We start from the raw sequence: 114286 nt of genomic DNA on the forward strand, positions 1-114286 counted from the left end.
GCGCGTAAACTTTCTGCGGTGAACCTCGTGGCCGCGATCATCTTGAGCATGAAGATGAAAGGAATGTTTTCCGAGGTCGATGGCGGCAATAGCTACGTTGTTCATGGCAATGATCTCCGATGAGCCCCCTGTGAAAGCTTAGTGGGCGATCACAGGGGGCAGCGGGGGGGGGTAGCCATTTCATTAGTTTGGCGTTCACATTATTTCGACCAGGACGCGGTCTCCTGTAGGAGCTGGCTTGCCAGCGATGGTCGTTAACGATGACGCGTATGAACTGGATAAACGTGAACTGGCCTAATTATTCCGGACACCTCTTAAGGGCGATATGATTTCGCCAACTTGGAGGTTCCATGAACGAAAGAAAGGTCTACACCCGCGAGTTCAAGCTTCAGGCTGCCAGCATGGTGCTTGATGATAACTGTCCGGTTCCAGATGTTTGTGCATCGCTGGATATTGGGCCCACCGCTTTACGGCGCTGGGTCGATCAGGTTCGCAAGGAACGCGAGGGACAGCCAGTCAAAGGCACCAAGGCGATTACCGAGGATCAGCGCCAGATCCAGGAGTTAAAAGCCAAGATCAAGCGCATGGAGATGGAAGCCGAGATCTTAAAAAAGGCTACCGCTCTCTTGATGTCGGATCCCGATCGTTTTCGATGATTGCGGAGCTTAGAGAGTCATTCCCGACCGCCTTGCTGTGTCGTGTTTTCGATGTGAAGCGCAGCAGCTTTTATGAGTGGCTTCAGCGGCTCGCCAAGCCGCAGGTCAGACGCGAGGAGCTCAAGCTGAAAGTGGTTGAGCTTCACAGCGAAAGCCGTGAAGCCATGGGCTCCAGGATGATCAGCAAGGGCCTGAATTCGCAAAACATAGCGGTCGGAAGGAGTCTTGTCAGAGCGCTGATGAGGGAGGCAAACATTGTCAGTAAACAACGCCAGCCGCATCCATTCAGGTCCAAGGGGGTTGAAGCATTTGTTGCGCCTAATCGACTCAAACGCAACTTCAAACCGACTGCTGTTGATCAGGTCTGGTGTGGCGACGTTACCAGTTTGATGGTGGGCAAGCGCTGGGTTCACCTGGCCATCGTAATTGACCTGTTTGCTCGTCGAGTCATTGGCTGGGCATTCTCTCTAGTCAATGACGCCAACTTGGTCAGCAAGGCGCTACGCATGGCGACAGAGGTACGAACCTGCCCGCCGGGGCTGATGTTCCACTCGGATCAGGGCTGTCAGTACACCAGCCGCAAGTTTCAAGAAGAACTGGCCCGCCACGGCATTTTGCAAAGCATGAGTCATCGCGGACAGTGCTGGGACAACGCTCCAACAGAGCGTTTTTTCGGCACACTGAAATCAGAATGGGTTCCCCGCAGCGGCTACAGCATGGTCGAGGAAGCAAAAACCGACATGGTGCGCTTCTTCATGTACTACAACCGCACCAGGCTCCACAGCTATAACAACTACCTGTCGCCAATAGCTATGGAGCAAAAAGCGGCATAAACACCGTAATCGGTGTCCGGGATTACTTGACCAGTTCAACGCGGCGCCCTTGAGTCCATCGCCGGCAAGCGGCTCCTACAGTTTGGCGTTCACATTATTTCGACCAGGACGCGGTCTCCTGTAGGAGCTGGCTTGCCAGCGATGGTCGGTAACGATAACGCGTGTAAACCGGATAAACGCGGCGCCCTTGAGTCCATCGCCAGCAAGCTGGCTCCTACAGTTTGGCGTTCACATCATTTCGACTCGGACGCGGTCTCCTGTAGGAGCTGGCTTGTCGGGTCGCCGCATCGCAGCGGATGGTCGTTAACGATGACGCGTATGAACTGGATAACCGCCGCGCCCTTGAGTCCATCGCCGGCAAGCCGGCTCCTACAGTTTCCCGGAATTCCGTGAGGAACCTTTTTTGCGCTCAGAACAAGCCGTCACTTTCCGGCAGTTCATACTCCGATGGGGACCAACCCGGACCATTCGACTTGCCTGGCTTGCCCAGCGTCGGCTCCTTTTCCAGACACTCCACCAGGTAATCAATCAGCACCCTTAGTTTGGGAGGCAGGTACCGGGTGGGTGAATGCAGCAACCAGGCACCTCCGTGATAAGAAGCGAGAAAAGTCCAGTCCGGCAGCACCTGCACCATCAGCCCTTTCTCCAGGGCATGGCGCGCTGTGAAATACGGCAGGCTGCCAATCCCGATGTGCTGCAGCACCGCGCCATAACGTACGCCGGTGTGATTGGCGGCATACCGCCCGCGCACACCGACGGTGACCGATTGACTGCCTTTCTTGAATTTCCAGCGCGCGTCGCTCGGGGTTTCGCCCAGGTAAATGCAACTGTGGTTGAGCAGGTCGTGGGGGTGCGTTGGCGTACCGTGCTCGGCCAGATACTGCGGTGTCGCGCAGAGCATATGATCGATCGTCAGCAACCGCCGCCCCACCAGTCCCGCAGGTGGCCGATCAGTGATGCGAATCGCCAGGTCGACGTGGTCGTCAATCAAATCGACCTGGCGGTCCTCAAGCAACAGTTCCACATCCACCTTGGGATAACGGCGCAAAAACTCCGGCATATGCGGGTGAATCACGATCCGGCCCACCGCTTTCGGCACGCTGATGCGCACCAGCCCCTCGGGTTCATCCGTGAACTGACCACTGACTTCCATCACTGACCGGGCGGCATTGACCATTTCCTGGCAGCGCTTGAACACCTCCTCGCCACCGTCACTCAGACGCAGCTTGCGCGTGGTTCGTTGCAGCAACCGGGTCGCGAGCGCCTTCTCCAGACGTGAAATGCTACGACTGACCGCCGACGGCGAAGAGCCCAACTGACGAGCCGCCTCGGAGAAACTGCCCGTCTCGACAACCTTGACGAAAATCGCCATTTCACCGAGCAACGGCAGCGGAAGATTTATGCTCACAGCGCAAAAGTCCTTTGATGTTTGCCAGGATTATCACGCATTTACAGGCTTTCTATAATAAAAACAGATAATCAATACGAGCCTGGAATATGACGCTGCGCCTTTTTTTCCATAGTGATGAGCTCAAGGCCAACGTGGAAGTCCTGGAATGCACCCCGCACGAAAACGAATTTGCCGTGGTCCTGCGCGCGACCCTGTTCCATCCTCAGGGTGGCGGACAACCTTCTGACACAGGCTGGATCGGCGAAAGCCAGGTGCTGCGCGTGGTGCAGGATCCCGAGCAGATCATTCACTTTGTCGACCAACCGGTACAAACCGGGATGACGCAAATCCGCATCGACGAGCAGCGCCGGTTGTTCAACACGCGCATGCATTCGGCCGGGCATTTGATCGGGCACTTTGTACAAAACATGGGCTGGATGCCGATCAAGGCGCATCACTGGCCTGGTGAAGGCCGTGTGCAATTCAAGCCGGGCAATTGCGCGCAGGACGTTGAGGCCCGGACAATTGAACACGGCATCGGACAGTGGATCGACCATGATCTGCCGCGCCTGACCTCACTGCGCGAAGGTATTCGGGAAATCGGCTTCGGTGAACTGCCCGCCTACGGTTGTGGCGGAACCCATGTACGCAGCTTGAAGGATCTGGGCGCGGTCACCATCGCCTCCCTTACGCAGAAAAAAGGCACGCTGTCCGTCCACTATCACGTGGACTGAGCACAGGGCGTTCGTGGGGGCGCCTGATCTTATTGATGCAAGTATTGCCCGGAACGCAAAAGGCCCGCCCAGTCAGACTGGCGGGCCTTTTTTTGCTTCAGCACACCCCGTCAACTTCAGGCAACCGCACTGCGCTGCGCCCCTGCCCGCCCGCCTGTCTCCAGGTTCTGCACCAATAGTTTTCTTTTAACTCATGGCACTTTGATTTGATTGAACTAACGTCAAACATTAAGAAGCCATAACGGCTCGAATTTCCTCGATAGCTTCAGTGATCACATAGCGGATTGGCAAAAGGAGTTACCTCACTATGATCCTGGCAGGCGTTTTTCGACGCTGTACCTTCATTGCCGACCATTTTCCGGGGGAGCCAGGTCGGCGGACAGTACAGTCCATAGCCGCGAGTATCGCTCTGGCGGGTAGTCCAGGTAACCGAATCACTGAAAACCATTTTGTGCAAAGTTCGCTCACGGTCCAGCCAGACCAGCGAATTGCACCCGCTCGTGTGTAGCACGCAAGGAATAACGCCAAGACCATGGATAAGTGGCCTGGCGCATTGGGGCGGATAGCCTGAACCCCACGAAGTGATCCGAGACAATTCAATCAGTCTAAAGACCTATCCAGCAAGGATGTACTTAATGTGCTTTCGTCCCGTGCCTGCTTTCAAGCGAATTATCCATGGTCTGCTCTGGATAGGCCTAAGCGTGGATGCGGCTCATGCCGCGGCGCCCAGTTGTCCGCAACTGGACAATTGGCCGGCAACGTACGAGATCGGTCAGGGGCTGCAGACTGAACTGCGCACCCCCGTTCCGGTAACAAAACTGGCAGTGGGTGACGCGAAAATTGCCGACGTGCAACCCAGCGGCAGCAACGCTTTCATACTCACGGGCATTGCGCCGGGGACCACCAGCCTGATGGTCTGGACCGCCTGTTCGAAAACGCCGCGCCAAAGCATGGTGTTCGTCAGGGGTAAAGCCACGTCGGCGCTGACCAGCGTGCCGTCGGTGCCTTCCGACGACCCGCTGCTGCCGAGCCAAGTGCAGACCGATGTCCGCTTCGTTGAAGTCAGCCGGACCAAGCTCAAGGAAGCCTCCGCCTCGATTTTCGGCGTCCGGGGCAACTGGCTGTTCGGCTCGCCGAGAACCTTGCCCACCATCGGCGGCATTGTCACGCCGTCGATACCGGTGAACAACGACATGTTCAACCTCACGTTTGCTACCGGCAGCACCCTGGTGGCGATCAACGCGCTGGAAGGCAGCGGTTTCGCCTACACCCTGGCGCGACCAAGCCTGGTAGCGCTCAGCGGGCAGAGTGCGAGCTTCCTGGCCGGCGGTGAAGTACCGATTCCGGTGCCCAGTTCAGGCAGCGATAACGTGTCCATCGAGTACAAGGAGTTCGGTATCCGCCTGACCCTGACGCCGACCATCGTCGGGAAAAACCGTATCGCGCTGAAGGTGGCGCCGGAAGTCAGTGAGCTGGACTTCACCAACGCAGTGAGCATCGCCGGCACGATAGTCCCGGCCCTGACCGTGCGCCGTACCGATACCAGCATCTCCCTGGCCGACGGCGAAAGCTTCGTCATCAGCGGCCTGATCAGTACCCACAACGATTCCCAGGTGAACAAGTTTCCGGGGCTGGGCGATATTCCGATTCTGGGCGCGTTTTTCCGCGACAGCACCATCAACCGTGAAGAACGCGAACTGCTGATGATCGTCACTCCGCATCTGGTCCAGCCACTGGCTGCCAATGCACAACTACCGTCACTACCTGGTGAACAGCTGCGCAATTACGACCCGAACTTCTACCGCATGTTCTTCCTCGAAAATGGCGACTTCGACAGTCTCAGCGGGCTCTCGCAATGAACCGACGCCTGGACCGGACTGACCTCGCCCTCACTCGTAACGGTGACTCTGGACGCTTGCCGGGCCAGCCTCATTACCATTGGCCAGGTGTTCAACCTATTGTAGCCAGGGGACATTCAATGAAAGCAGTCATCGCAATAGCGGCGACATTAATGCTCGCAGGTTGTGCCAGCAATGGCATGCCTTCGCGACCGGGTAGCTGTGCCAAGCCCGGTTCGGAACAAGAACTGACCCTTAACCTGGCCGACACCATGGCCAACGAAGGCCGTTTGTATGCCAGCCTGGCGAATCTGGAAGGTTTGCCCGATAGCCTGGTCCAGGTTCGCCTGCGCAAGGCTCGGGTGCTGCGCTTGATGGGGCGTAACTCGGAGGCGGAGCCGTTGTATCAAAGCTTGCTCGGCACCTGCCTGGCGGCTGAAGGGGAACATGGTCTGGGCCAGTTGGCCGCCGCCAGAAATGATAACGCCACCGCTGTCACTCACCTTGAGCGTGCGATGTGGATGGCCCCTACCGACGAAAAGATACGTAATGACCTTGGGGTCGTCTACCTCAATCAGCGACGGATCCCTGAAGCACGCATTGAGTTCATGACCGCCATGGAACTCAAGCAGGCAAACTCACTGGCGGCACTCAATATGGTGACGCTGCTGATCTACCAGGATAACTGGAAGGCGGCTGCCGAACTCGTGACCCGCGCCGACTTGAGCCCCAAGCAATTCGCAGAGGCTCAAAACCGTGCGGAAAAACTCAAGGCCTCCGCCAAAAAAGTGGTGGCCTCCGAGGGGAATCGCCGGACTGAGGTAGCCGATACCTCCTCCAGTGCGATCAAGTAGAACGTACGAGGAGTCGAGATGAATACCAAAAGGCTGTTGATCGTGTGCATGGCTTGCCTGTCCACCAGTGCCTGGGCCATTGAGCCGGGGCCCTCCTCGCCGTATCAGCAAGGTACCGAACAGTGGTTGCAGCTGCAGATTCGCGGCGTAGTTGCCTCCCCAATACTGCAAACCGCTTCGGCCACCGAACGTGACCTGGCCATGCAGCGCTGGCTCAACAGCTTCAACTATCCGATTCCGGAATTTTACGATCAGGATGAAACGGGAAAAATGACCATCGGCAACTGAGGCACGTCGATGGCTGAACAGAATCCTGTACATCGAGCAGAACTTTCGATACAGCATCGATCAGAGTGACCTGGCCAAGCGTTGCGGCATGACGACATTTCGCTTCAGCCGCCTGTTCAAGGAAGCCAATGGACTTGGCTTCACGGATTACATCTTGAACGAGCGCATGAACTTCGCCAAAGAACTGCTCGACAACAGCCAGATGCCTATTACCAGCATCGGCTATGAGGCCGGCTTCAAGGATCCTTCCTACTTCGCTCGTGCCTTCAAGCGTTCGCAAACTGTACGCCCAGCGAATACCGCCTGGCACGCCAACTCAGGGCGAATACCGCTGCGCAACGGGTGCAGGATGAAAAAACCACTGAAGCGCTCGAAAGCCTTGTACAAAGCCTCGGCGGTTGATTGGGTTTTTTACGCGCAAACAAAAACGCCGCTCAATGAGCGGCGTTTTCGTTAAATATGGAGCGGGAAACGAGACTCGAACTCGCGACCCCGACCTTGGCAAGGTCGTGCTCTACCAACTGAGCTATTCCCGCAAATGGCGTCCCCTAGGGGACTCGCCCCCCTCCTGTTACCGCCATGCAAAGGCGGTGACCTAGGCCACTAGACGAAGGGGACACAAAAACGCCGCTCAATAAGCGGCGCTTTCGTTAAATATGGAGCGGGAAACGAGACTCGAACTCGCGACCCCGACCTTGGCAAGGTCGTGCTCTACCAACTGAGCTATTCCCGCAATGGCGTCCCCTAGGGGACTCGAACCCCTGTTACCGCCGTGAAAGGGCGGTGTCCTAGGCCACTAGACGAAGGGGACACGCTACCCGGAACACATGGTGTGTGTTTCGGTGTCCAGATCCGCATCCGAAGACTTGGTTCTGGTTTCACTCAGCCCTGCCCGAAAGCAACGCTGTTTAAAATTGGAGCGGGAAACGAGACTCGAACTCGCGACCCCGACCTTGGCAAGGTCGTGCTCTACCAACTGAGCTATTCCCGCATTGGCGTCCCCTAGGGGACTCGAACCCCTGTTACCGCCGTGAAAGGGCGGTGTCCTAGGCCACTAGACGAAGGGGACACACTACAACATTCACTCCCTGCTTCGTTCCGCTGTGTGCTTTACGCTGCAAGTGGCGCGCATTCTATGGATGGATTGAGAGGTCGTCAACCCCCTGATATAAATTTATTTAAATCAATGACTTCGCCCTGCTTTTGAGCGCCGTTGCGGCTTTTCCGCTGCCCGGCGTTTGACGCCTATATTCTGACACCCGCCAAGACGTTATAGTCCACCCGGTGATGGCAATCTGTACACCGCGTGCCACCATTTATAGAAGCGGGGCTGCGGCCGATATAAGCGCAGGCATGTCCGATCCAACCCGTCATGCGGGCCTAGGCGCTCAAATGCCAAGCCACTAAACTCGCATGCGTACCCTAAAAAGAGGTCTTACCGGTGACGCCACTCATGATCACCCTGCTAGTCGTAGTCGGGATCGCGCTGTTGATCGCCATTGGCTACATGAACCATGTGGTGGAAAACAACAAGCTGGAAAAGGCCCGTACCAAGATTGAGCTCAACGATCGCCTGCGACGCTGCGGCGAAATCACCGAGACTTTCCCAGGCCAACTGATGACCCCGGCACTCAAGCTGCTGTTGGCTCGCCTGGAACTGAACGTCTGCCAGCGCCTGCTCAACCTGGAAAAATCCAGCGCCAACCTCAAGGCACGGATCGCCGAGCTGGAAGCTCTTGTCGGCCAGGGTGAATCCATCCCGGTCAACAATCCGCCAGCACCGATCCAGACCGAAGCCAAGGCCAAGGATGTACGCTTCCTGCTCGAAGCCCTGCATGGTCAAATCACCCGCGCAGCACAGGACGGCTTCCTGTCCCCCAACGAGGCCAAACGCTGGATCCGTGAAGTGCGCCACATCCTGGTGCTGCTGCACATCGAGTTTTTCAACAACCTCGGCCAGCACTCCTTGCAACAGAACCAGCCCGGGCAGGCTCGCCTGGCATTCGAGCGCGGCGTGCAATATCTGCGTAAACAACAGGAGCCACAGGTCTACGCCGAGCAACTGGAATACCTGGAAAAACTCCTGGCCCGCGCCAATGACCAGGTCATGGATCGCATTGCACCGGTCGAAGGCGAGGTCAACCAGTTGACCGAAGGCCTCAAAGACGTCGAGGCCGACGCGGACTGGAAAAAGAAAGTGATCTACGACTGATCAGCGAAAACCACTGTAGGAGCGAACTTGCTCCGGGCGGCGTTCCGACGATGGACTCCAGATCGCCGCGTTCAACCAGTAAACGCGCGTTATCTTTAACGACCATCGCGAGCAAGCTCGCTCCTACAGCCTGAAATGCCCCACCATGCCCTTCAGTTCAACCCCCAGTTGCGCCAATTGGATACTGGATGCCGCGTTGCCCTGCATCGCCAGCGATGACTGATCGGCACTGGCGCGAATACTGGTGACACTGCGATTGATCTCTTCTGCCACCGAGCTTTGTTCCTCGGCCGCCGCGGCAATCTGCTGGTTCATCTGCTGGATCAACGATACCGCCGCCGCAATGCTGCCCAGCGCACTCTCGGTCTGCAAGGCATCGCTGACCGCCAGCTTCACCAACTCGCCACTGCTCTGGATCTGCTGCACCGACGACTGTGCAGCCGTGCGCAATGCACTGACCAGACGCTCGATCTCCTCGGTCGATTGCTGGGTTCGCTTGGCCAACGCACGCACTTCATCGGCCACCACGGCAAAGCCCCTGCCCTGCTCGCCGGCCCGCGCAGCCTCGATCGCCGCGTTCAATGCCAGCAGGTTGGTCTGCTCCGCCACGCTTTTGATCACACTCAAAACCGTGCCGATGTTCTGGATTTCCGCACTCAGGCTTTCAATGCTGGAACTGGCGGAAGTGGCCGAATCCGCCAACTGCTCGATCCGCACCATGCTCTGGCGCACCACCTGCTGACCGCTTTCAACCTTGCCGTCAGCCGTTTGCGCAGCCAGGGCTGCTTCCTCTGCATTGCGCGCGACATCATGCACCGTGGCCGTCATCTGATTCATTGCGGTGGCGACTTGTTCGGTTTCCTCCTTCTGCGTGCTGACCTCGAGATTGGTCTGCTCAGTCACCGCCGACAGCGATTGCGCGGAAGTGGCCAGCTGTTCGATTCCCGACTGCAAGCCACTGACGATATGGCTGAGCCCCGCGCCCATTTGCTGCATTGCCTGCATCAACTGGCCGATTTCGTCACGACGGCTTACGTCAACGGTTCCACTCAAGTCCCCCGAGGCAATCTGTTGCGCCACATGAATCACACTGCGCAGCGGTGCCACGATCAAGCGGGTGATGAACCACGCGGCAATCAGCCCGACCAGCAAAGCCAGAGCAGAAGAGCCGATAATCAGCAGCGAGTTCTTTTTCAATTCAGCCTGCATCGCCTGGTCTTGCGCGACATAAGCCTGATCCACCCGCTCGACCACTTGGGCGGCGCGTTGGTGCAACTGCTGATAGACGGTTTTTTCCTGTTCCAGCAGGCCGGTGTACTCGGCAAGTTTGTCGCTGAAGCTGGCGATATGACCTGTCACCTCATTGAGGACGGTCTGGTAACCCTCATCCTTGACCGTGGTCTTGAGCTGCTCGGCCTGGTTCAATGCCTGGCTGGCCTGTTCGATCTTGCCTTGCCCGGCGCTGTCGTCGCCTTTGCGGCTTTGATCCAGACGCACGCGTGCTTCATTCATGGCTTGCAGCATCAAGCGTGAAACCTGGCTGACCTGATTGGCCTGCTCGATGAATTGCGCACCGTCCTTGCCTTCGGAATCCTTCAGCGTATAGGCACCGTCATCGGCGAGCCCGGATTGCAATACATCAAGATTATTGGCCACGCTGGACACCGACCAACTGGCCATTTCCAGCGCCAGGTCCTTGGCCTGGGTGAGCGAGACAAACTCGTCGAAGGCCTTGCGATAGGCGCCCAGGGACTGTTCGACATCATTCATCACTGGCACGTTGGCCGCAGACGCGGCCTTGAGCTGGCTGGCCAGAGTGATCAAACCATCGACGCCCTCGTGCAGGGCATCGACGGTTTTGGGATTGCCGTGCAAGGCGTATTCCTGCTCCAGCAGCCGCACCTTGAGCAAACCGCTATTGAGCGAAGACATTTGCTTGAGCCCGTCGAAGCGCTGGCTGATCGTTTGCAGGGACCACACGCCAATGCCCGCTACCAGCGCTGTCAACAACAGCACCAGGACAAACCCGACACCCAGTTTTTTCGCCATACCGAGGTTGGCAAAACGTCCTTGCACGGCCGAAATCATTGCACTTAGTCCCCTGCCAAAGTCTGTAGGCGCAGATTCGCAACGGGCCAGTAGCAACACAAGGCTCTGGCGCCGGAATAATGGCAAAAAGCTACGCCAACGTCGTTTTCAGAACGCTTGAGGTCGATCCGGGGCAGTGGCCTGAAAGAACGCACGGGCACGCGGGTCACAGGCATAGGCCACGTTGATACGCTGCCAGTCACTGGCCCCGCCAGAGGAGTTGAAGGCGGTCTTCGATGACAGCAGCACACCCAGACGGCGTGCCTGGGTCCGCACCTGATCGTAGTCAGACATGCGTGATCGCGCCCAAATGAACAGGCCTCCCGCCGGCTTGCCGAAAATTTCCCATTCGGCATCCTCGAGCATTTGCAACACCACCAGCCGGTCGTTGCTCAAGCGTTGGCGCTGACGTTGCACCAGTTTGCCGTAGGCACCGTTAGCCAACAGGCACGTCAGCACCGACTCGCAGAATCGAGAGGCGCCCATGCCAGTGATCATCTTGATCTCGGCCAGACGCGTGATGACTGCAGAACCGGCCACCACGAAACCGACCCGCAAGGAACTGCTGAGGGTCTTCGAATAGCTGCCCACGTAAATCACGTTGTCATCCAGCGCAGCCAGTCGCGTACCGGAACCACTGCGCAGATCCGCATAAACGTCGTCTTCGATCACCTGCACGCCAAAGGTTTTGGCCAGTTGCAGCACACGGCGCGCCACCACTGGTGCAAGGTTGCTGCCGGTCGGGTTGTGATAAAAACTATTGATCAACAGCCCCTGAGGCCGGTGTTTGAGCAGCAACGATTCGAGTACCTCCACGTCCGGCCCACGCGGTGTTCGCGGCACCTCGACCATGTCGATGCCGTGTAGCCTGAGCAGATCGAACAGCACCGGATAGCCGGGACTCTCCACGACCACACAATCACCGGCCTTGAACAGTGTCCGCACAATCAGGTCCAGCCCCTGACTGGCACCGGCCGTGGTCATGATCCGGTTGTCCTGCGCCTGGATATCCAACTGCCTGAGGCGCTTGAGTATCTGTTGTCGCAAGGCTGGCAAACCCAGCGGCGTGCTGTAGTTGAACAGGCTGGCCGTATCGGTACGACTGACTTGCCGAATCGCGTAAATCAGATCGTCGGTCTCGCGCCAGCTTTCAGGCAGCCCGCCACAGCCCAGCCTCAACTCACCCGACCAAGGCTCATGCTCGGGCTCGGCCCCCTCAAACCACGCAGGCTCGTGCTTTGCGCTTGTGATCAATGCCGGGTCGGCAACCGTATAGCCGGCCCCATGACCTGACACCAACTTCCCCTGCGTCACCAGGCGTTCGCAGGCCTGAACGACGCTTAACTGACTGAGCAAATTGATCCGCGCAATCTGTCGCACCGAAGGCAGGCGTGTACCGGGCGATACCCCGCTGGATTGAAGCCAGCAGGTCAGCGCGTCAACAATTTGCTGTACGACGGGCACAAGCGCCTGTCGATCGATTCTCAACTCCATGAGCAAGCAAACTCCTGTTGATTTTGCGAGAAGCAGTTAATCACAGGAGCGTTCGCAGGCATGTGCGACAACGCCGCCAAAACCCTTTGTTCTAATCAATTGAAACACTTTGCCCGGTCCGTTAACGGAACCAAAAAAACTGTGGGAGCGGCGGTGCGTCGTTTTAAAACGCGGTGACACCGCCGTCCACGGCCAATGAGTGCCCCGTGGTGAACGCCGCGCCATCGCTGCACAGATACAGCACCGCACTGGCGATCTCTTCGACCTTGCCGATGCGACCGACCGGATGCATGGCGTTGGCAAACTCGCCTTTTTTCGGATCGGCCTCATAAGCGCGACGGAACATATCGGTGTCGATCACCGCCGGGCACACGGCGTTGACCCGGATTTTTTTCTTCGCGTACTCAATGGCCGCCGACTTGGTCAGGCCGATCACCGCATGTTTGGAGGCTGCATAGATGCTCATTTTCGGCGCCGCCCCAAGGCCGGCCACCGATGCCGTATTGACGATCGCGCCGCCCCCTTGCGCCAGCAGCAGCGGCAACTGGTATTTCATGCACAGCCAGACACCTTTGACGTTGACGCCCATGATCGCGTCGAATTCGTCGAGCGTACCTTCCGCCAGCTTGCCTTTCTCGATTTCGATACCGGCGTTGTTGAAGGCATAGTCAAAGCGACCGTAGGTTTTGATCACCTCATCCATCAGATTTTTTACATCGCTTTCCAGGGTAACGTTGCAGCGCACGAAGGTCGCTTCGCCACCGGTCGTACGAATCAACGCCACGGTGCCCTCGCCGCCCGCCATGTCCATATCGGCCACTACTACCTTCAGGCCCTCGGCGGCAAATGCCTGGGCGGTCGCGCGACCAATACCGGCCGCCCCGCCTGTCACCACGACCACCTGGCCGGAAAACGTCATGCTCATTGTTATGTCCTCGAAGAGAAGAAAGCGGGGAATCGCGTAGGGCCAGTCTAGCCATGGAGGTCTTGAACACGGCAGCACTATCAAGACTCCGGTTGAGCCCCCATGAGTTGTAGTGATGGAACCGCCGTACCAACTATCACTGCACTGGATCAACGTGCATTCGCCGCATCAGCCGAGCTTGCGGCATCGTCGCTGACCGGCTATCAACAAAGCTTCATTCATCTTGAGTGCCTGCCATGACCTCCCAGACCAATCGCCAATTCCTGCTCGCCAAACGCCCGGTGGGCGCGGCGACCCGCGAGACATTCACCTATCAGGAAGTACCGGTCGGCGAGCCGGCGGCGGGTCAGATCCTGGTCGAAAACCAATACCTGTCCCTGGACCCGGCCATGCGTGGCTGGATGAATGAGGGCAAGTCCTACATCCCGCCGGTCGGACTCGGCGAAGTCATGCGCGCCTTGGGTGTGGGCAAAGTCATTGCGTCGAACAACCCGGGGTTTGCGGTCGGGGATTACGTCAACGGCGCCCTGGGCGTGCAGGATTTTTTCCTCGGCGAGCCGCGAGGTTTCTATAAAGTCGATCCGAAACTGGCCCCTTTGCCACGTTACTTGTCGGCGCTGGGCATGACCGGGATGACGGCGTACTTCGCCCTGCTTGACGTTGGCGCTCCGAAGGCCGGTGATACCGTGGTGCTGTCGGGCGCGGCAGGGGCTGTGGGCAGCATCGCCGGGCAGATCGCCAAGATCAAAGGGTGCCGTGTCGTGGGCATCGCCGGCGGTGCGGACAAGTGCAAGTTCCTGATCGATGAACTGGGTTTCGACGGTGCTATCGACTACAAGAGCGAAGATGTCCTCGCCGGTCTCAAGCGCGAGTGCCCGAAAGGCGTCGACGTATACTTCGATAACGTCGGCGGCGACATTCTCGACGCGGTGTTGAGCCGTCTGAACATGAAGGCGCGGGTGGTGATTTGCGGCGCCATCAGCCAGTACAACAACAAGGAAGCGGTCAAGGGGCCGGCCAACTACCTGTCGCTACTGGTCAACCGCGCGCGCATGGAAGGTTTTGTGGTGATGGACTATGCCGCCCAGTACGCCAGCGCCGCCCAGGAAATGGCCGGCTGGATGGCCAAGGGGCAACTCAAGAGCAAGGAAGACATCGTCGAAGGACTGGAGACCTTCCCGGAGACGCTGATGAAATTGTTCAGCGGTGAGAATTTCGGGAAGTTGGTGTTGAAGGTTTGACGCAGTCCTTGTAGGAGCTGGCTTGCCAGCAATGCAGGCACCGCGGTTACTCAGGTAAGCCGTGGTGATGCAATCGCCGGCAAGCCGGCTCCTACAGGTTTAGTGTTTAGGCCAACTCAGCCACGACCGAAGCCAGCGCCTTGGCCGGATCGGCTGCCTGGCTGATCGGGCGGCCGATCACCAGGTAGTCGGAACCGGCATCCAGCGCCTGACGCGGTGTCAGAATGCGGCGCTGATCGTCCTGTGCGCTGCCCGCCGGACGAATCCCCGGGGTCACCAGTTGCAGCGACGGATGCGCCGATTTCAGCGCCTGGGCTTCCAGGGCCGAGCACACCAGACCATCCATCCCGGCTTTTTCCGCCAGAGCGGCCAGACGCAGCACCTGCTCCTGGGGCTCGATGTCCAGACCGATACCCGCCAGATCTTCACGCTCCATGCTGGTCAACACGGTCACGCCGATCAGCAGTGGTTTCGGACCGCTGCGCTGATCCAGCACTTCACGGCACGCGGCCATCATGCGCAGGCCACCGGAGCAATGCACGTTGACCATCCACACGCCCATTTCCGCTGCCGCCTTGACGGCCATCGCAGTGGTGTTCGGGATGTCGTGGAACTTGAGGTCCAGGAACACTTCGAAACCCTTGTCGCGCAGGGTGCCGACGATTTCCGAGGCGCAGCTGGTGAACAGCTCCTTACCGACTTTGACCCGGCACAGTTTCGGGTCCAACTGATCGGCCAGCTTCAGTGCGGCGTCACGGGTAGGGAAATCCAGGGCGACGATGATAGGAGTCTGGCAGGCGGACATGAGTGGGCTCTCAGGCAAGTCGAAATCGGCGCGCATTGTAGCGGAACCAGCGGCGCTGCGGGACCCGATGATCGGTAAATCGTCGAGTCGGCTCCGGCAAGACTAGCCCTTGAAGCGATTGTGTCGAGTTCGACACACACACGACACGCCCGCAACACCCAGCCCCGCTACCCTCGGCAACCGCAACAGGTCCTTACAGCAGCACTTCCCGCCTCCGGGCCGGACGCCTATGCTGGAACCACAACCTCGCAGCCTATCTTTGTGGTTGGCAGCCTATCTGGCAGATGAATGCACGCATGCACAACACCCAAACACCCGTGAACGACGACCAAAAAACGCCCGGTGACGACAAACGCTGGAGCATTCGCGCCCTGATCGTCGACGATGACGTCCCGATCCGAGAATTGATGATCGACTACCTGGCCCGGTTCAACATCCACGCCAGTGGCGTCACCGATGGCGCCGCGATGCGCCAGGCGATGCAGGCGGAACACTTCGACGTGGTGGTGCTCGACCTGATGTTGCCCGGTGAAGACGGTCTGTCGCTGTGCCGCTGGTTGCGCGCCGAGTCGGACATCCCGATCCTGATGCTCACCGCCCGCTGCGAGCCCACCGACCGGATCATCGGCCTCGAACTCGGCGCCGACGACTACATGGCCAAGCCTTTCGAACCCCGCGAGCTGGTGGCGCGGATCCAGACCATCCTGCGTCGGGTACGCGATGACCGCAGCGAACAGCGGGCGAACATCCGCTTCGACAATTGGCGCCTGAACAGCGTGCTGCGACAGCTGATTGCCGATGATGGCCTGGTGGTTCCGCTGTCCAACGCCGAATTCCGTCTGCTCTGGGTGTTTATCGAGCGTCCGCGCCGTGTGCTCAGCCGGGAACAACTGCTGGACGCCGCACGCGGTCGCTCGATCGAAGCCTTTGATCGCAGTATCGACTTGTTGGTATCGCGCCTGCGCCAGAAACTTGGTGACGATCCCAAGGCTCCGCAGTTGATCAAGACCGTTCGCGGCGAGGGTTACCTGTTCGATGCCAGAGACATCGGCTGATGCGCGGGCGCTTCGATACGCTGTTCGGTCGCCTGTTTGGCGTGCTGCTGCTGGCGATTATCCTCGCGCACCTGCTGGCCTTTGCCTGGTTTCACCATTACGGCCCGCCACCGCCACCGCCGCCTCCGGAGTTTTCCGAAGGTCTGGACGGGCTACGTCCGCCACTGGACCCGCGCGTCGAACAGCGGCCGCCACGGCCGTGGTTCGGCGGCCCCTTGGTGCCCCTGACGTTTCAATTGGTCTCGCTGATCATTGCCGCCTGGTACGGCGCCAAACTGCTGAGCCGACCGATCCAGCGCCTGAGTGATGCAGCCGAGCGCTTGAGCGAAGACCTCGACAGCCCGCCGCTGGAAGAATCGGGGCCAAGGGAAGCGCGGCAAGCGGCGCACACGTTCAACAAAATGCAACGCCGCATCCTGGAACAGGTCAAGCAGCGCTCGCGCATGCTTGGCGCTGTGTCCCACGACCTGCGCACACCGCTGTCGCGGCTCAAGCTGCGGCTGGAGAAGATCGACGACGACAAGTTGCAAGGCCAGATGCGCCAAGACCTCGACGACATGATCACCATGCTCGATGCCACCCTCACCTACCTGCACGAACAGCGTACCAGCGAAGCCCCGCAGTGGATGGACGTGCAGGCATTGGTGGAGTCCCTGAGCGAAAATGCCCAGGATCAGGGCGCGAACGTCCAGGCCAGTGGTCACTGTGCCCCCCTGCAAGTGCAACCGATGGCATTGCGTTCCTGCATCAACAATCTGATGGACAATGCCCTGCGCTATGCCGGGCAAGCACTGATAACCCTGGAGGATCATCGCGAACAGTTGGTGATTCGGGTCATCGACCATGGCCCGGGTATCGCCGCCGAACAACGAGAAGCCGTGTTCGAACCCTTCTTTCGCCTTGAGGGCTCGCGCAATCGCAACTCCGGAGGCGTTGGCCTGGGCATGACCATTGCCCGAGAAGCCGCGCAACGAATGGGCGGGCAGCTGACACTGGAAGAAACCCCGGGTGGTGGCCTGACGGCCGTGATCTGCCTGCCCCGTGCCTGAAAGACACATCCGCCACTTTGTGGGAGCGAGCTTGCTCGCTCCCACAGGGGTATCAGTGAGGCTGATTACCATGTGTACCACTCGGTACAAACTCCACATACCCGCGACAACTCGCCCCTTGAGTCTGCATAAGCCGGTACACCACCGGTTTATCTTTCCAGGGAGTGAGCACGATGATCGGTAGCATCAGCAGCAATTACTCGAATTTCACCAGCACCAGCATCAGCAGCACCACAGCCAATAGCGCACGCAGCCAGCAGTTCCAGAAGGACCTGCTGGCCAAACTCGACAGCAACAGCGACGGTTCGGTCGATCAGGACGAACTCAAGAGTGCCCTGTCGCAGAAATCCGACGACGGTTTGTTGGTCAGCCTGAGCAAGAATTTCGCCGACCTCGACAGCGATGGCAGTGGCAACCTGAGCGGCGAAGAAATGGCCGCGATGTCTCCCCCGCCGCCACCATCACAACAGCTATCCAGTGACCAATTGTTCGGCCAACTCGATGCTGACAGTGACGGCAGCGTCAGCGCCACCGAGCTGAGCAGTGCGTTGCAGGCCAGCAGCGGCAATTCGTCGACCAGCACCGACACCAGTGCCGCGCTGCTCAAGGCGCTGGACAGCGACAGCAGCGCAGGCGTGAGCAGTGATGAACTCAAGGCGGCCTTGCAGGCCGGTCGCGAGAAGAACACCGAGAGCACCACTGATCGGGCGAGCGTCAACGATGCATTGCAGAAAATGATCGCCAACCTGACCAAGCAGTATTCGCTCGATAACGTGGCGAGCGTGGGCAAGCACCTGAACGTGGCGACCTGAGTCAAAAAGCTCGCGAGTCAGATTGTAGGAGCCGGCTTGCTGGCGATGGCGGTCTTGAAGCTCCCCGCATATTCAAGGGCCTATCGCCGGCAAGCCGGCTCCTAAAATGGATATGGCGAGGTTTTCAAGGACGGCGATCTTCGACCCGTGCCTGAGTCTTGCTCCAGTCGATCAACAGGCTGTAGGCCACCGCCAGCAATGTCGGGCCAATGAACAGGCCGATAAAGCCAAAGGCAATCAAGCCGCCAAACACCCCAAGCAGCACGATGACCAGCGGCAGGTTACCGCCACGACTGATCAGGTAAGGCTTGAGCACGTTGTCGACACCGCTGATGACGAATGTGCCCCAGATCCCGAGGAATATGGCCATCCCGTACTCGCCTTTCCAGGCCAGCCACGCGGTCGCTGGAATCCATACCAGCGGCGGGCCCATCGGGATCAGGCTGAGCATGAACGTCACGATACCGAGCACCAATGCTCCCGGCACGCCGGCAATCAGGAACCCGATCAACGCCAGGATCGCCTGGGCCGCCGCGGTGCCGATCACACCGTTCACCACCCGCTGTACCGTGCCCGCCACCAGTTCAATGTAGTAGCCGGCCCGCTGACCGATCAGCCGTTCCAGCAAAGTGTGGACAAACGCCGCCAGACGCGGCCCGTCACGATAGAAAAAGAACACGAAGACGATGCTCAGGGTCAGCTCGAGAATTCCGCCGCCGATCTGCGCGCTGCGCGCCAGCAACCAGTTACCCACCTGCCCCAGATAAGGCTTGAGCGACACCATCATCGCCGCGCCCTGCTCATCGATGCTGTTCCAGATCCCGACCAGCCGCTCGCCCACCAAGGGAATCGAGCCCAACCACACCGGTGCTTCGGGCAGCCCCTCGACCTGCGCATCCTTGATGAATGCCGTGGCATCGCGAATATGGTCGGCGAGGTTGAAACCCAGCCACACCAGCGGCGCCGCTACCAGCACCATCCAGCCCAGCGTCAGCAATGCCGCCGCCAGAGACTCGCGGCCATTGAGGGAACGGGTCAGCAAGCGCATCAGTGGCCAACTGGCAAATGCCAGGACCGCGCCCCAGAACATCGCCGACCAGAACGGCGCCATCACCCAGAAGCTCGCGCCAAACAGCACCACGAGCAGGATCTGCACCAACAGGCGATCGTTATTGATCATCAAAAGTCTCGAAAAAGTCAGTCAGCAAAAGAGTAGGCGAACGCAGCGTAGACGTTCGCCCGCTACAGCCTACCGCAATAGCTCGATGTGCAGGCCAGAGCCCTCGACACTGCCGGTTTCCATCCGCGCGGCGCGTACGCCTTGACCAATCAGGGCCTGACGCCAGGCTTCGGCGTTCGCTCCGGAAATACTGACCCGCAAGGTGGTGTCCAGATTCAATCCTCGAGAAATCAGGCGTAGCCAGGTCTCGTCAGGCGCACTGTTGAGCTTGGAAAAATCGAGCTCGCCGGTGCTCTTGAGTTCACGCAGCAAGGTCGCGGAGGTGGGCAACAACTCGCCCAGCGGTGCCGAGGCCTCGAACTGCTCGACATGCAGGTAGGCTTTGCGATTGCCGCGGGTGATGCTGTACAGCGCGACGAGCGTGTTATCCCGTGGCGCCGCAAGTCGAAGCAACAAGTAGGCTTGTTGATCGTCGGCACCGTACAGCTTGGCGTTGCCGAAGACTTCATTGGCCCAGAGGCTGCTTTCACCGCAATCGCGCGCCTGGCACCAGAAGAGCAGCCCGGCGTCCTGCTGTTGCAAAGCCTCGCGGGCAGCGGTGAACGCCTCGATGGATGAATGCTCCGGTGGCAACTCGTAGGTCACCGACGTGACGTTGCCGCGGGCACTGACCTGACCGTCGAAACGCAACTGGCCACTGATCTTGCGGATCGAGCCCAAGGGGTAGATCCGTTCCAGCTCGGCGGCAGGGCGATAGTCGACAATCTGGGCGTCGACCATACGCGGCACTATCGAGAGGTCCTGACTGCCCGGAACATCGGCGGCGAACAACAAGGGGCTGAAACTGCACAGCACCAGCAAACTGAGTGAACGCATGGATAGATTCATCGGATCAGCATGGCCTGGGCGCCCTTGATGACGCTGGCTTCATCGGCACGTTGCGGTACCTGCAGACCACGCTGCACCGCCGGCCGAGCCTCCAGGGTGGCCATCCAGCGTTGCAACGCCGTCAAACCCTCCACCGAGACACCCGACCACTCGTAACCACGCACCCACGGAAAGGTGGCGATATCAGCAATGCTGTACTCGCCGGCGAGAAATTCCACGCTTTGCAAACGCGTGTCGAGCACTTCGTAGAGGCGACGGGTTTCATGCTGATAGCGGTCGATGGCGCCCTGGAGTTTTTCCGGAAAGTAGCGGAAGAATACGTTGGCCTGGCCCTGCATCGGGCCGATACCTCCCATCTGGAACATCAGCCACTGCAGTACCACCGAACGCCCCTTGGGGTCGCGTGGCAACAATTTGCCGGCCTGTTCAGCGAGGTAAATTAGAATGGCACCGGATTCGAACACGGCGAAATCGCCGTTGGCGCGGTCGACAATCGCCGGAATCCGGCCATTGGGGTTGATCTTGAGGAAGTCCGCGGACTTCTGCTCCTTTTTGTCGAAACTCAAGGCATGCACCGTGTAGGGCAGGCCGAGTTCCTCGAGCACGATAGAGACCTTGTGGCCATTCGGGGTCGCAGCGGTGTAGAGATCTATCATGGTTGTCTCCCTTTTCAACCCGCCAAGCCTCGACAGTTGCCCGGCGCAAGTCAAGGAATGGCGAAAAACCGATTGAAACAGTCTGCGACAAGATCGGCACCGGACTCGTCATTGAGGTGCAAATGGTGGCCGCCTGGCAGCTGTTCCCGGCTAAAGGGTAGACGCTCCAGCAACTCCGGGTGTTTGGCGAGCATGCCGTCGGCGGCAACCACCAGTGTTGCAGGACATTTGACCCGCTGGACGAAGGCCATGGCCTGTTCAGTCGTAAGACGCAACGGCGATGGCAGCGTGAGGCGATTGTCGGTGCGCCAGGTATAACCGCCCGGCACCGGCATCAGACCACGCTGCGCCAGCAGTTCAGCGGCCTCGCGACTGACCGCCACCAGGCCCTTCATGCGCGCTTCGATGGCTCGGTCGAGAGTGTCGTAGACCGGTTTGCGCTTTTCCCGCAGATCCAGTTGCGCCTGCAAGGCCATGCCCATGCGCTCGGCAGCGTTTTCACCTTTGTCTGTAGGAGGAATGATGCCGTCGATCAACGCCAGGTGGGTGACCCGCTCGGGCATCGACCCGGCGATGATCAGCGAAGCAATGGCGCCCATTGAATGCCCCATCAGCGCAAACTTCCTCAGCCCTAGCTGTTCGGCAACCTGCAACACATCGTGGGCATAGTCCCACATGGCGTAGCCGGCGCCTGGCGGGCGATGCCCGGAATGACCGTGACCGGCCATGTCCAGCGCGATGATGCGCAGGCCTTTGAGTTTGGGTGCCAGGCGGGCAAAGCTGTTGGCGTTGTCCAGCCAGCCATGCAGGGCAATGACCGGCAAACCATCTTCAGGACCGAACAGGTGCGCCGCCAGCTCAATGTGCGGCAGGCTCAGGCGGACCTCTTCGACGACGTGGCTCATGCGCAATCCTGTTGTCGACGGCCGTCCCAGCGATGGAACAGGCCTTTGAGCATTTCAGCGGTATCCAGGGGACGCTCGAGCGGAAACATGTGGCCGCCGGGCATGGTCAAGGACTCACCCAACGGCAGGCGGTCGACCGAACTGGCGTGATGGCGCATCACCACGCGGCTGCTGTGCCCGCGAACCACCGCCAGCGGCACCTGCAACTGCCGGGTGCTGCCCGGGCTGGTGTGCGGCACGCCGCGATAGATGCTGATCTCCGTGGCCGGGTCGAACCGCAGGCGCAGCTTGTCGTCGACCTGGTGCAAGCCATGTTGCAGGTAGGCATCGAAGCACTCCGGGTCGAAGCCGCGGAACAGGGTTTTACCGGCGAAATATTTCCGCGCGCTGTCCAGGTCGGTGAACTCTTCACGGCGGCCCAAGGTACGCCCGGCCGGGGTCAAGCGGTCGATGAAACCGAAGCGTTTGGCCGCGCGGATGACCCATCGATCGGTTCGGGTCAGCACTGGCGAGTCGAGCATCACCACCCCGCGATACAACTCGGGGCAGCGCAAGGCCGCATGCAGGTGCAACACGCCACCGAAGGAGTGACCGACGCCCCACACGGGCTCGGCCTGTTGTTGCAGGTGATGGATCAGCTCATCCACCAGGTTGTACCAGTTGTCGTCCGCCGGGAAACGCGGGTCGTGGGCGTGCTGCTCCAGATGCGTCACCTGAAACTCGGGTGCCAGCGCCGCAAACAACTTGCCGTAGGTCCCCGAAGGAAAACCATTGGCGTGGGCGAAAAAGATCTGTTGCGACATACCTGCAAATCCATAAGCGAGAACAGGTGTTGATTGTCCGCAAGAGCGCGTCCTGCAGCAATGACCGTAACTGACAGGAATAGTGACAGTCCGGTCAAAGCTATGTGCCAAAGTCACCGTTGAACAAGCTTGTGTGGCAAGCGAGCTTGCTCGCGCCCGACTGCGCAGCAGTCGTAAAAGCTATTGAGGCTACTGCACAGCCCAGCGGGAGCAAGCTCACTCGCCACAAGAGCATCTTTAGGTTGCGACTCCCCCCCTGTTTAACGCGCTGGCGGTTTTTCTCCCAACGGCACCACCGCCATGGTCAACCGCGACACGCAACTGGCCTTGCCCTCATCGCTGGTCAACCGAATGTCCCAGACATGGGTCGTACGGCCGATGTGGATCGGCTTGGCCACCGCCGTCACCCGCCCACTGCGCAGGCCGCGCAAATGGTTGGCGTTGATTTCCAGGCCCACGCAATAGAATTTGCTGGCATCGATGCACAGGTAGCTGGCCATGGAACCGACCGATTCGGCCAGCACCACCGAGGCACCACCATGCAGCAAGCCATAAGGCTGATGGGTACGGTGGTCGATGACCATGCTGGCGGTCAGGGATTCTTCGTCGAAGGCTTCGAAACGGATGTCCAGCACTTCGCCGATGGTGTTTTTCTGGATTGCATTCAACTGCTCGATGTTTGGAGTGGTGCGCCACAAGCTCATCGCAGTGTTTCCTTGTTGGTTTTGTTCGTGGATCAATCCTGCCACAGCACCGCTTCGCTGCGCTCGCTCCATTCTTCAAAGCGCTCACCGTAAGCCGCTTCGATCACGTTGCGCTTGATCTTCAGGGTCGGGGTGAGAAAGCCGTTTTCCACGGCCCAACTGTCGTTGACCACCACCAGGCGCCGCAGTCGTTCATGCTTGTCGAGGGCGCCGTTGACCTCCTCCAGCAGTTTTTCCAGGCTCGAATGCAAACCGGCCCGCGCGGTCCCGCTGGCATCCTGCTGGCCGACCGCCGACAGCACGCACAACCCCAGCGGTGCACTCAAGCCATCGCCCACCACGCAGACCTGTTCGATGCGCGAATGCACAGCCAGACGATTTTCGATCGGCGCCGGCGCCACGTATTTGCCTTTACTGGTCTTGAAGATTTCCTTCAGGCGTCCGGTCAGGCGCAGATTGCCTTCGGCGTCCTCCTCGCCCTTGTCGCCAGTGCGCAGGAAGCCGTCCTCGGTAATGGTGTCGGCGGTTTTTTCCGGCTCCTTGAAATAACCGAGCATGGTCGCGCCACTGCGCACCATGACCTCCCCTGTCTCGGCAATCCGCACTTCGACCTCCGGGCACGGCTTACCGATCCAGCCCGGTTTTTGCTGGCCCGGCATACAGATGTGGGAATAGCCGCAGCTCTCAGTCATGCCGTAGACCTCTAGCACGTCCAGGCCCAGTTTTCGGTACCACAGCAACAAGGTCTGCGGCACCGGTGCAGCGCCGGACAGCGCTATGCGCAATTCATCCAGCCCCAAGCCGGCGAGGACTTTATGCCCGACCCGTTTGCCAATGATCGGCAGGCCAAGCAGGAAGTCGAGGCGTTTTGCCGGGATCTTGCTGTACACGCCCATCTGGAATTTGGTCCAGATGCGTGGAACGCCAAATAGCGCGGTCGGGCGCGCACGCTGCAAATCCGTCAGGAACGTGTCGAGACTCTCGGCGAAAAACACCGTTTGGCCGGTGTAAATCGATGCCAGCTCGACGAACATCCGTTCGGCAACGTGGCACAGCGGCAAATAGGACAGCAGTCGGTCCGACTCGTTGAGGCCGAACAACGCAGTGCCACGCGTAGTGGCAAACCCCAGGTTGCCGAAACTGTGCATTACGCCTTTGGGCATGCCGGTGGTGCCGGAAGTGTAAATGATGGTCGCCAGTTGATCGGCGGCAGGTTTGGGATCGTCCTGGATCGGCGAACTGCGTTGCAGGTCAGCCCAACTGAAATCGAACGTACCTGGCGGATGCAGGGGCAGGCTGACAGTCGGCAGGTTGGGGCTGACGCCACGGGACATGCCTGGCCAGTCGTCGAGCTTGCCGATGAACGCCAGCGTCGCTTCCGAGTGTTCAAGCACCTGGGAAACCGACTCGGCGGTGAGGTTGGGGTACAACGGCACCGATACATGCCCGGCCATCCAGATCGCAAGATCGGCGATGATCCAGTGCGCACAGTTCTTCGAGATCAGCGCGATATGGCTGCCCTGCGGCAGTTCCCGCGCTCGCAACCAATGGGCCGCGCAACGGGCCTGATGACCGACATCCGCCCAGGTCAAGGTCTCGACCTGGCCGCCTCCGACAGGCTGGACCAGAAAGCGCTGGCGGGGATGGCGGGCCTCACGCTCGTAGAAAACGTCCAGTGGCAAACGAAAAGCAGCAGACATGCGACTCGCTCCTGTGATTTTGGTCTGGAGCAAGCGTAGTCAACCAAGCAAGTGCTTGGTTGACTATTTCATTCAAAATTTTGCTACATCTGTGAGAGCGAGCTTGCTCGCGATGACTGACTCACCTTCAACAAATTTGCTAACTGCCTAACGCTATCGCGAGCAAGCTCGCTCACACATTGTTCGGTGCCAACTTCAAGCCAAGCAATGTGGTCAAGGGTGCTTGATGCTGTCGAGCTTCATCGACCCGATCAGCAATTCATCGCCCTTGAGTTCGGCCAATCCGGCGGTGCTGACTTTTTCCGGCGGATGCCCGGCGCCATGTTGCAGGTAACTCAACAAATGCCCCACCAGCGGGTTGTGGCTGACCAGAAGGACATTACTCACCGACACAAGTTGCTCGGCCACCTTGTCCGGGTCGGTTTCCGGGGTAAGCCAATCCACGGTGCGGATCTCGGGCTCGAAACCCAATGCCTCGCGCACCAGTTGCGCCGTTTGTTGCGCACGCAGATAGGGGCTGGCATAGATCGCCGTCAGCGGCTGGCCCATCAACCGCGCCGCGCTGCTCAACACTTCCTTGCGGCCGTGGTCGGTCAGTGCCCGCTCGGAATCGGGTCGTGAGCCGTAGGGCTCGGCTTCACCATGACGCAATACCCAGAGTTTCATAGCTTGGGTTCCTCATCTCGGGCCGGATGCGGTGCCGGCGCCACGACATGCGGCGCTTCGCCTTCCGGCGTACGCGGCGTCGGCCAGTCGGCGAACGGCCAAGGCTTCTGGTCGCTGTGAAAGCTGCCGAAACGACCGATCTGCGCCAGAAACTGGCTCAGGCTGTCGCCGAAATTCATCAGGCTGGCGCTTGGGGCGCCATAGAACAAACGATAGATCAACTGCACCAGCACGACGGCGCCGAGGATGAACTGCGCCACTTGCCACACCAACACGAAGACGATCATCCACAACACGCGCAGCAGGATGGACTCGTATTTGGCTTCTACTTTTGGATCGTTCATGCGCAACTCCCTGCTTTTCTGGCAAGCGTGATTAGTTGAAACCACTGGTGGAAATAAAGTCGACGTCGGTTTTCGGCTCGCCACGCATCAACAGACCGATGACCTGCTCCAGCGTGCGGCCTTCGAACAGGATCGCGTGCAGCCCGGCGACCAGTGGCATGTAAACGCCAACCTCCTGGGCCTTGGCCTTGAGCACTTTAAGGGTATTGACCCCTTCGGCGACTTCGCCCAGGCGCGTGACGGCCTCGTCCAGGCTCAAGCCCTGGCCGAGGGCAAACCCGACCTGATAGTTACGGCTCTTGGGCGATGAGCAGGTCACGATCAGATCACCCACGCCTGCCAGCCCCAGGAAGGTCATCGGGTTGGCGCCCTGATTCACCGCAAAGCGGGTCATTTCCGCCAATGCCCGGGTGATCAGCATGCTCTTGGTGTTTTCCCCCATGCCCATTGCCACCGCCATGCCGGCGATGATCGCGTAGACGTTTTTCAATGCCCCGCCCAACTCCACGCCAAAACGGTCGGCGCTGGCGTACACACGAAAGGTACGGCCGTGCAGCGCGGCCTGAACCTGCTGGCACAGTTCTTCGTCTTCACTGGCGACCACCGTGGCGGTCAGTGCGTGCTCGGCGATCTCACGGGCCAGGTTGGGTCCGGACAGGACGCCGATGCGCGCTTGCGGCGCGATCTCTTCGAGGATCTCGCTCATCAGCTTGAACGTATTGGCTTCGATGCCCTTGGTCAGGCTCACCAGCATTTTGCCGGTCAAGCGTTCGGCGTGCGGCACCAGCACCGAGCGCAGCGCGCTGGAAGGCAATGCGACGAAACACAGGTCACAGGCCTCCAGGGTGGCTTGCAGGTCGGTGACCGGTGTGACGCCAGGCAGAATCTTGATGCCTTTGAGGTAACGCGGGTTCTCGCGATTGACCCGAATGGCCTCGGCCTGTTCCGGGTCACGCATCCACTGAAGGACCTGATGCCCATTCTCGGCCAGCAGATTAGCCACGGCGGTTCCAAAACTTCCGCCTCCCAGGACCGCAATCGGGCGCTGTTCAGTCATATGCAATCCGTTAATCCATACAGTGGCGATGTCGGCATTATACGGGGCAGCCCATCGGCGGCCAGCCCCGACATGAAATACCGGAAGCCGTAGGAAGAAGACCAATAAAACCGAGGAAAATGCGGACATCGTGAATGGAAAAGTCACTCGGCTCGGTTAACATGCGCGCCATCAATCACTGACAGGGATGTGTTGTGTCTCCGGGTACTCCTTCACCGCGTTCGCCTCTGGTTCTGGCGCTGATTTTCAGCCCGCCATTGCTGGCCGACGACCTGTTCCTGGACAGCGAACCGCTGCCGCAAGTGCTCACGGCCACGCGCCTGAAGCAGTCGCCGGCGGCCGTTCCGGGAAGCATGACCGTGATCGACAGCGCCCTGATCCACGCCAGCGGCGCCCGCGACATCAGCGAACTGCTACGCCTGGTGCCGGGGATGATGGTCGGCAACATCAGTGGCAATCAGGCGGCGGTGAACTACCACGGAACCAATGCAACTGAAGCGCGGCGCATGCAAGTGCTGATCGACGGGCGCTCGGTGTATCGCGCCGGCTTGGCCACCGTCGACTGGAGCGACATTCCGGTGGCCATGGAAGACATCGAGCGCATCGAGGTCTTTCGTGGGCCGAATACCGTCAGCTATGGCGCCAACGCGCTGATGGCGGTGGTCAACATCATTACCCGGCGGCCGGCCGACAGTCACGGCACGCGCATCAAGGTCACCCGGGGACAACGCGGCATAAACGACTTTTATGCCAGCCAGGGTGTGGGCTGGGAGGATGGAGACATGCGCCTGTCCCTGTCCGGCCAGCAAGACGACGGCTTCGACACCAATCGGACCGGCGCTGATTACCATGACAGCCGCCGCCTCGATCGATTCAACCTTGCCGCCAGCCACAGCCTCGACGAACAGCAAAGCCTGGATTGGCAATTGAATGCCAAGGACGGCACCAACCAGCGGCCCTATACCTACCGCCCGGTGTTCCCGGGGACTACCCGCGCGGGCGACGACTCCGACGTCACCGCCAAGGACTACGCCGGCTCGTTGCGCTGGAACCTGGACATCAATCCCGATCACAGCCTTTATATCCAGGGTTCGGCCCAACACTGGGATCGCCAGCAAACCTGGCGCGCCTGCGACGCAGAAGTGTCGTTCAGCCCGCAACTGACCGAACTCTGGCAGTTGAACCCGAACTACACCGAACGCCTGGCCCGCAACATCACGCGTTTCATCGGCCCTGGCGCGCCGGCCGGCACCACCGCCGAGCAAGCGCTGGCCAACCAGGTACTCGACCAATGGCGCAACGGCGCGAACCAGACCGTGTGCGGCGACATCGACCAGAGCACCCGGGAGTCGCGCTACGACCTCGAACTGCAGGACACCCTGAGCCTTGCCGATAACCTGCGGCTGGTCAGCGGGATGAACTATCGTTACGACCGGGCGGATTCCGAGACCTACTTCAATGGCACTCTGGATGACACGATCTGGCGGGTGTTCGGCCAGTTCGAGTGGCGTGCCAGCGAACACTGGCTGCTGCAAGGCGGGGCCATGTTCGAGGACACCCGGTTGACCGGCAGCTCGCTGACACCCCGCGTGGCGGTCAACTACCTGATCAACCCGCGCCACGGCTTGCGTGCGGTGTACTCCGAGGCCATCCGTTCGCCGGACATGTTCGAGAACAACGTCAACTGGAGTTATCAGGTCACCAAGCTAAGGCCCGCTGCCTTTGGCCAGTCCAGCGCCCGTTACTTCGTCAAGACCCGTGGCCCGGGCGACCTCAATCAAGAGCACATGCGCTCCCGGGAGCTGGGCTACAACGGCTACTTCCCCGACCCGGGACTGGCGCTCGACGTGAAGCTGTTCCACGACGAAATCAGCGGCATGATCAGCGAACCGCTGCGCAACAATCAGTACATCGCCAGTAACGGCAACAAGGCGCGCTTTTCGGGCGCCGAAACCCAGCTCGATTGGCATGTCGGCAGCCTCGATCGCCTGCGATTGACCTATGCCTACGTCGATGCCGACGCCAGCAACCCACTGGATGCCAGGCAGACTGCACGCAACAGCGGCTCCGCCGGATGGCTGCGGGATTGGGGCCAAGGCTGGAACAGTGCGCTTTTCTACTATGGTGATGACGCCCTCAACGGCTACCGCTTCGAACGGGTCGATGCGCGCATCGCCAAACGTATCGCCTTGGGCAAGGCCAGCCTGGAACTGGCCGGGGTACTCCAGCAACGCCTGGACAATCAGCCGACCACCTTCTTCGACAACAACTATGACCAGCGCCACGTAATGTATTTCAGCGCGGAGCTGGAACTTTAAGATGCCGTATCGTCCGGCCTGCAGAATGCCGCCCTTGGGCCGGTTGCTGGCCGTGTTTTGTCTATTGTTCAGCGGCATGCTCGGCAGCCTGTCGGGTTACGCCGCCGAGATTTTGCTCACGGGTGCCGAAGACAGCCCGGGCGTGCGGGCCTTTACCCAGGCCCTGAGCGAGTTGCGAGCAAACGACAACGTGCGATTCCAGGCACTGGCCAGTTTGCCGATACCGCAAAGGCTGCCGGAAAATACCCGCTTGATTCTCCTCGACCTGCCCAGCCTCGACTGGCGCCTGCAGGACGCCCAGGGCCCGGCGACACTGGTGCTGCGCATCAGCCGCCTGCAAGCCCGGCAACGCTTGAACGACACGCTGCCGGCGCGTCTTTGCCTGCTATGGAGCGATCCACCGCCGGACCGCCAGTTGCGCTTGACCCGCACTCTATTGCCACAAGCCAAACGCATCGGCGTGCTCTACGACAACCACAGTGAATTCCTGCTGAATGAGCTGCGTCAGGCCGCCCTCCCCCTGGGACTTGAGGTGGTCTCCCAGCGCTGGGACAACATTCACGACAGTCGCCCGTTACACGCCCTGCTGAAAAACAGCGACGTGTTGCTGGGCCTGGACGACGCCGACCTGTACAACCCGCAAACCGCCAAGAACCTGCTGTTGAGCAGCTACTCACGGCAAATGGCACTGATCGGCCCCAACGCGAGCTTCGTCAAGGCCGGGAGCCTGGCCAGCACCTACAGCGACCAGAGCGACTGGCTGGCAATCCTCGACGAATTGCTCGACCGGCCACCAGCCACCTGGCCACGCGCGCACTATCCCCAGCGATTCAAGGTCGCGAGCAATCCGCAGGTGGCGCGCTCCCTGGGTATCGAACAGATCAACGAAGCGTCTGTCGCCACATTGCTGGCTGAAGGAGAACGCCGCCCATGAACTTGCGCCGTCGCTGGGACATCAACACCCGCACCCAACTCATCAGCCTCGGCCCTGCCCTGCTGCTGACCTTGTTGCTGATCAGCTTCTTCACGTTCGTGCGCATCCAGGATCTGCGTCAGGAAATCACTCACACCGGCCAGTTGATCGCCAACCAACTGGCCCCTGCCACCGAATACGGAGTGATATCAGGCAACAGCGAAGTGCTCGAAACCTTGCTCAAGGCGACGCTGGCCACGCCCAACGTGAGCTTTGTGGAAGTCCAGGACAGCGCCAGCCGGGTTCTGGTGTACGTCGAACAACCGAACGAACACCACAATCGCGCACAACAGCTCGAAGTGTTCCAGGCACCGATACGGCTCCAGCGAATCGCTTTGCACAATGACTTTTTCCAGAGCAGCAAAACCGCCACCGCGGCCCCCACCGAGGACTACATCGGCCGGGTGATTGTTGGGCTGTCCAACGACGCCTTCAGCCGGCGTCAACAGGAAATCGTGCTCAAGGCCGCCATTCTTGCACTGTTTGCCCTGCTGTTTACCTTCATCCTGGCCCGGCGTCTGGCGGGCAGCCTGTCGCAACCGATCCGTGATATCGGCAATGCCGTCAAGGCGATCCAGGCCGGCGACTACAAAACACCGCTGCCCATTGTCGATGACACCGAGCTGGGAGCGCTGTCGCAACACATCAACAACCTCGCCAGCGGACTCGAGCAGGCCAGCCGCGAACAGCATCAGGCCATGGCACAGTTGATCCAGACCCGCGAGGAAGCGGAAAAGGCCAACAACGCCAAATCCGACTTCCTCGCCATGATGAGCCATGAACTGCGCACGCCGATGAATGGCGTACTGGGCATGCTGCAGTTGCTGGAAACCACCGACATGACCGAGGAGCAGGTGGAGTACGCGGCGCTGGCCTCGGAATCCACCGAGCACTTGCTCAAGGTCATCAACGATATTCTCGACTTCTCGCGGATCGAACGTTCGGAGCTGGAACTGGAACACATTGCGTTCAACCTCGCCGACCTGATCGGCAGTTGCGCCCAGTCGTTCCAGCACAGCGCCGCCCAACGCGGCCTCGACCTGCAACTGAGGATCCCCGACGACTTGCGCGGCTTGCAGGTCAAGGGCGACCCGACGCGGATCCGGCAGATACTGGTCAACCTGGTCGGCAATGCACTGAAGTTCACCGAGCAGGGCCGCGTCACTATCGAGGCGCAGTGGCAGTCGCTGGACCACGAACTGCTTTGGTTCACCTGCACCGTGCGCGACAGCGGCATCGGCATCCCGGCGCAAAGCCTGGAGTTGATGTTCAACGCTTTCCAGCAGGCCGACAGCTCCATTTCAAGGCGCTACGGCGGCACCGGGTTGGGGCTGCCAATTGCTCGCACCCTCGCCGAACGCATGGGTGGCACCTTGCGCGCACAGAGCGAGGAAGGCCGCGGTTCGGTGTTCACCCTGGAAATTCCCCTGGCGCTGCACCAACAGACGCAGCCGCTGTTGCCCACGCGCGCGCCAACCGGCAACAGCGACGGCGAAGGGCGCAATGTGCTGTTGGTCGAAGACAATCCGGTCAACCAGACGGTCATCGAAGCCATGTTGCGCAGTCTGGGCTTCAAGGTCAGTGTCGCCGGCGATGGCGCGCAGGCGGTACGCAGCGCCGAGAGCCTGATTTTCGAAGCGATCCTGATGGATTGCCGCTTGCCGATCATCGATGGCTATGAAGCCACCCGACAAATCCGCATGCTGCCCGGTTGCAGCGACCTGCCAATCATCGCCCTGACCGCCAACGCCTTGCAGGGCGACCGCGAAGCCTGTCTATCGGCGGGTATGAGCGATTACCTGGCCAAGCCGTTCAAACGCACTGATCTGCAGCAGATTCTGCAACGATGGGTGCAGTAGTACAGGCCTTTCGACCATCTGTGACTGGCGTGAAAGGCGAAAGTGCGGCAGTCTTAGGCACCTCGACAGGCCCAAAAAGGGGCTTGAATAATAATTTCAGTGCACAAGTGTACATTCATGTCCTTGGTGCTGTGACTTTCACCACAACGCAATAGTCTATGAGTAGGCTGCCGGTTCGAGGCATGAACGCTTCGATCGGCCGGGAAGATTTGCCCCACCTGCCGCATGGGACTATTGAGGAGCTCGCATGACCAAACAAAACGCCTTTACCCGGGAAGACCTGCTGCGCTGCAGTCGCGGTGAGCTGTTCGGCCCTGGTAACGCGCAACTGCCCGCCCCGAACATGCTGATGGTTGATCGCATCACCCTGATCAGCGAAGAAGGTGGCAAGTACGGCAAAGGTGAATTGGTCGCCGAGCTGGATATCAATCCGGACCTGTGGTTCTTCGCCTGCCACTTCGAAGGCGATCCGGTGATGCCAGGCTGCCTGGGCCTCGACGCCATGTGGCAACTGGTCGGCTTCTTCCTGGGCTGGCAAGGCCTGCCGGGCCGTGGCCGTGCGCTGGGTTCGGGCGAAGTGAAATTCTTCGGCCAGGTCCTGCCGACCGCCAAGAAAGTCACCTATAACATTCATATCAAGCGCGTCCTCAAGGGCAAGCTGAACCTGGCCATCGCCGACGGTTCGGTCACTGTCGACGGCCGCGAAATCTACACCGCCGAAGGCCTCCGGGTCGGCGTGTTCACCTCCACTGACAACTTCTAAGGGTTATCCGCATGCGCCGCGTCGTTATCACTGGTCTGGGCATTGTTTCTTGCCTGGGCAATGACAAAGAGACCGTCTCCGCTAACCTGCGTGCAAGCCGCCCTGGCATCCGGTTCAACCCGGAATATGCCGAAATGGGTCTGCGTAGCCAGGTTTCCGGCTCCATCGACCTCAACCTTGAAGAACTGATCGATCGCAAGATCTATCGCTTCGTCGGCCACGCGGCAGCTTATGCCTACCTGGCCATGAAAGACGCCATCACCGACTCCGGCCTGACCGAAGAGCAAGTGTCCAACCCGCGTACCGGCCTGATCGCCGGTTCCGGTGGCGCATCGACCCTGAACCAGATGGAAGCGCTGGACATCCTGCGCGAGAAAGGCGTCAAGCGCGTCGGCCCATACCGTGTAACGCGGACCATGAGCAGCACCGTTTCCGCTTGCCTGGCCACTCCGTTCAAGATCAAGGGCCTGAACTACTCCATCGCTTCTGCCTGCGCCACCAGTGCTCACTGCATCGGTACCGCCATGGAACAGATCCAGATGGGCAAGCAGGACATCGTCTTCGCTGGCGGCGGTGAAGAAGAGCACTGGAGCCAATCGTTCCTGTTCGACGCCATGGGCGCCCTGTCCAGCAAGCGCAACGATACCCCGGAAAAAGCCTCCCGTGCCTACGACGCTGACCGTGACGGTTTCGTCATCGCCGGCGGTGGCGGCATGGTCGTGGTTGAAGAGCTGGAACACGCTCTGGCCCGTGGTGCGAAGATCTACGCGGAAATCGTTGGCTACGGCGCCACTTCCGACGGCTACGACATGGTTGCCCCGAGTGGCGAAGGCGCGATCCGCTGCATGCAGCAGGCGTTGTCCACCGTCGACACCCCGATCGACTACCTGAACACCCACGGCACTTCGACTCCGGTCGGCGACGTCGCGGAAATGAAAGGTGTGCGTGAAGTGTTTGGCGACAAGGCTCCGGCCATCAGCTCCACCAAGAGCCTGTCGGGTCACTCCCTGGGCGCCGCCGGCGTTCACGAAGCGATCTACTGCATGCTGATGATGGAAGGCAACTTCATTGCCGGCTCCGCCAACATCGACGAGCTGGACCCTGAAGTGGCCGATCTGCCGGTGCTGACCAAGACCCGCGAGAACGCCACCATCAACACTGTGATGAGCAACAGCTTCGGTTTCGGTGGCACCAACGCCACGCTGGTGCTGAAGCGCTGGGAAGGCAAGTAATTCTTCCTCGCTGAGCCGCACATGAAAACGCCCCGACTGGTTCGGGGCGTTTTTTTTGCCTCAAAAAGATGGCGCAAAGAATCGCTATCTGTAGGAGTCGGCTTGCCGGCGATAGCATTTTCAAGGACGCCATCGCCGGCAAGCCGGCTCCTACAGGTGGTGTTTTTGCTAGCTATTCCCCCCACCGAACATGAAACGTTTGTCATGAAACTCACGAGCCTGCGACCGAATGTCGCGTACTCCGTGGGCTCCAGGACTTTATTCAAATTTGCAAAAGTCTGTTTCCAAATCGAAGAGTTTACTTAGCAAGCTACCAAACTCTATAACAGAGGCCTGCACACGCCTTGCTGCAGATATCAGAGATTGGAGCTAGCAGATGACTGTAAAAGTAACTGAACGCGACGATTCACATAAATCCCATGAGGGTGTAGCCGCCGGTATCCGGATCTGGGACGTGCATCAACAAGACCTGCTGGTCGGGATGTTCCATTCCGAGACCGATGCGCAAAACTACAAGGCCGAACTGGAAACGCTCGAGCGCAAACGTGAACTCGTAACCGGTTGAACACAGAAGTCCATCACCGTGCAGCCTGCCCTTTTCCTGTCGGGCAGGCTGCAACCCACATCAGACAACTTCGATCAACGTCAAATGAAGGTCGTCCTCGATCGGCACCGAAGGGACACTATCAACAATCCAGCCCGCTTGAAGCCTGACCACCTCGACCTCCCCATCGCCCATTCCGTCATTGCGGATCGAAAACTGCAGCGATGACGGGTGACGCTTGGCGTAATCGAAACTCATGCCGCAAGCGATCAGGAAATCGATTTTTGCCTCGGTCAGTTCAACTTGAGTGTCGCGCTCGCCTTCTTTCAGACTGTAGTAATCCAGGCACAAGTTGATTCCAAAAGGGCAGCCACTAACGAGGCTATTGATAAACCTCCCTTCATAACCACCAAAATAACTGTGTTCGGCCCGCACGCTGCTGAGCTTCTTCACCCTAACTTCGATCTCCTCAGAAAGTTTGAACAACCAAAAGTCACCACCCGAAACAAGGTACTTGCCGAAATCGATGCCTGATACATGGCGCTTTGGCCACATCGACATCAATGGCATATCGACTTCATATTCTTTATTGGTGATCGCCAGCAAGTAATTAATAACATCATAATAACCCGACTCACCTTCTCCAACTTTGATGAGTGTCGCGCAGCTTCCCGCCAGCAATACGATCTTGCCGTAGCGCTCCACTGGCAGCTCAGTCATTAATAAGGCTATACACTCGGGCACCTTCTCCAGATAGGCAGAGTTCAACTCATGGAGTTCTTCTTCGCTGCGGACCTCGCGCCAGGGAATGTTCCAGAAGAACTCAGGCAGGGTAAAAAAAACACAAGCGGTTGCGCCATGATCCTCGCGAGCCGCTTTTGCAGCGGTCTTGATTTTTCGGCTTAAACGTTCAACACGAGCGACCAACTCATCGTTCAAATAATCGAGAATGGATTGATCGAGCGGTCGCGACTGTGAAAGCTGCGACTTGAAAGTTGGTTGACGTAACGAAGCGATACTTACAAGCATTTATTCCATCCCTATATACTAAAGTTCATTCCATTTGTTTTCCTCAGACAAAACACTCTTATAAAGATATTATTTTTGACAAAAGAAAACCCGAAAGATCGTATCGATACAATCATTCGGGTTCAATTCATAAATCATGCAAAGTACTAGCAAACATGTAAGCCCGCTAGAACATTGATTCGATTACCACATCAGATCATCAGGGATCTTATAGGCGGCGTACGGATCATCCTCGACACTCACTTCCTCGGTCTGCACATTCAACTGCACGATGCGTTGAGGATCGCGCTCCTGAATCTTCAGCGCCGCCTCGCGCGGAATCACTTCGTAACCGCCTGCGTGATGGACGATGGCCAGCGAACCGCTGCTGAGCTTGTTGCGCATCAGGGTGTTGACGGAGATACGCTTGACCTTCTTGTCGTCGACGAAGTTGTAATAATCCTCGGTCGTCAGTTTCGGCAGGCGCGAGACTTCGATCAGTTGCTTGACCTGCGCGGCACGGGCCTTGGCCTCAGCCTTTTCCTGCTGCTGGCGGTTGAGCTCCTGATCGCGCTTGACCTTCTCGGCCATGGCTTCCTGTGCCGCGCGCTGCTGGGAGTCATCCAGCTCGACCTGGCCTTTGTGGGCCAGGCGTTGTTGTTTCTGCTTGTCTTTGCTGACCTGCTTGGCCTGCTTCTGGTTGACCAGCCCTGCTTTGAGCAACTGGTCGCGAAGGGAAATGCTCATGGTGCTTATTACTCACTTAGGCCACTGCTCAACCGCAGCTGGGCAAATTTTTTTCCTGACGTTTGGCTTCGCCCCACAAGGCGTCCAATTCTTCGAGGGTGCAATCTTCCATGGGACGACGGGTGTCGCGCAATGCCTGTTCGATAAAACGAAAGCGTCGTTCAAACTTGCCGTTGGCGCCACGCAGTGCGGTTTCCGGATCAACCTTGAGATGCCGCGCCAGATTGACCACGGAAAACAGCAGATCGCCGATCTCGTCGGCCACGGCTTCGGAATCGTTTTCCGACATGGCTTCGAGCACTTCATCAAGCTCTTCACGGACTTTATCGAGCACCGGCAAGGCGTCCGGCCAGTCGAAACCGACCTGCCCTGCGCGCTTCTGCAATTTTGCCGAGCGGGATAGCGCCGGCAGTGCAGCCGGAACATCATCGAGCAATGACAGCTGTTCGGGGGCCGCGGATTTCTCCGCGCGCTCCTCGGCCTTGATCTCTTCCCAGCGCTGCTTGACCTGCTCTTCACTCAGGCGCGGAACATCCAGCGGTGCGTACAGATCACCGGTGGGGAACACGTGCGGATGTCGGCGAATCAACTTGCGGGTGATGCTGTCAACCACGCCAGCGAATTCGAAGCGCCCCTCTTCCCGGGCCAACTGGCTGTAATAAACCACCTGGAACAGCAGGTCGCCCAGTTCGCCCTGCACGTGATCGAAGTCACCGCGCTCGATGGCGTCGGCGACTTCATAAGCTTCCTCAAGGGTATGCGGGACGATGGTGGCCCAGGTTTGCTTGATGTCCCACGGGCAACCGTACTGCGGGTCGCGCAAGCGGTTCATCAGGTACAGTAAATCTTCAAGTGAATGCATCAATCTGTCTCTACTTGCTCTCTGTAGGAGCGAGCTTGCTCGCGATGGACGTTAACGATGACGCGTATTGTCTGAATGAACGCGTCGCCCTCAGGTTTTTCGCGAGCAAGCTCGCTCCTACGGTAAAGCCCGCTCGCCTCACGGCGTCCGGTTACGCCGGGTTTCGATAATGTTCGGCAACTGGGAAATCCGCCCCAGCAACCGCCCCAATGCATCCAGTCCCGGAATCTCGATGGTCAGGGACATCAGCGCGGTGTTGTCCTCCTTGTTCGAGCGGGTGTTGACCGCCAGCACGTTGATCCGTTCGTTGAGCAGCACTTGCGAGACGTCACGCAGTAAACCGGAACGGTCGTAGGCGCGGATGACGATGTCCACCGGATAGGTGAGCACCGGCACCGGGCCCCAGCTGACCTGGATGATTCGCTCAGGCTCGCGCCCGCCCAGTTGCAGCACCGAGGCGCAGTCCTGGCGGTGAATGCTCACGCCACGGCCCTGGGTGATGTAACCGACGATGGCATCGCCCGGCAACGGCTGGCAGCAGCCAGCCATCTGGGTCATCAGGTTGCCAACGCCCTGGATCTGGATATCGCCGCGCTTGCCCGGTTTGTAGCCGGTGGCTTTGCGCGGAATCAGTTCCAGCTGTTCGTTGCCGCGCTCCGGCTCGACCAGTTGCTGCGCCAGGTTGACCAGTTGCGCCAGGCGCAAATCGCCGGCACCGAGGGCGGCGAACAGGTCTTCGGCGGTTTTCATGTTGGCCTTGTCGGCCAGTTTTTCGAAGTCCACCGCCGGCAGGCCGAGGCGATTGAGTTCGCGCTCCAACAGCGTTTTACCGGCCGCGACGTTCTGGTCACGAGCCTGCAACTTGAACCAGTGAACGATCTTCGCCCGTGCCCGCGACGTGGTGACGTAACCCAGGTTCGGGTTCAGCCAGTCGCGGCTTGGGGTGCCGTGCTTGCTGGTGATGATCTCGACCTGTTCACCGGTTTGCAGGCTGTAGTTGAGCGGTACGATACGCCCGTTGATCTTGGCGCCACGGCAGTTGTGACCGATTTCGGTGTGTACGCGGTAAGCGAAGTCCAGCGGCGTCGCGCCCTTCGGCAAGTCGATGGCGTGACCGTCCGGGGTGAAGATGTACACCCGGTCCGGCTCGATATCGACCCGCAGCTGTTCCGCCAGGCCACCGATATCGCCCAGTTCCTCGTGCCACTCGAGGACCTGACGCAGCCAAGAGATTTTCTCTTCGTAGTGATTGGAGCCGGACTTGACGTCGGTGCCCTTGTAGCGCCAATGCGCGCACACGCCGAGTTCAGCTTCCTCGTGCATCGAGTGAGTGCGGATCTGTACTTCCAGCACCTTGCCCTCGGGACCGATCACAGCCGTGTGCAGCGAGCGGTAGCCGTTTTCCTTGGGGTTGGCGATGTAGTCGTCGAACTCTTTCGGGATGTGTCGCCACAAGGTGTGAACGATACCGAGCGCGGTGTAGCAATCGCGCATTTCCGGCACCAGCACGCGCACGGCACGCACGTCGTAGATCTGGCTGAACTCCAGACCCTTGCGCTGCATTTTGCGCCAGATCGAATAGATGTGTTTGGCCCGGCCACTGATGTCGGCATCGACGCCGGTGGCCTGCAATTCGTTTTTCAGCTGGCTCATCACGTCGCTGATAAAACGCTCGCGATCCAGTCGCCGCTCGTGGAGCAACTTGGCGATCTGCTTGTATTGGTCGGGTTCGAGGTAACGGAAGGACAAGTCCTCCAGTTCCCACTTGATGTGACCGATACCCAGGCGATGGGCCAGCGGCGCGTAGATGTCAAAGACTTCACGGGCGACGCGGTTGCGTTTTTCGTCGTCGGCGGTCTTCACCGCACGGATCGCGCACGTGCGTTCGGCCAACTTGATCAGGGCGACGCGAACGTCGTCGACCATGGCCACCAGCATCTTGCGCAGGTTTTCCACCTGGCCCTGGGTGCCCAGCACCAAGGATTTGCGCGGGCTCAGGCTGTCGCTGATCGCGGCCATGCGTTGCACGCCGTCGATGAGCTTGGCCACCACCGGACCGAAGCGCTGGCTGACCGCCGGCAACTTGATCTGGCCTTCGCGCACGCCTCGATACAGGATCGCGGCGACCAGTGAATCCTGATCGAGCTTGAGGTCGGCGAGAATCTCGGCGATCTCAAGGCCGGTGCGGAACGTGGAGTTCCCTTCCGACCATAGATTCTGTGCAGCATTGGCTTGCTGCTCAGCCTCACGAGCGTACTCGCAGGCCTCCTTCAAGGCTTCGCGATCCAGTGCCAGATCGACACTGACCGCATGATCGAGCCAAGCCTCGAGATTGATACTGCCGTCGGTGTTGATCGGCTGGTGTGCTCTCACCTGTACCATCTTGCTTACCTTCCCTACGACGCAGATTCAATGCGTCAAATCGCTGACCTTCGTTGCCCGTGCGCCCACGTCGGGCTGGTTGCGTGGCTGCACGAGCGGGCCAGTCGGACCAGACGAGCATCCTAGCTCGCTTCAAATAACGCCATGGCCTCGACATGTGCCGTTTGAGGAAACATATCGAGAATCCCGGCACGTTTTAACCGGTAGCCCTGCTTGATCAATTCGACCGTGTCGCGCGCCAGAGTTGCCGGGTTGCATGACACATACACCAACCGTTCGGCGCCAAGGGTCTTGAGCTTGCGCACGACCTCGAAAGCACCGTCACGCGGTGGGTCCAAGAGTACCGCACAAAAGCCTTCGGCGGCCCATTCGGCGTCCGTCAAAGGCTGGGATAAATCGGCCTGAAAAAACTTCGCGTTATGCAGATTGTTGCTAGCCGCATTCGCCGCTGCCCTATCGACCATCACCTGCACGCCTTCGACCGCCACCACTTCGCGAGCGGCCTTGGCCAACGGCAAGGCAAAGTTGCCCAGGCCACAGAATAGATCGAGTACGCGCTCATCCGCTGTCGGCTTCAACCAGTCCAGCGCCTGGGCGACCATCGCTTCGTTGACGCCAGCGTTGACCTGGATGAAATCCCCAGGTCGGTAGGCCAGTTCCAGGTCCCACTGCTCAAGACGATAGCCCAGCGACTGATCGGCCTCGACCGGTTGCGGTTCGCCGTCGCCATGCAGCCACAACTGAGCTTCATGGAACGCACAGAACTCCTTGAGGATCGTCAGGTCGGCGTCGGTCAACGGCGCCATGTGTCGCAGCAAAACCGCCAGCGTCGAGCCGCTGAACAACTCCACGTGCCCGAGTGCCTGGGGTTTGCTCAAGCGCCGCAGCATCTGCGGCAAGCGGGCCATGATCGGTTGCAAGGGCTGTACCAGCACCGGGCAGTCATCAATGCCGACGATGTCCTGGCTGCCGGCGGCACGAAAACCGACTTCGAGTTTTTTCGCCTTCATGTCCCAGCGCACCGCCACGCGGGCGCGCCGCCGGTAAGCGAACTCGGGGCCGCTCAATGGCGCCGCCCACTCTTCGGGTTCGACACCCGCTACCTTCGACAACTGCTCGGCGAGCATGCGCTGTTTCAGGGCGAGTTGTTCGTTATGAGGCAGATGCTGCACGCTGCAACCGCCGCAACGGCCGGCATGGGCGCACGGTGCGGGGCGGCGCAATTCGCTGGCCTTGAATACCCGTTCGGTGCGTGCATCGACCACTTTGCCGTGGGCACCGAGTACGCGCGCTTCAATCTCTTCACCGGCCAACGCACCGATGACGAACCAGGTCCGACCTTCGAAAAACGCGATGCCGCGACCGTCATTGGCCAGGCGCTCAATGGTCAGGCGCTGCTTTTTGCCGGTCGGGACTTGCGGGGCCTTGCTGCCGCCGGTGGGCTGGAAGCGCAGGCCTCTTTCATGTTTGGCCATCAGTTGGGCGCGTCGAAAATGCCGGTCGACAAGTAACGGTCGCCACGGTCGCAGATGATCGCGACGATCACCGCGTTTTCAACTTCTTCGGACAGGCGCAGCATTGCCGCCACGGCACCGCCGGAGGACACGCCACAGAAAATGCCTTCTTCGCGGGCCAGGCGACGGGTCACGTCCTCGGCTTCGCTTTGGGCCATGTCGACGATCCGGTCCACGCGGTCAGCCTGGTAGATCTTCGGCAGGTATTCCTGAGGCCAGCGGCGGATACCCGGGATAGCCGAACCTTCCATCGGTTGCAGGCCGATGATCTGCACGTTGTCGTTCTGCTCTTTCAAGTAGCGCGACACGCCCATGATGGTGCCGGTGGTGCCCATGGAGCTGACGAAATGGGTGATGGAGCCCTGGGTCTGGCGCCAGATTTCCGGGCCGGTGGTGGTGTAGTGCGCCTCGGGATTGTCGCCATTGGCGAACTGATCCAGCACCTTGCCGCGGCCTTCGGCTTCCATCTTCTGCGCGAGGTCACGGGCGCCTTCCATGCCTTGTTCCTGGCTGACCAGGATCAGCTCGGCGCCATAGGCGGTCATGGCCGCCTTACGCTCGGCGCTGGAGTTGTCCGGCATGATCAGGATCATCTTGTAACCCTTGATCGCGGCGGCCATGGCCAGGGCGATCCCGGTGTTGCCCGAGGTCGCTTCGATCAGCGTATCGCCGGCATGAATCTGCCCGCGCAGTTCGGCGCGGGTGATCATCGACAGCGCCGGACGGTCCTTGACCGAACCCGCCGGGTTATTCCCTTCGAGCTTGAGCAAAAGGGTGTTGCTGGTGGCGCCGGGCAGGCGCTGCAAACGGACCAGCGGAGTGTTGCCGACGCAATCGGCGATGGTTGGGTACTGCAAGGTCATGGCGTATTCGCAATCCAGACTGCGGGGGCGCCTATCATACCGGCAAACCTCGCAAGGCCATATCACGCAAAGTGTGGTGCTTATGGTTTATGGGAATAAGGGCGGATTCGGCGATGCATGGGAGGGTCTGGTCGCAGTCTTCCGGCCCATCCTGAAAAACGCAGAGTAAGAAATCGCTGTCAGAAAATGCAACTTTCTGTAGGAAAAAAGAATGCACTCATCGGAAACCTCCCGCACCTTGCAACGGCATGCATGAACTAGTGCGCGTCAGAAGCAGCAGATAATCTTTTTCAATGTTCAGTCAAACAAGACGTCCGACTGTTCATAGGGTGCCGGGCAAGCGAAAACTCGCTTGCGATGCTCACACCTTAAATTTTTTGCCAAGCCGGATTTATCTCAAGGAAGAAAACCAATGAAAACTTTACTCGCCCTACCCTTTGCCGCGCTGATGATTGCGAGCGGACAAGTCTCTGCTGCATGTGTTTACATTCAGAATACCTATAGCGGAATCCTGCCTGCCAACTCGGAAGTTATCGTTCAGGGCCCCTTCACCATCACTGGCGCAAACGGATGCCGAAAAGCAAATATCACCTCTACTATTACGGCCTTAGGAGTGGGTACTCCGCCGAGCCAATTCATTGACAAACTGAATGGTTCAACCTGGACTCAGGTCGATGGAGGTAATAGAAGTAATGCGTCGACTCTTGGTGAGCAGGGCAGTTACAGGGTTCGCCTGAAAAATGACCAAAACGTAGCCAGAGGGTATTCCGGCACTACACGTTATGGCCGCTAAATAGGTGGTCTGCCGGTGCACGCGGAATTCATCATCGTGCACCGGTCTAATCAGGCCTCAATGTTGACGGCCAGGTGATTCTGAGTGGTGTTTGCAAAAAAAGACAGTGCACCCAGTACATGATTTACGCGTACCAAGGCACGCGTTATCTCATGAAACATCGACGCAGATTCCGACCTGCCAATTGCCTGCCTTTCTTCCAGTCGCTGATTGAACATCGCAATCGCATTAAATTTCACGTCTGTCTCAGCTTTATGGCCAAACTCATCAAACGCCATATTGCCCAAAGAAAGGAAATCGTACATATAAATATCGATCAAGCCATCGTGATAGAGCGACTGCCCAATCTTCGTCAGCTCATTTGTACTGACAGATGTAAAATCGTAGCCCCGCAACGAATCTTTCAACTCACCCAATGAAGATTCGTCAAACAATTCCAGCACAACAACAGCATCTTCGGCATTCTTCTTTGTATAGCTATTGGTGGTCTCAAGAGGGTTCTTGACGACGTAGGCATCTGTTTTCATCGACAACGCCGGAAAATCAACATTCATCAAACATCTCCTTAGCTTTTTATTCTCAAGTTAGATATCGCCATTAAACTTTAAAGCTTGAGAACTTTACTCACTGAACGCTCCGCGAAGATGTTGCGAATCAATTCAAAACAAAATCTGAACATCGCCGCTTAAGCCGGCGACGTATGAACCAACAACCGCATATTCAGCCGCAACCCGGTCCCGGTGTTCTGCGCCCAAAGCTGTCCACCCTGACGCTGCACCGCATTGCGGGCGATGCTCAAGCCCAGGCCGAATCCGCCATCCCCCGGCCTTGAACCGTCGAGACGGGTAAACGGCAGGAAGATCCGCTCAAGATCAGCTTCCGCCACACCGCCGCCCTGGTCCTCCAGCCACAGATGCCAGTATTTGCCTTCGCGCTGGCCGCCAAGGTGGACCACACCGCCCTCGGGCGAATGCCGAATCGCATTACGCAGAATGTTTTCCAGTGCCTGGGCCAGGGTGTTGAGGTGTCCTCGAACCCAGCAGGATGCATCCACCGTGCATTGCAACTGAGTGTCGGGCCAGCCACTTTCATAGCAGGCATTTTCCGTAAGCATCTCCCACAGGGCCTGGATCTGGATCGCTTCGTCGGGTAATCGGGTGCGCTCGGTGTCCAGCCATGCCAGTTGCAGTGTGTCTTCCACCAGGCGCTGCATGCCATCGACCTCACGACCAATGCGCTCGCGCAATGGCTCCAGCCCCTGCTCGCTTTCACTGGCCACCCGCAGGCGGCTCAACGGCGTACGCAGCTCGTGGGACAAGTCGCGCAGCAGTTGCTGCTGCAAGGCCACGGTGCTTTGCAGGCGTTCCGACATGTGATCGAACGCCCGGCCCAATTCACCCAACTCATCCGATCGATTGGTGGTTCGGGTCGACAGCCGCACGTTAAGTTGATCGGCACGCCAGGCATTGGCCTGCGCGCGCAAGTGGTTGAGTGGCACCACCAACAGGCGATACAGCCCGACGCACAACAGCAAGGTGAACAAGCCCGGAATCACGCCGTTGGTGATCACCCGCCAGAACAACCGGTAATGCCCAGGAACAAAGCGCTGGGGCAGTTCGATCACCAGGCTGCCGGCTGAAGGGTCGCCGGGAAAGGGAATGCGCATCCAGGGCCGGCCTTTCTTGTGAATCGGCCAATCGAGGCCGCGCAAAAAAGTCAGGCGTTCGACTTCCTTGTCCGTCAGCGATTGGTTGCTCAAGGATTGCAAATCACCGCCGATGACACCGACCCAGCCGTTTTCCCGCTGATACATGCCTTGCAGCCAGTCATCGATACCCGCGCTCTGGCGCTGCTGCCACGCCTGTTCGGCTTCGGCAGCATAGCGCGTCAGGGTGCCGCGGGCCTCATCGGAGAGGAACTGGTTGCGCTGCTCCATGTAGCGCCCCCAAGACCAGCTCAACCAAATCATCAGCAGACAGAAAGCGACCAATAGACAAGCCAGTTTCCAGAACAGCGAATGCCTGCCCGGCAATTTACATTTCATCGGCGGCGCTCAGGATGTAACCCTTGCCCCATACCGTGCGCACTTCGCGCTCGGTGTAGCCAATGGCCTTGAGCTTGCGGCGGATCTGGCTGATGTGCATGTCCAGGCTGCGGTCATGGGCCGCGTATCCGCGCTGCAACACCTGTTGATAAAGGAAGGCTTTGCTCAATACCTCGTCGGCGCTACGGTGCAGCGTTTCCAGCAACCGATACTCGCTGCGGGTCAGGCCGCCGGCCTGTTCGCCATAAAAGACCTCGAAGCTTTCATCGTCGAAGCGCAGGCTGTCCATCGAAGGGACAGGCACTGTCGGTACCGGCCGGCGGTCGAGTGCCACCCGCCGCAGAATGGCTTCGATACGCACCCGCAACTCCACCATGCTGAAGGGCTTTGGCAGGTAATCGTCGGCCCCCAGGCGAAAGCCGCTGATGCGGTCGGCCTCGGCACCGAGGGCCGACATCAGCAACACCGGGGTGGAGTGGCTCTGGCGCAATTGGGTCAGTACCGCCAGACCGTCCAAGCCCGGCAGCAGAATATCCATCAGCACCACGTCGAAAGATTGCCGCCGGGCAATGTCCAGGCCTTCCTGACCGTTCTGGCACCAGGTCACATGGAAGCCGCTGCGGTCCAGGTGCTCATGAACGTAGGCGCCGAGCACAAGATCGTCTTCGATGGACAGGATTCGGGGGAGGCCAGCAGTGATGGGAGTCATGGCTATCTGCAAATAATTCTCAGTTGAGCGATTATTCAAGATTGCCTCGCCTGGGGCAACCCACAGCTTGGCTGTATCGCCAATGAGCCGTCCGGGCCGACGAATGACAGCACCATTTTTACGAAGATTGCCCGCGAGCAAATCGCTACACTGCGCAAGGGGTGCAAGGCGGATGCATGTGCCGGTCTATAAATAGCGGGATGCAGGAGAGATGCGTGCTCAAGAAACTGGGAATCAAAGGCCGCGTGCTGTTGCTGACCCTGTTGCCAACCAGCCTGATGGCGTTGGTGCTGGGGGGTTATTTTACCTGGATGCAACAGGCTGACCTGCAGACCCAACTCATGCAGCGCGGCGAAATGATCGCCGAACAGTTGGCTCCCCTGGCGGCACCAGCCATGGGCCATCAGGACAACGAACTGCTCGAACGCATCGCCACCCAGGCCCTGGAGCAAACCGACGTACGGGCCGTGACCTTCCTGGCTTCCGACCGCACGCTGCTGGCCCACGCCGGCCCGACCATGCTCAACCAGACACCCTCCGGCAGCGGCACACAGATGCTGCGCCGCAGCGGCAGCGATGCGACCCGCTATCTGCTGCCGGTATTCGGCAAGCACCGCGACCTCGCCGGCGACGTGATCCCCGAAGAAGCCGACCGCCTGCTGGGCTGGGTCGAACTTGAACTGTCCCATAACAGCATGCTGTTGCGCGGTTATCGCAGCCTGTTCGCCAGCCTGATGTTGATCGCAGGGGGACTGATCGGTGCGGCACTGCTGGCCCTGCGCATGGGTCGCACGATCAATCAGCCGTTAAGCCAGATCAAGCAGGCCGTGGCTCAGCTCAAGGACGGTCATCTGGAAACCCGCTTGCCGCCCCTCGGCAGTCAAGAGCTGGATGAGCTGGCCTCCGGCATCAACCGCATGGCCGGCACCCTGCAAAATGCGCAGGAAGAATTGCAGCACAGCATCGACCAGGCCACCGAAGACGTACGCCAGAACCTGGAAACCATCGAGATCCAGAACATCGAGCTGGACCTGGCGCGCAAGGAGGCCCTGGAAGCGAGCCGGATCAAGTCCGAATTCCTGGCCAACATGAGTCATGAAATCCGCACGCCGCTCAACGGTATTCTCGGCTTCACCCACCTGTTGCAAAAAAGCGAGCTCACCCCGCGCCAGCTCGACTACCTGGGCACCATCGAAAAGTCCGCCGACAGCCTTCTGGGCATCATCAACGAGATTCTCGACTTCTCGAAAATCGAGGCCGGCAAGCTGGTGCTCGACCATATTCCATTCAACCTGCGCGACCTGCTGCAGGACACCCTGACCATCCTCGCCCCCGCCGCCCACGCCAAGCACCTGGAGCTGGTGAGCCTGGTGTACCGAGATACACCGCTGTCACTGGTGGGCGACCCGCTGCGGCTCAAGCAGATCCTGACGAACCTGGTGAGCAACGCGATCAAGTTCACCCGCGAAGGCACCATCGTCGCCCGCGCCATGCTCGAAGAAGAACACGAAGACACCGTGCAGTTGCGCATCAGCATTCAGGACACCGGCATCGGGCTGTCGAACCAGGACGTGCGCGCCCTGTTCCAGGCCTTCAGCCAGGCCGACAACTCGCTGTCGCGGCAACCCGGCGGCACTGGCCTGGGCCTGGTGATTTCCAAGCGCCTGATCGAACAGATGGGCGGCGAAATCGGCGTCGACAGCACGCCGGGGGAAGGGTCGGAATTCTGGATCAGCCTGAGCCTGCCGAAAACCCGCGACGATGCCGAAGACCTGCCCGCCGCGCCTTTGCTCGGGCGCCGGGTGGCTGTGCTGGAAAACCACGAGCTGGCGCGGCAGGCGCTGCAGCATCAACTGGAAGACTGCGGCCTCAGCACCACGCCGTTCAACACCCTTGAAAGCCTGACCAATGGCGTCACCGCCGCCCACCAGACCGATCAGGCAATCGACCTCGCCGTGCTCGGCATCACCAGCAACGACATGCCACCGGAACGCCTCAACCAGCACATCTGGGACCTCGAGCATCTTGGCTGCAAAGTGCTGGTGCTGTGCCCGACCACGGAGCAGACGCTGTTCCATCTTTCCGTGCCCAACCCCCACAGTCAGCTCCAGGCGAAACCGGCCTGCACCCGCAAGCTGCGACGCTCCCTGTCTGACCTGGTCAACCCGCGACCGATGCGCAATGAGCCGGGCGAGCCGTTGTCCAGCCGTGCCCCGAAGGTGCTATGCGTCGACGACAATCCGGCCAACCTGATGCTGGTGCAGACCCTGCTCGAAGACATGGGCGCCAAGGTGCTCGCGGTGGAAAGCGGTTATGCCGCCGTCAAGGCGGTGCAGAACGAGACATTCGATCTGGTGTTGATGGACGTGCAGATGCCCGGCATGGACGGCTGCCAGAGCACCGAGGCGATCCGCCAGTGGGAAAGCGAACGACATAGCACGCCTTTGCCGATCGTGGCCCTCACCGCCCACGCCATGGCCAACGAAAAGCGCGCGCTGCTGCAAAGCGGCATGGATGACTACCTGACCAAACCAATCAGCGAACGACAATTGGCCCAGGTGGTGCTGAAGTGGAGCGGCCTGGCGCTGCGCAACCATAGCCCGGAGCGCTCCGGCGATGGGCATGCGGGTGCCCATGACCTGTTGGTACTCGACCACGAGGAAGGATTGCGTCTGGCCGCCGGCAAGGCTGATCTGGCGGCGGACATGCTGGCGATGCTGCTCGCGTCCCTGGAAGCAGATCGCGAAGCCATTCGCCTCGCTCAGCAAAGCAACGACCACAACGCCCTGATCGAACGAGTCCATCGCCTGCATGGCGCGACACGCTACTGCGGCGTACCGCAATTGCGTGCGGCCTGCCAACGCAGCGAAACGCTGCTCAAGCAACAGGATCCGAAAGCGAGCATGGCACTGGACGAGCTCGACCGGGCGATCAATCGCCTGGCAGCCCACGCGCGCATGAATGCTTGATGCTGCGCAATCGTGCAAATCAAACATCAGCGCAAACTCTGTAGGAGCCGGCTTGCCGGCGATGACGGCCTCAAAATCTACGTAGCCCTTGAGGCCGCCATCGCTGGCAAGCCAGCTCCTACAGAAATGGGACAAAGAGGAAATCATGCGTACGATTCTTTTCAGCAGCCAGAACTACGACCGCGACAGTTTTCTCGCGGCCGGGCAACCGGCCGGCATCGAGTTGGACTTTCAGCCTGCGCGCCTGAGCCTCGACACGGTAGCGCTCGCCCAGGGGTATGAAGCGGTCTGCGCGTTCATCAATGATGACCTCGGCGCGGCGGTGCTCGAACGCCTGGCCGCTGGAGGCACACGCCTGATCGCCCTGCGCTCGGCCGGTTACAACCACGTCGACTTGCCGACGGCAAAGCGCCTGGGGCTGGACATCGTGCGTGTCCCGGCCTATTCGCCCCACGCCGTCGCCGAACATGCAGTAGCGTTGATCCTCGCACTGAATCGCCGCTTGCATCGAGCCTATAACCGCACCCGCGAAGGCGACTTCAGACTGCAAGGGCTGACCGGTTTCGACCTGGTGGGCAAGACCGTCGGCGTGGTCGGCACCGGGCAGATCGGTGCCACCTTCGCCAAAATCATGAACGGTTTTGGCTGCCGGTTGCTGGCCTACGACCCCTACCCCAACCCAGAAGTCGAAGCCCTCGGCGCGCGTTACCTGAGCCTGCCGCAACTGCTGGCCGAATCGCAGATCATCAGCCTGCACTGCCCGCTCAACGAGCAGAGCAAGCACTTGATCAACCGCCAATCACTGGCGCACATGCAACCGGGCGCGATGCTGATCAATACGGGGCGTGGCGGCCTGGTGGACACCCCGGCGCTGATCGACGCATTGAAAGACGGTCGCCTGGGCTACCTGGGGCTGGATGTGTACGAAGAAGAGGCGCAGCTGTTCTTCGAGGACCGCTCCGACCTGCCGCTGCAAGACGATGTATTGGCACGACTGCTGACCTTCCCCAACGTGATCATCACCGCGCACCAGGCCTTTCTGACCCACGAAGCGCTGGACGCGATTGCCGCCACCACGTTGCGTAACATCACCGTTTGGACGGCGGGCACACCGGAAAATCTGGTAACGGGAGACTGAAACGGATCGAAGGTCATCTGCCTGCGCGATGCGGTGTGCAAGCCCGTGCTAGCATATCGCGCATATTTGGAGGACCCATGGTCGAACACGATTTCCGCTACAGCCTGATGAACCCGCAACACACCCTCACTGAATGCCGCGCCCTGGTGCCGGGGCGCTATCAAGTCACCGGCAACGGTGGTTCGATTCGCAACAACGACGTGCTGGTCGTGACTCTCAAGGGCGCCAAGGACTTGTCCATGCGCCTGTCCGTCGAAACGGTTCGCCACCTGATAAACCCGCCCGGCCAATGGGTCGCGGTGGCCAGTGGTCCGGTGTTCGGCGAACTGGCGATCCACACCTGGCAGGTGAACTGCGACAGCTGCGCCAAAGAGCTGAGTTTCGAGTTCGCCGTCGACGCCAAGCTGGGCAACAAGGCCGAAAAGCCAGCCGCCACCGCGCGGATTACCGAGCTGGGCTGGACCACCGTTGGCGAGAAACACCTGTGCCCGAAATGCCAGGAGCCTGCGTGATGAAACGCCTTGCTCTGACCGCTATGGTCGGCGCCAGCCTGCTGGGCTGCGCCGCCGAGCCGGTGCAACTTGAACACAATCGCAGCTACATACTGGAATGGATCGGCGAGCGGCCGTTGATGGACTACAGCCACCTGACCATCACCCTCGGCGAAGATGGCCGGGCCTATGGCAATGGCGGCTGCAACCACTGGTTCGCACCGTACACCCTGGATGGCGACAAACTGACCTTCGGCAAAGTCGGTAGCACCCGCAAACTGTGCGCGCCGGCGCTGATGGAACAGGAAAAACGTTTCCTTCAGGCCCTGGAAAACGTCCAGCGCTGGGACGTCTCCCCGATCGAGCAGATCCGCTTCTGGCCTGCCGAAGGCAAGCCGCTGCGTTGGTGGCTTGAGGAAGGTTGATCCCCCCTGGGCACCCCGAGAAACCTGTGGCTAGAGAGCTTTTGTGGCGAGGGGGCTTGCCCCCGTTCGACTGCGTAGCAGTCGCAAAACTGTTCTGCACAGTTCAACTGACGAAAAGAGGCGACTGGGTTTAGGGCTGCTTCGCAGCCCAGCGGGGGCAAGCCCCCTCGCCACAAAAAGCCCCTGACCACAGTGAAATCGATCACCTGATCAGTTTTTCGCCTGCAACGCCTCAAGCTTCGCCATCACCCCCGCAGCCGTCTGTTCCCCCATCAACTGCTCACGCACCTTACCCTTGTTATCGATGATGTACGTCACCGGCAGCGCCTCGCTGCGCGGCAGTTCGAACAACTCGGAAGGGTCCTGCGCCAGCACCGTGAACCTGATCCCCAGTTTCTCGCTCGCGCCCTTCAGCTCTTGCCCCTGGACGTTGTCGAAGTTGACCCCGAACACACCTATTTTCTTGTCCTTAAGCTGCTCGGCCAGGGCGTTCAGCTCCGGAATTTCGGTGCGGCAAGGCCCGCACCACTCCGCCCAATAGTTGAGCACCAGCCATTTGCCATCCAGGCGGTCAGCGGCGATTTTATGACCGTCCTGGTCGATGCCATAGTCATTCCCGCAGCCCCCCAGCATCAACGTTCCGATGATCGCCAATGCTGCTGCCAGTCGCCTTGTCATGTCGTGTTCCTTGTCAAAAATTGAATGCGCCTGCGACCCATCGCCTCTCACGGTTCTGGATTGCGCGCTGCACAGTTAGAATAGCCGCCACCTTACGCAAGATGCGACCCGCTCATGACCGATCTGACGCTTTATCACAACCCGCGCTGCTCGAAATCCCGCGGTGCGCTCGAACTGCTTGAAGCCCGTGGCCTCACCCCGACCGTGGTCCGTTACCTGGAAACCCCGCTGGACGCCGCGCAAATCCAGAGCCTGCTGGGCAAACTCGGGATCAGCGCCCGGCAATTGCTGCGTACCGGCGAGGACGAGTACAAGACCCTCGACCTGACCGACAACAGCCTGAGCGAAGCACAATTGATCGCTGCCATCGCCGCCCACCCGAAACTGATGGAACGCCCGATTCTCGAAGTCGGCGACAAAGCCATCATCGGCCGTCCACCGGAGCAGATCCTGGAACTGTTGCCATGAGTGCACCGTACATTCTGGTTCTGTATTACAGCCGCAGCGGCTCGACCAACGAAATGGCTCGGCAGATTGCCCGTGGCGTTGAACAGGCCGGGCTTGAAGCGCGCCTGCGCACGGTGCCGGCGATTTCCACCGAGTGCGAAGCCGTGTCGCCGGAGATTCCGGACGAAGGCGCGCTCTACGCCAGCCTCGACGACCTGAAAAACTGCGCCGGCCTGGCACTCGGCAGCCCGACCCGCTTCGGCAATATGGCAGCCCCCCTGAAGTATTTCCTCGATGGCACCAGCAACCTGTGGCTGACCGGCGCCCTGGTGGGCAAGCCGGCGGGTGTGTTCACCTCTACGGCGAGCCTGCACGGCGGCCAGGAGACCACCCTGCTGTCGATGATGCTGCCGTTGTTGCACCACGGCATGCTGATCACCGGCCTGCCCTACAGCGAATCGGCCCTGCTGGAAACCCAGGGCGGCGGCACGCCCTACGGCGCCAGCCACCATGCCGGTGCTGACGGCAAAAGCGGCCTGGATACTCATGAAGTGGCATTGTGCCGCGCCCTGGGCATGCGCCTGGCGAAGACTGCGCAGAAACTGGAGAGCTGAGGTGGCCAAGAAGCCGAAGATTCTACCCGCCCTCGAATGGCTCGAACCGCGGGTACGGGCCATGCGTGTCATCAGCCTGCTGTGCTTTTTGGGGCTTGTGGGCCTGCTTTGTATCTACTACCTGCTGGTCGCCGACCTGCACGGCGCCCGGCCATGGGTGATTCTGCTGATCGAGCTGGTGCCGCTGCTGATATTGGCGCCGGGAATGATCGTCGGCAGCCCGCGCGGGCATTCGTGGATGTGCTTTGTGGTGAACCTGTATTTCATCAAGGGCGCATTGGCGGCCTATGACCCGAACCGGCAGATCTTCGGTTTGCTGGAGATGGGCGCGAGCCTGGCGGTGTTCTGCTCGGCGCTGTTGTATGTACGCTGGCGCTATCAGTTGAACCGTAAGCTGGCTGGCGAAGGCGAGATTTCCGTCGCCTGATCGGGCCTCATCGCTGCGATGCGGCGACCCGACAAGCCAGCTCCTACAGGGTTTGCGGTAAACTTGTAGGAGCTGGCTTGCCAGCGATAGGCGCAACCCGGTCTCAATGGTTGACGGTGTAAGCCAGCATCATAGAAATTTGGCTCATCGGCCGCCCGCCACTTTCTTCATGCCACTGATTGAACACGTCCTGCACCAACGCCAGATCGCGCAGACTGCTCGGCACCTTGTCGATGATGTCCTGCGCATTCAACGCCGCCACCACGTCATAGCTCGGCACAAAGGTGTCCTTGCCGATCATCCGCAAGAAACGCGGGGCGGACAGCCCGCCCAACTGATGTCCGCGCTTTTTCAGGAAGGTCCAGAGTCCGACGATATCAGTCACTGGCCAATCGGCGATCAGTGCGCCGAAACTGCCCTTTTCATGGGCCACGTCCAGTATGAACTGCGCATTGCGCGGCACGCTCTTGAGCTTGCCCAGGTGGCGGATGATCCGCGTGTCCTGCATCAGTCGCTCAAGGTGCTCAGCGCTCATCAGCACGACTTTTTCCGGGTCGAACTTGAAGAAGACTTCTTCGAAGGCCGGCCACTTGGCATCCACAAGGCTGTGCTTGAGCCCGGCGCGAAATACCCGTAGCGCCATCATCGAGAGGTAGCGATCGTCGCTGATCTTGCGCAGTTGCGCGGGAGTCTCGGGAACAGGCAGATGGGCTTCCAGTTCAGCCGCCGAACCAAAACGGTTCAAGCAGTATTCGTTCAGCCACTTGTAGTCGCGCATGCCCTCTCCTGAGGAATGAAACAATATTCAAATGTGGTTTTAATCAGAGGTTGACCACGTTGACGAAGCGCGAAGCGGCGGACTCGTCGATCTTCAGGCTGGTGAAGTCGAACAGGTTGCGATCCGCCAATTGCGACGGGATCACGTTCTGCAGGCTGCGGAAGATACTCTCGGTACGACCCGGGGTCTTGCGCTCCCAATCCAGTAGCATTTCCTTGACCACCTGACGTTGCAGGTTTTCCTGGGAACCACAGAGGTTGCACGGAATGATCGGGAATTGCTTGAGGTCTGAGTAGGCCTGGATGTCTTTTTCGTTGCAGTAGGCCAGCGGGCGGATCACCACGTTACGCCCATCATCGGCGCGCAGCTTCGGTGGCATGGCCTTGAGCGAACCGTTGAAGAACATGTTCAGGAAGAACGTCTCGACGATGTCGTCGCGGTGATGACCGAGGGCCATCTTGGTCGCGCCGATTTCGTCGGCGAAGGTGTAGAGCGTGCCGCGACGCAGGCGCGAGCACAGCGAGCAAGTGGTCTTGCCTTCCGGAATCAGTTCCTTGACCACCGAGTAAGTATCTTTCTCGACGATGTGGTACTCGATGCCCAGCTCCTTGAGGTAGGCCGGCAGTACGTGCTCCGGGAAACCCGGCTGCTTCTGGTCCATGTTCACAGCCACGATCTCGAATTTGATCGGCGCGACCTTCTGCAAGTGCATCAGCACATCGAGCATGGTGTAGCTGTCCTTGCCACCGGACAGGCAGACCATGACCTTGTCGCCGTCTTCAATCATGTTGAAATCGGCAACCGCCTCACCGGCCTGTCGGCGAAGGCGCTTTTGCAGTTTGTTCTGGTTGACCGTGAGAGTGCCCATGACGCGAAATCCGTGAGGTGTGACGAAAGGCGGGCATTTTACGCAAATTCTTTGCTCTTGTGGCGAGGGGGCTTGCCCCCGTTCGGCTGCGCAGCAGCCGCAAATAAGACACCGCGGTGGACCTGTCTAACCAGGTTGTCTGTATTTAGGGCCACTTCGTGGCCCAACGGGGGCAAGCCCCCTCGCCACAGAAAGCTTCCCCATCATCAATTGCCCTACAGACCCGACGGCGATTAACAGCTGTGTTTACAGCGCGATTTGCTCTAAAGCCCCTACTCCTTATGGGGAAACTCCTCCCTATACTGCGACATAAGGTCGCATACGAATTTCAGACCTGTGACTTGCTTGGCCGCATTGGCCCGTAGGCGCTCCACTGGGGGGCGACGGTAAAGACAAGAGGAGTGACTGCCATGATCCATCACGTAGTGGGGCTCTTCACCCACCCTGACCAAGAATGGAAAGAAATCCGTGGCGACCAGGAGGAAAGCATCAGCCACATGTACCTGACCCACACCCTGATCCTGGCGGCGATTCCCGCGGTGTCTGCCTTTATTGGCACCACGCAGGTCGGCTGGGTCATCGGCAATCGGCCTCCCGTGATGCTGACCGTAGAAAGCGCGATCTGGATGACGGTCATGTCGTACCTGGCGATGCTCGGGGGTGTAGCGGTCATGGGCGCATTCATCCACTGGATGGCCCGCACCTATGACGCCAACCCAAGTCTCGCCCGCTGCATTGCGTTTGCAACCTACACCGCTACACCGCTGTTCATTGGCGGCCTCGCCGCCTTGTACCCACACTTGTGGCTGGGAATGATCATCGGCACCGCAGCCATCTGCTACACGGTGTACTTGTTGTATGTGGGCTTACCAACATTCATGAACATTCCATCTGACGAGGGCTTCCTGTTTTCAAGTTCGGTGCTCGCCGTAGGCCTGGTGGTGCTGGTCGCCATCATGGCGTTCACTGTGATTGTCTGGGGACTCGGCGTGGGCCCGGTCTACACCAGTTAGTCGCTCATCACTGAAAATCTGAACTGCCGACAAGGGCCGCCGCAAGGCGGCCTTTTCATTCTTCAGCAACGATAACGCACACGACCATTCGGCAAAGTTGCGATTCGCAAGGGTCGAGGGTTGCGGCATACTCGACCGCTCTGGAGATCCATCAAGCATGCCCGAGCAACTCAATACCCGCGTCGAAGACTGTTTCCAACTAGCCGAATCCTTTTTCAAACGACCTTTCAAGCGCCCCGTGGTGAGCCTCAAGCTGCGCGGGCAAAAAGCCGGCGTCGCGCATTTGCACGAGAACCTGCTGCGCTTCAACCCGCAGCTGTACCGGGAAAACACCGAGGACTTCCTCAAGCAGACAGTGGCCCATGAAGTCGCGCACCTGATCGCTCATCAACTGTTTGGCGACCGCATCCAGCCCCATGGCGAAGAGTGGCAATTGATCATGCGCGGCGTGTACGAACTGCCGCCCAACCGCTGCCACACCTATGACGTCAAACGCCGCAGCGTGACCCGCTACATCTACAAGTGCCCATGCGCCGACAGCGACTTCCCGTTTTCCGCCCAGCGCCACAGCCTGGTTCGGCAAGGTCGGCGGTACTTGTGCCGGCGGTGTCGCAATACCCTGGTGTTCAGTGGGGAGATGCGGGTCGAGTAGTTGGATTTCCGGTGTATGTGCTGCCGCCATCGCGAGCAAACTCGCTCCCACATTGAGTTTGTGTCACACCACAGATCCTCTGTGGGAACGAGCTTGCCCGCGATGGCGGCCTGACAGGCACTAAAGAATCACCCTGGCCAGCCGCAACTGCTCGATCCGCTCAACACTGAACCCCAACTCCCCCAACACCTGATCCGTATGCTGCCCCAACGCCGCGCCAATATGCCGAGGCTCAGGCAAACCTTGCGAAAACTTCAGCGGGCATGCCATCTGCGCCTGGCTCGAGCCATCACCACGAGGCACATCGGTCACCAACTCCCGCGCCTGCAACTGCGGATGACTTAGCGCCTCTCCCAGGCTCAACACCGGTTCGACACAAGCATCCAGTTCGGCAAACAGCGCGCGCAACTCGGCAAAGTCGTGCTTTTCGAATTCGACCTTCAGCGCGTCTTTGAGCTGTTTCTGATGGGACGGTTGCGGTGACAGCCCGAGGCCGGCCAATTCCTCCAGCCCCAAGGCCGTGCACAACTGTTTCATGAACACTGGCTCCAGGCTGCCCACCGACAGCCAGCGCCCATCCCGGGAGCGGTAGTAATCATAGAAGCTGCCGCCGTTGAGCACCTGGTTTTCCGGCCCCGGCTCGACGCCACAGGCCAGATACCCGGCACCCGCCATCGCGTTCAGGCTGAACGCGCAGTCGGTCATACTGACATCCAGGTGCTGGCCCTGACCGGTTTGCTGCCGGGCAATGACCGCCGCCAGCAGGCCAATCACTCCGTGCAGCGAGCCACCGGCGACATCCGCTACCTGCATGCCCAACGGCAGCGGCCCACTGTCGGCCCGGCCGGTGTAACTCGCCAGCCCGGACAAGGCCAGGTAATTGATGTCATGGCCGGCGCGGTCCTTGTAGGGACCGGTCTGGCCGTAGCCGGTGATCGACACGTAAATCAATTTTGGATTGATTGCCTTCAGGGCTTCGTAACCCAGGCCCAGACGCTCCATGACACCCGGACGGAACTGCTCGAGCACGATGTCATAGTCCTCCAGCAACGACCTGATAACCTCCAGCGCCTCAGGCTGTTTGAGGTCCAGGGCGAGGCTGCGCTTGTTGCGGTTGAGGTAGGCATGGCTGGCTGACACGCCTTGATCGTGGGGCGGCAACACCCGCAGCAGATCCATGCGCGTCGGTGATTCGATGCGCAGCACTTCGGCGCCCATGTCCGCCAGCAACAACGAGGCGAACGGCCCCGGCAGCAATGTCGAGAAATCCAGAACCTTGAGTGATGCCAGTGGACCGAGCATGAATGTTCTCCCTTGACGATGCACCCAGCCTAGGCAGCCATTGGCATTGCAGCAATCACCTTATGCGCCATGCTCAGTGACCGTTGTGCTCAAACACCAGGCATGAAAAAACCCGCCGAAGCGGGTTTTTCATAACAACAAGGTTTACTTGGCGCTCGTCGGTGTTGCTCCTTCGACGTGGCCCAGAACATCGTCTTTAGGCTCGTCGGCAATGCCGCGACCGCCCGAGGCCAGCTCAGCTTGCAGCACATCAGTGTCCAGTTCCTTGACCCACTTGGCCACAACGATGGTGGCGACGGCGTTACCGACCAGATTGGTCAGGGCACGGGCTTCGGACATGAAACGGTCGATACCGAGGATCAGCGCCAGGCCGGCAACCGGCAGGTGGCCCACGGCGGACAGAGTGGCAGCCAGTACGATGAAACCGCTGCCAGTCACGCCCGCAGCGCCCTTGGACGACAGCAGCAAGACGACCAACAGGGTGATCTGGTGCGTGATGTCCATGTGCGTATCGGTTGCCTGGGCAATGAACACCGCGGCCATGGTCAGGTAGATCGCTGTACCGTCGAGGTTGAACGAGTAACCGGTCGGGATCACCAGACCCACGACAGATTTCTGCGCGCCCAAACGCTCCATCTTGATCAGCATGCGTGGCAGCACCGATTCAGAAGAAGAAGTACCGAGTACGATCAGCAGTTCTTCACGGATGTAGCGGATCATTTTCAGCACGCTGAAACCGTGCAGGCGGGCGATGGAGCCCAGCACGATCAGGATGAACAGCAGGCAAGTGATGTAGAAGCAGGCCATCAGTTGACCCAGCTGCACCAGCGAGCCGACACCGTAGGCACCGATGGTGAACGCCATGGCACCGAAGGCACCGATTGGCGCGAGCTTCATGATCATATTGATGATGTTGAACATCACGTGGGCGAAGCGATCGATGAAGTCCAGCAACGGCTTGCCGTAGGCACCCAGGCGATGCAAGGCAAAACCGAAGATCACCGAGAACATCAGTACTTGCAGGATGTCACCGGTGGCGAAGGCACCGACGATGGTGGCCGGGATCACGTTCAGCAGGAAGCCGACGACGCTTTGGTCAGCACCGGCCGCAACATAAGCGGCAACCTTGGAGGCATCGAGGGTGGCGACATCGATGTGCATGCCATTGCCCGGCTGCACGATGTTGACCACGACCAGACCGACCAGCAGTGCGATGGTCGAAACGATCTCGAAGTACAGCAGCGCATAGCCACCGGTCTTACCGACCGATTTCATGTCCTGCATACCGGCGATACCGCTGACAACGGTACAGAAGATGATCGGGGCGATGATCATTTTGATCAGCTTGATGAACCCGTCACCCAGTGGCTTAACGGCCACACCGAGCTGTGGGTAGAAGTGACCGAGCGCGATACCGATGACAATTGCAACGATCACCTGGAAATACAGGGATTTGTACAGTGGCTGACGAGTCGTCATTGCAAAGTTCCTCAAGGGTGCCCGGTGACAACATCCATCTGTTGCCCGCAACACCGCAATTGCGAACCCTCCTGCACTGGAGGGATTTGTTTTTTCGAGCTGCGCAACGGCAGGCATCTGCTCGTTGTATCGCAAGGCCCGTGCCACCTTCGGTAAAATCCCTGCAAGCCTTTTGATATCAGGGGTCGCGGCAAATTCCCTTTCACCGGACGGTTACAAGCGTGTGGCGGATTCCCGCCCTTCCACTAGAAGTCGTCCTGCAATTTGGCGGATATCCGCCCTGTTCATGCCCGCAGTGCGCAGCTACCATCCGTCGTTCAACGGTCAGATCTGCTGCCATGCGCGAACGCACCATCGCCAGTCATTTCGCCCGCGCCGTTCTCGGGGGGGCGCGTCGACACGGCTACGACTATTCGGGCCTGCTACAACAACTGGGGATCAGCCCCGAGTTGCTGGACGAGCCGCGGGCGCGCATCGCTCCGGAGCAATTCACCCAACTGATTCAGGCCTTATGGCTGGCACTGGACGACGAGTACCTGGGGTTCGGGCAAGCCCCGAGCAGGCCGGGCAGCTTCGCGATGATGTGCCATGCCGTGATTCACTGCCGCAGCCTGGATAAGGCACTCAATCGCGGCTTATTGTTTTATAGCCTATTCCCCGGGGCTCCGCGCTTGACCCTGAGCCGCGAAGATGAATGGGTTCGCCTGAGCCTCGACGACTCGCAGCTTTGGGATCCGGATCATTTCCTCAGCGAAAGCCTGCTGGTGATCTGGCACCGTTTCGGCAGTTGGTTGATCGGCCAGCGCATTCGTCTGGAACAGGCCACGTTCAGCTACCCGCGCCCTGAACACGGCGCCGAGTACGACCTGCTGTTTTCCTGTCCGCTGGAGTTTTCCAGGGGCCAGAGCAGCCTGCTGTTTCACAGCCGCTACCTGGCCATGCCGCTGCTGCAGGATGAACGCACCCTCAAGCATTTCCTCGAACGCTCCCCCGCCGACCTGCTCTCACGCCCGGATGACGGCGACAGTTTGAGCAGCCGCTTGCGGCGCTTGCTCAGTCGCGACAGTTCACGCTGGCCCGACCTGGAAGCCGTGGCCGCCCACCTGCACATCAGCCCGCAGACCTTACGCCGGCATTTGCGGGAAGAGGGTTCGAGTTTTCAGGAATTGAAGGACCAGTTGCGCCGGGACATCGCGATTTATCACCTGGGTCGCGCCGACCTGTCGTTGCAACAGATCGCCGAGCAGTTGGGGTTTTCCGAGCCGTCGGCGTTTCACCGGGCGTTCAAGAAGTGGACAGGGCTGACGCCGGGGGCTTATCGGGCGCAGGAAAGCTGAAGTTCAAGGCCGCCTTTTTTGGTGTCTTCACTGGCTCTTCGCGAATAAGCCCGCTCTCACATTCGGCCGCATTCTCTCTGACGGAACAGGGCCACCTGTGGGAGCGAGCTTGCTCGCGAATGGGTCAGTAAATGCACCATCAAACTCCCGCTTAAACCACCGGAAAATGAATCCGGAACGCCGCCCCGCCCATCGGTGAATCGCCCAGGGTCAGTTGGGCGCTGTAACTCTCGATGATGTCCTTGACCACCGCCAGGCCAATGCCCTGCCCCGGGTGCTGACGATCCAGACGCTCGCCGCGCTCGAGAATCCGTGCGCGTTGACTCTGCGGTACGCCGGGACCGTCGTCTTCGACACACAACTCGGTGCCACTGAGGTTTTCACGCACGCTGATGCGTATTTCGCCCAGGCACAGGCGATAGGCGTTTTCCAGCAGGTTGCCCATCATCTCCAACAGAGCGCCCTGTTCGATCGGTACGTAGCACGGGTCGGGCAGGTCAAATGCGACGTGCACACGTTTGTCGCGATAGACCTTGTCCAGCGTATCGCACAGACTTTTCAGCACCGGGTGCAAGCGCACCTGATGACGTACCAGACCGCTTTTGCGCAGGCTGGCGCGCTGCAGCTGGTAGCTGATCTGCTGGCTCATACGTTCGATCTGGGCTTGCAGTACCCAGGCCTGATCGCGATCCTCGGGACGCTGGGCCATGTCTTCACTGACGCCTTGCAATACCGCCAGCGGCGTTTTCAGGCTATGGGCCAGGTCATCGAGGGAATCACGGTAGCGACTGCGCTGCTCACGCTCACTGCGCAGCAAACGGTTGAGGGAACCGGTCAGGCGCAGCAATTCCCGGGGATGTTCTTCACTGAGGCTTTCGCGGGTACCACCTTCAATCTCGTCCAGTTCCTGGCTCAAACGTCGCAATGCCTGCAAGCCCCAGGTCAGACCGATCCACAGCAACGCCAACAGCACCAGCAGTGCCGCGCCAAAACCCAGATAGAGATTTTCCCGCAGGCCTTCGAGGGTCAGTTCGTATTCACGAACCGGCTGCAAGGCAACGATGCTGAAGGCTGCACTCTTGCCGCCGAGCAACTTGACCTCGACGTCATAGACGAAGAACTCCTGGCCATTGGCTTCGCGGATCCGCGCGAACTCGTTGCCTCGCCCATCGTAGCGTGGCTTGTAATTGATGCGTTCTTCCTGGGTCGCCCTCGAACGCCAGACCAGATGCCCTTCACGGTCATAGATGTAGCCGAGCAGTCGGCTGTCGGTGAGGTTGAAGCGCTCGTCGGGCAATTGCGCCGGCATCTGCAGGCTGTTGTTCTCCACACGGGCGGCAGAGATCAACGTGGTCACGTCCGATGCCAGACGCTGCTCAATGGAGTCCTGCAACGCCAGGCTGAAGGCACCCTGCATTGCCGGCAGCAACGCCAGCATGAACAACACCGCCAACAGCGTGGCGGCGAGCATCAAGCGTATGCGCAGCGAACGGATCAAGTGCAACGCTCATTGAACAGGTAGCCCAGGCCGCGCACGGTGTCGATCGGCTTGAACCCGCCCGGCCCCTCCAGTTTGCGGCGCAGACGGCCGACCAGCACCTCGATCACATTCGGATCACGCTCGTCGTCATCGGGGTAGAGCTGTTCCATCAAGCGGTCCTTGGGCACCACTTGCTGATGGTGGCGCATCAGGTATTCGAGAATGCGGTATTCATACGCGGTCAGCGCCAATGGCTGGTCATCGAGGGACGCCTGCTTGCGATTCAGATCCAGAAGCAAGGGACCGGCGACGATGGTCGACTGGGTAAAACCACTGGAGCGACGCAGCAACGCATTCAAGCGTGCCTCCAGTTCTTCGAACTGGAACGGCTTGACCACGTAATCGTCGGCTCCGGCGGCCAGGCCTTCGACCTTGTCCTGCCAGTTGCCGCGCGCGGTGAGGATCAGGATCGGGAAGGTTTTGCCACTTGAACGCAACTGGCGGATCAGGTCGAGCCCGCTCATGCCCGGCAGGCCGAGGTCGATTACCGCCAGGTCAAAGTTGAACTGGGCGGTCTGGTACAACGCCTCCTCGGCGTTGGCCACGGATTCGACCACATGGCCGCTCTCCGTCAGGCGGGTTTGCAGGTGATGACGCAGCAGCGCTTCATCTTCGACGACCAGCAGTTTCATATCGCTCTCCCGGGCAAATCAACATCTCCAGAGGCACAACGTCGCACCTCAATAGCTAACATGGCAATGGTCACTGTAGGAGCGAGCTTGCTCGCGAAGACGGCGGCACAGTCAACATTGATGTTGCCTGACACACCACTTTCGCGAGCAAGCTCGCTCCTACAGGTATCGCGTTGGCGCAAACGCTTGTCAGAAAGCGTAGTTGGCGGACAGGTAAGTCTGGGCGCTGCTGGTCAGGTCCAGTGAACCCTGCTTGCTGCCACCGCGCTCACTCATCTCGGTGCTGGCGTTGCTGCGCAGGTAACGGTAACCCAGTTCAACCGACGTGTTCTGCGAGACCTGTTGCAGCACACCCATCTGGCCACCGATGGCGTAGCCGATATCACTGTCGCGGCTGAAGCCTGACGACTCCTGAGTCATTTTGGTCAGGCCGGCCGTGGCACCACCGAACAACTTGGTGCTGCCACCCACCGGGTAGAACAGATCGTAGCTGCCCAGGAGGTTTTCCTGACGTAGTTTAATGCCGTTGTGCGAGCCCGACACATTGTCGTAAGTGGCGTAGTAGCGGCCCTTGGTGTTTTGCTGGCCCAGCCGAACACCCCAGGTGGTGTCCTTGCCAATCACGCCATCGGCGTTCGGGTGATTGAGGTTGTCGTTCAGAGCGTGGGATTTTTTGATCTTATCGCTGGTCTGTCCAAGAGTAAGGCTGGCGAAGTTGTCGTCGGACGCGAAAGCTGCGGTGCTTGCGCCCAGAACCGTGAATGCCAGTAGCAGTTTTTTGAATCCAGTCATTGGGAAGTTCCTCATGTGTCGTTTGTTTTTGGGTACGGGGCAAGGTTACGTACCGCGCCCTGAACTCCCCCTGAACGCACTCTGAACCTGGGCTGAACCGCCCCCTCCCGAATGTTTCGACACGTTTCAACAGGAGATCCGACCATGCGCATGTTCTTCGCCGCCCTCCTATTGGCTTTGAGCGGGCTCAGCCAGGCCGCCATCCAGACCCGGGAAATCCCCTACCAAAGTGCCGACGGTACGAAAATGATCGGCTACTACGCCTACGACGATACCCTCAAGGGCCCGCGCCCCGGGGTGGTGGTGGTGCATGAGTTCTGGGGGCTGAACGATTACGCCAAGCGTCGCGCCCGGGATCTCGCCGGCCTGGGCTACAGCGCCTTGGCCATCGACATGTACGGCGACGGTAAAAATACCGAACACCCCAAAGACGCCATGGCGTTCATGCAAGCCGTGGCAAAAGACAGTGCCGTGTCGAGCGCGAGGTTCCAGGCCGGGCTCGACCTGCTGAAGAAACAAGCGCAAACCGATCCGGACAAAATAGCCGCCATCGGCTACTGCTTCGGCGGTGGCGTGGTGCTCAATGCCGCGCGCCAGGGTGTGCCACTGGCGGGGGTGGTGAGTTTCCACGGCGCCTTGGCGACCAACACGCCAGCAACACCAGGCAGCGTCAAAGCGAAGATCCTTGTGGAACACGGGGTGCTGGATAGCATCGTCACTCCGGAAAACATCACGGCTTTCAAGAGCGAGATGGACAAGGCCGGGGCCGACTACCAATTCGTCAGCCTCGACGGCGCCAGGCACGGGTTCACAAATCCGGATGCCGACCGGTTGAGCCATGGTGATCATGGCGGGCCGGACATCGGCTACAACAAGGCCGCGGATGAAAAATCCTGGGCGGACATGCAGGCGTTTTTCAAGAAGATCTTTGGATAACTCTGTCATCTGTGGCGAGGGGGCTTGCCCCCGTTCGGCTGCGAAGCAGTCGTAAACCCTGCAACCGCGCTTTGTTTGACGCAGCGCGATTGCAGGTTTTGGGGTGGCTTCGCCACCCAACGGGGGCAAGCCCCCTCGCCACAAAAACTACCGGCCACTACCCAGTCCCAAGGCAACCCGGCAAAATGCCCGACATGAACTCCGCCCCCGCCCTGCCCGTTTGCTGCACACCCCTCGACGACCATTGGCCGTTGCCATTTGCGCTGCCCGATACGGTCCTGTTGAGCACCCGTTTCGATAGCACCCGACTGGCCAGCGATGATTTCCAGCGCAGTGCCATCGAGGTACCCGCGAGCATCCAGCGCTCGGTGACCAAACGGCAGGCGGAGTTTCTCGCCGGGCGGGTGTGTGCCCGGGCCGCGTTACAGCGGCTCGAAGGCTTGAGCTTCATTCCGGCCATCGGTGAAGACCGGGCACCGGTCTGGCCTGCTCATATCACTGGCTCGATCACCCACAGCACCGGCCGGGCGGCGGCCATCGTGGCGAACAAAAGCCATTGGCGCGGCCTGGGCATGGACCTGGAAAACCTGCTCAATGCCGATCGGGCCGAACGCCTGGCCGGCGAAATCCTCAACCCGCCGGAGCTACAGCGCATGGCGGCCAGTCCTCGCGATCAACTGGCGTTGCTGGTCACCCTGACGTTTTCGGTCAAGGAAAGCCTGTTCAAGGCGCTCTATCCGATCGTTGAGAAACGCTTTTATTTCGAACACGCCGAAGTGCTGGAGTGGCGTGAGTCGGGCGAGGTGCGCTTGCGCCTGCTCACTGATTTGTCCAGCGAATGGCGTAACGGCACCGAACTGGATGCGCAGTTCGGGGTCAAGGATGGGCAGTTGTTGAGTCTGGTCAGCATCAGGGCCTGAGGTATATTGGCGCCTATTCGGACCCCATCGCGAGCAACAGACAACACAAGGCTCAACGCTTCTCCTGATTGCGCGGCCAGCTCAGGCTGAAGCACGCCCCACCCAGGCTCTTGCTCTTGCCGATCAACGCGCGCCCGTCATGCCAATGGATGATGCGTCGTACGATCGACAACCCCAGTCCATGCCCACCCGAAGCGCGGGTGCGGCTGTCATCAAGTCGCAGAAACGGTGTAAAGATCTTCTCCCACGCCGACTCCGGCACACCGGGCCCGTCATCCTCGATATCCACCCGGCATCGCTGCTGCCCCACCTGATAGCTGATGGTCACCCGTGATTGCGCATGGCGCATGGCATTGCTCACCAGATTCTGGATCGCCCGATGCAGATAGCGCGGTTCGGCCTCGACCCAGGCGTCGTCGTTATCGGCCGCCGACAGGCACAGCCCGCGCTGCACCGTGACGTCGGCGCGCAACGGCGCCAGCTCTTCAATCACCTGATTGACCAAGGCATCCAGATCGATCCGCTGAAAGTTCAGCGCTGGCGAACCCTGTTCCAGACGCGCATAGGTCAGCATCTCGTCCACCAGCCGGTCGAGGTCCTCGATGTCGTGGTCCATGCCCTGGCAGTATTTTTCCAGGGCTTGCGGTGTGGTGGCCGAGCCGATCATTTCCAGGCCGAAGCGCAGGCGCGCCACCGGGGTGCGCAATTCGTGGGACACCGCTCGCACCAGTTCGCGCTGGATCGCCAGCAACTGTTGCAGGTGCTCGGCCATGCCGTTGAATGCCGAGGCCAACCGTCCAACCGAGTCTGCGCCGCGTGCCGGTACGCGGGTCTCCAGGCTGCCCTTGGCAATACGCGTGGCGGCGGCTTCCAGGCCACGCAAGCGTCGCTCCAGTTGACGCACCAATAGGTAAACGATCAATCCGATCAGCGTCAGGCCCAGCGCGGCGATCAGCACCAACCACTCCGGTGGATAAGGATTCATCTGATACAACGGGCCGATTTCCAGGACCCACGGCGTACCAACCATACCGGCAAACACCCGGATCGAATCGCCCCCTTTGCCCAATGCCATCACGGTGTCGCCCTCGGACACCCGGCGGCTTTGGTCTTCGTCCATGTCGGCTTCGTCCACCGTGACCAGGCGCAGGTCGAAGCCGAAACCTTTGTTTTCCTTCAATTGCGCCAGGCGCAAGGGCTGATCGGCGACCGGGGTGCGTACCAGTTCATCGGTCAACAGGTAGATAGTCGCCCGGGCCAGTTGTTCGCTGATCTGCTGCACTTCCCCGGTGAGCATCAACTGTTCCTTGTCGCTGACCAGCTTGTAGACCTTCGCCGCGTGCGGCCCGGTCTGTTCCACCAATGCCTGGCCGCGCAACACACGGGTGCGCTGGGTCAGGTCGAGGTCAGTCTCGGCAAAAGTTTTCAGCGCCAGCGGAATACCCAGTAACCGCTCCCATACCAGCAAGGCGCGGTGGCGTTCGGTCTGGTTCATGGGTTGCAGGTTGTCGGCCATCAGCGAGAACGTGCCGTGGGCCAGGCGCTCTCTGTATTGCTCGCTGCGCACCTGATTGAGCAGGTGCAACGCCAGCACCCCGAGCACCGCCACCAGAATCAACGCGGCGCACATGCCGCCATAGATACGCAGGAAGATCGAGTTCACAGGGTCTGGTCTACGCAAGCCTCGGGAACGAACAGATAGCCTTTGCTGCGCACGGTCTTGATCAGCCGTGGATGTTCCGGGTCATCGCCGATCTTCGGGCGGATGCGCGAGATGCGCACATCGATGGAGCGATCCTGACCGTCATAACCGATACCCCGCAGCGCGGTGAAGATCTCTTCCCGGGACAGAATGCGCCCGGCATTGGCCACTAATAGCCAGAGCAAGTCGAATTCGGCACTGGTCAGTTCGATGCCGTTGCCCTGCAACCAAGCTTCGCGCAAGGCGTTGTCGACGATCAGCGGACCGAACTGTAAACGCCGCTGTTTTTCCGGGGCGACTTCCGGTGTTTCACTGCGGCGCAGCAAGGCCTGGATGCGCGCCAGCAGCAGGCGCGGGCGTACCGGCTTGCAGACGTAGTCGTCAGCGCCCAGGTCCAGGCCGAGAATCTGGTCAGTGTCATCGGTACGGGCGGTGAGCATCAGGATCGGGCCGTCGTAGCGGGAACGAACCTTGCGGCAAATGCTCAGGCCATCCTCACCGGGGAGCATCAGGTCGAGGATCACCAGGTCCGGTTGTTCGTTGATGATGCGGTTCGCAGCGAGTGCGCCATCCCCTTCTATCGATACACGCAGGCCATTGGCTTCCAGGTAATCGCGGGTCAGTTCGGCCAGTCGCTGGTCGTCCTCCACAATCAATACCTGCCAGGCTTCTTGCTCCACGGGTGACCTCTGCTTGCCAAAAACACTAATAAGGAAGGATCCGCCCGTCCTTTTGTAATGATTCGGGGGGATAAATATGTATACACGCTGGGCCGATTGTATAAACGCCACCCGTCGAGAACACAAGCGGGTAAATGCGTTCGGACGACACGGTTTTTTGTGATAGGGTTCGCGCCCTTAAAAATCCGATCGAGCGTTTTCGATCGTAGAAAATCACTGAAAAAAGGTCCGGTCCAGTAGCGTCGCGGCCTACACGCCGGTTCCCTCTTTCACACACAATTTACGCACAGGTTTATCCACAGGTAGTACGTTGCAATCCCCCCCTAAAACGCATTATCTTGTAGCCCGGCGCTAAAAAAACCCTAGATATAGGGTTTTGCGCGAAAAACCAAACACAAACCAGACACCAATTTCAAGCGCTTTTATTGCCTCTGTCCGGTTGAACCAAACGTATTTTCGAAAGACCAAACCGCGCATGCGGATGGCTACTGTATTTCGGCCCCGAGTGGTGAAAACGGTACGGGTGTTGCAGTCCCAACTGTCACCTGCAAAGGACCCCGGTTTCAGGCCCAAGGCGTGAGACCAAAGACTTCGGCATGGAAGCGGCGCCCGAAAAAGCCCCCTTCCTACTGTCCCGAAGTTGTTATGCCCGGCGCTCGCCGGTTGTAGTGCTTCAGGACGGAACGGTGGGCACCGTGATGGTGCCCAAACAAACATAGAGAATGTGGAGACACCCCCCCATGCAAACCGACACAACTCGCGAGAACCCGCAGGGCACCTTGCCGCAGGCCGCTGATTCGAATTCGGATCTGTCCGCCACCGCGCCTGGCCAACTGCGCGTGATCAAGCGTAACGGCACTGTCGTTCCCTACACCGATGACAAAATCACCGTCGCCATCACCAAAGCGTTTCTCGCAGTTGAAGGCGGCACCGCTGCTGCCTCGTCGCGAATCCACGACACCGTTGCCCGCCTGACCGAACAGGTCACCGCGACCTTCAAGCGTCGCATGCCATCGGGCGGCACCATCCACATCGAAGAAATCCAGGACCAGGTCGAACTGGCCCTGATGCGTGCCGGCGAGCAGAAAGTGGCTCGCGACTACGTGATCTACCGTGACGGTCGTTCGAAAGAACGCGCTGCCCACGCACCGGCCGTAGAAGCGGTCAACGCTCACCCGTCGATCCGCATCACCCGTGCCGACGGTAGCCTGGCGCCGCTGGACATGGGCCGCCTGAACACCATCGTCACCGAAGCGTGCGAAGGCCTGGAAGAAGTCGACGGCGACCTGATCCAGCGCGAAACCCTGAAGAACCTGTACGACGGCGTGGCTCTGACCGACGTCAACACCGCGCTGGTGATGACTGCCCGTACCCTGGTTGAACGCGAGCCGAACTACTCGTTCGTGACCGCGCGCCTGCTGATGGACACTCTGCGCGGCGAAGGCCTGGGTTTCCTCGGCGTTGCCGAGAGCGCCACTCACCACGAAATGGCCGACTTGTACGCCAAGGCGCTGCCGGCCTACATCGCCAAAGGTATCGAGTTCGAACTGCTGAACCCTGTGCTGGCCTCCTTCGACCTGGAAAAACTGGGCAAGGCGATCAACCACGAGCGCGACCAGCAATTCACCTACCTGGGCCTGCAAACCCTGTACGACCGTTACTTCATCCACAAGGATGGCGTGCGTTTTGAACTGCCACAGATCTTCTTCATGCGCGTGGCCATGGGCCTGGCAATCGAAGAGAAGCAGAAAGAAGACCGTGCGATCGAGTTCTACAACCTGCTGTCCTCGTTCGACTACATGGCTTCGACTCCGACCCTGTTCAACGCCGGCACCCTGCGTCCACAGCTGTCGAGCTGCTACCTGACCACCGTGCCGGATGACCTGTCGGGCATCTACCACGCGATCCACGACAACGCCATGCTGTCGAAATTCGCTGGCGGCCTGGGCAACGACTGGACCCCGGTTCGTGCGCTGGGTTCGTACATCAAGGGCACCAACGGCAAGTCCCAGGGCGTCGTACCGTTCCTGAAAGTAGTGAACGACACCGCCGTCGCCGTTAACCAGGGTGGCAAGCGCAAAGGCGCTGTCTGTGCCTACCTGGAAACCTGGCACATGGACATCGAAGAGTTCATCGAACTGCGCAAGAACACCGGTGATGACCGTCGTCGTACCCACGACATGAACACCGCCAACTGGATCCCTGACCTGTTCATGAAGCGCGTCTTCGATGACGGCAAGTGGACCCTGTTCTCCCCGTCCGAAGTACCGGACCTGCACGACCTGACCGGCAAGGCCTTCGAAGAGCGCTACGAGTACTACGAAGCCCTGACCGAGTACCCGGGCAAGGTCAAGCTGTTCAAGACCATCCAGGCCAAAGACCTGTGGCGCAAAATGCTGTCCATGCTGTTCGAAACCGGCCACCCTTGGTTGACCTTCAAGGACCCGTGCAACCTGCGCAGCCCGCAGCAGCACGTGGGCGTGGTCCACAGCTCGAACCTGTGCACCGAGATCACCTTGAACACCAACAAGGACGAGATCGCTGTTTGCAACCTGGGCTCGATCAACCTGCCGAACCACATCGTCGACGGCAAGCTGGACACCGCCAAGCTGCAACGCACCGTGAACACCGCCGTGCGCATGCTCGATAACGTGATCGACATCAACTACTACTCGGTGCCGCAAGCGAAGAACTCCAACTTCAAGCACCGTCCGGTCGGCCTGGGCATCATGGGCTTCCAGGACGCGCTGTACCTGCAGCACATCCCTTACGGTTCCGACGCCGCCGTCGAGTTCGCCGACAAGTCGATGGAAGCGGTCAGCTACTACGCAATCCAGGCATCCTGCGACCTGGCCGATGAGCGTGGCGCCTACGACACCTTCCAGGGTTCGCTGTGGTCCAAGGGCATCCTGCCGCTGGATTCGCAACAGATCCTGATCGAAGCCCGTGGCCAGAAGTACATCGATGTCGACCTGAACGAATCCCTGGACTGGGCACCGGTTCGCGCCCGTGTACAGAAAGGCATCCGTAACTCGAACATCATGGCCATCGCACCGACCGCGACCATCGCCAACATCACCGGCGTCTCGCAGTCGATCGAACCGACCTACCAGAACCTCTATGTGAAATCGAACCTGTCGGGCGAATTCACCGTGATCAACCCGTACCTGGTTCGCGACCTGAAGGCTCGCGGTCTGTGGGACTCGGTCATGATCAACGACCTGAAGTACTACGACGGTTCGGTGCAGCAGATCGAGCGTATCCCGCAAGAACTCAAAGAGCTCTACGCGACCGCGTTCGAAGTGGACACCAAGTGGATCGTCGACGCAGCCAGCCGTCGCCAGAAGTGGATCGACCAGGCTCAGTCGCTGAACCTGTACATCGCCGGCGCCTCGGGCAAGAAGCTGGACGTGACCTACCGCATGGCTTGGTACCGTGGCCTGAAAACCACTTACTACCTCCGTGCCCTGGCCGCGACCAGCACCGAGAAGTCGACCATCAACACCGGCAAGCTGAACGCTGTTTCCAGCGGCGGCAACCACGGTGAAGATTCGGTCCTGGCAGCGCCTGCCGGCCCTGCTCCAGTGCCGAAGGCTTGCGCCATCGACGAGCCGGATTGCGAAGCTTGCCAATAAGCTGAGCCTGTAGGAGCGAGCTTGCTCGCGATGGTCTTGAGGCCGCCGCGTGTTTTCAGACAACACGCGTTATCGTTGACGACCATCGCGAGCAAGCTCGCTCCTACACCTACAGGTTTCACGAGCACAAAAAAAGCCCCTCTCTCGAGGGGCTTTTTTTGTGCAGCACTTTCCAGCATCAAGCCATCTGAATGATGGTCTGCATGATCGTGCTCTGAGTGGAGATGGTCTTGGCGTTCGCCTGGTAGTTGCTCTGCGCCTTGATCAAGTCGACCAGTTCGTTGGTCAGGTTGACGTTGGACTCTTCCAGAGAGTTGGAAACGATCGAACCCAGGGTGCCAGTCTCCGGTACATCGTAGCCCGGGATGCCCGATGTGTAGGTTTCTCTCCAGCCTGTGCCGCCTACCGGCTGCAGGCCTTGCTCGTTGGTGAAGCTGGCCAGGGAAATCTGGCCGATCGGCTTGGTCTGGTTGTTGCTGAAGTTGGCCAGCAGCAAACCGCTGCCGTCGATGGTCAGGTTGGTGATCTGGCCAGTGGCATAACCGTTCTGCGATGGAATCGAACGTGCGGTGTCGGCGTTGAACTGGGTCGTGTTGGACATGGCGATGGTCAATCCAGCCGGATCGGCTGACGCGCCGTTGGCTGTCCAGACGCCATTGGTGACACTGCCCGGGGTCCAGTTGGTGATCTTCAGGTCACTGCTGATCACCGAAGTCGGTGGCGTGGTTGGCGGCGACACGGGTGTGCTGACCGAAGTCAGTTTGCCGGTGGAGTCGAACGACATGGTCGAAGCAACCGGAGCGGTAACGGTAGGATCACTGCCATCGGGGTTGCGACCATCGATCAGCGTGTAGGTGTCCCAGGTGTTCGCGCCAGTCTTGACCATGTATTGATCCATGGTGTGCTGGTTACCCTGAGTATCGAAGATCGGGGTACTGAACGACTTGCTGAAGGTCTCGGTCTTGGACGGATCGAACTTGTTGGCCGCAACCGTCTGGTCGATCACCGGCGCCGTGGAATTCAGGTTGATCGTCGACGACACGCTGCTGGTGGACTTCGGTGCCAGGTTGGAGGTGTCGATCCGCAGGTCGGTCAACACACCGTTGACGATCTTGCCGTTGGAATCCACACCGTAACCTTGCAGACGGGAAGTACCGTCGCTGTTGGTGACGTAGCCGTCCTTGTCGGTCTTGAACGTACCGGCACGGGTGTAGGTCAGCGAACCGCTGTTGCTCAGGACAAAGAAACCGTTGCCCTGGATACCCATATCGAGCACGTTGCCGGTGTTGTTCACGTCACCCTGGCGGAACTGCTGGGAAACGTTGGCCAGGCGCACGCCGTTGCCGATGGTCTTGCTGCCGGTACCCAGGCGGGTCGCCGAATACACGTCTTCGAATTCTGCACGGGACGACTTGAAACCGGTGGTCGCGACGTTGGCGATGTTGTTGCCGGTAACGTCCAGTTGCTTGTTGGCTGCAAAGAGACCGCTAAGGCCGATATTGAAAGACATCATCCACTCCTTTATGCCGGGTTAGTCGGCTTTACATACCAATGGTTTGTACTTTGGACAGGGCTACGCTGCCCAGCCCGGCCAGATTGAGCATCAACTCACCACCGGTCTGGCTGATCGTCACGCTGTTGACGGTCGCGGGCAGGTTGGTGATCAACGCGACGGATTTGTCATCGATCGTGGTCGTGGCGCCGAAGGTGTAGGTGCCGGCAGGTACCGTCTCACCCGCATCGTTCTTGCCGTCCCAGATGAAACTGGCGTTGCCGGCGTTCTGCGAACCGAGGTCAATGGTGCGCACGGTCTTGCCGGTTGAATCGGTGATCTTCAGGGTGGCGGACGCCACCGAAGACGGAACCACCACCGTGCCGCTGAGGCTCTTGGTGGTATCGACCACGGCCTTGTCACCCGGCGCGATGACCGAACGGCCCACCAGCGACGACGCCTGCAAGGCCTGGGACGAGTTGTAGTTACTGGCCAGGCCGCTCACGGTGTCGTTGAGCGTGGTAATGCCTTCCAGGCTGCTGAACTGCGCCAGCTGGGCCACGAACGCACCGTTGTCCTGAGGCTCCAGCGGGTTCTGGTTTTTCAGCTGGGTCACGAGCAGCTGCAGGAACGCATCCTTGCCCAGGGCTTTGTTGCCCGAGGCGCTGCCGGCTGCCGACGCGAGGCCGTCAGTGGTGGTGTTGGTCTTGATCGAGGAGTTGGCCAGGATGTCGTTGAGGCTCAAACCACTGGTGGAATCGGTAACACTCATCTGAGTCGCCCCTTATCACTGACCGAGGGTCAGAACCTTTTGCATCATGGTTTTGGCGGTGTTCATCATTTCGGCGTTGGTCTGGAACGAACGGCTCGCGGAAATCATGTCAGCCATTTCTTCAACCACGTTGACGTTCGGGTAGTAGACATAGCCCTTGGCATCGGCCGCCGGATGGTTCGGCTCGTAGCGCGCCTCAAGGTTGCTCTGGTCTTCGACCACGCCCAGCACCTGCACGCCCTGACCGGCGGCGTCCTGGCTCTGGAACAACGAATCGCTGCCGCCGCTCTGGCCGCCCTGGAACATGGTGGCGAATACCGGGTGACGCGCGCGGTAGGTCTGATCGATGCTCGACGAGACCGTCTCGGCGTTGGCGATGTTCGAAGCGACGGTGTTCAAACGCGTGGTCTGCGCACTCATGCCGCTACCGGCAATGTTGAAAACACTGGATAGAGACATGGCTTACTCTCCGCGCAGGGCTGATACCAGCCCTTTGAATTTACTGTTGAGCAGGGTGAAGCTGGCCTGGAAGCCGATCGCGTTTTGCGCGTAGTTCGACTGCTCCAGCTGAGCGTCCACGGTGTTCTGGTCGATCGACGGTTGCATCGGCGTGCGATACAGCAACGACTCGTCGCCATTGCCCAGGCCTTCAGCTTCGATATGACGGCTGTTGGTCATGTTCAAGGCGAAGGTGCCGCTTTTGGTTTTCTCGTTCTGCTCGGCGAGCACTTTCGAGAAATCCAGATCCCGAGCCTTGTAGTTCGGGGTATCGGCGTTGGCGATGTTGTTGGCCAGGACTTCGGCACGCTGGGCGCGGAAGCCCAGGGCTTGTTCGTGGATACCGAGCGCTTTATCGAAGCTGATGCTCATGTCGGGAAACCTTCGGGTGACCTGATTTTTCGTAGGATCAACTTTGCAAGCCCCATGCCAACTCGAAAAAGCCCGTAAACCGGGGCTTTGCCGACCACGGCAACGCGGCAATGCCAGAAAAGCGGCAACGGTTTTCCGCCGCCTGCCGCTTTTCTGCCGCTTGTCCCCACTTGCAAGACCACCACATTCTCCTGTGGGAGCCAGCAGTGTTTGCAAAAAATCATCAGGCATAAAAAACGGGAGCCCCAAAGGACTCCCGTTTTCGATGACACCAGCAAAAATCACTTCGCCTGGTAAATGATTCCCGGGCTGCACTGGACCATCTGGTAATGATCCGGCAAGCCGTTCAGTGCTTCGGATGCACCGAGGAACAGGTAACCACCCGGCTTCAACGTACTGTGGATACGCAACAGGATGTCCTTCTTCACCTCGGCGGAGAAGTAGATCAACACGTTGCGGCAGAACACGATGTCGAACTTGCCAAGGCTCGCGTAGCTGTCCAGCAGGTTGAACGAGCGAAATTCCACCCGGCTCTTGATCGGCGCCTTGATCGCCCAGCGCCCCGGCCCTTTCGGATCGAAATAACGCTGCAGGCGCTCGGGCGACAGGCCGCGGCCGATGGCCAGGCTGTCGTACTCGCCGGTCTTGCAGTTGTTCAGCATGGTGCCGGACAGGTCGGTGGCAACGATCTGCACGCCCATCCTCAACTGGCCCATGTTGACCCGCTCGAACTCATCGATGGACATCGACAGCGAATAGGGTTCCTGGCCCGACGAGCACGCCGCCGACCAGATGCGCAGGCGCTGGCCGGGACTGGCCTTGATCGCTTCGGGCAGTACCTTGTTCTTCAAGACTTCAAACGGGTAGGTATCACGAAACCACAGGGTTTCGTTGGTGGTCATGGCATCCACCACCTGCTCGCGCAAACCGCTACGCGGCTGGGTCTGCATGCGCTGAACCAGCTCACCCAAAGACTTGATGCCTTGCTGTTCCATCAGTTTGTTGAGACGGCTGGAGACCAGGTACTGCTTGTTTTCACCGAGCAAAATGCCACAGGCTTTTTCCAGGAATACCCGGAACTGTTCGAAATCCAAATTACCCGTAGACAATGATGCCGCCTCTTAAATCGTGTTGACTGCCAGGGGCGCAGGCCCCTAGCTGATATCTGCTGCTTTGATCCGGTCGACTACCCGGGATGCCAGGTCATCAGGACGGAATTTGGCCAGGAAGTCATCGGCACCGACCTTCTTGACCATCGCCTGATTGAATACCCCCGACAACGAAGTATGCAGGATGATATGAAGCTTTTGCATGCGCGGGTCGTTGCGGATTTCCGCCGTCAGGGTGTACCCGTCCATCTCCGGCATCTCGATGTCGGAGATCATCATCAGGAACTCTTCTTCCGGCTTCTTGCCCTCGTCGACCAGTTTGCGCAGGTAGTCCAGCGCTTGCCGACCGTCGTTCAACGCCACCACTTCGACGCCGACCGTTTGCAGGCAGCGCGTGACCTGCTTGCGCGCCACCGACGAGTCATCGACCGTCAGCACACGCAACGAAAGCGCCTTGTGCTGGGTTTCGACATCCACCACGCCAGCGGAAATCGCTTCCGGCGTCGGCGCCACTTCCGCCAGCACCTTCTCGACGTCAATGATTTCGACCAACTGATTGTCGACCCGCGTCACTGCCGTCAGGTAGTGATCGCGTCCGGTGCCCTTGGGTGGCGGATGGATCTCCTCCCAGTTCATGTTGACGATGCGTTCCACCGAGCGGACCAGGAAACCCTGGGTCTTGGTGTTGTACTCCGTGATGATCACGAAGGGGTTGTTCTTGTCCTTCAAAGCACCTGAGCCAGTCGCCATCGCCAGATCAAGGATCGGAATGGTCGCCCCCCGGATGTTCGCCACGCCGCACACGACAGGACTGGACTTGGGCATCAGCGTCAGTTTGGGGCATTGCAGCACCTCCCGAACCTTGAAGACGTTGATCCCGTACAGCTGCTGACCGTCGAGACGGAACAACAACAGCTCAAGGCGATTCTGCCCCACCAGTTGCGTGCGCTGGTTTACTGAATCCATTACACCAGCCATGCCCAGACTCCTAACGCCAAGTGTTGTTGCGACGCACCTTCATCACTAAACGGCACGGCGCTTGCTTTTTTAATCGTTATGAACACAGAACCGACATTTTTTCGACGCCTGACCACACCCTACCGCAAATTCCTCGGTGTGCTGGCGGCCGTTTGCCTGTTCAACACTGGCAGCCCTGCCCTTGCTGACGCGGTTACCTTGCCTGACATGCTTATCGGCGTCACTCAGGGCTTTCTTGAATTCACCGTAGAAGACTATCTGGCTACCAGTCAAACGGAAGGTCGATACGAGATCGAGGTCAATCAACTGGATCCGCGCATGCACATGCCCATGTGCGACAAGGAATTGACAGCAACGCTTGAGAGTCCCAAGCCGATTGGACGCGTCACCGTGAAGGTCCGCTGCGAGGGCGCCGCCCCCTGGACCGTGTTCGTACCCGCTCAAGTCCGCCTGTTTCGCGATGTCGTGAGCACCGCCCGGCCACTGCGCCGCGCCGCCATTGTCGAGCCTGGGGATGTGGTGCTGCGCGAGCGCGATATCAGCCTGATCAGCCAGGGCTACCTGACCTCCCTCGACCAGGCGATCGGGCAGCGACTGACCCGACCAATGGTCACCGACCAGGTGATTACCCTGGTGCATATCGAACAGGCCGAGGTCATCCGCAAGGGTGATCAGGTGGTGATTACCGCCCGCAGCGGTACGCTCAGCGTCCGAATGCCGGGCGAAGCCCTGTCAAACGGCAGCCTGAGCGAACAGATCCGGGTGAAAAACCTCAACTCCCAACGGGTCATCAAGGCGCAGGTCATAGCGCCAGGGCAGGTGGAAGTGTCCATGTAAGGCTCTCTGTTCATCAGAATGTGGCGCTTGCCGCGGCTGTTCCCTAGACTGTGCTCCATGCAGGGCAAGCGCTGACGCGCGCGAGGCTCATTGATAAATGAGCCTAAAGTTTTCCAGGGAATGGCCGAAACCATGGCAAGCGTCCAAATTCCCAGAGGTTTTTTATCATGGTCATCGATTTCAGCCGTTTGAACAGCTCCTCGTCCCTTACGGGTAGTACACGTACCAACGCCAGCAAGGACAGCGCCGAAACCGGCAAGTCCGCGCCGCTGGAGCCTGCGGCCGAACAGGTCGGTACCGTCAAAAGCGGGGAATCGGTACATCTGAGCAATGAGGCCCAGCAGTTGCAGAAGGTCACTGACACGCTGCGCGATCAGCCTGCCGTCGACAAAGCCCGCGTGGCCGAGTTGAAAGCAGCGATTGCCGATGGCAGCTATAAAGTCGACAGCAACCGTGTAGCCAGCAAACTGCTCAACTTCGAAGCCCAGCGCTAGGCCACCGCCGGCGCCAGGCTTTTGGACGCTTAAAACCCAAGGCCAGCCATGCACGACACTAACTTACTGCAACTGATCACCGACGACTTTGCTCCAGCGCAACACTTGCTGGAATTACTGCAGACCGAATCTCTCGCATTGCATGGCCGCGACATGCCATTGCTCGAGGACATCCTGGCGCAGAAACAGGCATTGGTCGTTTTGCTCGAACAGCATGGCCGCAAGCGCAGTGAAATTCTCGCCAGTCTCAATCTGCCGACCAACCGTGGCGGTCTTGAGCAATTGGCCAGCCAGTCGAACATTGGCGACCAGCTGCTGGCGCAAAGTGACGTGCTGTCCGATCTCTTGGCCCAGTGCCAGGCCATCAACGGCAACAACGGTCAGTCGATTCTCACTCAGCAGGCCGCTACGGCTACCCAGCTGAGAATCCTCACCGGCGGTGAAACCCCGGCGCTTTACGATGCCAGCGGAACATTCTCCAAGCTTGCTAAGCCGCGGCCGCTCAGTCAGGCTTAGGCCGCTCGATGAGCCCGCTCTATCCAAGACGCGAAAGATGCTGGCAAAATGCTGGCCAGCCGTAGTCAAAATTTGTCTGGAGATTGATTAACCGTGTCCAATGCCTTATCCGTGGATGATGCTCCGCAGTCACCCAAGGTGCTCTCCACGCCCTTGGAAATCTCCAGCAACCTGCGCCAGCTGCTCGAAAGCCATGACCCGCTGATCATCACGTTCCACGAGCGCAGCCAGCGCTTCCAGAGCTATCTGGTGGACCTGGACCGTGAAAGCAACATGATAGCCCTGGACGAAATGATCCCCCGCGATGGCGAACGCTACCTGATGGCGGGCGAACCATACAGGGTCGAAGGCTTCCACGAAGGCGTGCGGATCGCCTGGGAAAGCAACGGCCAATTGACCATCGACGAATCCGGCGGCAGCCGCTGCTATCGCGGCACTCTGCCCGATGAAGTGTCGTACCACCAGCGCCGCAATGCGTTCCGCGCGGCGTTGAAGCTGGCACAACTGGTCAACGTCAATCTCGACGGCGAAAAGCTCAAGGCGCCCATCAGCGGCAAGCTGCTGGATATTTCCGCTACCGGGTGCAAATTGCGTTTCGACGGCGACATCACCGGCAGCCTGCAACTCGGCCAGGTATACGACCGCTTCAACGCCGACCTGCCCTTTGGCAAGATGACCGCTCCGGTCGAGTTGCGTTATCTGCACTTCGAAGAAAAGATCTCCACCACCTTCGCCGGCGTTCGCTTCCACAATATGAGCGGGCTGGTGCAGCGCCAGGTCGAGCGCTTCGTCTACCAGTTGCAACGCGAAGCGCGTCGGTTCGACAAAGACGATCTCTGATAGAGCGCTTCAACAAAAAACGGGCAGTCCCTTGCGGTGACTGCCCGTTTTTTATGTCCTGATTTAAGGCCTGGCCTCGCTGAAGTTAGGGTCTCGCCCTGTATCAGGGTCTTGCGGTGGCTGATCGGTTTCAGCTTTGGTTACATCAGCCTCAGGCTCTGATTCAGGCTCTGACCCGGTACTCACCGGATTTTGCATCTGATCCTGCACCACCTGCTCATCAACACGCGGATCGAGGCAGGCCACCAGCGGTGAACTCGTCATGTTGTCCGGCATGGCCACGTGATGCAGCGGCGCATCTTCCACCTGATGCAGGTTGGTCACGGCTTTCGGGCGAATCCGCCACACCAGCACCAACGCAAAGAAACTGAAGAAGGCATAAAGCATCTGGCTGCCGAACAGCTTCATCAGCACACCAGCAACCAGCGGTCCGATACTCGCACCAACACCGTAGGTCACCAGCAACATCGCCGTCAGGGACACCCGGCGATCGCCTTCGACGTGGTCGTTGGAGAACGCCACCGCCAACGGGTACAGGCAGAACTGCACCAGCGAACAAATAAACCCGGCGATAAACAGCACCTCCAACGGCACCTGCGGCATGATCGCCAGCGGCAGTGCAGCGAGGGCCAGGCTGAAAGCAAAACTGCGGATCAACACAGCCCGATCGTAGCGGTCGGACAGCCAGCCCAACGGCCACTGCACCAGCAACCCGGCAAAAATGCAGCTACCCATGAACAGACCGACCTGCTCCGTGGATAACCCTTGTTGCGAGGCATACAGCGGCGCCAGACCATAGAACGAACCGACGATCAGGCCCGCCCCGAGCACCGTACTCAATGACTGTGGCACGCGCTTGATAAAGAACCGGGGTTCCATGGGGGCCGGATGCAAGGGCGCCGGGTGGATCCGTCGGGTCAACGCCACCGGTACCAGGCACAGGGCAAAACACAGGGCGACCAGCATCAGAAGTTCCAGCCCCAGCGCCGGGTGCATGACCAGAATCAGTTGCCCCATCACCAGGCCCAGGTAAGAAGCGATCATGTAACCGCTGAACACCAACCCGCGCTGTTTGGCCTCGGCCTGTTCGTTCAGCCAGCTCTCGATCACCATGTACTGGCACATCATGCCAAGACCGACGATCACCCGCAGGAATAGCCAGGCCGGCAGCCAATCGATCAGGCCATGCCCCAACACCGCCGCGCCGACGATCCCGGCACAGGCCGAGTAGGCCCGGATATGCCCGACCCGGGCAATCAACCGGTGACCGATCTTGCCTCCCAGCACCAGGCCGAAGTAGTTGGCGGCCATCAACGCACCGACCCACAGGCTGTCGACATGGTCGGCTGCCAGGCGCAGGCCCAGGTAGGTACTCAACAGGCCCGAGCCGATCAACATCATCAGCGAGGCGAAATACAGCGCTCGAAAGGATTTCCAGATTTGGCGCATCGGCGTTCCGAGCGGCTCCTTGCAGTGAGAATCGGCTATCGCTAAACGATAGCCGGATGTCGACGGATCGTCAGGCCTGGGCTGCTAAAACACGCCGTTCCCAGGGAGTAATTTCATCGTAGAAGCTGGTCAGTTCCAGGGTCTTCGAAGCGATGTAGCCTTCGATGAATTCCGCGCCGAACAGTTCCTTGGCCAACTGGCTACGTTTCAGACGCTCAAGTGCCGCATGCAAGGTACACGGCAACGAAAGATTGTCCGGCACTTCGAACTCACCCTGGATCGGCGCGCTCGGTTCCAGTGCGTTCTCGATGCCATGCAAGCCTGCCGCGAGGCTCGCGGCAATCGCCAGATACGGGTTGGCATCGGCTCCAGGCAAACGGTTCTCGACCCGACGGGCCACCGGCAAACTGGCCGGAATACGCAGGCCGGCCGCCCGGTTGTCGTGGGACCAGCAGGCATTATTCGGCGAGGCGTATGGGTGGCACAAGCGCTGATAGGAGTTCACGTTCGGCGCAAACAACGCGGTGAAATCGGCCATGCAAGCTTGCTGACCGGCAATGAAGTGGCGGAAGGTGGCCGTCTCCTGCCCCGCCTCATCGCTGAACACGTTACGCCCGGAATCAATTTCGATGACACTTTGGTGGATGTGCATCGAACTGCCCGGCGTATGCGCCAGCGGCTTGGCCATGCACACCACGCTCAGGCCGTGCTTGAGGGCAACTTCCTTGAGCAAGTGCTTGAACAGGAACGTCTGGTCGGCCAGCAACAGCGGATCACCATGCAGCAGATTGATCTCGAACTGACTCACGCCCATTTCGTGCATGAACGTATCGCGCGGCAGCCCCAAGGCCGCCATGCACTCGTAGACCTCATTGAAGAAGGGGCGCAGCCCATTGTTGGAGCTGACGCTGAACGCCGACTGACCGTCCTCGCGACGACCGTCCAGCCCCAGTGGTGGCTGGAACGCCTGAGTCGGGTCGGTATTGGGGGCGAAGACAAAAAACTCGAGCTCAGTTGCCACCACTGGTGCCAGGCCGCGAGCTGCGTAACGGGCGATTACCGCCTTGAGCTGGCCACGGGTCGACAGATTGGAACTGGTAGTCGTGCCCAGTTCATCCGCGTCACAAATGGCGAAGGCCCGCGGTGGATGGCTCCAGGGCAGACGGTGAATTTGTGCAGGGTCCGGGATCAGCGCCAGATCACCATCATCGCTGCCGTAAAAACGTGCCGGCGGATATCCGCCCATGATGCATTGCAGCAGCACACCCCGCGCCAGCTGCAAACGTCGACCGTCGAGAAACCCCTCGCTGGTCATCACTTTGCCCCGTGGTACGCCGTTCAGATCCGGCGTGACACATTCAACTTCATCAATGCCCGTCAATCGCTGCGCGAGTGAACTCAGGCCAACGGTCGTCATGACGCTATCCTTGTTATTGTGCGGGCCGCGAACGGCGACCGTACAAAATAGGCTCCACGTGTTCGGAATATCAAGCAGCGTCGATAAATATGCTGCCGCTCAGGGCAGGTAAAGACGGAACAACCCACCGCCCAACGGACCACCATTGCTGATTTCGGTACGCCCGCCGACGCCGTTGCGTTGATGCAACGCGGCGATGCGCCCGGCAAAGTACAGGCCCAACCCGGTGCTGCCGGTGGTTTGATTGATGCCCTGCACATAATCGTCCTGACGCTCGATCATCTGCGCCGGATACCCCTGGCCATCGTCATTGATGGTCAACACCAGTTGCCCGGCTTCGTCGCTGACGCTGATCAGAACGGCGTGCTGTGCAAAACGGATGGCGTTGTTGATGCAATTGGCCAATACCGACGCGATCAACTCACGGTCGAAGAAACCCAGCGGGCTCAGCGGGTCCACTTCATAGGTGGCCATGATGCCGCGGCTGGCGAACACTTCCTGATGGCAAGCCAGTTGCGCTTCGATGAAGTCGTCTAGTTCATGGTAGGCCGGCTGCAACGGCAATTGGTTGACGCCGAGCTTATACAGCCCCAGCAACTGCACCAGCATGCCGTTGAGGTGGGCGAACTCGAAGTCGATCACGCCCTGCTCCGGCGTCTGTTGCGCCGATTCCGACAATCGCGCCAGCCACTGGCTGTGGGCCTGCATCAGCATGGCCAGCGAGTTCTTCATGTCGTGCACGGTAGAAGCGATCACCGTGGAGAAATCCAGTGCCTGCTCATTGTCATTCATTGGCCAAACGCCTTGCTTTTAAGCTTCTGAAAACGCGGGTAGCGCGCGTCGGAGTCGGGCATCAGGCCGACCATTTTCAGGCAGGTCCGGCATTCTTCCAGCTCGGCCGAAGGCGCACTGGTATCGGTGCCGTGCAACAACGACTGCGCCAGGTTCAGGGCGATACTGATGTTCTTCGGTTGCATCGCCAGGGCTTTGCGAAATACCTGCCGGGCCTCCACCAGATTGCCGGTCTTGTAAACGCGCACACCCTGACGGTTGAGTTCCGCGGCGGCGTTGCCGGAATTGAGGATGCTCGGGTCGTCGGTCTGCTTGGCGATGCCCTTCATGACCGCCGGATCGTCGCCGTAGATTTCCACGCAGTTTTTCAACATCGCAGTGCCGGCTTCGGTCTGCCCGAGCATTTTCAGCTGCTTGGCCACCAGCAACGCCGCTTCAGCGCTCATGAATTGCTCCATGCCATCGAGGCGTAACAGTGCCTGCTCGGTGAGCTTGTCGGCCGTTTCCGCATCGTTGATCAGCATGCTGGTGGCTTTCATCAAGCGCGCACGGATTTGCAGGCCAGGGTCGCCAGGGTTGTCCTTGGCCACTGCGCTCAGCGTGGTATTGATTTCCAGTCGGGTGCGGGTATCCAGCCCCCTGTCGCTGCCCTTGCTGATCAAGGCATGCGCCAGTCCGAGGTTGCTTTCAGGATCCTTGAAACGTGACTGCGCGCCTTGGGCTACAGCCTGGCGATAGGCTTTGGAGGCGGTGTCAAAGTCCTCGTTGGTCATCGCCAGCTTGCCGAGCATTGCTTGCCGGCGCACCGCCAGCGGCGACAGGCGAATCGCCTCTTCCAGAACGCGCTGCGCACCCTTGGTGTCCCCTTCGGCGACCAGCACGTCAGCCATCCCGTCATACAGCGACGGCATCATCGGGAAGACTTTCAGGGCTTTCTCGTAAATGCCTTTGGCCTGCGCGACCTGGCCGCGCTTGAACAGCAACTTGCCCAACCCGGCAAACGCCCAAGGCAACGGGCGGTCGGCGATGATGCCGTCGTACAGCCGCTCCAGTGCTTCGTTCTGATTCAGGTCGCGCAAGGCATCGGCACGATAGCGCAGGCACAGGGGCGAATAACGGATGTCTTGCTTGCACAGGGTGATGCAGGCGTTGAGCACCTCCATCGGCTTGCCGCGGTCGAGGGCCTGCAGGATCGGCTTGAGCAAGGTCTTGCGCTGCTCCAGGCGCTCCAGGCGCTGGGCCAGGCTGGAACGGTTGAACGGCTTGGTCAGGTAGGCATCAGGCTCGTGCTCCAGCGCACTGAGCACCATGGCCTGGCTGGTTTCGGCGGTGACCATGACGAACACCGATTCATGGCTGATCAGCTTTTCTTCCATCAGGTCTTCGAGCACCTGCTGGCCGTTCTTCTTGCCGTCACCCAGATGAAAATCCTGCAGGATGAAATCGTAGGCCTTCTGCGAGCACATTTTCAGCGCCTGTTCGCCGGTATCGGCAGTGTCCACTTCCTTGACGCCCAGCTCGCGCAGCATCGACCTGACCGAACTGCGAAAGTCCGAGAAATCATCGACGATCAAAAAACGCTTTTGGTGATACGACAGCATCGAAGATTTCCAGGCAATTAAGAAGAAGAACCCAAAGGCAAATTCACGGACGGACTCAGCTTCGCAGCCCTTTATTTGGCAAGCAGATGATAGCTGGTAGCCCTTAGCCATCAAACACCTTCTCATCGCCAATCAGCACACGCACTGACCGCCACAGACGAAGAAGCTCGTAACTGTCCGGGTTATCGGCCAGCCATGGCATTCCCTTGAGAACCTCCCTCAACGCTCACTCTGAATATGTGAAGGCATTACTGAAAACGAGACATCGCGCACAAAAAAGCCCCACCGGAATCAAATTTCCGATGGGGCTTTTCTGGACAGCAAAGCGCTGATGAATGATGGTGTCCCAGGGCAGGTTCGAACTGCCAACCTTCCCCTTAGGAGGGGGATGCTCTATCCAATTGAGCTACTGAGACACAAGTCGGCTGCGAAAAAACGCGGCGCGATGAACGGCGTGCATGTTAACGGCCGGGCCTGCATTTGTCATGTCGTCCGTAGGGCTTTTTAAGTGTAGGCAGACGCCTCAGCCGGGCGTGGACTTGTTTACCGTGCAAATTGCATCACTGCAAAAAGCCATCAATGCAAAATGCAAGATCGAACTTTCGCGAAAATAGTTTAATTCATTGTTTTTAAAGAATTTAATTGCCGATAGACTCTGGCATGCGAGCTGCTTCAGCTGTTCTTCACAGAACAACGGAGGCCCGCCTCATGAACCGCACCCTTTTACTCTCGAATGCAATCGCCCTGACGGTTTTGCTGGGTTTTCATTTTAGCCCCGGGAGCGGTGCTACGCAGGTTGCCCAGCGAATGCCGCATTACCTTCAACTGCAGAAAGCGCCGCAGTTGGCCGTAATGAGCGACCAGCACGGCTTTGTCAGCCAGGAGGTCATTGAGGAAAACATCCCGGTGCCGACCCCGCCTGCCGAACGTTTGGTTTTTTGAATGACCCCCACCAGGAGCACAGCATGTCCAAATCAGCCGCGAGTTTCTTCATCCTCGCCTTGTTGAGCGGCATTTTTCATCTGGCATTGACCCAGGACATGGTCGTCACCCTCCCCCTGATCGCCTGCGGTGTATTCACCGCTCTGTTCGTGCTCGCATTGATTGCCGGGCGCAAGATCAAGTTTGATCCGGTTTTGCGTTAATCCCGGCAAGGCAGATCTGGCGCAAGGGTCTGCCATCCATCCTCAATTGCCCCTATCTATACGACTTCCTCTAGTAAATCGGCCATTTGCCACTATTCTGTAGTGGTAAGGAACAGTGATCGAGTGCGTTGTTTCTGCGTTCGGAAGCCTTTCGTCGGGCGGAGAAAGCGCTAAGCGATATGGCCCGGTCGAACTTTTCAAACCAGTCCGCATTTCTGATAATTGGTGCTGGCAGAACGCCTTTATCCAGTTCAATATTTGTCACAGAATTGACGCCAAGGATCTGGCTGGCTTGAGGCATGATGCGCGCCTCTATATCAATTCAGGTTGAACATTTGGTCAGAGCGCTTGTCCTACCAGACATCCTGCGGCCAATCCCGAAAACCGCTCCCCTGAACTAACCGGTTAAATATATGCGCCCATTGAAACAGGCAATTTATTCCAGCCGTACGGCTGACAAGTTCGTCGTACGTCTGCCAGACGGAATGCGTGAACGCATTGCCGAGGTGGCTCGCAATCATCATCGCAGCATGAACTCCGAAATCATTGCGCGCCTTGAGCAGAGTCTTATTCAGGAAGGCGCACTGGGAGAAGAGTTGAGCATGCGCCTGGACAGCCCGGAGCTTTCCTTGCATGAACGCGAGCTGCTGCAGCGCTTCCGCCAACTCTCCCATCGACAGCAGAACGCCCTCGTTTCGCTGATCGCTCACGATGCTGAAATGGCCGCCGACGCGTCCTGATTCAGCCAGAGAGCTCAAGCCAGCCTGATCGCTGGCTTTTTTTTGGGCTTTTTCTGGACGCGGCCTCCTGTAGGAGCTGCGGTGCGGCGATGGTCGTTAACGATAACGCGTGTGAACCGGACAAACGCGGCGCACTTGAGTCCATCGCCGGCAAGCCGGCTCCTACAGTTCCCCGGGGGTCAAACGCGGTCACTTGTAGGAGCTGGCTTGAAGCGATGGTCGTTAACGATAACGCGTGTGAACCGGACAAACGCGGCGCACTTGAGTCCATCGCCGGCAAGCCGGCTCCTACAGCTCCCCAGGGGTCAAACGCGGTCACTTGTAGGAACTGGCTTGCCAGCGATGGTCGTTAACGATAACGCGTGTGAACCGGACAAACGCGGCGCACTTGAGCCCATCGCCGGCAAGCCGGCTCCTACAGGTATAGCGTTATCGGTGCTTCCCGGGATTGCCCAAAATCCGGGCACAAAAAACCCGCCAATTCAGACCGTGTGAAAACGCACTGATGGTGGTTCCAGCAAACGCCCCGACTTGTTCGGGGCGTTTGCTTTTGTGGCTCACAGCAGACAAAAAAGGCTTTTCAGCCTATAAACGCCATCAAGTGACGTGCGCCAAGCACGTTAATCGCTCTTTTCAGGTTATAGGCGTTCACCGCCAGGACCATTTCAGCCCTCGCACCCTCAAGCTGTCGCAGCAAGAAGCGAGCGTTACCGATATTGCGCTGACACTCGGCTTCGAGGCGCCGGGATGAACGGATCCGCTGGAAATAACCGTAGAGGTAAAGTTTTAGCTGATCGGCTGGATCGTAAGAAGGCCGGCCGGTGCTTTTGGGAAGTGCTTTATCAAAGCCTAGTCGCACCAGATCCAGCTTGGAGACGTACAGGTCGATAACGCGAACGAGGTGATCCTCAGGGATCAACTCTTCCAGCGAGACCGGGAACAGGCTGGTCTGGCTGCGAGACTCTCCTTGGATGTAGGCCATAACGAAAAATGCTCCGTATCTTTCGATACGGAGCATTTTTTTGAGCACTGCGCAGATTGCCAGGTTTTCACACAGTCCGAATTGGCGGGTTTTTACTGGGCAGGACTTCAGAGCAGGAAGATTGTCGCCAAGCCGAGGAAGATGAAAAAGCCGCCGCTGTCGGTCATGGCAGTAATCATCACACTGGCACCCATTGCCGGATCGCGCCCCATCTTCGCCAGGGTCATCGGGATCAAAACCCCCATCAACGCCGCCAGTAGCAAGTTGAGGGTCATCGCGGCGGTCATCACCACACCCAATGACCAACTGCCATAGAGCAGGTAGGCAACCACACCAATCACCCCGCCCCAGATCACGCCATTGATCAGCGCTACTGCCAACTCCTTGCGCATCAGGCGCGAGGTGTTGCCGGTACTCACCTGGTCCAGCGCCATCGCGCGAACAATCATGGTGATGGTCTGGTTACCCGAGTTACCACCAATGCCCGCCACAATCGGCATCAACGCCGCAAGCGCCACGAGTTTCTCGATCGAACCTTCGAACAGACCGATGACCCGGGAAGCCACGAACGCGGTAATCAGGTTGATCGCCAGCCAGGCCCAACGGTTACGCAGGGACTTCCAGACCGACGCAAAAATGTCTTCTTCTTCACGCAGACCCGCCATGTTGAGAACTTCGCTTTCGCTCTCTTCACGGATCAGGTCGACCATTTCATCAATGGTCAGACGGCCGATCAGCTTGCCGTTCTTGTCGACCACAGGGGCGGAGATCAAGTCGTAACGCTCGAACGCCTGGGCGGCATCGTAGGCGTCCTCATCCGGGTGAAAGCTCACCGGATCGCTGGCCATCACCTCGGAAACCTGTTTGTCCGGGTCGTTGACCAGCAAACGCTTGATCGGCAACACCCCCTTGAGGACACCGTCATAATCGACCACGAACAGCTTGTCGGTGTGGCCCGGCAACTCCTTGAGACGGCGCAGATAACGCAAGACCACTTCAAGGCTGACATCCTCGCGGATGGTCACCATCTCGAAGTCCATCAGCGCACCGACCTGCTCCTCGTCATAGGACAGAGCCGAACGCACGCGCTCGCGTTGTTGCTGGTCGAGGGTCTCCATGAGCTCATGGACGACGTCTCGCGGCAGCTCGGAGGCCAGGTCAGCCAGTTCGTCGGCATCCATGTCCTTGGCGGCCGCCAGGAGCTCGTGATCGTCCATGTCGGCGATCAGCGATTCACGAACCGAATCGGATACTTCGAGAAGGATGTCGCCGTCACGATCGGCCTTCACCAGCTGCCAGAGCGTCAGACGATCGTCCAGCGGCAAGGCTTCAAGGATGTAGGCAACGTCGGCGGAGTGCAGGTCATCGAGCTTGCGCTGCAACTCGACGAGGTTCTGCCGGTGGACCAGGTTCTCGACCCGGTCATGATGCGGGCCTTCCTGGCGGTGAGTCAGGTCTTCTACTACTCGCTGGCGCTGCAACAATTCAACCACCTGAGCCAGGCGATCCTGCAAGCTTTCCTGCGTTTTCTTTACTTCAACATCGGACATAGGCGAACTCCACTCCCAGCAGCGGGGCACGCCGGAAGGATCAATCAGTCAATTCATGATTGGTGAAACGGGGTACTGAGTAACTACTGGGTAAGTCCATGGAGGTATTCCACAAGCCCCGGCGGGGCTGACGGGCGCAATGATACACCGCCTGACGGTTTTAAACGTTAAAAAATCTCGGCTGAAACAAGCGCTTGCACAACAATCTTGAACATCGTCCTGATCCATAAAAATGCGACGACGTATTCTGAAAAGAAAACACACACCCCATCGAAAATTGTAGCCGCTACCCTTGAAAAGGAACGTCATGGAGGACGCCTGATGCCATCAATGTCACCATTCCCTTTACTGTTCAGCCTGCTCACTCTCCCAGCCCTTGCGCTCGCCACCACTGTTCACCGCTGCGAAGCGGCCAATGGGCGCATTACCTTCACCACACTGAGTTGCGCCCCGGGAGAAAGCGTTTCACTTCAGGACGTCCGCGTCTTTACACCTGGCAGTACGAGGGCGCTTCTGCCGCCAGCCGAACCCCACGAAACATCAGGAATGAAAATCCAAAGGAAAGAGCCGACCGTAGTCGGTCAGGCGCCGGACAAATGTGGAAACCTGATCAGCGCCAGAGAGCGCCGAGAGGCGATCATCAATCAGCGAGTAATCGCCGGCATGAGCCAGCAAGACGTCGAAAGCGCGCTCGGCAAGCCGGACAAGATCAGTATTCGCAATTCAGCCACGAGCTACCGCTACGACACCCAGCGAGGCCGCAGTGCACAGGTGGAGTTCGATGAGAAGGGATGCACGAAGGGAAAAGCCAAATCCCGGACGGCAAAAAGCCCGCATTAAATGCGGGCTTTCTGTTGTATGGTGCACTCGACAGGATTCGAACCTGTGACCGCTCGGTTCGTAGCCGAGTACTCTATCCAGCTGAGCTACGAGTGCAATTTGTGTTTTTATACCAGATCACAACTGGTTGAAGCCAAGTTACTTACATTGCTGTAACTAACTCTTAAATGGTGCACTCGACAGGATTCGAACCTGTGACCGCTCGGTTCGTAGCCGAGTACTCTATCCAGCTGAGCTACGAGTGCATTTGTTGCCGCGCATTATAGGCCGTTTAATCTCTATGTCAAACACTTTTTCTAGTAATTTCAACAACTTACCGAAGAAGCCAGATTACAACGTACTAAGCAAATAATGGCGGAGAACGGGGGATTCGAACCCCCGACACCCTTTTGAGGTGTACTCCCTTAGCAGGGGAGCGCCTTCGGCCACTCGGCCAGCTCTCCGCAACACGGGGCGTATATTAACCAGCTTCTTCCCCGTTTGCAAACATAAAAAACGATAAAAATTAATGGCTTGGTTCTTCGTCCTTCTCTTTCTTTATACGCAGGTAAATTTCTTCCCGGTGAACAGCCACCTCTTTGGGGGCATTTACACCGATGCGCACTTGATTTCCTTTGACGCCGAGCACGGTCACGGTGATTTCGCCATCACCGATAATCAGGCTTTCTGCGCACCGACGAGTCAGAATCAGCATACCTTTCTCCTCACGCATTTCATTTCAGGGACAACAGTCTGCAAAAAAAAGGCACTCGACCCACAACCGGAGCGGTCGCAGCCCTACATGCCTGAGTATTGACTAGCGCGAGCAAAAGAACAGCCTCGGGGTCGCGCCATTCAAAAAAACAAAAGGCGCGGTCAGACCGCGCCTTTTGGCAAACGCATCACTCGCCCTGGCGGGCCGGCGCGTCCAGTTCGAAAGCCGTGTGCAGAGCGCGCACAGCCAGTTCCAGGTACTTCTCTTCGATCACTACGGAGACTTTGATTTCCGAAGTCGAGATCATCTGGATGTTGATGCTTTCCTTGGCCAGGGATTCGAACATGCGGCTGGCCACGCCTGCGTGCGAGCGCATGCCAACGCCGACGATCGACACCTTGGCGATCTTGGTGTCGCCCACGACTTCACGGGCACCCAGCTCGCCAGCGGTCTTTTCCAGCACGGCTTGCGCAGCCTGGTAGTCGTTGCGGTGCACGGTGAAGGTGAAGTCGGTGGTGTTATCGTGCGCGACGTTCTGCACGATCATGTCGACTTCGATGTTCGCGGCACTGATTGGGCCGAGAATCTTGAAGGCAACGCCCGGGATGTCTGGCACGCCACGGATGGTCAGCTTGGCTTCATCGCGGTTGAAAGCGATACCGGAAATGATCGGCTGTTCCATGGTTTCCTCTTCATCAATAGTAATGAGGGTGCCCGGACCCTCCTTGAAGCTGTGCAGTACGCGCAGCGGAACGTTGTACTTGCCGGCGAACTCGACCGCGCGGATCTGCAACACCTTGGAGCCGAGGCTGGCCATTTCCAGCATCTCTTCGAAGGTGATCTTGTCCAGGCGCTGGGCCACGGACACCACACGCGGGTCAGTGGTGTAGACGCCGTCGACGTCGGTGTAGATCTGGCATTCGTCAGCCTTCAGGGCTGCCGCCAGCGCCACGCCGGTGGTGTCGGAACCGCCACGACCGAGGGTGGTGATGTTGCCGTGCTCGTCGACGCCCTGGAAACCGGCGACAACCACCACACGACCTGCCTTCAGATCACCGCGAATCTTCTGATCATCAATCTGCAAGATACGCGCTTTATTGTGCGCGCTGTCCGTCAGAATCCGCACCTGGTTGCCGGTGTAGGACACCGCCGGCACGCCACGCTTGATCAGCGCCATGGCCAACAGGGCAATCGTCACCTGCTCACCGGTGGAAACGATCACGTCCAGTTCGCGCGGAACCGGTTGGCCGTCGCCACTGATTTGCTTGGCCAGATCGATCAGACGGTTGGTTTCGCCGCTCATTGCTGACAGCACAACCACCAGGTCATCGCCGGCATCGCGGAATTTCTTAACCTTGTCGGCGACCTGCTCGATTCTCTCGACAGTGCCGACCGAGGTGCCTCCAAATTTCTGTACGATCAAAGCCATTTCAAAGCCGCCTCTGCCCATGAAGGGCGCCCAAATAATCACTCAAACAGCGTTGCGGCCCGCCACTAGACTACGAGCCGCAAGTACTGCCTTATAGACCCTGCTCTACAAATGGAACGGTCAGGGCAAGTGCCGCATCCAGTGCGCCAGCGTCGGTACCGCCGCCTTGCGCCATGTCTGGACGACCACCGCCCTTCCCGCCCACTGCCGCAGCGGCTTGCTTCATCAAATCACCGGCTTTGAGTTGGCCAGTCAGGTCTTTGGTTACGCCTGCAACCAGAACGACCTTTTCCTCATGGACACTGCCGAGCAGGATCACTGCGCGACCGAGTTTGTTTTTCAGTTGATCGACCAGCGCCAGCAGCGCCTTGCCATCCTGACCGTCCAGACGCACGGCCAGCACTTTCACGCCCTTGACGTCCAGCGCCTGGGCCGACAGATCGTCGCCCGCGGCACTGGCAGCCTTGGCTTGCAACTGCTCGAGTTGCTTCTCCAGCAGACGGTTGCGCTCCAGCACAGCCGACAGCTTGTCGATCAGGTTGTCGCGACTGCCCTTGACCAGGTTGGCCGCTTCCTTGAGTTGTTCTTCCGCCGCGTTCAAGTAAGCCAGCGCTTGCGCACCGGTAACGGCTTCGATACGACGCACACCCGATGCCACACCGCCTTCGCTGATGATTTTCAGCAGACCGATGTCGCCGGTACGGTTCGCGTGGATACCGCCACACAGCTCGACGGAGAAATCGCCGCCCATGCTCAGTACGCGCACGTTGTCGCCGTATTTCTCGCCGAACAGCGCCATGGCGCCTTTCTGCTTGGCGGTTTCGATGTCGGTTTCTTCGGTTTCAACGGCGGAGTTCTTGCGAATCTCGGCGTTGACGATGTCTTCCAGCGCCTTGATCTGCTCAGGCTTGATGGCCTCGAAGTGGCTGAAGTCGAAGCGCAGACGCTGACTATCGACCAGCGAGCCTTTCTGTTGAACGTGATCACCCAGCACTTTACGCAATGCTGCGTGCAGCAAGTGAGTGGCCGAGTGGTTCAGCGAAGTGGCGTGACGCACGTCGGCCTCGACGTGGGTTTCCACCGGCGCGCCAATGATCAGGCTGCCGGAGGCCAGCACGCCGTGGTGCAGGAACGCGCCGCCGGTCTTGGTGGTGTCACGCACGTCGAAGCGCGAAGTGCCGGCCTGCAGGTAACCGCAGTCACCGACCTGACCACCGGATTCGGCGTAGAACGGCGTCTTGTCGAGAACGATCACGCCCTCGTCGCCTTCGCTCAATACGTCGACCGACTGGCCATTTTTGTACAGGGCAACGATTTTTGCCGAACCACTGGTATCGGTGTAGCCAGTGAATTCGGTGGCCACATCAACCTTTACCAACGTGTTGTAGTCCAGGCCGAACGAGCTGGCCGAACGCGCACGAACACGCTGGGCTTCCATCTCACGCTCGAAACCGACTTCGTCGATGGTCAGCTCGCGCTCACGAGCGATGTCGGCGGTCAGGTCCATCGGAAAACCATAGGTGTCATACAGTTTGAACACCACGTCGCCCGGCACCACAGTGCCTTTGAGTTCAGACAGGTCCTGCTCGAGAATCTTCAGGCCGTGCTCCAAAGTCTTGGAGAACTGCTCTTCTTCGGCCTTGAGTACGCGCTCGATGTTGCTCTGCTGCTTGTTCAGTTCCGGGAAGGCTTCGCCCATCTCGGCGACCAGCGCGGCAACGATCTTATAGAAGAAGCTGCCGGTGGCGCCCAGCTTGTTACCGTGACGGCAAGCACGACGAATGATCCGGCGCAGCACGTAGCCACGGCCTTCATTGGACGGCAGGACGCCGTCGGCGATCAGGAAACCGCACGAACGGATATGGTCGGAAACAACTTTCAGCGAAGACTGATCGCCATTTTCACAGCCGATCGCCTCGGCCGACGCGCTCAGCAGGTTCTTGAACAGGTCGATTTCGTAGTTGGAGTTTACGTGCTGCATCACCGCACTGATCCGCTCCAGGCCCATGCCGGTGTCGACCGACGGCGCTGGCAACGGATGCAACACGCCATCGGCGGTGCGGTTGAACTGCATGAATACGTTGTTCCAGATCTCGATGTAGCGGTCGCCGTCTTCTTCAGGCGAGCCCGGCGGGCCACCCCAGATGTGGTCGCCGTGATCGTAGAAAATTTCGGTGCATGGGCCGCACGGGCCAGTATCGCCCATGGTCCAGAAGTTGTCGGAAGCGTATGGCGCACCCTTGTTGTCGCCGATGCGGATCATGCGCTCGACCGGCACGCCGATTTCTTTGGTCCAGATGTCATACGCTTCATCGTCCGAGGCGTAGACGGTGACCCAGAGTTTTTCCTTCGGTAGTTTCAGAACACCGGTCAGGAAGGTCCAGGCGAAGGTAATTGCGTCGTGCTTGAAATAGTCACCGAAGCTGAAGTTACCGAGCATTTCGAAGAAGGTGTGGTGACGAGCGGTATAACCGACGTTTTCCAGGTCACTGTTCTTGCCGCCGGCACGTACGCATTTCTGGCTGCTGGTGGCGCGGGTGTACGCGCGCTTTTCCTGGCCCAGGAAGCAGTCCTTGAACTGGTTCATCCCCGCGTTAGTGAACAGCAGGGTTGGGTCGTTGCCCGGAATCAAAGAGCTGGAGGCTACACGGGTGTGGCCTTGCTCTTCGAAGAAGCGAAGGAAGGCTTCACGGATTTCTGCGCTTTTCATTAGGTTCTTCCACGGAGGCTGCGGCCAAAGGCCTGTTCGAAACGTCAACAGACGAAGCGACGGCAAAGGGCCGCATTATATCGGCCCTGCGCGCGGGGTACAGCGTGTTTATACGATAGAAACGGTCAATTGAAGCGCTAACGCTATCACTTGCGCGAAAAGTCGACGAATGTCGCGACGACTTGCTCGATTTGCGCACGGCTGACGTCCATGTGGGTGACCATGCGCAGACGAGCGGCGGCACTGAGCTTGATCCCGCGTTCGGCGGCAAAGGCCTTGAGCGCCTCGGCCTGGTCGCCCATCTGCACATATACCATATTGGTCTGCACCGGCTCGACCTCGAAGCCCGCCGCACGCAGGCCTTCGGCCAGCCATTGCGCGTTGGCATGGTCATCGGCCAGGCGCTGAACGTTGTTATCCAGCGCATACAGGCCCGCCGCCGCGAGAACACCGGCCTGACGCATACCGCCACCGACCATCTTGCGCAGGCGCCGGGCCTTACCGATCAGCTCGACCGAGCCGCACAGCACCGAACCGACCGGTGCGCCCAGGCCTTTGGACAGGCACACCGAGACCGAATCGAAATACTGGGTGATTTCCCGGGCATCGACACCCAGCTTCACCGCCGCGTTGTACAGGCGAGCGCCGTCCAGGTGCAACTGCAAACCCTGTTCGCGGGTAAAACTGCGCGCCCGGGCCAGGTATTCCAGCGGCAGGACTTTGCCCTGCATGGTGTTTTCCAACGCCAGCAGGCGGGTGCGGGCGAAATGGAAGTCGTCAGGTTTGATCGCGGCCGCAACCTGGGCCAGGTCCAGCGAACCATCGGCCTGCACGTCCAGCGGCTGCGGTTGGATCGAGCCGAGCACCGCTGCTCCACCACCTTCGTACTTATAAGTGTGGGCCTGCTGGCCGACGATGTACTCGTCACCGCGATCGCAATGGGCCATCAAGCCCAGCAGATTGCTCATGGTCCCGGTCGGCACGAACAGCGCCTCGGCAAACCCCAGGCGCTTGGCCAGTTCGGCTTCCAGGTGATTGACCGTCGGATCTTCACCATACACATCATCGCCGGTGGCGGCCTTGGCCATCGCGTCGAGCATGCTGGCGCAAGGTTGGGTGACGGTGTCGCTGCGAAGATCGATAACGCTCATGAATCTGGCCTCGGTAAGCAGGGGGAAGTCCCTTTCAGGAAAGAATTACTGCGGGCATGGCGACGATTAATCAACCCTTGAGTAGGAAAAGGCCGATTAAACCAACGGAAAAGTCGATGACAATCATCCAAAAGGGGTCATGCGCATATCGGAAATATGTGATAAAAACGCTGCGCCGCCAAACATTCCGGCGGCAAAAAACGTTCTCAGGGCGGGGTGCAACTCCCCACCGGCGGTAATTGCGCGAAATGCGCATAGCCCGCGAGCGCTTGATGGCAGCACGGCTTCGGCAGTGCCTGACAGCAAGGTCAGCAGACCCGGTGTGATCCCGGGGCCGACGGTCATAGTCCGGATGAAGAGAGAACGGGATTGGCACCAAAGGGCCGTCCGCAGGCATTCGTGCAAGCGTGCGCACCCTCAGATCCCCTTCGATTCATAACGCCCTGTTTTTCACACAAACAGGAGTCAGAACATGCAACCCACCGCAATCGACAGCAAAAGCAAACACCTTCATGGCGAGCGCGTAGCGTTCATCCAGGCCTGCTGGCACAAGGAAATAGTCGATCAGAGCCGTAAAGGCTTCGTCGCCGAAATGATCGCCCAGGGCTATCAGGAGTCCGACATCGACTTCTTCGAAGTCGGCGGCGCCTTTGAAATGCCCCTGCACGCCAAGTTGCTGGCCAAGACCGGTCGTTATTCCGGCATCGTCGCGGCCGCCCTGGTGGTGGACGGCGGGATCTACCGTCACGAGTTCGTCGCCCAATCGGTGGTCAGCGGCCTGATGCAGGTTCAGCTGGAAACCGAAGTGCCGGTGTTCTCGGTGTCCCTGACCCCGCACCACTTCCATGCCGGCGAAGAGCACCAGAAGTTCTTCTTCGAGCATTTCCTGCACAAAGGCCAGGAAGCAGCGAAGACGTGTGCGGATACGCTGAGCAAGATCCGCACTCTGCGCCGCAGCGAGCCGCGTGCGCTAGCGGTCTAAATACAGACCTGTAGGAGCCGGCTTGCTGGCGATCGCGGACTGTCAGTTGACTGATTTGTTGACTGACACACCGATATCGCCGGCAAGCCGGCTCCTAAAGAGGATCTGTGTCAGGCCAGGTTTTCGTCGGTGGTCGGTACGACCAGGATGCCAGCACGCAAACCATTCTTCACCTTGGGATTCGGGAAGATGATCCGGGCGCCCTCTTCCTCGATGATCCAGCGGGTGTTGGCGATGTCTTCCGCCAGCAGGTAACCCACTTCCAGCTCCGAAAAATTCTCGATGTCCGCTGGCAGGTTCAGGCGGAAGCTGTCGCTGTGCTTGATGATTTCCCGTGCCACGCTGTACAGCTGCAAACCGTCCAGTGCCGCTTCAGTCAGTTCCGGCTCGGTGCCCTCGATGATCTGCTTGAGGCGCGCCTCCAGCAGCGAGACATTGACCCCGGCGTTCTGCCCGAACGGCCGCGCCTTGCCCAATTCCAGGGTAAAGGCCTCGGCACCGAGCTTGTCGTAGGTGTAGGAGCTGAACACGATGGACGGCTTGTTCTGCAGCAACACCGCTTCCATGCCGGCGGCGCGCAGACGCGCCAGTTCCTGACGCGAATGCTGGCGGTCTTCTTTCCAAGGGTACAAGGCGAACTGCTCGATTTTCGAGCCACGAATGGCCGTGTGCAGGTCGTAGTGCAGACGCTGACGGTCCGGCAGGCTGAAAAAACTGGCGGCCAGACGCTCCAGTTCACAGGCGCGCAGGGCTTCGGAACCGCTGCTTTGTTCGTGACGGCCATTGAACAGCCGATTGACGTCCTGCTCGATAAAACGCTCGCCTTTGCGAATCGCTTCAGGATTGCCGAACAGGAACAGAATTCGTGCACGCGGTTTCAAGTCACCGCGGGCGATGTCGTGCAACAGGCGATCGAGTAGCTCGATCGGCGCTGTTTCATTGCCGTGGATCCCCGCCGACAGCAGCAGGTCCAGGCCATTGTCACGAGCTTCAGGCGGCCGGACTTCCAGCGCACCTTCGCTCAACCAGCGCATGCGCACGCCTTCGACAGTCAGTTGAGTCTTCTCCGCCGGTTCGCGGCCGGCGAGGGTCAGTTCAAGCAGTTTGCCGAGGGCGAGCATAGAGCGGTTTCCTTAGTGATCGTGATTGCAATCCGGGCCGTGAACGTGGTCCTCGTCGGTGAGGTCGGCAGGTTCCATCTCCAGTTGCAGACTTACCAGATTAGTCGCCAATGGGCGCAGCAGCAGGTTGGCGTATTCAGCATCGCCTTCTTCGACGTCCACGCCGATCAGCAACTGACCACGGCCGTCCTGCTGGATCCACAGCTCTTTGCCTTGCCACAGGACCGCGACGCGGGTGCAGGAAGTCTCCAGTTGCGTGCCGTCGGTGTCTTCAAGGATCAGCTGCAGGGTATCGCTCATGTCTTTACGCTCTCGTTTGAGATGAAGCGACGCGCTGCCATGCAAGGCAGCGCGCCGTCGATCAATTGATCTGGAATGGATAAACCGCGCCCAGTTTAAGGATTTGCGTCAGTTCATCCAGTGCCGTCCGGCACTCAAGCAGCAATTGCGGGTCCGCCAGATCGTTTTCGGTCATGCGGTCGCGGTAGTGCTTCTCGACCCATTCGGTCAGAGTGCCGTACAACGGTGCCGTCATGATAACCCCTGGGTTGACGGCCGCCAGTTCGGTTTCGTTGAGTGCGACACGCAACCGCAGGCAAGCCGGGCCACCGCCGTTCTGCATGCTCTGCTTGAGATCGAAGACTTTCACTTCGCGGATCAGCCCGCCGGAGCTGGTCAAACCCTGCAGATACTGCCAGACACGCTCATTGCCACGGCATTCTTCCGGCACGATCAACAGCATGGAGCCGTCAGGACGCGACAGCAGTTGGCTATTGAACAGGTAGGAACGAACCGCATCTTCCACGCTTACCGCGGAACGCGGTACGCAGATCGACTGAAATTTCCCACCGGCTTTGGCGAGTTTGCTCTGCAGCTCGGCCAGCATCTTTTCGGTCTCGAGGAACGCGTCCTCGTGATAGAACAGGACTTCACCGTTGCCGACGGCGATCACGTCGTTGTGGAACACGCCCTGATCGATCACCGACGGGTTCTGCTGGGCGTAGACCACACCGTCATCGCTCAAGCCGTGCAAACGGGCAACGGCCTGGGACGCTTCGAGGGTCTGGCGCGCCGGGTACTTCTGCGGTGCCGGGTAGCGGGTGTCGAACGCGCTGCGGCCGAACACGAAGAACTCAACGCCGGCTTCGCCGTACTCGCGGCAGAAACGCGTGTGGTTGGCCGCGCCTTCGTCACCGAACTGCGCCACGGCCGGCAAGGCGGCATGGTGGGCAAAGTGTTGCTGGTCAGCGAACATCGCCCCCAGCACGCGGCTGGTGGTCGGGTGTTCGATGCTGCGGTGATATTTGCAGTTGAGGTTGGCGGCGGTGAAATGCACACGGCCGTCAGCTGTGTCAGCGCTCGGGCTGACGGTAGCGGCGTTGGCCACCCACATGCTCGACGCCGAGCAACTGGCCACCAGCAGCGGCATCGCGTCTTTGGCAGCGCGCTCGATCACTTGCGCGTCAGTGCCGCCAAAGCCCAAACGACGCAGTGCAGCCACATCCGGGCGCTCTTGCGGTGCCAGCACGCCTTGCTGGAAACCCATTTCCATCAGCGCTTTCATCTTTGCCAGGCCTTGCAGCGCCGCTTCCTTGGGGTTGGAAGATTGCTGGCTGTTGCTCTGGGACGCGACGTTGCCGTAGGACAGGCCGCCGTAGTTATGGGTCGGCCCCACTAGACCGTCAAAATTGACTTCATAGGATTTCATCAGCGAGGCTCCACGAATCTGTTTTTTATAGGCATCAGTAACAAAGAATTGGCGGCCGCTTCGCGGCCGATCGTTGGCAAGCCAGCTCCCACAGGTTCAGCAGTGTTCACAAATCTTGTGTTCGACGCAGTCCTTGTGGGAGCGGGCTTGCCCGCGAATGGGCGTTACGCCATCTTCACGCCAGGCGTCAGAGTGGCAGGCAACACCAGGCTCGGCGTTTCCAGCGAGGCCACCGGGTACGCGCAGTAATCCGCCGCGTAGTAGGCGCTGGCGCGATGGTTGCCCGAGGCGCCGACGCCGCCGAATGGCGCGCTGCTTGCCGCACCGGTCAGTTGCTTGTTCCAGTTGACGATACCGGCACGGCTTTCCAGCCAGAACTGCTGGTACCGCGCTTCGGAGTCCGACAGCAGACCGGCGGCCAGACCGTAGGCCGTGTCGTTGGCTTCAGTGATTGCCGCTTCAAAATCAGCGTAGCGGATCACTTGCAGCAACGGGCCGAACAGCTCTTCGTCAGGACGATCGGCGACTGCGGTCACGTCCAGAATGCCCGGGGTCAGCAAGGCAGATTGAGCCTGTGGCTGAGTCATTTCCAGCAGCGTCACAGCGCCATTGGCCAGCAGATGTTCCTGTGCATCCATCAGCGCTTTCGCTGCGCCGAGAGAGACCACCGAGCCCATGAACGGCGCCGGTTGCTGATCGAAGGCACCGACTGAGAGAGTCGCGCTGACCGCCACCAGGCGCGCCAGCAGTGAATCGCCCCAGGCGCCTTGTGGCACCAGCAAGCGGCGGGCACAGGTGCAGCGCTGGCCAGCAGAGATGAAGGCCGACTGGATGATGGTGTACACCGCGGCGTCCAGATCGACGACCTGATCGACCACCAGCGGGTTGTTACCACCCATCTCCAGCGCCAGGATCTTGTCCGGACGGCCGGCGAACTGCTGGTGCAGGTGATTACCGGTACGGCTGGAACCGGTGAAGAACAGTCCGTCGATGCCCGGGTTCGCCGCCAGGGCGATGCCGGTTTCGCGTGCGCCTTGCAGCAGGCTCAACACGCCCGCCGGCAGACCGGCTTCGATCCAGCACTTGACCGTCAGTTCGGCGACTTTCGGCGTCAGTTCGCTCGGTTTGAACAGCACGCTGTTACCCGCCAGCAGTGCCGGCACGATGTGGCCGTTCGGCAAGTGGCCGGGGAAGTTGTAAGGACCAAACACCGCCACCACACCGTGGGGCTTGTGTCGCAGTACAGCGGTGGCGTCGCCCAGCGGACCGCTCTTCTCACCGGTACGTTCGCGGTAGCTCTGCACCGAGATGGCAATCTTGTTGACCATGCTGGTGACTTCGGTCGCCGCTTCCCACAGGGGTTTACCGGTTTCTTCGCCAATAGTGCGAGCCAGTTCGTCCGCATGATTTTTCAGCGCGGCGGCAAAGGCTTCCAGCACCGAGATTCGTTCTTCCAGGGTACGCCGCGCCCAACCCGGGAACGCCTGACGCGCCGCTTGCACAGCCGACTCGACCTGAGCGGTGGTGGCACCGACGCCGGACCACAGCACCTGCTGGGTCACCGGGTTCAGCGACTCGAAGGCTTCGCCCTGACCGGCCAGCCATTCACCTGCGATGTAAAGCGACTTCATTATTTCGACTCCCGAGCTGCGGACAACGCCACGGCGCGCACTTGATCGCCAGCGTTGAGTTGAAGACGTTTGGCGGTCTGCGGATCGACCACCAGGGTGCCGGCGGCCAGACGTGCCGGCGCAGCAGTCATGCGGCAGTCTTCACGCTTGCGGTTGTGGATGATGAATGGCGTGGCGTCGTCACCCGGCGTGCCGACGGCCAGCACCAGTGCCTGGCTGTCACGCACGGCGCGGATCTTGCCTGTTTCGCACTCGATGGCAGGACCTGCGTCGAAAATGTCGACGTAGCCCTGGTAGCTGAAACCTTCGCCCTTGAGCATGGCCAACGCCGGCTCGGTATCCGGGTGCACTTGACCGATGACATTGCGTGCATCCGGCGACAGGAAGCAGGTGTACAGCGGGAATTTCGGCATCAGTTCGGCGATGAACGCCTTGTTGCCCACACCGGTCAGGTAGTCGGCCTGGCTGAACTCCATCTTGAAGAAGTGCCGGCCCAGGCTTTCCCAGAACGGCGAACGCCCGGCTTCATCGGAAACACCTCGCATTTCGGCAATGATCTTGTTGCCGAACAGTTGCGGGAATTCGGCGATGAACAGCATCCGTGCCTTGGACAGCATGCGGCCGTTGAGGCCGCTGCGGTAATCGGCGTGCAGGAACAGCGAGCACAGCTCGGAGTTGCCGGTCAGGTCGTTGGCCAGGAACAGCGTCGGGATTTCGCGATAGATGTTCAGCTCTTGCGAAGCGCTGACCGTCAGACCGACCCGGAAGTTGTACCAGGGCTCACGCAGGCCGACGGCGCCGGCAATGGCGGAAATGCCCACCACGCGACCGTCGTCATCTTCGAGCACGAACAGGTAGTCCGCATCGCCCCGCCCGGCTTCGCCGCGAAAGGTCTTCTCGGCCCAGCCGACCCGATGGGCCAGCCGCTCTTCGTTGGCCGGCAAGGTAGTCAGGCCGGTGCCGGTGCTGCGGGCCAGGTCGATCAGAGCGGGTAAATCGCTGCTGCGTACGGGACGAACGATCATGCTATCTCCTCAAACGGGCCGCTTGCGCCACCCGTGAAACTTCGCTGCTTTCCAGGCAATGCCTTAGGGATTAAAGCAGGCGTTAAACCGCCACCAGGCGCACGCTGGCACCTTCACCGACGCCCAGAGCTTCGGCCGCTTCCAGGTCCAGGGTCACCGGTTTACCCGGCGCGTAGTCAAGCTCGAGCATGACCGCGCGGTAGTCCTGCAACTGGGCATTGGCCACCAGATACTGGCGACCGACACCTTTGACCGGCTCGCCGATCTTCACCGGCACCACACGGCTCTGCGCGATCGAACGTATCCCCGAGACACGCGCATGCAAGGTCGGGCCACCGTCGAAAATGTCGATGTAGTGATCGGTCTCGAAGCCTTCGCGCATCAGGATGTCGAAGGTGATCTGCGCCCGCGGGTGCACCTGGCCCATCGCTTCTTGCGCGGAGTCCGGCAGCAGGGGCACGTAGATCGGGTAATGCGGCATCAGTTCGGCGAGGAATGTCCGGCTCTTCAGGCCGCACAGACGCTCGGCTTCGGCGTAATTGAGGTCGAAGAAGTTGCGACCGATAGCGTCCCAGAATGGCGAGTCGCCGTTTTCATCGCTGTAGCCGACGATCTCGGTCACCACGGAATCGGCAAAGCGTTCCGGATGGCTGGCCACGAACAGCAAACGGCCACGGGAGTTGAGTTCCGACCACGGCGAACCCACCAGATCGCGCTGCACGTAGAAACTGGTCAGCAAGCTGTTGCCGGTCAGGTCGTGGCACTGGGAAAGCACGTGGATCTTGTTGTGAATCTTCAACTCGCGGGAGGCGTGCACGAAGGTTTCGTTGCGGAAGCTGTAGAACGGCTCGGAGTAACCGGCCGACGCCACGATGGCCGAGCAACCGACCAGCTTGCCGGTGGCACTGTCTTCGAGAACGAAGAAATAGCTTTCCTCACCGTTGAAGCTCACTTCGGCGGCGAACGAGGCTTCGCTTGCCGCGATCTTGTCGCTCAGGCGCTCAACGTCATCCGGCAAGGAAGTGACACCAATCGGACTGTCCGCAGCCAGACGCTGTACCTCGCCCAGATCAGCCATTTGCGCGGGGCGCATCACCAGCATGGTGTCACTCCTTAATCAAGAAACAGGTCGACCCGATTGGCCGACAGGAAAAAATACCGGACTTGCCCGACGTTGCGTCCTTGTAGGAACTGGCTCGCCAGCGATGGCGGCCGGTTGATCGCCGCAAGGCTCTCGGGCCTCATCGCCAGCAAGCCGGCTCCTACAGGGGTAACGCTTCGGGCAGGCCCGGCACAGAAAATTTGTCTCAACGCCTATCCATAACGATTGGCGCTGAGAGCTATTGCATGAATCAGGCTTGCGTCAGTTTTGCAGCAGCACGTTCGAAGCGGTCCAGGCCGGCATCGATATCGGCGTCTTCGACCACCAGGCTCGGGGCAAAACGCACCACGTCCGGGCCGGCTTGCAGAATCATCAGGCCTTCCTGTTCGGCGGCGTTGAAGATGTCCTTGGCCTTGCCTTTCCAGGCGTCGCTCAACACGCAGCCGATCAACAGACCGAGGCCACGAACCTGGGTGAACAGGCCGTATTTTTCGCCGATCTGCTCAAGGCGCGCCTTGAATTTGTCGTGCTTGGCGTTGACGCCGGCCAGCACTTCAGGGGTGTTGATCACATCGATCACGGCTTCGGCGACAGCGCACGCCAGCGGGTTGCCGCCGTAAGTGGTGCCGTGGGTGCCAACAACCAGGTGCTTGGCCAGGTCTTCGGTGGTCAGCATGGCGGCGATCGGGAATCCACCGCCCAGGCTCTTGGCGCTGGTCAGGATGTCCGGCGTCACGCCGTAATGCTGGTAGGCGAACAGGTGGCCAGTACGGCCCATGCCAGTTTGCACTTCGTCGAACACCAGCAGCGCGTTGTGCTCGTTGCACAGTTCGCGAGCGCCTTGCAGGTAAGCCAGGTCGGCCGGCAGTACGCCGCCCTCACCTTGAATAGGCTCCAGCACCACGGCGCAGGTCTTGTCGGAAACGGCGGCTTTCAGTGCAGCCAGATCGTTGTACGGCACATGGGTGATACCGGTGATCTTCGGACCGAAGCCATCGGAATACTTGGACTGACCACCGACGTTCACGGTGAACAGGGTGCGACCGTGGAAGCTGTTGAGCGCGGCGATGATTTCGTACTTCTCGCTGCCATAACGGTCGAACGCGACACGACGGGCCAGCTTGAAGGCGGCCTCGTTGGCTTCGGCGCCGGAGTTGCAGAAGAAGGCGCGCTCGGCAAAGGTGGCATCGACCAGCTTATGTGCCAGGCGCAGGGCCGGCTCATTGGTGAACACGTTGGACACGTGCCACAGCTTGTTCGCCTGTTCGGTCAAGGCACCGACCAGCGCCGGATGCGCGTGGCCCAATACGTTGACGGCAATCCCGCCGGCGAAGTCGATCAGCTCGCGACCGGACTGGTCCCAAACGCGGGAACCGGCGCCACGCACAGGAATGAATGCGGCAGGCGCATAGTTGGGAACCATTACCTGATCGAAATCGGCGCGTTGTACCGCAGCGTGCTCAACGGACATCGGAGTCTCCTGAAGAGAAAACACTCGCCTGAAACTGGCGAGCTTGGTGAGGATTGTAAGGACAGTTTTCGGCCCGGCCTTGCCGCCAAGCGACAACTTCTTATAGCGCAAACCCCGGATTTTCCCGGGTTTACGGCAATGCGACATATAGGGTCGCAAAGGCGCAGTTTAACTGGCGCAGAGCATTTGCGGCAGGCTTGCTTCGTTGTAGCTCACGGCGACTGGACTGATGCGGTAAATATGTACCGCACACCGTCCAGGCTGGCGGGGTTTCCTAGAGGCCTTATCAAACCTCGAAGATCTCCTTGACCGCATGACGACCTCACAGAACACCATTTCTTCCGATGCTTTCAGGCCGGACACTCACTATCAGCATCTGATCCATGCCATTCCGTCCTGGCTGCGCCAAGCGACACCCCAACGGCGTGAAGCACTGAGCAACAGTACGCCAGGCACACCGGCCAGCCTCAAGGACGCCCCACCCCATCAGCACGCAGAACTGGGCAAACTGATTACCCGCCATATGACAAGCCAGAACCGGGTCGATCAGATGATGGCAAATCTGCAGAATCCGGCTGACTTCGCCGAACCGCTACTGAACGCTGCGCTCAAGACCCGTTTCAGCCTGGAGCTGGACGTCCGCAAAACCTTCCTTCGCCTGTACATTCCCGCCCACATCCCCTGGTTGCGCCTGAAATCAGGGGCCGCGCGCATCTGGACGGTATCGCTGCTGGACGCGGTGCTGCACAACTTCGAAAGCGCTGAAACCGAACCTGACGCCTTCGAACCCGTTTCGGCTTACATCACGCAGCCCTCTACCAACGGACAATTCCAAACCTTGCCGCTAGTCCTGGAAAAGATGCCCATCGCGGCATTCACCCGCCTGTGCCGCGATCTGGATATTGGCCAACGCTATAAAGAGTATCTGGAGGACAATCTGGGCATCAGCAACCCAGTGGCCGCGGCACTGCTGCAACCGAAAGTCCATGACAGCCAGAAAACCGCGCTGACGGCCGCGCTGCACATGGCGCAGATGCAAAAGCTGCTGGGCAGCGATGCCCACCGACTGATTCTTGGCCTGCTGGACAACCTGCCGTACCTGCGTTTGCGCGGCCAGCCCTGGCGCAGCCATGAGCTGACAATCATGAATGTTCGTTTGACCGGCATTCTATTGTTTGCCCCGGACCTTGAGAGCGCACGCGAGATAGCCCGGGTGGTGGCCTATATTCCTGACGACCCCGAACATCCAATCAAGGAATATCCATCGTCCTCCGCATTCGCCGAGGAATTGAGCCGACGTCTGCGTGTACCCGCCTATCAACAGTTTTTCAGCCGTTTCATCGACCATGAGGATCGCGGGCACTTCTTCGCACAATTAAATACCCAGCTTGCGCCCATCACCTGGCAGCCGGTTCAGCCGGGCGATGCACGCCCGACCTGGCGCGAGCAGCCCAACCAGCGCGTCGACTTGCGTATCGCCTCAATGCCGATCAATGGCGATCTGTGGCTCCATCTGTACCAGTCCAGGCTCAACAAGATTCTCAACGATGCCCGGGTCATTGCGGTATCTACCGCAACGGTCGACCAGAAAGCCCGTTGGGCACTCTGGGATTCGTTCACCGAAATCGCCTCGACCCTGCTGAACATTGCGGCCTTCATAGCCCTGCCATTCGTGCCGTTCCTGGGTGAGTTGATGCTCGGCTACATGGCTTACCAGTTGCTCGACGAAACGTTCGAAAGCGTCGTCGACTGGGCCGAAGGCCAAAGCCGCGAAGCTTTCGGGCACTTGATGGGCGTCGTTGAGTCCGCCGTGCAACTGGGCACCTTTGTGGCCGGTGGCGTGATAGCCGTGGGAGAGTTTCGCGCGGCTCTGCCCAGGGAAATCGTCGAGTTCATCGACGGCTTCAACTCGGTGAAGCGACCGAGCGGCCAAACCCGCTACTGGCAACCCGACCTCAGCGCCTATGAGGTTCCCGCCGTTCTCCCCGACGAATCGAAACCGGATGCCCTCGGGTTGCACCGTCATCAGGGCAAAACCCTGCTCGCCCTGGAAAACAAACACTACACCGTCAGTGAGCATCCAGTGACGGGGGAGCATCGCATCGACCATCCGAGCCGCGCTGACGCCTACAAACCGGCGGTTAAACACAACGGCGCCGGCGCGTGGCAAACCGAGCTCGACCAGCCCCTGACCTGGGACCAGGCTACCGTACTGCGACGTGCCGGGCCGGACATGCTGCGTTTTTCCGAGGGTGAACGCGAACGCATGCTGACGATCAGCGGCACCCACGAAAACGTCCTGCGCAAGATGCATGTCAATACAGGACAAGTGCCACCGCTTCTGGCTGACACGCTCAAGCGCTTCAAGATCAACCAAGACATTCAAACCTTCATCGAGCAAATGGGTAGCGATCGACCGGAGATGTACCTGGAGGCCGACCCCGTCACCCAGCTCGAATTGCTCAACGACAACGGCTACTGGCCGCAAACCAAAGGCCTGCGACTGATGGATGCGCATGGCCAGACACTTTGGCAAAGTCCCGCACCGGATGTGCCGCGCGTGCCAATCGATGTCACGCAGCTCAACAACGGCGACCTGCTCAAAACCTTCCTGCTGGCCCTGTCGGATGAAGAAGCAAGCACCTTGATGGGCGAAGAGTTCGGCCTGCCCTCCCCTCGCCTCGAAAGTCGTACGCGCAGCCTGCGCCAAACACTGGCGCGACTCGCCCAACGCAAACACCAGAGCCTGTTCGATCAGCGCTACCGCAGACTGGAGCGGGGTGCCCCTGCAGCGGTACAAATCCTCATGGACGCCGAACCCGGCTTGCCAAGGACAATCGCAGAAGCGATTGCAGCAACGGCCAACGACGTGGAACAGCAGCAACTCAAGAACGGGAAAGTTTTGCCACGACTGACGGAGCTGTGCAAGGAGGCCAGGTTGCAAGTACGCGTGACGCGCGCCTATGAAGGGCTCGAGTTGCCGTCGACCGAGGACAACATCGACACCGATTGCCTGGCCCTGCACTCACTGGAAAACCTGCCAGGCTGGAGCGGACAACTGCGCCTGGAAATTCGTCACTACAGCGCTGACGGGCGCTTGATCGACAGCGTGGGCAGCGCCGACGCCAGCGTTCGCAAAATACTGGTGCTCAGCGAAGACGGCGCCTATCAGGCGTTCGATCATGCCGCAGAAGAACTCAGCAGTTCGACCACATTCTTCACTGGCCTATTGCAGGCGCTGCCCGACAGCGAACGCACGGCGCTGAACATCCAGATCGGCGACGATGCACGGCTCAAACAGCTGATTCGCCAACACATCCTTGACCGCGACGCACTGCGCACATTGCTGGCTCAACACGCCAATCTAAAGCCAGCCTACGATCCGAAGGTCATGCGGCTGTTGGGCGGCGTCGATGGGTACCGGCACATGCCCACTCATACGCCCAGACTGCAAGCCCGCGTCCAGTCCTTGTTCCCGCAACTGTCGGCCGAGGAACTCGACGCGTTTGTCGAGCGCCTGCAACAACACCCGGCAGGACCTCGGGCAGAATTGAACCGACTCATGGTTGAACATTCGCGGCTGTACGACACCCTGAATTCCTGGTGCAACGATATTCCGCCACGGCTTCCCGATACCCAAAGCAGGCTCACGACTGAACAGCTCACTACCCAGACGCAAACTCGAAAGCAATTCATGAACGATCTGATGGCGTGCTGGCGGCAGCAATGGGTACCCACGCAGACCGGATTCGCCACGACCGACTTCAATTTCTTCCAACCGATTATTGGCGAACTGCCAACGCTAAGGGCCGACTTCAGCCGCGTTCAATCGCTGACACTGGATGGCTGTGGCGCCACACGGGGCACGCAGTCGTTTTTGCGCGGGTTTACCGCATTGCGCGCCCTGAGATTGCGTTATTTCAACTTGGGTCGGATTCCGGACGTTCTCGCACAGCTACAACTTGAGGAGCTGATTCTCAGCGATTGCGCGATCAGCCTCAGCCCCGAGTCCCACGCCGCGCTCGCCGGGCAACATCAAATGACCACACTGGATATGTATAACAATCCGCTGGGCCTGGTGCCGGACGTCGCTAACATGCCCAGCCTGAATTACATCGACCTCTCACATACGGGCATCCCTGAGCTACCCAAGGATGTGTTGAATCGCCCGCGCCTGCGTACCGCACTGTTCAATGACAATAGAATCGAAGAATTGCCCGCGGCTCTTTTCTCACTTCCACCCGGAACACAGGAAGGCTTCGACCTGGGCAATAACCCGCTTTCGAGCGCAACCCGCGAACGCCTCAAGCGGCACTACCAGGCGACACGTCAGGACTTCAGTATCTTTGCCGATGCAGCAGACCTGCGACGCGCGCAATCGCTTTATCCGATGATGGACCAGGAGGAGGCGAGCAAATTCATGTACTCGCTGCCGGGAACGCTGGACGAGGGGCGAGCCGAACTGAGTCGTCTGGAAGCCGAGCTTGTCACCCTGGAAAATGAACTCGCCGCCTGGACCGCCGATATTCCCGCCCTCCATCCTGTCACCCAACAACCTTTCAACGCACAGCAACTGCTGAACGAGCATTGGGCCCGAGATGAATTCAAACAGTTCGTGCTGCGCTGCTGGCGGCGAGAGACAGAACCGGAAGGTTTCAGTGACTTACTGCAACCGGGCTACGACCTGAGCCTGGACACCCACATCAGCGGAGATCTTCCAACACTGAGCGCAGATTTCAGCCATGTCACAATGGTTTATCTGAATAGCGAAAGCGGCATGCCCACAGGCGTCAGCCCGTTCCTGGAACGCTTCCCGAAACTCAAGACCCTCAGCATCCGCGATTTTCACCTCGGCGATATCCCTGACGCGATTTTCCGCATGGGCGAACTGACTTCGTTGAACCTCCCCGACTGCAGCATCACCCTCACTGCACAGAGCGTTCTGAGCCTGTCCGAGATGACTCACCTGGATTTCCTGGATTTGAGTAACAATCCGTTGGGGCTCGCACCGGATGTCAGTCAGATGACCGAGCTGGCCACACTGCAACTGGACAACGGCACAATCACCGAACTGCCTGCCGGCCTGTTGCAACTCAAAAGTCTGGAATCAGCCGATCTGAGCGGCAACGCGATCACCCGGATACCCACCGACATTCTCGAGCTGCCGATGGAGGCCGCCGAAAGCATCAGCCTGCGCGACAATCCATTTGACGAAGCCAGTTTGAATATCCTGATTGAGTATTTCAGGTTGACCAACGTCGACTTCGGGGTTGCCGCCGTGATAGAGCGCGCAGAGTTGGAGGTGTCATCTTCCGGGGAATCAGACCCGGACGAATAAGGCTGTCAGGCGCGGATCAACCGCGCTCCGGCGGCACCGAAGACAATTCGAACGGACTGCTGCTGCGCCGCTGGTTACGATCTTCCCGCGGCGTGGCACCGAAGAAATTGCGATAGGCGCTGGAGAAGTGTGGCCCCGAGGAGAAGCCGCAGGACAGGCCGATCTGAATGATCGACTTGCTGGTTTGCATCAACATCTGCCGAGCCTTGTTCAGGCGCAGCTCCAGGTAGTACTGGCTCGGTACACGGTTGAGGTATTGCTTGAAGATTCGCTCCAATTGCCGACGGGATACGCACACGTGCTGGGCGATTTCGTCGGTGGTCAGCGGCTCTTCGATGTTGGCTTCCATCAGCAACACGGCTTGAGTGAGCTTCGGATGGCTGGAGCCGAGGCGATTCTGCAACGGAATACGTTGGCGTTCGCCACCCTCGCGGATGCGCTCGACCACCAGTTCTTCGGATACCGCACCGGCCAGTTCCGCACCGTGGTCGCGGGCCAGCACCGCCAGCAACAAGTCGAGCACCGACATGCCTCCGCACGCGGTCAGGCGATCGCGATCCCAGTCGAACAGATGGCTGGTGGCGATGACTTTCGGAAAGCGCTCGGCGAAATCGTCCTGCCAGCGCCAATGCACGGCCGCGCGATAACCGTCGAGCAAACCCAGTTGCGCCAACGGGTACACACCGGCCGACAGGCCGCCGATGACGCAACCGGAACGCACCAGTTGCTTGAGCGCACTGCTGAGCGCCGGCGCCAGTGCGGTCGGTGGTTCGTCAGCGAGCAGGAACAGTTTCTGGAAGTTTTCGAGCTTGCCAGCCCACGCCTCACCCGGCAATTGCCAGGCACTTTCGGTCGCAGGTTCGGCCTGCAGGAATGACAATTCGTAAACCACGTCCGGATGCACACGCTGGGCAACACGCAAGGCCTCCTCAGCCAGCGCAAGCGTCAGTGCTTTAGTGCTGGGCCAAATCAGGAAACCAATTCGATGGGCAGTCATGGGCGAGCGATCCGAAGCGAAGAACAGTGATGAAGGCATGGGCCAATGCTAGCCCGTAAATGAACGCAAATCTCAAAACCAGCAACGATCAAACCCGTAGGAGCCGGCTTGCTGGCGATAGCGGTGGGTCAGTTTGCATATCTGGCACAGACATACCGCCATCGCCAGCAAGCCGGCTCCTTCAAGGAATCGCGGCCAGCCTTTAGACTGCGAAGCATGCACTATCCCGGTGCACAACGGCACTTCTGATTACTTCAGGCTACCCGAGAGGAATTGCTGCAGACGCTCGGATTGCGGGTTCACCAGCACTTCGCGCGGGTTGCCGCTTTCTTCGACCACACCTTTGTGCAGGAACACCAACTGGTTCGACACTTCACGGGCGAAGCCCATTTCGTGGGTCACCACGACCATGGTCCGGCCTTCCTGGGCCAGGGCCTGCATGACTTTCAACACGTCGCCAACCAGCTCCGGGTCGAGGGCCGAGGTCGGTTCGTCGAACAGCATGACTTCCGGTTCCATCGCCAGCGCACGGGCAATCGCCACGCGTTGCTGCTCGCCGCCGGACATGTGGCCAGGGTAAGCGTCCTTGCGATGGGCCACGCCTACCTTGTTCAGGTAATGCTCGGCTTTTTCGCGCGCTTCAGCCTTGGATACGCCGAGCACGTGCACCGGCGCCTCCATGATGTTTTCCAGCGCAGTCATGTGCGACCACAGGTTGAAATGCTGGAACACCATCGACAGGCGCGAACGCATGCGTTGCAGCTGTTTCGGGTCGGCCGCCTTCAGCGCGCCGTCCTTGTTCGCCACCAGCTTCAACTCTTCGTTGTTGAGCAGGATCTTGCCCGCGTGCGGCTGCTCCAGCAGGTTGATGCAGCGCAGGAAGGTACTTTTGCCGGAGCCACTGGAGCCGATGATGCTGATCACATCGCCGGCTGCCGCTTTCAGGGACACGCCCTTGAGCACTTCGTGACTGCCATAGCGTTTATGCAGGTCTTGGACTTCAAGTTTGTACATGCGGTCGGTTCTCACAAAAACAGTCAGTCAGTCGTTGAGCAAGCGCCCGTGACGTAGCGCTTCGCGCCCCGCCACCTTGGCCAGCCAGAAACCGGGTTGGGCATAACGCAGCCGTTCAATGGCAAACAGCACCCCGGACGTACCAGCACACACCGTGCTGACCCGATCCGCCAACGGATCGATCACTTCAAAAATCTCGTCGCCGGCTTCAACCCATTCACCGGGTTTACGCAGGAAACTCACCACACCCGGGTGTGGTGCCAACAACAACTCAGTGCCTTCGAACGGCATGCCTTCGCAATGATCTTGCGCAGGTTTTGGCCACTCACCGCCGATCAAGCCTTGCTCGGCGAGGAACGCCAGAATGCCTTCGGCGTGGGCGCAGGCTTCGGCGCGACCGGTGTCGGCCTGACCGCCCAGTTCAATGGTAGTCGCCAGACAGGCCAGCGGAATCCGGGCATCCGGGAACAGACGCGACAGACGCAACCACGGCAACGAACAGGCTTCGTCGAACGAACTGCCGCCGGAATCTTCCGCCAGCAAACCAACCCGCACGTTCAGGTGCGCGGACAGCGAGCGCCACTGCGGCCAGTGTTGCGGCAAGGCGTACATGTGCAGCGCCGCCTCGGCATCGCAATGCAGGTCCAGCACCACATCGGCGGTGCAGGCGTGGCTGAGCAGAACGCGCTGCATACCCTGCAACTGGCTGCTCGCCTCTGGCAAAGCCGCCAGATGATCGGCCATCGCCTGACGGATCAGGCGAATGTTGGCGTGCGGATCATCACCCAGGCTATCTGCCAATGCCGCAGCAACCGGAGCGCTCAACTCGACGAAGTCGCGGTTGAAGTTCTTGCCGCTGCCCGCCTCGAAACGCCCTTGATGATTGCCCTGCAACAGTTGACCGAGGCCCAGTGGATTGGCCACCGGCACCAGTTCGATCACACCGTTGATCAAGCCCTGGGCTTCGAGTTCGGCCAAGCGTTTTTTCAGCTCGAACGCCGTGCGCATGCCCGGCAGTTCATCGGCGTGCAGGCTGGCCTGGATGTAGGCCTTGCGCTCGCCACTGCGCTCCCTATTGCCGAAAGAGAACACCGAAATATGGCGCTCGCTGCCCAGGTGACTCCACGGCAAAGCATGATCGATGCGTTCCATATCAGTGCTTCCGCGGGGCCAGGTAGCCCAGCCAGCGGCGTTCGGCCATCTTGAACAGTTTGACCAGAATGAAGGTCAGGCACAGGTAGAACACGCCGGCGGTGATGTAGGCCTCGAACGGCAGGTAGAACTGGGCGTTGACCGTGCGCGCGGCACCGGTGATGTCGATCAGGGTCACGATGGACGCCAGGCTGGTGGTCTGCAGCATCATGATCACTTCGTTGCTGTACTGCGGCAGCGCCCGGCGCAAGGCCGACGGCAGCAGGATGCGCTTGTACATCTTGAAGCGCGACATGCCCATGGCCTTGGCCGCTTCGATCTCGCCGTTCGGCGTGGCCCGCAGGCTGCCCGCGATGATTTCGGCGGTGTAGGCGCTGGTGTTGATCGCGAACGCCAGGCACGCACAGAACGTCGCGCTGGACAGCCACGGCCAGAGGAAGCTTTCACGTACGGCTTCGAACTGCGCCAGACCGTAGTAGATCAAGAACAGTTGCACCAGCATCGGCGTGCCACGGATCACATAGGTGTAGAGCCAGGCCGACATGTTGACAACGGTGTTTTTCGAGACGCGCATCAAGCCCAGCGGCAACGCACACAACAAGCCGAAGAACAGCGACAGCGCGAGCAGTTTGAGGGTGGTCACCAGGCCGCCAAAGTACAGCGGCAAGGCCTCCCAAATGACGTTGTAGTCGAAGATCATAGATCAGCCGCCCTTACGCCTACCGAGTAGCGCTTCTCAAGGTGACGCAATGCCAGCAACGACACACTGGTGATCACCAGGTACATCGCCGCCACTGCGAGGAAGAAGGTGAAAGGCTCGCGGGTGGCATCAGCCGCCTGCTTGGCCTTGAACATCATGTCTTGCAGACCCACCACCGAAATCAGCGCGGTGGCCTTGGTCAGAACCAGCCAGTTGTTGGTGAAGCCCGGAATCGCCAGACGAATCATCTGCGGCACCAACACCCGGAAGAACACCTGGAAACTGCTCATGCCGTAGGCCATGCCGGCTTCGGCCTGACCTTTGGGGATCGCCATGAAGGCACCACGGAAGGTTTCCGACAGGTACGCACCGAAGATGAAGCCCAGGGTGCCGA

Annotated in this window: 102 protein-coding genes, 10 tRNA genes, 4 pseudogenes and 1 riboswitch (1 of these 117 cut by a window edge); of the genes and pseudogenes, 42 read left to right on the forward strand and 74 right to left on the reverse strand. The window is 59.4% G+C overall.

The window, feature by feature from the left end; genetic code table 11:
- Positions 1 to 105 (reverse strand): annotated as a pseudogene (locus tag B0D71_RS32000) (IS110 family transposase); the annotation flags it as partial.
- A gap of 245 nt (positions 106 to 350) precedes the next feature.
- Between B0D71_RS32000 and B0D71_RS32005 the strand changes: the two are divergent.
- A complete protein-coding gene (locus tag B0D71_RS32005; protein ID WP_240635653.1) occupies positions 351 to 656 on the forward strand; it encodes a transposase in 306 nt (101 codons plus the stop codon).
- Positions 653 to 1489 carry an IS3 family transposase gene (locus B0D71_RS28410; RefSeq protein WP_240635652.1) on the forward strand — a complete coding sequence of 279 codons (837 nt, stop codon included), beginning with the start codon at positions 653 to 655 and terminating at the stop codon, positions 1487 to 1489. The genes B0D71_RS32005 and B0D71_RS28410 overlap by 4 nt, the downstream gene beginning before the upstream one ends.
- A 409-nt stretch (positions 1490 to 1898) precedes the next feature.
- On the opposite strand, the gene B0D71_RS28420 is transcribed toward B0D71_RS28410, so the two are convergent.
- Positions 1899 to 2897: a LysR family transcriptional regulator gene (locus B0D71_RS28420; protein WP_103397676.1), complete on the reverse strand. Its 999-nt coding sequence runs from the start codon at positions 2895 to 2897 to the stop codon at positions 1899 to 1901.
- Positions 2898 to 2986: 89 nt separating this feature from the next.
- Here B0D71_RS28420 and B0D71_RS28425 point away from each other — a divergent pair, with 89 nt between their 5' ends.
- The 5 genes and pseudogenes from B0D71_RS28425 to B0D71_RS28450 form a co-directional block, all read left to right on the forward strand.
- Positions 2987 to 3613, forward strand: a complete 627-nt coding sequence (locus B0D71_RS28425) for an alanyl-tRNA editing protein (RefSeq protein ID WP_103397677.1) — start codon at positions 2987 to 2989, stop codon at positions 3611 to 3613.
- A 635-nt stretch (positions 3614 to 4248) separates the two neighbouring features.
- On the forward strand, positions 4249 to 5472 hold the full coding sequence (locus B0D71_RS28435) for a type II and III secretion system protein family protein (RefSeq protein WP_103397678.1): 1224 nt from the start codon (positions 4249 to 4251) through the stop codon (positions 5470 to 5472).
- Between the two features lie 119 nt (positions 5473 to 5591).
- Positions 5592 to 6305: a tetratricopeptide repeat protein gene (locus tag B0D71_RS28440; RefSeq protein WP_103397679.1), complete on the forward strand. Its 714-nt coding sequence runs from the start codon at positions 5592 to 5594 to the stop codon at positions 6303 to 6305.
- A gap of 18 nt (positions 6306 to 6323) precedes the next feature.
- Positions 6324 to 6593: a DUF3613 domain-containing protein gene (locus B0D71_RS28445; RefSeq protein WP_103397680.1), complete on the forward strand. Its 270-nt coding sequence runs from the start codon at positions 6324 to 6326 to the stop codon at positions 6591 to 6593.
- Positions 6594 to 6609: 16 nt separating this feature from the next.
- Positions 6610 to 6995, forward strand: a pseudogene (locus tag B0D71_RS28450) (helix-turn-helix transcriptional regulator); the annotation flags it as partial.
- Positions 6996 to 7053: 58 nt separating this feature from the next.
- Here the strand turns inward: B0D71_RS28450 and B0D71_RS28455 are convergent.
- The 6 genes from B0D71_RS28455 to B0D71_RS28480 form a co-directional block, all read right to left on the reverse strand.
- Positions 7054 to 7129: transfer RNA gene (locus B0D71_RS28455), tRNA-Gly, on the reverse strand.
- Between the two features lie 3 nt (positions 7130 to 7132).
- Positions 7133 to 7211: transfer RNA gene (locus tag B0D71_RS28460), tRNA-Ala, on the reverse strand.
- A gap of 39 nt (positions 7212 to 7250) precedes the next feature.
- Positions 7251 to 7326: transfer RNA gene (locus B0D71_RS28465), tRNA-Gly, on the reverse strand.
- Between the two features lie 2 nt (positions 7327 to 7328).
- A tRNA-Glu gene (locus tag B0D71_RS28470) sits at positions 7329 to 7404 on the reverse strand.
- Positions 7405 to 7508: 104 nt separating this feature from the next.
- Positions 7509 to 7584, reverse strand: a tRNA-Gly gene (locus B0D71_RS28475).
- 2 nt (positions 7585 to 7586) lie between these two features.
- A tRNA-Glu gene (locus tag B0D71_RS28480) sits at positions 7587 to 7662 on the reverse strand.
- Between the two features lie 384 nt (positions 7663 to 8046).
- On the opposite strand from B0D71_RS28480, the gene B0D71_RS28485 reads away from it, so the two are divergent.
- Complete coding sequence (locus B0D71_RS28485; protein WP_205886070.1) at positions 8047 to 8805, forward strand: hypothetical protein; 759 nt, start codon at positions 8047 to 8049, stop codon at positions 8803 to 8805.
- A 123-nt stretch (positions 8806 to 8928) separates the two neighbouring features.
- Here the strand turns inward: B0D71_RS28485 and B0D71_RS32525 are convergent, their stop codons facing one another.
- The 4 genes and pseudogenes from B0D71_RS32525 to B0D71_RS28500 all read right to left on the reverse strand — a co-directional run bounded on the left by B0D71_RS32525 (position 8929) and on the right by B0D71_RS28500 (position 13312).
- A complete protein-coding gene (locus tag B0D71_RS32525) occupies positions 8929 to 9810 on the reverse strand; it encodes a methyl-accepting chemotaxis protein (RefSeq protein ID WP_420825154.1) in 882 nt (293 codons plus the stop codon).
- Positions 9790 to 10893 (reverse strand): annotated as a pseudogene (locus B0D71_RS32530) (HAMP domain-containing protein); the annotation flags it as partial. The gene B0D71_RS32525 and the pseudogene B0D71_RS32530, both read right to left, overlap by 21 nt.
- A gap of 108 nt (positions 10894 to 11001) precedes the next feature.
- Entirely contained in the window at positions 11002 to 12387 is a 1386-nt protein-coding gene (locus B0D71_RS28495) for an aminotransferase-like domain-containing protein (RefSeq protein WP_103397683.1), read from the reverse strand.
- Between the two features lie 163 nt (positions 12388 to 12550).
- The gene (locus B0D71_RS28500) at positions 12551 to 13312 is read right to left on the reverse strand and encodes an SDR family oxidoreductase (protein ID WP_103397684.1); all 762 of its coding nucleotides are present in this window, start codon (positions 13310 to 13312) and stop codon (positions 12551 to 12553) included.
- 236 nt (positions 13313 to 13548) lie between these two features.
- Here B0D71_RS28500 and B0D71_RS28505 point away from each other — a divergent pair, with 236 nt between their 5' ends.
- On the forward strand, positions 13549 to 14553 hold the full coding sequence (locus tag B0D71_RS28505) for an NADP-dependent oxidoreductase (protein WP_090457259.1): 1005 nt from the start codon (positions 13549 to 13551) through the stop codon (positions 14551 to 14553).
- 106 nt (positions 14554 to 14659) lie between these two features.
- On the opposite strand, the gene pyrF is transcribed toward B0D71_RS28505, so the two are convergent.
- Positions 14660 to 15358, reverse strand: a complete 699-nt coding sequence (gene pyrF / locus B0D71_RS28510) for an orotidine-5'-phosphate decarboxylase (protein WP_007974578.1) — start codon at positions 15356 to 15358, stop codon at positions 14660 to 14662.
- Positions 15359 to 15654: 296 nt separating this feature from the next.
- Here pyrF and B0D71_RS28515 point away from each other — a divergent pair, with 296 nt between their 5' ends.
- From B0D71_RS28515 to xopAW, 3 genes are all read left to right on the forward strand, one after another.
- Positions 15655 to 16413, forward strand: coding sequence for a response regulator (locus B0D71_RS28515; RefSeq protein WP_103397685.1), 759 nt, complete (start codon positions 15655 to 15657; stop codon positions 16411 to 16413).
- A complete protein-coding gene (locus tag B0D71_RS28520) occupies positions 16413 to 17462 on the forward strand; it encodes a sensor histidine kinase (RefSeq protein WP_103397686.1) in 1050 nt (349 codons plus the stop codon). The genes B0D71_RS28515 and B0D71_RS28520 overlap by 1 nt, the downstream gene beginning before the upstream one ends.
- Before the next feature lie 173 nt (positions 17463 to 17635).
- A complete protein-coding gene (gene xopAW, locus B0D71_RS28525; protein ID WP_103397687.1) occupies positions 17636 to 18274 on the forward strand; it encodes an EF-hand domain-containing protein in 639 nt (212 codons plus the stop codon).
- Positions 18275 to 18398: 124 nt separating this feature from the next.
- Here the strand turns inward: xopAW and B0D71_RS28530 are convergent, their stop codons facing one another.
- The 10 genes from B0D71_RS28530 to B0D71_RS28575 all read right to left on the reverse strand — a co-directional run bounded on the left by B0D71_RS28530 (position 18399) and on the right by B0D71_RS28575 (position 27177).
- Positions 18399 to 19454, reverse strand: coding sequence for an AI-2E family transporter (locus B0D71_RS28530; RefSeq protein ID WP_103397688.1), 1056 nt, complete (start codon positions 19452 to 19454; stop codon positions 18399 to 18401).
- Positions 19455 to 19523: 69 nt separating this feature from the next.
- The gene (locus B0D71_RS28535; RefSeq protein WP_103397689.1) at positions 19524 to 20330 is read right to left on the reverse strand and encodes a DUF4892 domain-containing protein; all 807 of its coding nucleotides are present in this window, start codon (positions 20328 to 20330) and stop codon (positions 19524 to 19526) included.
- A gap of 8 nt (positions 20331 to 20338) precedes the next feature.
- On the reverse strand, positions 20339 to 20998 hold the full coding sequence (locus B0D71_RS28540; RefSeq protein WP_103397690.1) for a glutathione S-transferase family protein: 660 nt from the start codon (positions 20996 to 20998) through the stop codon (positions 20339 to 20341).
- A 50-nt stretch (positions 20999 to 21048) separates the two neighbouring features.
- Positions 21049 to 21903 carry an alpha/beta hydrolase gene (locus B0D71_RS28545; protein WP_103397691.1) on the reverse strand — a complete coding sequence of 285 codons (855 nt, stop codon included), beginning with the start codon at positions 21901 to 21903 and terminating at the stop codon, positions 21049 to 21051.
- Entirely contained in the window at positions 21900 to 22706 is an 807-nt protein-coding gene (locus B0D71_RS28550; protein ID WP_103397692.1) for an alpha/beta fold hydrolase, read from the reverse strand. The genes B0D71_RS28545 and B0D71_RS28550 overlap by 4 nt, the downstream gene beginning before the upstream one ends.
- A 260-nt stretch (positions 22707 to 22966) precedes the next feature.
- Positions 22967 to 23410 carry a hotdog fold thioesterase gene (locus B0D71_RS28555; protein ID WP_103397693.1) on the reverse strand — a complete coding sequence of 148 codons (444 nt, stop codon included), beginning with the start codon at positions 23408 to 23410 and terminating at the stop codon, positions 22967 to 22969.
- 32 nt (positions 23411 to 23442) lie between these two features.
- Complete coding sequence (locus B0D71_RS28560; RefSeq protein ID WP_103397694.1) at positions 23443 to 25110, reverse strand: AMP-binding protein; 1668 nt, start codon at positions 25108 to 25110, stop codon at positions 23443 to 23445.
- A gap of 213 nt (positions 25111 to 25323) precedes the next feature.
- On the reverse strand, positions 25324 to 25776 hold the full coding sequence (gene sixA, locus B0D71_RS28565) for a phosphohistidine phosphatase SixA (RefSeq protein WP_103397695.1): 453 nt from the start codon (positions 25774 to 25776) through the stop codon (positions 25324 to 25326).
- Positions 25773 to 26120: a DUF4389 domain-containing protein gene (locus B0D71_RS28570; protein ID WP_007974561.1), complete on the reverse strand. Its 348-nt coding sequence runs from the start codon at positions 26118 to 26120 to the stop codon at positions 25773 to 25775. The genes sixA and B0D71_RS28570 overlap by 4 nt, the downstream gene beginning before the upstream one ends.
- A 31-nt stretch (positions 26121 to 26151) precedes the next feature.
- Complete coding sequence (locus tag B0D71_RS28575) at positions 26152 to 27177, reverse strand: NAD(P)H-dependent glycerol-3-phosphate dehydrogenase (RefSeq protein ID WP_103397696.1); 1026 nt, start codon at positions 27175 to 27177, stop codon at positions 26152 to 26154.
- Between the two features lie 194 nt (positions 27178 to 27371).
- Between B0D71_RS28575 and B0D71_RS28580 the strand changes: the two genes are divergently transcribed.
- From B0D71_RS28580 to B0D71_RS28605, 6 genes are all read left to right on the forward strand, one after another.
- Positions 27372 to 29495: a TonB-dependent receptor plug domain-containing protein gene (locus B0D71_RS28580; RefSeq protein ID WP_103397697.1), complete on the forward strand. Its 2124-nt coding sequence runs from the start codon at positions 27372 to 27374 to the stop codon at positions 29493 to 29495.
- 1 nt (position 29496) lies between these two features.
- The gene (locus B0D71_RS28585) at positions 29497 to 30429 is read left to right on the forward strand and encodes an ABC transporter substrate-binding protein (RefSeq protein WP_103397698.1); all 933 of its coding nucleotides are present in this window, start codon (positions 29497 to 29499) and stop codon (positions 30427 to 30429) included.
- The gene (locus tag B0D71_RS28590; protein ID WP_103397699.1) at positions 30426 to 32327 is read left to right on the forward strand and encodes an ATP-binding protein; all 1902 of its coding nucleotides are present in this window, start codon (positions 30426 to 30428) and stop codon (positions 32325 to 32327) included. Before B0D71_RS28585 ends, B0D71_RS28590 begins: the two co-directional genes overlap by 4 nt.
- Positions 32328 to 32574: 247 nt before the next feature.
- The gene (fabA, locus tag B0D71_RS28595) at positions 32575 to 33090 is read left to right on the forward strand and encodes a 3-hydroxyacyl-[acyl-carrier-protein] dehydratase FabA (RefSeq protein WP_003227150.1); all 516 of its coding nucleotides are present in this window, start codon (positions 32575 to 32577) and stop codon (positions 33088 to 33090) included.
- Between the two features lie 11 nt (positions 33091 to 33101).
- Positions 33102 to 34322: a beta-ketoacyl-ACP synthase I gene (fabB, locus tag B0D71_RS28600; RefSeq protein WP_007974551.1), complete on the forward strand. Its 1221-nt coding sequence runs from the start codon at positions 33102 to 33104 to the stop codon at positions 34320 to 34322.
- A 376-nt stretch (positions 34323 to 34698) separates the two neighbouring features.
- Entirely contained in the window at positions 34699 to 34887 is a 189-nt protein-coding gene (locus B0D71_RS28605) for a hypothetical protein (protein WP_103397700.1), read from the forward strand.
- A 60-nt stretch (positions 34888 to 34947) separates the two neighbouring features.
- On the opposite strand, the gene B0D71_RS28610 is transcribed toward B0D71_RS28605, so the two are convergent.
- From B0D71_RS28610 to cysM, 6 genes are all read right to left on the reverse strand, one after another.
- Positions 34948 to 35895: a hypothetical protein gene (locus B0D71_RS28610; RefSeq protein WP_103397701.1), complete on the reverse strand. Its 948-nt coding sequence runs from the start codon at positions 35893 to 35895 to the stop codon at positions 34948 to 34950.
- A gap of 183 nt (positions 35896 to 36078) precedes the next feature.
- Entirely contained in the window at positions 36079 to 36621 is a 543-nt protein-coding gene (locus B0D71_RS28615) for a DUF2058 domain-containing protein (protein ID WP_103397702.1), read from the reverse strand.
- A 28-nt stretch (positions 36622 to 36649) separates the two neighbouring features.
- Positions 36650 to 37483, reverse strand: coding sequence for a nucleoside triphosphate pyrophosphohydrolase (gene mazG / locus B0D71_RS28620; RefSeq protein ID WP_103397703.1), 834 nt, complete (start codon positions 37481 to 37483; stop codon positions 36650 to 36652).
- 138 nt (positions 37484 to 37621) lie between these two features.
- Complete coding sequence (gene relA / locus B0D71_RS28625; RefSeq protein WP_103397704.1) at positions 37622 to 39865, reverse strand: GTP diphosphokinase; 2244 nt, start codon at positions 39863 to 39865, stop codon at positions 37622 to 37624.
- A gap of 122 nt (positions 39866 to 39987) precedes the next feature.
- Positions 39988 to 41340 (reverse strand): 23S rRNA (uracil(1939)-C(5))-methyltransferase RlmD, encoded by a 1353-nt coding sequence (gene rlmD, locus B0D71_RS28630; RefSeq protein ID WP_103397705.1) that lies wholly within the window; start codon positions 41338 to 41340, stop codon positions 39988 to 39990.
- A complete protein-coding gene (gene cysM, locus B0D71_RS28635; RefSeq protein ID WP_103397706.1) occupies positions 41340 to 42242 on the reverse strand; it encodes a cysteine synthase CysM in 903 nt (300 codons plus the stop codon). The genes rlmD and cysM overlap by 1 nt, the downstream gene beginning before the upstream one ends.
- A gap of 412 nt (positions 42243 to 42654) precedes the next feature.
- Here cysM and B0D71_RS31325 point away from each other — a divergent pair, with 412 nt between their 5' ends.
- Positions 42655 to 43035, forward strand: coding sequence for a hypothetical protein (locus B0D71_RS31325; protein WP_133160965.1), 381 nt, complete (start codon positions 42655 to 42657; stop codon positions 43033 to 43035).
- A gap of 50 nt (positions 43036 to 43085) precedes the next feature.
- Here B0D71_RS31325 and B0D71_RS28640 read toward each other — a convergent pair whose 3' ends face one another.
- From B0D71_RS28640 to B0D71_RS28650, 3 genes are all read right to left on the reverse strand, one after another.
- Complete coding sequence (locus B0D71_RS28640; protein WP_103397707.1) at positions 43086 to 43589, reverse strand: hypothetical protein; 504 nt, start codon at positions 43587 to 43589, stop codon at positions 43086 to 43088.
- 131 nt (positions 43590 to 43720) lie between these two features.
- On the reverse strand, positions 43721 to 45079 hold the full coding sequence (locus B0D71_RS28645; protein ID WP_103397708.1) for a sensor histidine kinase: 1359 nt from the start codon (positions 45077 to 45079) through the stop codon (positions 43721 to 43723).
- Positions 45069 to 45788: a response regulator transcription factor gene (locus B0D71_RS28650; protein ID WP_103397709.1), complete on the reverse strand. Its 720-nt coding sequence runs from the start codon at positions 45786 to 45788 to the stop codon at positions 45069 to 45071. The genes B0D71_RS28645 and B0D71_RS28650 overlap by 11 nt, the downstream gene beginning before the upstream one ends.
- Before the next feature lie 215 nt (positions 45789 to 46003).
- Between B0D71_RS28650 and B0D71_RS28655 the strand changes: the two genes are divergently transcribed.
- From B0D71_RS28655 to B0D71_RS28670, 4 genes are all read left to right on the forward strand, one after another.
- Entirely contained in the window at positions 46004 to 48757 is a 2754-nt protein-coding gene (locus B0D71_RS28655) for a response regulator (protein WP_103397710.1), read from the forward strand.
- Positions 48758 to 48902: 145 nt separating this feature from the next.
- A complete protein-coding gene (locus tag B0D71_RS28660) occupies positions 48903 to 49895 on the forward strand; it encodes a 2-hydroxyacid dehydrogenase (RefSeq protein ID WP_103397711.1) in 993 nt (330 codons plus the stop codon).
- A 77-nt stretch (positions 49896 to 49972) separates the two neighbouring features.
- Complete coding sequence (locus B0D71_RS28665; protein WP_103397712.1) at positions 49973 to 50407, forward strand: hypothetical protein; 435 nt, start codon at positions 49973 to 49975, stop codon at positions 50405 to 50407.
- A complete protein-coding gene (locus tag B0D71_RS28670) occupies positions 50407 to 50811 on the forward strand; it encodes an META domain-containing protein (protein ID WP_103397713.1) in 405 nt (134 codons plus the stop codon). Before B0D71_RS28665 ends, B0D71_RS28670 begins: the two co-directional genes overlap by 1 nt.
- A 210-nt stretch (positions 50812 to 51021) precedes the next feature.
- On the opposite strand, the gene B0D71_RS28680 is transcribed toward B0D71_RS28670, so the two are convergent.
- Positions 51022 to 51489, reverse strand: coding sequence for a TlpA disulfide reductase family protein (locus B0D71_RS28680; RefSeq protein WP_103397714.1), 468 nt, complete (start codon positions 51487 to 51489; stop codon positions 51022 to 51024).
- A 114-nt stretch (positions 51490 to 51603) separates the two neighbouring features.
- Here B0D71_RS28680 and arsC point away from each other — a divergent pair, with 114 nt between their 5' ends.
- From arsC to B0D71_RS28695, 3 genes are read left to right on the forward strand one after another with little or no spacing between them, the layout of a single operon-like run.
- Complete coding sequence (arsC, locus tag B0D71_RS28685; protein WP_103397715.1) at positions 51604 to 51957, forward strand: arsenate reductase (glutaredoxin); 354 nt, start codon at positions 51604 to 51606, stop codon at positions 51955 to 51957.
- Positions 51954 to 52550 carry an NAD(P)H:quinone oxidoreductase gene (wrbA, locus tag B0D71_RS28690; RefSeq protein ID WP_008003645.1) on the forward strand — a complete coding sequence of 199 codons (597 nt, stop codon included), beginning with the start codon at positions 51954 to 51956 and terminating at the stop codon, positions 52548 to 52550. The genes arsC and wrbA overlap by 4 nt, the downstream gene beginning before the upstream one ends.
- A 1-nt stretch (position 52551) precedes the next feature.
- The gene (locus tag B0D71_RS28695) at positions 52552 to 52977 is read left to right on the forward strand and encodes a DUF2069 domain-containing protein (RefSeq protein ID WP_103397716.1); all 426 of its coding nucleotides are present in this window, start codon (positions 52552 to 52554) and stop codon (positions 52975 to 52977) included.
- A gap of 103 nt (positions 52978 to 53080) precedes the next feature.
- Here the strand turns inward: B0D71_RS28695 and B0D71_RS28700 are convergent, their stop codons facing one another.
- Positions 53081 to 53755 (reverse strand): DNA-3-methyladenine glycosylase I, encoded by a 675-nt coding sequence (locus B0D71_RS28700; protein ID WP_103397717.1) that lies wholly within the window; start codon positions 53753 to 53755, stop codon positions 53081 to 53083.
- A 43-nt stretch (positions 53756 to 53798) separates the two neighbouring features.
- The gene (gene ttcA, locus B0D71_RS28705; protein ID WP_007988752.1) at positions 53799 to 54623 is read right to left on the reverse strand and encodes a tRNA 2-thiocytidine(32) synthetase TtcA; all 825 of its coding nucleotides are present in this window, start codon (positions 54621 to 54623) and stop codon (positions 53799 to 53801) included.
- Between the two features lie 410 nt (positions 54624 to 55033).
- Here ttcA and B0D71_RS28715 point away from each other — a divergent pair, with 410 nt between their 5' ends.
- Together B0D71_RS28715 and B0D71_RS28720 are read left to right on the forward strand one after the other, a co-directional pair.
- Positions 55034 to 55636 (forward strand): Yip1 family protein, encoded by a 603-nt coding sequence (locus B0D71_RS28715; protein ID WP_103397719.1) that lies wholly within the window; start codon positions 55034 to 55036, stop codon positions 55634 to 55636.
- A 157-nt stretch (positions 55637 to 55793) separates the two neighbouring features.
- Positions 55794 to 56288: a SprT family zinc-dependent metalloprotease gene (locus B0D71_RS28720; RefSeq protein ID WP_046043022.1), complete on the forward strand. Its 495-nt coding sequence runs from the start codon at positions 55794 to 55796 to the stop codon at positions 56286 to 56288.
- 120 nt (positions 56289 to 56408) lie between these two features.
- Here B0D71_RS28720 and B0D71_RS28725 read toward each other — a convergent pair whose 3' ends face one another.
- Together B0D71_RS28725 and B0D71_RS28730 are read right to left on the reverse strand one after the other, a co-directional pair.
- Entirely contained in the window at positions 56409 to 57590 is a 1182-nt protein-coding gene (locus B0D71_RS28725; protein ID WP_103397720.1) for a CaiB/BaiF CoA transferase family protein, read from the reverse strand.
- 144 nt (positions 57591 to 57734) lie between these two features.
- Positions 57735 to 59069: a dicarboxylate/amino acid:cation symporter gene (locus B0D71_RS28730; RefSeq protein WP_103397721.1), complete on the reverse strand. Its 1335-nt coding sequence runs from the start codon at positions 59067 to 59069 to the stop codon at positions 57735 to 57737.
- A gap of 338 nt (positions 59070 to 59407) precedes the next feature.
- Between B0D71_RS28730 and B0D71_RS28735 the strand changes: the two genes are divergently transcribed.
- On the forward strand, positions 59408 to 60406 hold the full coding sequence (locus B0D71_RS28735) for an AraC family transcriptional regulator (protein ID WP_103397722.1): 999 nt from the start codon (positions 59408 to 59410) through the stop codon (positions 60404 to 60406).
- 151 nt (positions 60407 to 60557) lie between these two features.
- Here the strand turns inward: B0D71_RS28735 and B0D71_RS28740 are convergent, their stop codons facing one another.
- The 3 genes from B0D71_RS28740 to B0D71_RS28755 all read right to left on the reverse strand — a co-directional run bounded on the left by B0D71_RS28740 (position 60558) and on the right by B0D71_RS28755 (position 63370).
- The gene (locus B0D71_RS28740) at positions 60558 to 61904 is read right to left on the reverse strand and encodes an ATP-binding protein (protein ID WP_103397723.1); all 1347 of its coding nucleotides are present in this window, start codon (positions 61902 to 61904) and stop codon (positions 60558 to 60560) included.
- Positions 61901 to 62578: a response regulator transcription factor gene (locus tag B0D71_RS28745; RefSeq protein WP_103397724.1), complete on the reverse strand. Its 678-nt coding sequence runs from the start codon at positions 62576 to 62578 to the stop codon at positions 61901 to 61903. Before B0D71_RS28745 ends, B0D71_RS28740 begins: the two co-directional genes overlap by 4 nt.
- A 189-nt stretch (positions 62579 to 62767) precedes the next feature.
- Positions 62768 to 63370, reverse strand: coding sequence for a hypothetical protein (locus B0D71_RS28755; protein WP_103397725.1), 603 nt, complete (start codon positions 63368 to 63370; stop codon positions 62768 to 62770).
- A 144-nt stretch (positions 63371 to 63514) separates the two neighbouring features.
- Here B0D71_RS28755 and B0D71_RS28760 point away from each other — a divergent pair, with 144 nt between their 5' ends.
- Together B0D71_RS28760 and B0D71_RS28770 are read left to right on the forward strand one after the other, a co-directional pair.
- A complete protein-coding gene (locus tag B0D71_RS28760) occupies positions 63515 to 64306 on the forward strand; it encodes a dienelactone hydrolase family protein (protein ID WP_103397726.1) in 792 nt (263 codons plus the stop codon).
- Positions 64307 to 64500: 194 nt separating this feature from the next.
- Positions 64501 to 65226, forward strand: a complete 726-nt coding sequence (locus B0D71_RS28770; protein ID WP_205886072.1) for a 4'-phosphopantetheinyl transferase family protein — start codon at positions 64501 to 64503, stop codon at positions 65224 to 65226.
- Positions 65227 to 65278: 52 nt separating this feature from the next.
- Here the strand turns inward: B0D71_RS28770 and B0D71_RS28775 are convergent, their stop codons facing one another.
- Positions 65279 to 66889: an ATP-binding protein gene (locus tag B0D71_RS28775; RefSeq protein WP_103397728.1), complete on the reverse strand. Its 1611-nt coding sequence runs from the start codon at positions 66887 to 66889 to the stop codon at positions 65279 to 65281.
- Entirely contained in the window at positions 66886 to 67608 is a 723-nt protein-coding gene (locus B0D71_RS28780) for a winged helix-turn-helix domain-containing protein (protein ID WP_103397729.1), read from the reverse strand. Before B0D71_RS28780 ends, B0D71_RS28775 begins: the two co-directional genes overlap by 4 nt.
- A 740-nt stretch (positions 67609 to 68348) precedes the next feature.
- On the opposite strand from B0D71_RS28780, the gene B0D71_RS28785 reads away from it, so the two are divergent.
- Positions 68349 to 71243 (forward strand): ribonucleoside-diphosphate reductase subunit alpha, encoded by a 2895-nt coding sequence (locus tag B0D71_RS28785; protein WP_103397730.1) that lies wholly within the window; start codon positions 68349 to 68351, stop codon positions 71241 to 71243.
- A 178-nt stretch (positions 71244 to 71421) separates the two neighbouring features.
- Here B0D71_RS28785 and flgE read toward each other — a convergent pair whose 3' ends face one another.
- From flgE to B0D71_RS28820, 6 genes are all read right to left on the reverse strand, one after another.
- Positions 71422 to 72753, reverse strand: coding sequence for a flagellar hook protein FlgE (gene flgE, locus B0D71_RS28795; RefSeq protein ID WP_103397731.1), 1332 nt, complete (start codon positions 72751 to 72753; stop codon positions 71422 to 71424).
- A gap of 31 nt (positions 72754 to 72784) precedes the next feature.
- Positions 72785 to 73507: a flagellar hook assembly protein FlgD gene (gene flgD, locus B0D71_RS28800; RefSeq protein WP_103397732.1), complete on the reverse strand. Its 723-nt coding sequence runs from the start codon at positions 73505 to 73507 to the stop codon at positions 72785 to 72787.
- A 15-nt stretch (positions 73508 to 73522) separates the two neighbouring features.
- On the reverse strand, positions 73523 to 73966 hold the full coding sequence (gene flgC, locus B0D71_RS28805) for a flagellar basal body rod protein FlgC (RefSeq protein WP_007980123.1): 444 nt from the start codon (positions 73964 to 73966) through the stop codon (positions 73523 to 73525).
- Between the two features lie 3 nt (positions 73967 to 73969).
- A complete protein-coding gene (gene flgB / locus B0D71_RS28810) occupies positions 73970 to 74377 on the reverse strand; it encodes a flagellar basal body rod protein FlgB (protein WP_103397733.1) in 408 nt (135 codons plus the stop codon).
- Between the two features lie 281 nt (positions 74378 to 74658).
- Entirely contained in the window at positions 74659 to 75486 is an 828-nt protein-coding gene (gene cheR / locus B0D71_RS28815; protein ID WP_007980127.1) for a protein-glutamate O-methyltransferase CheR, read from the reverse strand.
- A gap of 45 nt (positions 75487 to 75531) precedes the next feature.
- Positions 75532 to 76464, reverse strand: coding sequence for a chemotaxis protein CheV (locus B0D71_RS28820; protein WP_103397734.1), 933 nt, complete (start codon positions 76462 to 76464; stop codon positions 75532 to 75534).
- Between the two features lie 78 nt (positions 76465 to 76542).
- On the opposite strand from B0D71_RS28820, the gene flgA reads away from it, so the two are divergent.
- From flgA to B0D71_RS28840, 4 genes are all read left to right on the forward strand, one after another.
- Positions 76543 to 77301 carry a flagellar basal body P-ring formation chaperone FlgA gene (gene flgA / locus B0D71_RS28825; RefSeq protein WP_103397735.1) on the forward strand — a complete coding sequence of 253 codons (759 nt, stop codon included), beginning with the start codon at positions 76543 to 76545 and terminating at the stop codon, positions 77299 to 77301.
- A 167-nt stretch (positions 77302 to 77468) separates the two neighbouring features.
- Positions 77469 to 77795: a flagellar biosynthesis anti-sigma factor FlgM gene (gene flgM, locus B0D71_RS28830; protein ID WP_103397736.1), complete on the forward strand. Its 327-nt coding sequence runs from the start codon at positions 77469 to 77471 to the stop codon at positions 77793 to 77795.
- A 48-nt stretch (positions 77796 to 77843) separates the two neighbouring features.
- Positions 77844 to 78311, forward strand: a complete 468-nt coding sequence (locus B0D71_RS28835) for a flagella synthesis protein FlgN (RefSeq protein ID WP_103397737.1) — start codon at positions 77844 to 77846, stop codon at positions 78309 to 78311.
- A gap of 93 nt (positions 78312 to 78404) precedes the next feature.
- A complete protein-coding gene (locus B0D71_RS28840) occupies positions 78405 to 79151 on the forward strand; it encodes a flagellar brake protein (protein ID WP_103397738.1) in 747 nt (248 codons plus the stop codon).
- Between the two features lie 63 nt (positions 79152 to 79214).
- Here the strand turns inward: B0D71_RS28840 and B0D71_RS28845 are convergent, their stop codons facing one another.
- The 5 genes from B0D71_RS28845 to B0D71_RS28865 form a co-directional block, all read right to left on the reverse strand.
- Positions 79215 to 80600 carry an MFS transporter gene (locus tag B0D71_RS28845; RefSeq protein WP_103397739.1) on the reverse strand — a complete coding sequence of 462 codons (1386 nt, stop codon included), beginning with the start codon at positions 80598 to 80600 and terminating at the stop codon, positions 79215 to 79217.
- A 70-nt stretch (positions 80601 to 80670) separates the two neighbouring features.
- Complete coding sequence (locus B0D71_RS28850; RefSeq protein ID WP_165798764.1) at positions 80671 to 81915, reverse strand: glutamine synthetase family protein; 1245 nt, start codon at positions 81913 to 81915, stop codon at positions 80671 to 80673.
- Between the two features lie 201 nt (positions 81916 to 82116).
- Positions 82117 to 82809, reverse strand: a complete 693-nt coding sequence (locus B0D71_RS28855) for a sensor histidine kinase (RefSeq protein ID WP_103397741.1) — start codon at positions 82807 to 82809, stop codon at positions 82117 to 82119.
- Positions 82806 to 84410: a tetratricopeptide repeat-containing response regulator gene (locus B0D71_RS28860; protein ID WP_103397742.1), complete on the reverse strand. Its 1605-nt coding sequence runs from the start codon at positions 84408 to 84410 to the stop codon at positions 82806 to 82808. The genes B0D71_RS28855 and B0D71_RS28860 overlap by 4 nt, the downstream gene beginning before the upstream one ends.
- 339 nt (positions 84411 to 84749) lie before the next feature.
- Positions 84750 to 84826 (reverse strand) — tRNA-Arg (locus B0D71_RS28865).
- A 292-nt stretch (positions 84827 to 85118) separates the two neighbouring features.
- Between B0D71_RS28865 and B0D71_RS28875 the strand changes: the two genes are divergently transcribed.
- The 3 genes from B0D71_RS28875 (at position 85119) to B0D71_RS28890 (ending at position 86295) form a co-directional block, all read left to right on the forward strand.
- The gene (locus B0D71_RS28875) at positions 85119 to 85352 is read left to right on the forward strand and encodes a hypothetical protein (RefSeq protein ID WP_103397743.1); all 234 of its coding nucleotides are present in this window, start codon (positions 85119 to 85121) and stop codon (positions 85350 to 85352) included.
- A 23-nt stretch (positions 85353 to 85375) separates the two neighbouring features.
- Positions 85376 to 85555, forward strand: a complete 180-nt coding sequence (locus tag B0D71_RS28880) for a PA3371 family protein (protein WP_103397744.1) — start codon at positions 85376 to 85378, stop codon at positions 85553 to 85555.
- A gap of 413 nt (positions 85556 to 85968) precedes the next feature.
- Entirely contained in the window at positions 85969 to 86295 is a 327-nt protein-coding gene (locus B0D71_RS28890) for an Arc family DNA-binding protein (RefSeq protein ID WP_003178899.1), read from the forward strand.
- 679 nt (positions 86296 to 86974) lie between these two features.
- Here B0D71_RS28890 and B0D71_RS28900 read toward each other — a convergent pair.
- Positions 86975 to 87277 (reverse strand): annotated as a pseudogene (locus tag B0D71_RS28900) (transposase); the annotation flags it as partial.
- A 107-nt stretch (positions 87278 to 87384) separates the two neighbouring features.
- On the reverse strand, positions 87385 to 88827 hold the full coding sequence (gene mgtE / locus B0D71_RS28905; protein ID WP_103397747.1) for a magnesium transporter: 1443 nt from the start codon (positions 88825 to 88827) through the stop codon (positions 87385 to 87387).
- Between the two features lie 321 nt (positions 88828 to 89148).
- Here mgtE and B0D71_RS28910 point away from each other — a divergent pair, with 321 nt between their 5' ends.
- The gene (locus B0D71_RS28910; protein ID WP_103397748.1) at positions 89149 to 89667 is read left to right on the forward strand and encodes a cell envelope protein SmpA; all 519 of its coding nucleotides are present in this window, start codon (positions 89149 to 89151) and stop codon (positions 89665 to 89667) included.
- A gap of 19 nt (positions 89668 to 89686) precedes the next feature.
- On the opposite strand, the gene B0D71_RS28915 is transcribed toward B0D71_RS28910, so the two are convergent.
- The 7 genes from B0D71_RS28915 to ltaE form a co-directional block, all read right to left on the reverse strand.
- A tRNA-Arg gene (locus B0D71_RS28915) sits at positions 89687 to 89763 on the reverse strand.
- A gap of 72 nt (positions 89764 to 89835) precedes the next feature.
- A tRNA-Arg gene (locus B0D71_RS28920) sits at positions 89836 to 89912 on the reverse strand.
- 107 nt (positions 89913 to 90019) lie between these two features.
- Positions 90020 to 90110: transfer RNA gene (locus tag B0D71_RS28925), tRNA-Ser, on the reverse strand.
- 62 nt (positions 90111 to 90172) lie between these two features.
- Entirely contained in the window at positions 90173 to 90361 is a 189-nt protein-coding gene (gene csrA, locus B0D71_RS28930) for a carbon storage regulator CsrA (protein ID WP_002554426.1), read from the reverse strand.
- 187 nt (positions 90362 to 90548) lie between these two features.
- The gene (locus B0D71_RS28935) at positions 90549 to 91790 is read right to left on the reverse strand and encodes an aspartate kinase (protein WP_007971040.1); all 1242 of its coding nucleotides are present in this window, start codon (positions 91788 to 91790) and stop codon (positions 90549 to 90551) included.
- 91 nt (positions 91791 to 91881) lie between these two features.
- The gene (gene alaS, locus B0D71_RS28940) at positions 91882 to 94500 is read right to left on the reverse strand and encodes an alanine--tRNA ligase (protein ID WP_103397749.1); all 2619 of its coding nucleotides are present in this window, start codon (positions 94498 to 94500) and stop codon (positions 91882 to 91884) included.
- Positions 94501 to 94646: 146 nt separating this feature from the next.
- The gene (ltaE, locus tag B0D71_RS28945) at positions 94647 to 95651 is read right to left on the reverse strand and encodes a low-specificity L-threonine aldolase (protein WP_103397750.1); all 1005 of its coding nucleotides are present in this window, start codon (positions 95649 to 95651) and stop codon (positions 94647 to 94649) included.
- Positions 95652 to 95849: 198 nt separating this feature from the next.
- A riboswitch (FMN riboswitch) is annotated at positions 95850 to 96020 on the forward strand.
- 103 nt (positions 96021 to 96123) lie between these two features.
- Between ltaE and B0D71_RS28950 the strand changes: the two genes are divergently transcribed.
- Positions 96124 to 96633, forward strand: coding sequence for a 6,7-dimethyl-8-ribityllumazine synthase (locus B0D71_RS28950; RefSeq protein ID WP_103397751.1), 510 nt, complete (start codon positions 96124 to 96126; stop codon positions 96631 to 96633).
- A gap of 110 nt (positions 96634 to 96743) precedes the next feature.
- Here B0D71_RS28950 and astE read toward each other — a convergent pair whose 3' ends face one another.
- The 7 genes from astE to B0D71_RS28985 form a co-directional block, all read right to left on the reverse strand.
- On the reverse strand, positions 96744 to 97754 hold the full coding sequence (astE, locus tag B0D71_RS28955) for a succinylglutamate desuccinylase (RefSeq protein ID WP_103397752.1): 1011 nt from the start codon (positions 97752 to 97754) through the stop codon (positions 96744 to 96746).
- 12 nt (positions 97755 to 97766) lie between these two features.
- Positions 97767 to 98054 (reverse strand): topoisomerase II, encoded by a 288-nt coding sequence (locus B0D71_RS28960; RefSeq protein ID WP_103397753.1) that lies wholly within the window; start codon positions 98052 to 98054, stop codon positions 97767 to 97769.
- A gap of 61 nt (positions 98055 to 98115) precedes the next feature.
- Positions 98116 to 99462 carry an N-succinylarginine dihydrolase gene (gene astB, locus B0D71_RS28965; RefSeq protein ID WP_103397754.1) on the reverse strand — a complete coding sequence of 449 codons (1347 nt, stop codon included), beginning with the start codon at positions 99460 to 99462 and terminating at the stop codon, positions 98116 to 98118.
- A gap of 164 nt (positions 99463 to 99626) precedes the next feature.
- A complete protein-coding gene (gene astD / locus B0D71_RS28970) occupies positions 99627 to 101096 on the reverse strand; it encodes a succinylglutamate-semialdehyde dehydrogenase (protein WP_165798765.1) in 1470 nt (489 codons plus the stop codon).
- Complete coding sequence (gene astA, locus B0D71_RS28975; protein WP_103397756.1) at positions 101093 to 102118, reverse strand: arginine N-succinyltransferase; 1026 nt, start codon at positions 102116 to 102118, stop codon at positions 101093 to 101095. The genes astD and astA overlap by 4 nt, the downstream gene beginning before the upstream one ends.
- An 82-nt stretch (positions 102119 to 102200) precedes the next feature.
- On the reverse strand, positions 102201 to 103220 hold the full coding sequence (gene aruF / locus B0D71_RS28980) for an arginine/ornithine succinyltransferase subunit alpha (protein ID WP_007971023.1): 1020 nt from the start codon (positions 103218 to 103220) through the stop codon (positions 102201 to 102203).
- A 250-nt stretch (positions 103221 to 103470) separates the two neighbouring features.
- Positions 103471 to 104691: an aspartate aminotransferase family protein gene (locus tag B0D71_RS28985; RefSeq protein ID WP_103397757.1), complete on the reverse strand. Its 1221-nt coding sequence runs from the start codon at positions 104689 to 104691 to the stop codon at positions 103471 to 103473.
- Positions 104692 to 105004: 313 nt separating this feature from the next.
- On the opposite strand from B0D71_RS28985, the gene B0D71_RS28990 reads away from it, so the two are divergent.
- The gene (locus B0D71_RS28990) at positions 105005 to 110029 is read left to right on the forward strand and encodes a dermonecrotic toxin domain-containing protein (RefSeq protein ID WP_103397758.1); all 5025 of its coding nucleotides are present in this window, start codon (positions 105005 to 105007) and stop codon (positions 110027 to 110029) included.
- 16 nt (positions 110030 to 110045) lie between these two features.
- Here B0D71_RS28990 and argR read toward each other — a convergent pair whose 3' ends face one another.
- From argR to B0D71_RS29015, 5 genes are all read right to left on the reverse strand, one after another.
- Complete coding sequence (gene argR / locus B0D71_RS28995; RefSeq protein WP_103397759.1) at positions 110046 to 111026, reverse strand: transcriptional regulator ArgR; 981 nt, start codon at positions 111024 to 111026, stop codon at positions 110046 to 110048.
- Between the two features lie 249 nt (positions 111027 to 111275).
- On the reverse strand, positions 111276 to 112040 hold the full coding sequence (locus B0D71_RS29000) for an ABC transporter ATP-binding protein (protein WP_007971015.1): 765 nt from the start codon (positions 112038 to 112040) through the stop codon (positions 111276 to 111278).
- A gap of 27 nt (positions 112041 to 112067) precedes the next feature.
- A complete protein-coding gene (locus B0D71_RS29005; RefSeq protein WP_103397760.1) occupies positions 112068 to 113192 on the reverse strand; it encodes a M14 family metallopeptidase in 1125 nt (374 codons plus the stop codon).
- Position 113193: 1 nt separating this feature from the next.
- The gene (locus B0D71_RS29010; protein WP_103397761.1) at positions 113194 to 113892 is read right to left on the reverse strand and encodes an ABC transporter permease; all 699 of its coding nucleotides are present in this window, start codon (positions 113890 to 113892) and stop codon (positions 113194 to 113196) included.
- Positions 113889 to 114286, reverse strand: the 3' portion of a protein-coding gene (locus B0D71_RS29015; protein ID WP_047532379.1) for an ABC transporter permease. Its footprint extends 292 nt past the window's final position; only the last 398 of its 690 coding nucleotides appear in the window; its start codon lies beyond the right edge, outside the window; its stop codon occupies positions 113889 to 113891. Before B0D71_RS29015 ends, B0D71_RS29010 begins: the two co-directional genes overlap by 4 nt.

The sequence above is a fragment of the Pseudomonas laurylsulfativorans genome, assembly GCF_002906155.1.
Taxonomy (GTDB): domain Bacteria; phylum Pseudomonadota; class Gammaproteobacteria; order Pseudomonadales; family Pseudomonadaceae; genus Aquipseudomonas; species Aquipseudomonas laurylsulfativorans.

Excerpts from the sequence above, each read along its gene's own strand:
- B0D71_RS28435 (WP_103397678.1), top strand. The coding sequence starts at position 4,249 with ATGTGCTTTCGTCCCGTGCCTGCTTTCAAGCGAATTATCCATGGTCTG.
- flgD (WP_103397732.1), bottom strand. The coding sequence starts at position 73,507 with ATGAGTGTTACCGATTCCACCAGTGGTTTGAGCCTCAACGACATCCTG.
- B0D71_RS28860 (WP_103397742.1), bottom strand. The coding sequence starts at position 84,410 with ATGCTGTCGTATCACCAAAAGCGTTTTTTGATCGTCGATGATTTCTCG.
- B0D71_RS28530 (WP_103397688.1), bottom strand. The coding sequence starts at position 19,454 with ATGATCAATAACGATCGCCTGTTGGTGCAGATCCTGCTCGTGGTGCTG.
- B0D71_RS28570 (WP_007974561.1), bottom strand. The coding sequence starts at position 26,120 with ATGAACGATCCAAAAGTAGAAGCCAAATACGAGTCCATCCTGCTGCGC.
- B0D71_RS31325 (WP_133160965.1), top strand. The coding sequence starts at position 42,655 with ATGAAAACTTTACTCGCCCTACCCTTTGCCGCGCTGATGATTGCGAGC.
- B0D71_RS28700 (WP_103397717.1), bottom strand. The coding sequence starts at position 53,755 with ATGCGCGACTACAAGTGGCTGAACGAATACTGCTTGAACCGTTTTGGT.
- B0D71_RS28540 (WP_103397690.1), bottom strand. The coding sequence starts at position 20,998 with ATGATAGATCTCTACACCGCTGCGACCCCGAATGGCCACAAGGTCTCT.
- B0D71_RS28835 (WP_103397737.1), top strand. The coding sequence starts at position 77,844 with ATGCACGACACTAACTTACTGCAACTGATCACCGACGACTTTGCTCCA.
- B0D71_RS28645 (WP_103397708.1), bottom strand. The coding sequence starts at position 45,079 with ATGAAATGTAAATTGCCGGGCAGGCATTCGCTGTTCTGGAAACTGGCT.
- flgE (WP_103397731.1), bottom strand. The coding sequence starts at position 72,753 with ATGTCTTTCAATATCGGCCTTAGCGGTCTCTTTGCAGCCAACAAGCAA.
- flgC (WP_007980123.1), bottom strand. The coding sequence starts at position 73,966 with ATGTCTCTATCCAGTGTTTTCAACATTGCCGGTAGCGGCATGAGTGCG.
- cysM (WP_103397706.1), bottom strand. The coding sequence starts at position 42,242 with ATGACCTTGCAGTACCCAACCATCGCCGATTGCGTCGGCAACACTCCG.
- B0D71_RS28670 (WP_103397713.1), top strand. The coding sequence starts at position 50,407 with ATGAAACGCCTTGCTCTGACCGCTATGGTCGGCGCCAGCCTGCTGGGC.
- B0D71_RS28500 (WP_103397684.1), bottom strand. The coding sequence starts at position 13,312 with ATGAGCATGACGTTTTCCGGCCAGGTGGTCGTGGTGACAGGCGGGGCG.
- B0D71_RS29000 (WP_007971015.1), bottom strand. The coding sequence starts at position 112,040 with ATGTACAAACTTGAAGTCCAAGACCTGCATAAACGCTATGGCAGTCAC.
- B0D71_RS28560 (WP_103397694.1), bottom strand. The coding sequence starts at position 25,110 with ATGTCTGCTGCTTTTCGTTTGCCACTGGACGTTTTCTACGAGCGTGAG.
- B0D71_RS28935 (WP_007971040.1), bottom strand. The coding sequence starts at position 91,790 with ATGGCTTTGATCGTACAGAAATTTGGAGGCACCTCGGTCGGCACTGTC.
- B0D71_RS28545 (WP_103397691.1), bottom strand. The coding sequence starts at position 21,903 with ATGAGCCACGTCGTCGAAGAGGTCCGCCTGAGCCTGCCGCACATTGAG.
- B0D71_RS28485 (WP_205886070.1), top strand. The coding sequence starts at position 8,047 with ATGATCACCCTGCTAGTCGTAGTCGGGATCGCGCTGTTGATCGCCATT.
- B0D71_RS28950 (WP_103397751.1), top strand. The coding sequence starts at position 96,124 with ATGCAACCCACCGCAATCGACAGCAAAAGCAAACACCTTCATGGCGAG.
- B0D71_RS28535 (WP_103397689.1), bottom strand. The coding sequence starts at position 20,330 with ATGCGTTCACTCAGTTTGCTGGTGCTGTGCAGTTTCAGCCCCTTGTTG.
- B0D71_RS28960 (WP_103397753.1), bottom strand. The coding sequence starts at position 98,054 with ATGAGCGATACCCTGCAGCTGATCCTTGAAGACACCGACGGCACGCAA.
- B0D71_RS28990 (WP_103397758.1), top strand. The coding sequence starts at position 105,005 with ATGACGACCTCACAGAACACCATTTCTTCCGATGCTTTCAGGCCGGAC.
- astE (WP_103397752.1), bottom strand. The coding sequence starts at position 97,754 with ATGCTCGCCCTCGGCAAACTGCTTGAACTGACCCTCGCCGGCCGCGAA.
- B0D71_RS28610 (WP_103397701.1), bottom strand. The coding sequence starts at position 35,895 with ATGCTTGTAAGTATCGCTTCGTTACGTCAACCAACTTTCAAGTCGCAG.
- B0D71_RS28715 (WP_103397719.1), top strand. The coding sequence starts at position 55,034 with ATGATCCATCACGTAGTGGGGCTCTTCACCCACCCTGACCAAGAATGG.
- B0D71_RS28720 (WP_046043022.1), top strand. The coding sequence starts at position 55,794 with ATGCCCGAGCAACTCAATACCCGCGTCGAAGACTGTTTCCAACTAGCC.
- flgM (WP_103397736.1), top strand. The coding sequence starts at position 77,469 with ATGGTCATCGATTTCAGCCGTTTGAACAGCTCCTCGTCCCTTACGGGT.
- B0D71_RS28770 (WP_205886072.1), top strand. The coding sequence starts at position 64,501 with ATGAACTCCGCCCCCGCCCTGCCCGTTTGCTGCACACCCCTCGACGAC.
- B0D71_RS32525 (WP_420825154.1), bottom strand. The coding sequence starts at position 9,810 with ATGCAGGCAATGCAGCAAATGGGCGCGGGGCTCAGCCATATCGTCAGT.
- arsC (WP_103397715.1), top strand. The coding sequence starts at position 51,604 with ATGACCGATCTGACGCTTTATCACAACCCGCGCTGCTCGAAATCCCGC.
- B0D71_RS28640 (WP_103397707.1), bottom strand. The coding sequence starts at position 43,589 with ATGAATGTTGATTTTCCGGCGTTGTCGATGAAAACAGATGCCTACGTC.
- B0D71_RS28520 (WP_103397686.1), top strand. The coding sequence starts at position 16,413 with ATGCGCGGGCGCTTCGATACGCTGTTCGGTCGCCTGTTTGGCGTGCTG.
- fabA (WP_003227150.1), top strand. The coding sequence starts at position 32,575 with ATGACCAAACAAAACGCCTTTACCCGGGAAGACCTGCTGCGCTGCAGT.
- B0D71_RS28550 (WP_103397692.1), bottom strand. The coding sequence starts at position 22,706 with ATGTCGCAACAGATCTTTTTCGCCCACGCCAATGGTTTTCCTTCGGGG.
- B0D71_RS28555 (WP_103397693.1), bottom strand. The coding sequence starts at position 23,410 with ATGAGCTTGTGGCGCACCACTCCAAACATCGAGCAGTTGAATGCAATC.
- B0D71_RS29005 (WP_103397760.1), bottom strand. The coding sequence starts at position 113,192 with ATGGAACGCATCGATCATGCTTTGCCGTGGAGTCACCTGGGCAGCGAG.
- B0D71_RS28785 (WP_103397730.1), top strand. The coding sequence starts at position 68,349 with ATGCAAACCGACACAACTCGCGAGAACCCGCAGGGCACCTTGCCGCAG.
- B0D71_RS28820 (WP_103397734.1), bottom strand. The coding sequence starts at position 76,464 with ATGGCTGGTGTAATGGATTCAGTAAACCAGCGCACGCAACTGGTGGGG.
- B0D71_RS28445 (WP_103397680.1), top strand. The coding sequence starts at position 6,324 with ATGAATACCAAAAGGCTGTTGATCGTGTGCATGGCTTGCCTGTCCACC.
- B0D71_RS28875 (WP_103397743.1), top strand. The coding sequence starts at position 85,119 with ATGAACCGCACCCTTTTACTCTCGAATGCAATCGCCCTGACGGTTTTG.
- xopAW (WP_103397687.1), top strand. The coding sequence starts at position 17,636 with ATGATCGGTAGCATCAGCAGCAATTACTCGAATTTCACCAGCACCAGC.
- B0D71_RS28650 (WP_103397709.1), bottom strand. The coding sequence starts at position 45,788 with ATGACTCCCATCACTGCTGGCCTCCCCCGAATCCTGTCCATCGAAGAC.
- B0D71_RS32005 (WP_240635653.1), top strand. The coding sequence starts at position 351 with ATGAACGAAAGAAAGGTCTACACCCGCGAGTTCAAGCTTCAGGCTGCC.
- B0D71_RS28665 (WP_103397712.1), top strand. The coding sequence starts at position 49,973 with ATGGTCGAACACGATTTCCGCTACAGCCTGATGAACCCGCAACACACC.
- csrA (WP_002554426.1), bottom strand. The coding sequence starts at position 90,361 with ATGCTGATTCTGACTCGTCGGTGCGCAGAAAGCCTGATTATCGGTGAT.
- B0D71_RS28855 (WP_103397741.1), bottom strand. The coding sequence starts at position 82,809 with ATGAATGACAATGAGCAGGCACTGGATTTCTCCACGGTGATCGCTTCT.
- sixA (WP_103397695.1), bottom strand. The coding sequence starts at position 25,776 with ATGAAACTCTGGGTATTGCGTCATGGTGAAGCCGAGCCCTACGGCTCA.
- ltaE (WP_103397750.1), bottom strand. The coding sequence starts at position 95,651 with ATGAGCGTTATCGATCTTCGCAGCGACACCGTCACCCAACCTTGCGCC.
- B0D71_RS28575 (WP_103397696.1), bottom strand. The coding sequence starts at position 27,177 with ATGACTGAACAGCGCCCGATTGCGGTCCTGGGAGGCGGAAGTTTTGGA.
- B0D71_RS28660 (WP_103397711.1), top strand. The coding sequence starts at position 48,903 with ATGCGTACGATTCTTTTCAGCAGCCAGAACTACGACCGCGACAGTTTT.
- relA (WP_103397704.1), bottom strand. The coding sequence starts at position 39,865 with ATGGTACAGGTGAGAGCACACCAGCCGATCAACACCGACGGCAGTATC.
- B0D71_RS28850 (WP_165798764.1), bottom strand. The coding sequence starts at position 81,915 with ATGACCAGCGAGGGGTTTCTCGACGGTCGACGTTTGCAGCTGGCGCGG.
- wrbA (WP_008003645.1), top strand. The coding sequence starts at position 51,954 with ATGAGTGCACCGTACATTCTGGTTCTGTATTACAGCCGCAGCGGCTCG.
- B0D71_RS28910 (WP_103397748.1), top strand. The coding sequence starts at position 89,149 with ATGCCATCAATGTCACCATTCCCTTTACTGTTCAGCCTGCTCACTCTC.
- B0D71_RS28845 (WP_103397739.1), bottom strand. The coding sequence starts at position 80,600 with ATGCGCCAAATCTGGAAATCCTTTCGAGCGCTGTATTTCGCCTCGCTG.
- flgB (WP_103397733.1), bottom strand. The coding sequence starts at position 74,377 with ATGAGCATCAGCTTCGATAAAGCGCTCGGTATCCACGAACAAGCCCTG.
- mgtE (WP_103397747.1), bottom strand. The coding sequence starts at position 88,827 with ATGTCCGATGTTGAAGTAAAGAAAACGCAGGAAAGCTTGCAGGATCGC.
- mazG (WP_103397703.1), bottom strand. The coding sequence starts at position 37,483 with ATGCATTCACTTGAAGATTTACTGTACCTGATGAACCGCTTGCGCGAC.
- B0D71_RS28725 (WP_103397720.1), bottom strand. The coding sequence starts at position 57,590 with ATGCTCGGTCCACTGGCATCACTCAAGGTTCTGGATTTCTCGACATTG.
- pyrF (WP_007974578.1), bottom strand. The coding sequence starts at position 15,358 with ATGTCCGCCTGCCAGACTCCTATCATCGTCGCCCTGGATTTCCCTACC.
- aruF (WP_007971023.1), bottom strand. The coding sequence starts at position 103,220 with ATGCTGGTGATGCGCCCCGCGCAAATGGCTGATCTGGGCGAGGTACAG.
- argR (WP_103397759.1), bottom strand. The coding sequence starts at position 111,026 with ATGACTGCCCATCGAATTGGTTTCCTGATTTGGCCCAGCACTAAAGCA.
- B0D71_RS28760 (WP_103397726.1), top strand. The coding sequence starts at position 63,515 with ATGCGCATGTTCTTCGCCGCCCTCCTATTGGCTTTGAGCGGGCTCAGC.
- B0D71_RS28615 (WP_103397702.1), bottom strand. The coding sequence starts at position 36,621 with ATGAGCATTTCCCTTCGCGACCAGTTGCTCAAAGCAGGGCTGGTCAAC.
- B0D71_RS28495 (WP_103397683.1), bottom strand. The coding sequence starts at position 12,387 with ATGGAGTTGAGAATCGATCGACAGGCGCTTGTGCCCGTCGTACAGCAA.
- B0D71_RS28590 (WP_103397699.1), top strand. The coding sequence starts at position 30,426 with ATGAACTTGCGCCGTCGCTGGGACATCAACACCCGCACCCAACTCATC.
- flgA (WP_103397735.1), top strand. The coding sequence starts at position 76,543 with ATGAACACAGAACCGACATTTTTTCGACGCCTGACCACACCCTACCGC.
- B0D71_RS28425 (WP_103397677.1), top strand. The coding sequence starts at position 2,987 with ATGACGCTGCGCCTTTTTTTCCATAGTGATGAGCTCAAGGCCAACGTG.
- B0D71_RS28745 (WP_103397724.1), bottom strand. The coding sequence starts at position 62,578 with ATGAAACTGCTGGTCGTCGAAGATGAAGCGCTGCTGCGTCATCACCTG.
- B0D71_RS28730 (WP_103397721.1), bottom strand. The coding sequence starts at position 59,069 with ATGACGACTCGTCAGCCACTGTACAAATCCCTGTATTTCCAGGTGATC.
- B0D71_RS28880 (WP_103397744.1), top strand. The coding sequence starts at position 85,376 with ATGTCCAAATCAGCCGCGAGTTTCTTCATCCTCGCCTTGTTGAGCGGC.
- B0D71_RS28735 (WP_103397722.1), top strand. The coding sequence starts at position 59,408 with ATGCGCGAACGCACCATCGCCAGTCATTTCGCCCGCGCCGTTCTCGGG.
- B0D71_RS28505 (WP_090457259.1), top strand. The coding sequence starts at position 13,549 with ATGACCTCCCAGACCAATCGCCAATTCCTGCTCGCCAAACGCCCGGTG.
- rlmD (WP_103397705.1), bottom strand. The coding sequence starts at position 41,340 with ATGGCCAAACATGAAAGAGGCCTGCGCTTCCAGCCCACCGGCGGCAGC.
- B0D71_RS28755 (WP_103397725.1), bottom strand. The coding sequence starts at position 63,370 with ATGACTGGATTCAAAAAACTGCTACTGGCATTCACGGTTCTGGGCGCA.
- B0D71_RS28440 (WP_103397679.1), top strand. The coding sequence starts at position 5,592 with ATGAAAGCAGTCATCGCAATAGCGGCGACATTAATGCTCGCAGGTTGT.
- B0D71_RS28680 (WP_103397714.1), bottom strand. The coding sequence starts at position 51,489 with ATGACAAGGCGACTGGCAGCAGCATTGGCGATCATCGGAACGTTGATG.
- alaS (WP_103397749.1), bottom strand. The coding sequence starts at position 94,500 with ATGAAAAGCGCAGAAATCCGTGAAGCCTTCCTTCGCTTCTTCGAAGAG.
- B0D71_RS28890 (WP_003178899.1), top strand. The coding sequence starts at position 85,969 with ATGCGCCCATTGAAACAGGCAATTTATTCCAGCCGTACGGCTGACAAG.
- astB (WP_103397754.1), bottom strand. The coding sequence starts at position 99,462 with ATGAAATCCTATGAAGTCAATTTTGACGGTCTAGTGGGGCCGACCCAT.
- astA (WP_103397756.1), bottom strand. The coding sequence starts at position 102,118 with ATGATCGTTCGTCCCGTACGCAGCAGCGATTTACCCGCTCTGATCGAC.
- B0D71_RS28515 (WP_103397685.1), top strand. The coding sequence starts at position 15,655 with ATGCACAACACCCAAACACCCGTGAACGACGACCAAAAAACGCCCGGT.
- B0D71_RS29010 (WP_103397761.1), bottom strand. The coding sequence starts at position 113,892 with ATGATCTTCGACTACAACGTCATTTGGGAGGCCTTGCCGCTGTACTTT.
- B0D71_RS28605 (WP_103397700.1), top strand. The coding sequence starts at position 34,699 with ATGACTGTAAAAGTAACTGAACGCGACGATTCACATAAATCCCATGAG.
- B0D71_RS28410 (WP_240635652.1), top strand. The coding sequence starts at position 653 with ATGATTGCGGAGCTTAGAGAGTCATTCCCGACCGCCTTGCTGTGTCGT.
- fabB (WP_007974551.1), top strand. The coding sequence starts at position 33,102 with ATGCGCCGCGTCGTTATCACTGGTCTGGGCATTGTTTCTTGCCTGGGC.
- ttcA (WP_007988752.1), bottom strand. The coding sequence starts at position 54,623 with ATGGGCACTCTCACGGTCAACCAGAACAAACTGCAAAAGCGCCTTCGC.
- B0D71_RS28985 (WP_103397757.1), bottom strand. The coding sequence starts at position 104,691 with ATGTCCGTTGAGCACGCTGCGGTACAACGCGCCGATTTCGATCAGGTA.
- B0D71_RS28585 (WP_103397698.1), top strand. The coding sequence starts at position 29,497 with ATGCCGTATCGTCCGGCCTGCAGAATGCCGCCCTTGGGCCGGTTGCTG.